Source organism: Flavobacterium sufflavum, assembly GCF_004016525.1.
Lineage (GTDB): Bacteria > Bacteroidota > Bacteroidia > Flavobacteriales > Flavobacteriaceae > Flavobacterium > Flavobacterium sufflavum.
In genome coordinates this window covers 57,672-143,575 of the sequence record NZ_SACJ01000009.1, presented here as the reverse complement: position 1 = coordinate 143,575, position 85,904 = coordinate 57,672, and the positions used below count along the sequence as shown (strand labels likewise).

The 85,904-nt window shown below is 34.4% G+C and carries 76 protein-coding genes and 1 rRNA gene; 46 read left to right on the top strand and 31 right to left on the bottom strand.

The window, feature by feature from the left end; all coding sequences use genetic code 11:
- From EOD40_RS13905 to EOD40_RS13845, 13 genes are all read right to left on the bottom strand, one after another.
- Positions 1-103 (bottom strand): 16S ribosomal RNA (locus EOD40_RS13905); the annotation flags it as partial.
- An 877-nt stretch (positions 104-980) separates the two neighbouring features.
- Entirely contained in the window at positions 981-2,159 is a 1,179-nt protein-coding gene (locus EOD40_RS13900) for an aldose epimerase family protein (RefSeq protein WP_128196544.1), read from the bottom strand.
- Positions 2,160-2,259: 100 nt separating this feature from the next.
- Positions 2,260-3,768 (bottom strand): L-arabinose isomerase, encoded by a 1,509-nt coding sequence (gene araA / locus EOD40_RS13895; protein ID WP_128196542.1) that lies wholly within the window; start codon positions 3,766-3,768, stop codon positions 2,260-2,262.
- A 141-nt stretch (positions 3,769-3,909) separates the two neighbouring features.
- On the bottom strand, positions 3,910-4,611 hold the full coding sequence (locus tag EOD40_RS13890) for an L-ribulose-5-phosphate 4-epimerase (protein ID WP_128196540.1): 702 nt from the start codon (positions 4,609-4,611) through the stop codon (positions 3,910-3,912).
- Positions 4,612-4,680: 69 nt separating this feature from the next.
- The gene (locus EOD40_RS13885; protein WP_128196538.1) at positions 4,681-6,372 is read right to left on the bottom strand and encodes a ribulokinase; all 1,692 of its coding nucleotides are present in this window, start codon (positions 6,370-6,372) and stop codon (positions 4,681-4,683) included.
- A 137-nt stretch (positions 6,373-6,509) separates the two neighbouring features.
- Positions 6,510-8,495, bottom strand: a complete 1,986-nt coding sequence (locus EOD40_RS13880) for an alpha-L-arabinofuranosidase C-terminal domain-containing protein (RefSeq protein WP_128196536.1) — start codon at positions 8,493-8,495, stop codon at positions 6,510-6,512.
- Between the two features lie 42 nt (positions 8,496-8,537).
- Positions 8,538-9,524 carry an arabinan endo-1,5-alpha-L-arabinosidase gene (locus EOD40_RS13875; RefSeq protein WP_128196535.1) on the bottom strand — a complete coding sequence of 329 codons (987 nt, stop codon included), beginning with the start codon at positions 9,522-9,524 and terminating at the stop codon, positions 8,538-8,540.
- A 6-nt stretch (positions 9,525-9,530) separates the two neighbouring features.
- Positions 9,531-10,520 (bottom strand): glycoside hydrolase family 43 protein, encoded by a 990-nt coding sequence (locus tag EOD40_RS13870; RefSeq protein ID WP_128196533.1) that lies wholly within the window; start codon positions 10,518-10,520, stop codon positions 9,531-9,533.
- Positions 10,521-10,528: 8 nt separating this feature from the next.
- Positions 10,529-12,076: an alpha-N-arabinofuranosidase gene (locus tag EOD40_RS13865; protein ID WP_128196531.1), complete on the bottom strand. Its 1,548-nt coding sequence runs from the start codon at positions 12,074-12,076 to the stop codon at positions 10,529-10,531.
- 150 nt (positions 12,077-12,226) lie between these two features.
- On the bottom strand, positions 12,227-13,843 hold the full coding sequence (locus EOD40_RS13860; RefSeq protein ID WP_128196530.1) for an arabinan endo-1,5-alpha-L-arabinosidase: 1,617 nt from the start codon (positions 13,841-13,843) through the stop codon (positions 12,227-12,229).
- Between the two features lie 184 nt (positions 13,844-14,027).
- Complete coding sequence (locus EOD40_RS13855; protein WP_128196528.1) at positions 14,028-15,590, bottom strand: RagB/SusD family nutrient uptake outer membrane protein; 1,563 nt, start codon at positions 15,588-15,590, stop codon at positions 14,028-14,030.
- A 29-nt stretch (positions 15,591-15,619) separates the two neighbouring features.
- Positions 15,620-18,880: a SusC/RagA family TonB-linked outer membrane protein gene (locus EOD40_RS13850; protein WP_164905485.1), complete on the bottom strand. Its 3,261-nt coding sequence runs from the start codon at positions 18,878-18,880 to the stop codon at positions 15,620-15,622.
- A 153-nt stretch (positions 18,881-19,033) separates the two neighbouring features.
- Positions 19,034-20,200: a FecR family protein gene (locus tag EOD40_RS13845; protein ID WP_128196524.1), complete on the bottom strand. Its 1,167-nt coding sequence runs from the start codon at positions 20,198-20,200 to the stop codon at positions 19,034-19,036.
- A gap of 109 nt (positions 20,201-20,309) precedes the next feature.
- Between EOD40_RS13845 and EOD40_RS13840 the strand changes: the two genes are divergently transcribed.
- Entirely contained in the window at positions 20,310-20,885 is a 576-nt protein-coding gene (locus EOD40_RS13840; RefSeq protein ID WP_128196522.1) for an RNA polymerase sigma factor, read from the top strand.
- 205 nt (positions 20,886-21,090) lie between these two features.
- Complete coding sequence (locus tag EOD40_RS13835; RefSeq protein WP_128196552.1) at positions 21,091-21,780, top strand: NUDIX hydrolase; 690 nt, start codon at positions 21,091-21,093, stop codon at positions 21,778-21,780.
- A 93-nt stretch (positions 21,781-21,873) separates the two neighbouring features.
- On the opposite strand, the gene EOD40_RS13830 is transcribed toward EOD40_RS13835, so the two are convergent.
- On the bottom strand, positions 21,874-23,454 hold the full coding sequence (locus EOD40_RS13830) for an NADP-dependent glyceraldehyde-3-phosphate dehydrogenase (RefSeq protein ID WP_128196520.1): 1,581 nt from the start codon (positions 23,452-23,454) through the stop codon (positions 21,874-21,876).
- A 43-nt stretch (positions 23,455-23,497) separates the two neighbouring features.
- Complete coding sequence (locus tag EOD40_RS13825; protein ID WP_128196550.1) at positions 23,498-23,809, bottom strand: rhodanese-like domain-containing protein; 312 nt, start codon at positions 23,807-23,809, stop codon at positions 23,498-23,500.
- A gap of 326 nt (positions 23,810-24,135) precedes the next feature.
- Here EOD40_RS13825 and EOD40_RS13820 point away from each other — a divergent pair, with 326 nt between their 5' ends.
- Together EOD40_RS13820 and EOD40_RS13815 are read left to right on the top strand one after the other, a co-directional pair.
- A complete protein-coding gene (locus EOD40_RS13820) occupies positions 24,136-24,771 on the top strand; it encodes a Crp/Fnr family transcriptional regulator (RefSeq protein ID WP_128196518.1) in 636 nt (211 codons plus the stop codon).
- Between the two features lie 70 nt (positions 24,772-24,841).
- The gene (locus EOD40_RS13815; protein ID WP_128196517.1) at positions 24,842-25,627 is read left to right on the top strand and encodes a sulfite exporter TauE/SafE family protein; all 786 of its coding nucleotides are present in this window, start codon (positions 24,842-24,844) and stop codon (positions 25,625-25,627) included.
- A 104-nt stretch (positions 25,628-25,731) separates the two neighbouring features.
- On the opposite strand, the gene EOD40_RS13810 is transcribed toward EOD40_RS13815, so the two are convergent.
- The 4 genes from EOD40_RS13810 to EOD40_RS13795 all read right to left on the bottom strand — a co-directional run bounded on the left by EOD40_RS13810 (position 25,732) and on the right by EOD40_RS13795 (position 29,716).
- Entirely contained in the window at positions 25,732-26,496 is a 765-nt protein-coding gene (locus EOD40_RS13810; RefSeq protein ID WP_128196515.1) for a hypothetical protein, read from the bottom strand.
- An 84-nt stretch (positions 26,497-26,580) separates the two neighbouring features.
- On the bottom strand, positions 26,581-27,657 hold the full coding sequence (cydB, locus tag EOD40_RS13805; protein ID WP_128196514.1) for a cytochrome d ubiquinol oxidase subunit II: 1,077 nt from the start codon (positions 27,655-27,657) through the stop codon (positions 26,581-26,583).
- A 3-nt stretch (positions 27,658-27,660) separates the two neighbouring features.
- Positions 27,661-28,992 (bottom strand): cytochrome ubiquinol oxidase subunit I, encoded by a 1,332-nt coding sequence (locus EOD40_RS13800; protein WP_128196512.1) that lies wholly within the window; start codon positions 28,990-28,992, stop codon positions 27,661-27,663.
- 130 nt (positions 28,993-29,122) lie between these two features.
- A complete protein-coding gene (locus EOD40_RS13795) occupies positions 29,123-29,716 on the bottom strand; it encodes an HD domain-containing protein (RefSeq protein WP_128196510.1) in 594 nt (197 codons plus the stop codon).
- 186 nt (positions 29,717-29,902) lie between these two features.
- On the opposite strand from EOD40_RS13795, the gene EOD40_RS13790 reads away from it, so the two are divergent.
- From EOD40_RS13790 to EOD40_RS13740, 11 genes are all read left to right on the top strand, one after another.
- Positions 29,903-31,321, top strand: coding sequence for an MBL fold metallo-hydrolase (locus EOD40_RS13790; RefSeq protein WP_128196508.1), 1,419 nt, complete (start codon positions 29,903-29,905; stop codon positions 31,319-31,321).
- A gap of 80 nt (positions 31,322-31,401) precedes the next feature.
- Positions 31,402-31,614: a YgaP family membrane protein gene (locus EOD40_RS13785; protein ID WP_128196506.1), complete on the top strand. Its 213-nt coding sequence runs from the start codon at positions 31,402-31,404 to the stop codon at positions 31,612-31,614.
- A gap of 173 nt (positions 31,615-31,787) precedes the next feature.
- Positions 31,788-32,093 (top strand): thioredoxin, encoded by a 306-nt coding sequence (gene trxA / locus EOD40_RS13780; RefSeq protein WP_128196504.1) that lies wholly within the window; start codon positions 31,788-31,790, stop codon positions 32,091-32,093.
- Entirely contained in the window at positions 32,090-32,284 is a 195-nt protein-coding gene (locus EOD40_RS13775; protein WP_128196503.1) for a DUF6132 family protein, read from the top strand. The genes trxA and EOD40_RS13775 overlap by 4 nt, the downstream gene beginning before the upstream one ends.
- A 64-nt stretch (positions 32,285-32,348) precedes the next feature.
- Positions 32,349-32,942, top strand: a complete 594-nt coding sequence (locus EOD40_RS13770; protein ID WP_128196501.1) for a TetR/AcrR family transcriptional regulator — start codon at positions 32,349-32,351, stop codon at positions 32,940-32,942.
- Positions 32,939-34,198 (top strand): TolC family protein, encoded by a 1,260-nt coding sequence (locus tag EOD40_RS13765; RefSeq protein ID WP_128196498.1) that lies wholly within the window; start codon positions 32,939-32,941, stop codon positions 34,196-34,198. Before EOD40_RS13770 ends, EOD40_RS13765 begins: the two co-directional genes overlap by 4 nt.
- An 11-nt stretch (positions 34,199-34,209) precedes the next feature.
- A complete protein-coding gene (locus EOD40_RS13760; RefSeq protein WP_128196496.1) occupies positions 34,210-35,085 on the top strand; it encodes an HlyD family secretion protein in 876 nt (291 codons plus the stop codon).
- A gap of 69 nt (positions 35,086-35,154) precedes the next feature.
- Positions 35,155-36,066 (top strand): ABC transporter ATP-binding protein, encoded by a 912-nt coding sequence (locus EOD40_RS13755; RefSeq protein WP_128196494.1) that lies wholly within the window; start codon positions 35,155-35,157, stop codon positions 36,064-36,066.
- Between the two features lie 3 nt (positions 36,067-36,069).
- Positions 36,070-36,804 carry an ABC transporter ATP-binding protein gene (locus EOD40_RS13750; protein ID WP_128196493.1) on the top strand — a complete coding sequence of 245 codons (735 nt, stop codon included), beginning with the start codon at positions 36,070-36,072 and terminating at the stop codon, positions 36,802-36,804.
- 12 nt (positions 36,805-36,816) lie between these two features.
- Complete coding sequence (locus EOD40_RS13745) at positions 36,817-37,923, top strand: ABC transporter permease (protein WP_128196491.1); 1,107 nt, start codon at positions 36,817-36,819, stop codon at positions 37,921-37,923.
- Between the two features lie 73 nt (positions 37,924-37,996).
- A complete protein-coding gene (locus tag EOD40_RS13740) occupies positions 37,997-39,121 on the top strand; it encodes an ABC transporter permease (protein ID WP_128196490.1) in 1,125 nt (374 codons plus the stop codon).
- Here the strand turns inward: EOD40_RS13740 and EOD40_RS13735 are convergent.
- Positions 39,118-42,471, bottom strand: coding sequence for a PAS domain S-box protein (locus EOD40_RS13735; protein ID WP_128196488.1), 3,354 nt, complete (start codon positions 42,469-42,471; stop codon positions 39,118-39,120). The two genes, EOD40_RS13740 and EOD40_RS13735, sit on opposite strands and share 4 nt — an antisense overlap.
- A gap of 163 nt (positions 42,472-42,634) precedes the next feature.
- On the opposite strand from EOD40_RS13735, the gene EOD40_RS13730 reads away from it, so the two are divergent.
- The 7 genes from EOD40_RS13730 to EOD40_RS13700 all read left to right on the top strand — a co-directional run bounded on the left by EOD40_RS13730 (position 42,635) and on the right by EOD40_RS13700 (position 50,828).
- Positions 42,635-43,210: a Crp/Fnr family transcriptional regulator gene (locus tag EOD40_RS13730; protein ID WP_128196486.1), complete on the top strand. Its 576-nt coding sequence runs from the start codon at positions 42,635-42,637 to the stop codon at positions 43,208-43,210.
- 68 nt (positions 43,211-43,278) lie between these two features.
- Positions 43,279-43,713 (top strand): carboxymuconolactone decarboxylase family protein, encoded by a 435-nt coding sequence (locus EOD40_RS13725; RefSeq protein WP_128196484.1) that lies wholly within the window; start codon positions 43,279-43,281, stop codon positions 43,711-43,713.
- A 185-nt stretch (positions 43,714-43,898) separates the two neighbouring features.
- Entirely contained in the window at positions 43,899-45,281 is a 1,383-nt protein-coding gene (locus tag EOD40_RS13720) for a glycoside hydrolase family 28 protein (protein WP_128196483.1), read from the top strand.
- Between the two features lie 20 nt (positions 45,282-45,301).
- Complete coding sequence (locus EOD40_RS13715) at positions 45,302-46,717, top strand: family 43 glycosylhydrolase (protein WP_128196481.1); 1,416 nt, start codon at positions 45,302-45,304, stop codon at positions 46,715-46,717.
- Between the two features lie 69 nt (positions 46,718-46,786).
- Positions 46,787-48,376, top strand: coding sequence for an SGNH/GDSL hydrolase family protein (locus tag EOD40_RS13710; RefSeq protein WP_196781452.1), 1,590 nt, complete (start codon positions 46,787-46,789; stop codon positions 48,374-48,376).
- A 487-nt stretch (positions 48,377-48,863) separates the two neighbouring features.
- Positions 48,864-49,679: a sterol desaturase family protein gene (locus tag EOD40_RS13705; protein WP_128196478.1), complete on the top strand. Its 816-nt coding sequence runs from the start codon at positions 48,864-48,866 to the stop codon at positions 49,677-49,679.
- A 21-nt stretch (positions 49,680-49,700) separates the two neighbouring features.
- Positions 49,701-50,828 (top strand): fatty acid desaturase family protein, encoded by a 1,128-nt coding sequence (locus EOD40_RS13700; RefSeq protein ID WP_128196476.1) that lies wholly within the window; start codon positions 49,701-49,703, stop codon positions 50,826-50,828.
- Between the two features lie 138 nt (positions 50,829-50,966).
- Here the strand turns inward: EOD40_RS13700 and EOD40_RS13695 are convergent, their stop codons facing one another.
- Positions 50,967-52,010: an RluA family pseudouridine synthase gene (locus EOD40_RS13695; RefSeq protein ID WP_128196474.1), complete on the bottom strand. Its 1,044-nt coding sequence runs from the start codon at positions 52,008-52,010 to the stop codon at positions 50,967-50,969.
- Complete coding sequence (locus EOD40_RS13690) at positions 52,000-52,629, bottom strand: PASTA domain-containing protein (RefSeq protein ID WP_128196472.1); 630 nt, start codon at positions 52,627-52,629, stop codon at positions 52,000-52,002. Before EOD40_RS13690 ends, EOD40_RS13695 begins: the two co-directional genes overlap by 11 nt.
- 212 nt (positions 52,630-52,841) lie before the next feature.
- On the opposite strand from EOD40_RS13690, the gene EOD40_RS13685 reads away from it, so the two are divergent.
- On the top strand, positions 52,842-53,816 hold the full coding sequence (locus tag EOD40_RS13685) for a D-alanine--D-alanine ligase (protein ID WP_128196470.1): 975 nt from the start codon (positions 52,842-52,844) through the stop codon (positions 53,814-53,816).
- 279 nt (positions 53,817-54,095) lie between these two features.
- On the opposite strand, the gene EOD40_RS17975 is transcribed toward EOD40_RS13685, so the two are convergent.
- Both EOD40_RS17975 and EOD40_RS13680 read right to left on the bottom strand, forming a co-directional pair.
- Positions 54,096-54,260: a hypothetical protein gene (locus EOD40_RS17975; protein ID WP_164905484.1), complete on the bottom strand. Its 165-nt coding sequence runs from the start codon at positions 54,258-54,260 to the stop codon at positions 54,096-54,098.
- A 539-nt stretch (positions 54,261-54,799) separates the two neighbouring features.
- Positions 54,800-55,519 (bottom strand): hypothetical protein, encoded by a 720-nt coding sequence (locus EOD40_RS13680; protein ID WP_128196468.1) that lies wholly within the window; start codon positions 55,517-55,519, stop codon positions 54,800-54,802.
- Between the two features lie 269 nt (positions 55,520-55,788).
- On the opposite strand from EOD40_RS13680, the gene coaD reads away from it, so the two are divergent.
- Positions 55,789-56,244, top strand: coding sequence for a pantetheine-phosphate adenylyltransferase (coaD, locus tag EOD40_RS13675; protein ID WP_128196466.1), 456 nt, complete (start codon positions 55,789-55,791; stop codon positions 56,242-56,244).
- Positions 56,245-56,362: 118 nt separating this feature from the next.
- Entirely contained in the window at positions 56,363-56,941 is a 579-nt protein-coding gene (locus EOD40_RS13670) for a PhnA domain-containing protein (protein ID WP_128196465.1), read from the top strand.
- Positions 56,942-57,105: 164 nt separating this feature from the next.
- Here the strand turns inward: EOD40_RS13670 and EOD40_RS13665 are convergent, their stop codons facing one another.
- Both EOD40_RS13665 and EOD40_RS13660 read right to left on the bottom strand, forming a co-directional pair.
- Positions 57,106-58,455: a DEAD/DEAH box helicase gene (locus EOD40_RS13665; protein WP_128196463.1), complete on the bottom strand. Its 1,350-nt coding sequence runs from the start codon at positions 58,453-58,455 to the stop codon at positions 57,106-57,108.
- A gap of 169 nt (positions 58,456-58,624) precedes the next feature.
- Positions 58,625-59,230: an NUDIX hydrolase gene (locus EOD40_RS13660; protein WP_128196462.1), complete on the bottom strand. Its 606-nt coding sequence runs from the start codon at positions 59,228-59,230 to the stop codon at positions 58,625-58,627.
- Positions 59,231-59,237: 7 nt separating this feature from the next.
- Between EOD40_RS13660 and pyrE the strand changes: the two genes are divergently transcribed.
- The 16 genes from pyrE to EOD40_RS13580 all read left to right on the top strand — a co-directional run bounded on the left by pyrE (position 59,238) and on the right by EOD40_RS13580 (position 75,611).
- Entirely contained in the window at positions 59,238-59,891 is a 654-nt protein-coding gene (gene pyrE / locus EOD40_RS13655; protein ID WP_128196460.1) for an orotate phosphoribosyltransferase, read from the top strand.
- A 10-nt stretch (positions 59,892-59,901) separates the two neighbouring features.
- Positions 59,902-60,294, top strand: a complete 393-nt coding sequence (locus EOD40_RS13650; protein WP_128196458.1) for an SRPBCC family protein — start codon at positions 59,902-59,904, stop codon at positions 60,292-60,294.
- Positions 60,295-60,509: 215 nt separating this feature from the next.
- On the top strand, positions 60,510-60,764 hold the full coding sequence (locus EOD40_RS13645) for a heavy-metal-associated domain-containing protein (RefSeq protein WP_128196457.1): 255 nt from the start codon (positions 60,510-60,512) through the stop codon (positions 60,762-60,764).
- Between the two features lie 123 nt (positions 60,765-60,887).
- The gene (locus EOD40_RS13640) at positions 60,888-61,220 is read left to right on the top strand and encodes an ArsR/SmtB family transcription factor (protein ID WP_128196455.1); all 333 of its coding nucleotides are present in this window, start codon (positions 60,888-60,890) and stop codon (positions 61,218-61,220) included.
- Between the two features lie 18 nt (positions 61,221-61,238).
- A complete protein-coding gene (locus tag EOD40_RS13635; protein WP_128196453.1) occupies positions 61,239-61,709 on the top strand; it encodes a DUF6428 family protein in 471 nt (156 codons plus the stop codon).
- Positions 61,710-61,803: 94 nt separating this feature from the next.
- Positions 61,804-62,436: an arsenate-mycothiol transferase ArsC gene (locus tag EOD40_RS13630; RefSeq protein WP_128196451.1), complete on the top strand. Its 633-nt coding sequence runs from the start codon at positions 61,804-61,806 to the stop codon at positions 62,434-62,436.
- Between the two features lie 2 nt (positions 62,437-62,438).
- Positions 62,439-63,509, top strand: a complete 1,071-nt coding sequence (gene arsB, locus EOD40_RS13625; protein WP_128196449.1) for an ACR3 family arsenite efflux transporter — start codon at positions 62,439-62,441, stop codon at positions 63,507-63,509.
- 333 nt (positions 63,510-63,842) lie between these two features.
- Positions 63,843-66,350, top strand: coding sequence for a nitrite reductase large subunit NirB (nirB, locus tag EOD40_RS13620; RefSeq protein ID WP_128196447.1), 2,508 nt, complete (start codon positions 63,843-63,845; stop codon positions 66,348-66,350).
- Between the two features lie 99 nt (positions 66,351-66,449).
- Positions 66,450-66,827 (top strand): nitrite reductase small subunit NirD, encoded by a 378-nt coding sequence (gene nirD, locus EOD40_RS13615; RefSeq protein ID WP_128196446.1) that lies wholly within the window; start codon positions 66,450-66,452, stop codon positions 66,825-66,827.
- 34 nt (positions 66,828-66,861) lie between these two features.
- On the top strand, positions 66,862-67,449 hold the full coding sequence (locus EOD40_RS13610) for a DUF4202 domain-containing protein (protein ID WP_128196444.1): 588 nt from the start codon (positions 66,862-66,864) through the stop codon (positions 67,447-67,449).
- Between the two features lie 12 nt (positions 67,450-67,461).
- On the top strand, positions 67,462-69,273 hold the full coding sequence (locus EOD40_RS13605) for a sensor histidine kinase (RefSeq protein ID WP_128196442.1): 1,812 nt from the start codon (positions 67,462-67,464) through the stop codon (positions 69,271-69,273).
- 88 nt (positions 69,274-69,361) lie between these two features.
- A complete protein-coding gene (locus EOD40_RS13600) occupies positions 69,362-70,024 on the top strand; it encodes a response regulator transcription factor (protein WP_128196441.1) in 663 nt (220 codons plus the stop codon).
- Positions 70,025-70,356: 332 nt separating this feature from the next.
- Complete coding sequence (locus EOD40_RS13595) at positions 70,357-71,838, top strand: MFS transporter (RefSeq protein WP_128196439.1); 1,482 nt, start codon at positions 70,357-70,359, stop codon at positions 71,836-71,838.
- A 582-nt stretch (positions 71,839-72,420) separates the two neighbouring features.
- Entirely contained in the window at positions 72,421-73,905 is a 1,485-nt protein-coding gene (locus tag EOD40_RS13590) for an MFS transporter (RefSeq protein WP_128196437.1), read from the top strand.
- A gap of 128 nt (positions 73,906-74,033) precedes the next feature.
- Positions 74,034-74,891 carry a hypothetical protein gene (locus tag EOD40_RS13585; RefSeq protein WP_128196435.1) on the top strand — a complete coding sequence of 286 codons (858 nt, stop codon included), beginning with the start codon at positions 74,034-74,036 and terminating at the stop codon, positions 74,889-74,891.
- A 177-nt stretch (positions 74,892-75,068) separates the two neighbouring features.
- Complete coding sequence (locus EOD40_RS13580; RefSeq protein WP_128196434.1) at positions 75,069-75,611, top strand: hypothetical protein; 543 nt, start codon at positions 75,069-75,071, stop codon at positions 75,609-75,611.
- Between the two features lie 12 nt (positions 75,612-75,623).
- On the opposite strand, the gene EOD40_RS13575 is transcribed toward EOD40_RS13580, so the two are convergent.
- On the bottom strand, positions 75,624-76,445 hold the full coding sequence (locus EOD40_RS13575; protein WP_231129632.1) for a winged helix-turn-helix domain-containing protein: 822 nt from the start codon (positions 76,443-76,445) through the stop codon (positions 75,624-75,626).
- A 172-nt stretch (positions 76,446-76,617) separates the two neighbouring features.
- Between EOD40_RS13575 and EOD40_RS13570 the strand changes: the two genes are divergently transcribed.
- The 3 genes from EOD40_RS13570 to EOD40_RS13560 all read left to right on the top strand — a co-directional run bounded on the left by EOD40_RS13570 (position 76,618) and on the right by EOD40_RS13560 (position 79,163).
- A complete protein-coding gene (locus tag EOD40_RS13570) occupies positions 76,618-77,166 on the top strand; it encodes a hypothetical protein (protein WP_128196430.1) in 549 nt (182 codons plus the stop codon).
- A 732-nt stretch (positions 77,167-77,898) separates the two neighbouring features.
- A complete protein-coding gene (locus tag EOD40_RS13565) occupies positions 77,899-78,486 on the top strand; it encodes a dihydrofolate reductase family protein (RefSeq protein ID WP_128196428.1) in 588 nt (195 codons plus the stop codon).
- Positions 78,487-78,542: 56 nt separating this feature from the next.
- Positions 78,543-79,163 carry a hypothetical protein gene (locus EOD40_RS13560; RefSeq protein ID WP_128196426.1) on the top strand — a complete coding sequence of 207 codons (621 nt, stop codon included), beginning with the start codon at positions 78,543-78,545 and terminating at the stop codon, positions 79,161-79,163.
- A gap of 49 nt (positions 79,164-79,212) precedes the next feature.
- Here EOD40_RS13560 and EOD40_RS13555 read toward each other — a convergent pair whose 3' ends face one another.
- From EOD40_RS13555 to EOD40_RS13540, 4 genes are all read right to left on the bottom strand, one after another.
- Positions 79,213-80,646: a glycosyltransferase family 2 protein gene (locus EOD40_RS13555; protein ID WP_128196424.1), complete on the bottom strand. Its 1,434-nt coding sequence runs from the start codon at positions 80,644-80,646 to the stop codon at positions 79,213-79,215.
- A 12-nt stretch (positions 80,647-80,658) separates the two neighbouring features.
- Entirely contained in the window at positions 80,659-81,480 is an 822-nt protein-coding gene (locus EOD40_RS13550; protein ID WP_128196422.1) for a hypothetical protein, read from the bottom strand.
- A gap of 12 nt (positions 81,481-81,492) precedes the next feature.
- A complete protein-coding gene (locus tag EOD40_RS13545; RefSeq protein WP_128196421.1) occupies positions 81,493-81,858 on the bottom strand; it encodes a response regulator transcription factor in 366 nt (121 codons plus the stop codon).
- Positions 81,859-81,940: 82 nt separating this feature from the next.
- Positions 81,941-83,929, bottom strand: a complete 1,989-nt coding sequence (locus EOD40_RS13540; RefSeq protein WP_128196419.1) for a GAF domain-containing hybrid sensor histidine kinase/response regulator — start codon at positions 83,927-83,929, stop codon at positions 81,941-81,943.
- 305 nt (positions 83,930-84,234) lie between these two features.
- On the opposite strand from EOD40_RS13540, the gene EOD40_RS13535 reads away from it, so the two are divergent.
- Both EOD40_RS13535 and EOD40_RS13530 read left to right on the top strand, forming a co-directional pair.
- Complete coding sequence (locus EOD40_RS13535) at positions 84,235-84,816, top strand: Crp/Fnr family transcriptional regulator (protein WP_128196417.1); 582 nt, start codon at positions 84,235-84,237, stop codon at positions 84,814-84,816.
- A 215-nt stretch (positions 84,817-85,031) separates the two neighbouring features.
- Positions 85,032-85,871 carry an MBL fold metallo-hydrolase gene (locus EOD40_RS13530; protein ID WP_128196416.1) on the top strand — a complete coding sequence of 280 codons (840 nt, stop codon included), beginning with the start codon at positions 85,032-85,034 and terminating at the stop codon, positions 85,869-85,871.
- Positions 85,872-85,904: the final 33 nt, after the last annotated feature.

Here is an 85,904-nt window from a genome sequence, read left to right as displayed (position 1 = left end):
CCCGTGCGCCGGTCTCTTGGTCCGAAAACCAATACCCCTCGACTTGCATGTGTTAAGCCTGCCGCTAGCGTTCATCCTGAGCCAGGATCAAACTCTTCATCGTATATTGTTTGAGATTTTCATCTCTATTTATTATCTGACTGAAGTTCTAGTGGTTTATTCTAATCTCTCGATTCTATTACTCTTATTCTTTTGCCCCGATAATTATCGGGACGGCTGTCAATTCAATATGTCTAGGAACGTGTTCTTCTTAATTCTCTCTTCGTTTTTCACATTTGATATGTCTCTCGAAGCGGGTGCAAAAGTACAACTTCTTTTTAATCTCGCAAGAAATTTTTAAAGTTTTTTTTCGAAGATTTTTTCTTCGTTTCTTTTTAATTTTCTTACCAGCTTTTCAAATAACTTGTCGCTTTTGCGGGGTGCAAATGTAATATCTGTTTTTAAATCTCACAAACTTTTTTAAACCTTTTTTTTAAAGAAATAAATCTCTAATTCCGATTTAATGTTTGTCAGTATTTTAAAGAACGTATGCGTTGTTGCGGGTGCAAAAGTAGAACCTTTATTCGTTTCTACAATAGCTTTTCGAAAGTATTTTCAAACTATTTTTTAATACTCTGAAAACGTGCTTTTTATTTTTTGACTTTTTTAGCGTTTGTAGGATTTTAGACAAATAAATGCTGTTTTTAAACACAAAGAACACTAAGAAGACACAAAGCCCGCAAAGGCTTTTCTAATAAACTATACCATTATATATAGCACATATCACTATTTCAAGCGCAAACTCTAGCCCCGATAGTAGCGACATCCTCTTGTGGTAGCGACAGCGGACACAAGAGATATAGCAGACAGCGGGAAATAGCTTCAAAAAATCACTCTTATATATATGTACAAAATTAACTTCATACAAAAACATAAAAAAACCTGCCTCGTTTAGAACGAGACAGGTTTTAATAGATTAAAACAAATTCTGTTTCCTAATATTACTTAACAGAAAACTTGAAAGAAGTTTTTGTTTTATAGTTTTCTCCAGGGTTTAAAACCGTAGTTGGGAAATCTTTTTGATTTGGAGAATCCGGATAATGTTGTGTTTCTAAACAAAGTCCTGTTCTGTGTGCGTAAGTTTTACCGTCTCTGGTTGGTAAAGTTCCGTCCAGGAAGTTTCCTGTGTACAATTGGATTCCAGGCTGATCAGTGTACACCTCCAATAGTCTTCCGCTAGTTGGATCATAAGCAGAAGCCGCAAAACGGAATCCTTTGTCTTGGTTATTCAACACCCAGCAGTGATCATAACCTAATCCTTTTTTCAATTGGTCATTTGTTACTTCAATATCTTTACCAATAGCTTTTGGTTTTCTGAAATCAAAAGGAGTATTAGTCACATCATCTAATTTACCTGTTGGAATAAGGTCAGCATCTACAGGTACCAATTTATCCGCATCAATAGTGATTTCATCATTTAAGATTGTTTTAGTGAAATCGCCTGATAAGTTGAAATAAGAATGCTGTGTAAGATTCACCACTGTTTTCTTGTCAGTTGTAGCTTCGTAAAGAACATCCAAAGAATTATCTTTGTTTAAAGTATAAGTAACAAAAACCGTTAGATTTCCTGGATAACCTTCTTCCATATCTTTACTGATGTACTTCAATTTTAAAGTTGCAGCATCACCGCCTTTAGCCTCTTCAACAGTCCATATTCTTCTGTGAAATCCTTCAGGTCCTCCGTGCAACGCATTTTTACCATTATTAGTTGCCAATTTATATTCTTTACCATCCAAAGTAAATTTACCTTTAGCAATACGATTTCCATAACGACCGATTAAAGCTCCAAAATAAGGATTGTCTTTAGTATATTGTTCGAAATTATTAAAACCAATTACCACTTCTTCAGAAACCCCAGCTTTATTAGGCACTTTTAAAGAAGTAATAATTCCTCCATAAGTCATAATATCCACTTCCATTCCTTTTTGATTTTTCAACTTATAGCTGTCAATCTTTTCTCCTTTAGCAGTAGTTCCGTACTCTGATTTCTCAATAGTAACACTGTCTTTTTGAGTAACATTTTGTTCCTGGTTTTCTTTCTTTTCCCCTTTACATTGAACAGAAAGTCCTGCTGTAGTAATAACAGCCAATCCTAAGACACAACTTTTTAATAGATTCATAATTTTATTTTATTAGGTTAATGATAATAGAGAAGTCATAAAGCCAAAAGTAACATTAACTTTCGACTTTATGACTTGGTAAATTTGTTTCTAAAAAAGATTACAATCCAGTTTGGAATAAATGGTAGTAAGCTTCATTTGCATTCAAAGTATCTTTGAAATTACGAATTCTAGTATCGTTATCGATAACCACTAATTCGATTCCAGCGATATCAGCAAAATCTTCCATAAACTCAGTAGTTACAGCCTGGCTGTACACTGTATGGTGAGCACCACCTGCAAGAATCCAAGCAGTAGCAGCGATATCCAAGTTAGGTCTACAATCCCAAAGTACACGAGCTACTGGTAATTTTGGCAAATCAGCCATTGGTTTTACAGCAGTTACTTCGTTTACAATTAAACGGAAACGAGTTCCCATATCCACTAACGATACATTGATAGCATCACCTGCAGGCGAATTGAATACCAAACGAACCGGATCTTCTTTTCCACCAATTCCTAATGGATGAATTTCGCAAGAAGGTTTTCCATCAGTAATAGAAGGACAGATTTCCAGCATGTGAGAACCTAAAACATAAGATTTCTCAGGTGTAAAATGATAAGTATAATCTTCCATGAAAGAAGTTCCTCCTTCAAGACCGATGTTCATTACTTTCATAACACGAACCATAGCAGCTGTTTTCCAGTCACCTTCACCACCAAAACCGTAACCATCAGCCATTAAACGCTGAGTTGCAATACCTGGTAATTGTTTTAATTCTCCTAAGTTCTCAAAAGTATCTGTGAAAGCACCGAAACCACCTTCTTCTAAGAAAGCTCTTAAACCTAATTCGATTTTAGCAGCATCTAACAATGATTGTCTTTGCTCTCCTCCTACTTGTAATTTTGGAGCTAAATTATATGATTCTTCATAAACCGCTACTAAAGCATCTACTTGCGCTTCAGTAACTAATTTCATTTTATTAACGATATCTGAAGAGTCATATCCGTTTACAGACATACCAAAACGAATTTGAGCCTCTACTTTATCTCCACAAGTAACAGCAACTTCACGCATGTTGTCTCCAAAACGCGCTACTTTTAAATTTTGCATTTCGTCCCAACCTAAAGCTACTCTAGACCAGTTTCCTAATTTTTGTTGAACACGCACATCTTCCCAGTGACCTACAACCACTTTACGTTTTTTACGCATTCTTGACATAATGTAACCAAACTCTCTGTCTCCGTGAGCTGATTGATTCAAGTTCATGAAATCCATATCAATAGAAGCCCATGGAATTTCAGCATTGTATTGTGTGTGTAAATGACATAATGGTTTTTTAAGGATACTTAAACCATTAATCCACATTTTAGCCGGAGAAAAAGTATGCATCCAAGCGATGATACCAATACAGTTTTTGTTTGTATTAGCTTCCAAACAAATATCAGTGATTTCACTAGGTGATTTTGCCACTGATTTGTAAATCACTTTTACAGGAACATGAGAAGAAGCATCAATACCTTTTGCAATTTCCTGAGAATGCACAGCAACCTGCTTTAAAGTTTCTTCACCATATAAGTTTTGGCTTCCTACTACAAACCAAATTTCTTTTTTAGAAATATCAATCATTTTTTATTTTGTTTATTTATTATTCTTGTTTTACTTAAACCTCTCCCAACCCTCTCCAAAAAACAGGGAATCGAAATATTAAGCTCTATTTTTTCTATTCAATTTTCTGCAATCTAAATTCTAAAATCTGCAATCTAAAATTTACTGTCCGTAATACGAATCTTTTCCGTGCTTACGTTCGTAATGTTTTTTAATCAAAGAATCTTTCAATCTTGGAGCAGCAGGATTAATTTGCAAAGTCAAATAAGCCATTTGAGCCACAACTTCTAATACTTTAGAATTGTAAACCGCTTTAGCAGCATTTTTTCCCCAGGCAAATGGACCGTGATTTCCTAGCAAAACCATTTCCACCTCTTCATAAGAAAGATTTTTTTCTTTGAAACAGTCTAAAATTTGGATTCCTGTATTGTGCTCATAATTTCCTTCAATAAGGTTATCAGCCATTGGCGCAGCACAAGGAATATCAGCAGTCAAATGGTCAGCATGAGTTGTTCCAAAAATAGGAATATCTCTTTGTGATTGCGCCCAAGCTACAGAATAAGTAGCGTGTGTATGAGCAATACCACCAATGTTTGGCCAATGTTTATATAAATAAGCATGTGTTTTTGTATCAGAAGAAGGACGTTTGTCTCCTTCGATAATATTATTATCAAAATCAACAATAACAATATCTTCCGCCTTTAATTCTTCATAAGGTACTCCACTTGGTTTGATAGCAAAAACGCCATTTTCTCTATCTACTGCACTTACATTTCCAAAAGTGTACACTACTAAATTCAACTCGTTCAGTTGCATATTAGCTTCATAACATTCTTGTTTTAATGCTTGGTATTTTGAACTCATATTACTTATTATTTTGTTATAGATTCTTCCTAAAAAATATTTAAATTTTAGTTATCAAGAACCCTCTTTTTATTCTATCGTTACAAGAGATTTTTTTTCGATCTGGTTTTCTATAAATTGAGCTAATTCAGAATACGAATCCATCAATTCCTGATATTTCTCAATTTTATCTTCCTGAGGAAAATATTCGCTTTCAAAATCACTTCCCATTTTCTTAGCAGCTTCAATCACATTTGGATAAATTCCGGCAGCAACAGCAGCATAAATAGCAGCTCCTAAAGCCGGTGCCTGATCAGAAGCACAAACTTTAATTGGCTTGTTTAATACATTAGCCAAAGTTTGCATGATAAATGGTGATTTTCTCGCTACACCACCAATTCCGATAACGCTGTCAATACGAACACCTTCTTCTTCAAAACGGTCTACAATTTTCTTAGAACCAAAACAGATTGAATTGATTAAAGCTTTGAAAATATGTGGCGCTTTTGTTCCTAATGATAAATTAGTCATTGCACTTTTCAATCCTTGATTAGCATCCGGAGTTCTACGACCATTTACCCAGTCCAAAGCAGTTGGAATACTTTCAGATAATGGAATTGCCTCAGCTTGCTCTGTTAAAGTCTTGATGAAATTAGATTCTACTTCTTCTTTTAACTGTGCTTTTTGCTCTTCAGATAAAATAGTTGAGTTGTAAACCAAATTATCCAATGGCCAAGAAAGTGTATCTTTAAACCAAGCCAATACATCTCCAAAAGCAGATTGTCCCGCTTCCAAACCAATGTAATCTGGAATAACTGAACCATCTACTTGTCCACAAATACCTTTAACGGTTTTGCTTCCTACGTTTTCTTTAGCAGAAACAATAATATCACAAGTTGAAGTTCCCATTACACGAACTAAAGCGTACTCGTCAATTTTAGCACCAACAGATCCTGAGTGTGCATCAAAAGTTCCAACAGCAATAATTGTATCAGTAGTCAAACCTAATTTTGTAGCCCATTCCTGGTTTAAAGTTCCGGCAACTAGATCTGAAGTATAAGTTTCATCGTATAATTTTCCTCTTAGCTGCGCCAAGTATGGGTGTAATTTACCTAAGAATTCTTCTGGTGGTAATCCATTCCAGTCTTCGTGCCACATGGCTTTATGTCCTGCTGCACAACGGCTTCTTTTGAATGTTTTTAAATCTTTATCGTCAATTAACAAATAAGTCATTAAATCACAGTGCTCTAACCAAGTATAAGCGGCATTTTTAACTGCCTCATCCTCGCGGGCAATGTGTAATATTTTTGCCCAAAACCACTCCGAAGAATAAATTCCTCCTTCGTATTTAGTGAAATCTTCACCTCCCCAAGTAGCGGCAAGTTCGTTAATTTCATTGGCTTCATTGATAGCTGTATGATCTTTCCACAAAACCATCATTGCATTTGGATTTTCAGCAAATTCAGCTGTTAAAGCTAACGGAGTTCCGTCTTCGGTAACAGGAACAGGCGAAGAACCTGTTGTATCAATACAGATACTTTTTATCAACGAAGGATCTACCTTGCTTGCTGATACAATATTTTTAATTGTTGATTCCAATCCTTCGATATGATCCAAAGGATGTTGACGGAATTGATTGATTGACGGATTGCAATACTGTTTGTTTTTCCATCTTTTGTAATGGCAAACATCTGAGGCTAATTCTTGCCCGTTTTCGGTATCAATTAATACGGCACGAACTGAATCCGATCCGTAATCTAGACCTATTACATAATTTTTCATCTTCATTATTTAAAATATGGCTACAAATATATAACAAAAAAACATTAAGTGTACCACTAACACTTAATGTTTTTTATTAAATTTTGAACAATTAAGTTAAAAATTTGCTCAACTAAAGTTTCTCGAAAAAATAAGACTTATTTCATCTTTAATTTCAATACCACAAATGAATAAGCCGGTAAGCTTACTGAGGCTTTTTTTCCACTTAATTTGTATTCTTTTTCAACAGGAACAATTTTAGTTGGCTCAGCCAATGTATTGTAATCCTCTAAATTTTCATGGGTCAACACAATCATCTTTCCTTTAGAATCGACACTTTGTCCAGATAAATTAACTTCAAGATCCTGAGCTTTGTCAGATGTATTTACCAGTTTTAAAATCAACTCTTTTTTATCTACATCTTTTGCCGCAGTAGCATACAACTCATTTTGTCCCGTTAAGGCTTTTCCATCTTTTGTTATTGACAAAACATCAGTCCCTTTATTGTTTGAGTATAATTTTTGAACATAATAATTAGCTGTTCCGTAAGAGTTTAAATTATCAAACCAAATCATATCAGGAGCCCATTGAAAAGCATCAACATGAGCCATCAAAGGCGCATAAGAAGTCAAATGAACCACATCGGCATTACGCTCCAAACCTGTCATAAATGCCGATTCTGTAAGCGCTGACAACCAGTTATTCTCTTTCAATCCATCTTCTACACCTTTAGGATGCGCCGCATATTCTCCTGCAAAAATCTTAGGTCCTTTTCTGTCGTACTTATCATATCTTGTCGCATTTTCTTTAAACCATTCCGGGTTTTTATAATAATGCTCGTCAATAACATCAGCATTTAACTTTTTAAGTTCATCCCATCCGTAATCGAACATTGCTCCGTCAGGCGAAGGTCCTGCTCCTGAAACAATCGTCATATTAGGATATTTTGCTTTTATAGCTGCTGCAAAAACCTTATATCTCTCAATATATTGTGGCCCCCATTGTTCGTTTCCAACTCCAATAAATTTAAGATTAAACGGTTTTGGGTGTCCCATATCGGATCTTAATTTTCCCCATTTGGTTGTCACGGCTCCATTAGCAAATTCGATCAAATCCAAAGCATCCTGAACATAAGGATCTAATTCTTCCATTGGAACTAATTCACCCGAATTGTACTGACAAGCGATTCCACAACTTAAAATTGGTAATGGCTGTGCTCCTACATCTTCCGCTAGTTGGAAATATTCGAAAAATCCTAAACCAAAAGACTGGAAATAATCTGGTGCCTGTTTGTTTTTAAACTCCACATTCCATCTATTAATCATCGTCTCTCTGTTTTCAACAGCACCAACTGTTTTTTTCCATTGGTATCTGTTTTCCAATGTTTTTCCTTCAACGATACATCCGCCAGGGAATCTGATAAACCCAGGTTTTAAATCATATAATAACTGAACAATATCTTTACGCAAACCATTTTTTCGATTCATCCAGGTTTCTTCAGGAAATAACGAAATCATATCTAAATCGATTGTTCCAGTTCCTTCAAAAGTGATTTTTAATTGTGCTTTTGCTTCAGTTCCTGTAGCAACAATTTGTGCCGAATAGTCTTTCCAGCCAGTAGATGTTGGAACAATAAAAGTCTCTCCCAAAACCTTTTTGTCAGCATCAACAAATTGTACAATTATTTTTTTTATGGCGTTGTTATGATTGGCCGCTTTTAATGAAAGATTGTATTTCGCATCTTTCTTAATTCCCATTCCTCTAAATCCTTCATTTAAAATCTGGTATCCTTTATCATTATTGATAATAATTCTACAAAAATCAGGATTATTAGGATTTTCAGAAGTATGCATTGGAGTTGCAATTCCTGACTCTTTATTAAATGAATGCACATTACTATTAGGCTGCAACCATCCCATAAGCGGAGCATCAAACCCAAAAGTTCTATTCTTAACCATTTCGGCATACAAACCTCCATCGGCGGCAAAATTGATATCTTCGAAAAAGATACCATACATGGTTGGTTGGATTTTAGTAATTGATTTTGTTAAATCTACTTCCAGTTTTGTTTTTTGGGCTGTCGCCAAAAAACTACTAAGTAACAAACCGCAAACGGTACTTTTAGTTATTAAATTTAATTTCATTTTATTCTTTTATTTTGGTTTTAATATTAGCTTTATTTTTAATTATTCTGTGACTATTGGCCACAAATTTTCATCCCACTTTAACTCTTTAACAATTAAAACAGGTTTCCCGTTCTGTTTTACATCGTAGCCATGATAAAAGATATAATCTACTCCATCAAAAGTATAAGCGCTGTTATGCCCTACACCGTAATAATTTTCGCCACCCTGAACCACTAAAGTACCTCCTCCTTCAGTTAATAATTTACCATCTTTATCAATATAAGGCCCTACAATATTTTTTGATCTTCCAATAACTACCTTATAAGTACTTTCTTTTCCTCTACAACATAAATCCCATGATAGGAACTGATAATAATAGCCGTTCTTTTTGAATATAAAAGGAGCTTCTAAGGCTGCATCTCCAGGATTAGCATCGGCTAATTCAAAAGTTCTCTTTCGTTTTGCAATAGTGTGCCACTCCTGAGGCTGCGCAATTGACAATAAATCGGGATTTAATTTTACCATTTTCAGTCCTTCCCAAAAAGAACCGAAAGCTAGCCAAGGCGTGTTATTTTCGTCGAATGTCAAATTAGGGTCTATGGCATTCCATAAATCTCTGTTAGGAACGGATTGAATCACAATTCCGTGATCAACCCATTTGTAGGCAGAATCTTTTGAATCCAAAGTAGTGTTAGTTGCAACCCCGATCGCCGAAGTATTTTTTGCGAAAGCAGAAACCGAATAATACAAATAATAAGTATTGTTGTGAAAGGAAATGTCCGGTGCCCAAATATGATTTTTAAAATCAGCCGCAACAGAATCAGCCCAAACAGGTTTTTCTTTAAATATTGCCGGCTCTTTATTCCATTTTTTTAAATCTTTTGAACTAAAAACACTAATTCCGCGACCCGTACAGTACAAATAGTAGGTGTCTTTTTGTTTAATCATCACCGGATCGTGAACGCTAATATCCTGAGCCGAAGAAAAGCAGCAGACCAACAACGTCAGTAACAAGAATGGGTTTTGTATGTTTTTGTTCAATTTCATTTTGGTTTATTTTTGAATTCCTTCTGATGTCATAATTACTCGTTTCATAGTTCCATCTTCATTATAAAAAAGACGATCTACACAAACTGATCTTCTGAAACTTCCTCCCTCAGTAGGAATAACACCATTGTGATAAATAAAATAGGACTTTCCTTTAAAGTCAATTATCGCCTGATGATTGGTATTCGAATTTCCGGCCACCTCATTTAAAATTCCTTTGTATTCCCAAGAACCTGTGATTGATTTACTCATGGCATAGGCGATTTTTTCAGGAAACTGATATGCATAAGATAAATAATACCATCCTTTTCGTTTATGAATCCAAGGTGCTTCGGTAAAATTAGGCAAATCTATGGTTTGCATTGGGCCGTCCATTTCAATCATGTTTTCTTTTAATTTCACATAATTACAAACGGTATTTCCCCAAAAAAGATAAGCCTGACCGTCATCATCAATAATAACAGATGGATCAATATCGTCCCAGCTGATTTTAGTTTTGGTAGTCATATCATTAGTGATTAATGCTTTTCCTAAAGCATCTTTAAAAGGGCCTGTTGGACTATCAGAAACTGCAATTCCAATTGCTTTTCCATGAATTGCTCCATGCGTAATAGCAACATACCAATAAAATTTCCCATTTCTTTCAATGACTTGTCCTGCCCAGGCATCTCCTTTTGCCCAGGTAAAATCAGAAGTTTTTAACGGCACCGGATGTTCCTTCCAATTCACCATATCCGAAGAAGAATACACCAGCCAATCGTTCATTCGATAGGAATTCACTCCTTTTTCCGGAACATCATGTCCTGTATAAAGATATACCTTGTCTTTATAAACTAAAGCTGCCGGATCGGCGGTATATTTATCGGTAATGATAGGGTTATTCATTTTCAGCGATGGCTGATTTCCGGTAGAAGCAGATTCTTTTACAGCAGCTGTTTTACAGGAAACAACTGCTGATAAAAGTATCGCACTACATACTATTGTTGTGATTTTCATTCTGATTATTATTTTCCTTCTAACATTACAACTGAAAATGCAGGGATAGTGATTTCTAATTTTCCTTTAGCATTTTTAAAACCTTTGAATTCTTTAGGTTCAATTGCATTTGGTTTATCAAATGAATTATAATCCTGTAATTTTTTAGAAGTCAAAATCGTAGCTGTAACATTTTTCAAACCCAATTCAGCCAAATCAATTTCGATTTTATTCTCTTTCTTAGCATCAACATTTACTAATGAAACATGCACTAAACCGCTTTTATCCTTTGAAGCAGAAGCTGAAATAGCAGGAAGACTTTTTCCTTCAAATGTATATAATGGCGAAGTGAAATTTACAGGCAACAACTCAGCATCCTGATGTACACGATACATTTTCATAATGTGGTATGTTGGCGTCAAAATCATTTTTGCCTTATCAGTCAAAATAACCGCTTGCAATACATTAACACATTGTGCTAAGTTAGCCATACGTATTCTATCGGCATGGTTATTAAAGATATTCAATGTAGCACCGGCAATCATAGCATCACGCATCGTGTTTTGTTGGTACAAAAATCCAGGATTACTTCCTTTTTCTACTTCATACCAGCCTCCCCATTCGTCTACAGCCATAGTTACTTTTTTAGCAGGATCATATTTATCCATAATAGCAGCATGCTTCGTAACCAATTCTTCCATTTTCAAAGCCGATTTCATGGTTTCAAAATACTGGTTTTCATTATAATCTACCGCATCCCCTTTTTTGTTCCAATTAATCACTGCATAATGATGCACCCCAAGTGCTCCCAACATATTATTTGGAATGTTTTTCATCAAAACCTCTGTCCAATTATAATCGCTTCCGTTAGCTCCTGAAGCAATTCGAGTTAAGCCACCTGTATTTTCCCAATCCGACATAAATGTGGCATATTTTCTATACTCGCCAGCATAATATTCTGGAGTCATATTTCCTCCACATCCCCATGCTTCATTTCCAACACCCCAAAATTTCACTTTCCATGGTTCGATTCTTCCGTTTTTCTTACGCAAATCACTCATTGGACTTTTCCCTGCAAAGTTCACATACTGAACCCAGTCAGCCAATTCCTGAACCGTTCCACTTCCAATATTACCAGCCAAATAAGGTTCTGCTCCCAAGACTTCGCATAAATTTAAAAAATCGTGAGTCCCAAAGCTGTTATCTTCAGTAGTTCCACCCCACCATTGATTTACAATTGTAGGTCTGTTTTCTTTTAATCCAATACCATCTTTCCAATGATAGGTATCGGCAAAACAACCTCCAGGCCATCTTAAATTTGGTATTTTTAATTCTTTTAAAGCTGCAATAATATCATTTCGAACTCCATTTGTATTTGGAATTTTAGATGTATCGCCTACAAAAAAACCTCCGTAGATACATCTCCCCAAATGTTCTGCAAAGTGACCATAAATATTTTTATTGATAGTAGTAGGTTTTTCGGCCTTTTTAATACTAAGTACCGTAGTTTCTTTTTGTGAAAAAATTAGTTGACTACAAAAAGTAAAAGCCAACAATAAGAACAGATTTTTTTTCATTCTAGTTACATTTTTTTATTGGTTATAAGTGTATGTTTAACATTTGTAAATATAGATAAAATAAAAGCATAAAAACAAACTTATAAATCAAATAAAGTCAGCTTATTTTTTAACAAAAACCCTCTCTTGAATTGAAAGGGCTCTTTGTTTTTAATCTACTTTTTTACCCCAAACCGGTTTACCATCTGAAGTTAGACCTGAATAAGAAATGGTGACTTTTCGGGTGCTTCTTTCCCAGTCCCAAGCATCACTAACTTTGCATTTTATACCATTTACAGTTAGTGTTTTGTTAGTGCTGTCATACGCCCAAGTTCCAGTAACTCCACCACTTACTTTCTTGTCAGCAGTCAAATATATTGTAGTTGATTTTTGAATGGTTGCATACTGATAGTTCATTGTAATTTGTTCCCAAGTCCCTATGAATGAAGCTTCAGTAATTGTTGTGGTCGGAACTGCGGCATAACGCTCTGGATCAACAACAGGCCAGCCGTCTTCTGTCCATTTTATGGCGCGAACATGCCCCATCATAATAGCATTGGAAACATTGATTCCCGGAACACCTACCGGTAAACGGGCTTGTGAAGAATAAAACCATTGTTTGGTATCCGGGTTTTGAAACACGGCACAGTGAGAAAATCCAACCCAACCTGTGTGTGAATTGAAAGCGTATGGATGTGTCAGCATAGGCCAACAATCGGCTCCAGTAGTAACATTGGCTCCATTGATACCTAAATATGGACCTGTAATGCTTCTGGAACGACAAACTCTTGTATTGTATGGAACGTCAAGACCATCATAAGCCAAGAAAAGATAATAATATTGAGTGTCCGGATTGTATATAATCTCAGGTCCTTCAGAAGCTTGCCAACGGCTAGTAGTGCTACGACTGGCAATGCGAGTCCCATAATCACTCAAGGTTTTGAGTTGATCCGGTTTTCCTGTTGTTGGATTCAGTTTCAAAGCCGCAATCCCCGAATGCCAAGAACCGTAAATTAAATATTGCTCGCCTTGAGGAGTTTCGATAAAACTAGGATCAATGGCATTAAATTTGAAATAAGCATCTTCCCAATTTCTGGTACCTGTAAAAGAATAAGGTTTTAACCCATCCGGTTCTGAGCAAACTACCATTCCTTTATCAACCCAGACATTAGATGCTAAGTCATCTGTTTCAGCCAAACCAATAAAAGCTCTTTCTGACCATGAATAAGTAAAATCAGTTCCTACTATAGGATTATCAACTACAATGCTGTAATACATTCGATATTTGTTACCTACTTTACGAACACATGGTGCCCAATATCCATAATTAGGATTGGTGATGGCTGGTAATGCAGGTGTCATTCGGGCTCTTTTGTTATTCAAGGAATCTTTTACCCAAGCTGGTGCCGTGGTCATTGAAGAACCTATAAATTCCCAATTCACAAGGTCTTTGGAGCGTCTGCACATAAAATGTCCGTGCCCGTCATGTGCGTTTCCATAAGAAGCATCGGTTTGATACATATAATAATAATCACCACATTTTTCAACAGAAGGATCGTGTACATTGGCTAAATTCCATTGCGAACGACTATCCCAAGAAGCTATAGAAGTGTAATTATCCGGATAAGTAGGTCCTGCAAATGTAGGAGTAACAACAGGCGGTATAACTACTGGAGGATCTGTTGCATCATCTGTAGCGTCTTCTTTTGAACAACTTACTGCAGCAAGTACAAATAAAAAAAGCCCAAAATAAGAAGCTATTTTTAAAATGGAATTTGAGTTTTTCATTTTTTTCTTTTTATTTCCCTCTAAAACTATTACAGAGAAAGGAGGAATTGTAATTTCTAATTTTCATTTGTCATTTTTAAAGCTTTAAAATGCTTTTTAAACTATAATACCCTAATGGTAAGCTTGTAAAAAGCTTACCATTATGATATTAAAAACATAATTAACTAACTATTTAAAAAAAAAATTAATAACCATCGTTTTGAATTGTTCCAGGGTTATTGTCCATTTCTAATTGTGGGATTGGAAAAAACTCTCTTCCTGCAGCATAGGAATTAAATTCAACATCTCTTGATTTTAACCATGCTAATTTCACGGGGTCTTGTAACCAACCCCATCGGCGGATGTCATCAAAACGGTGTCCTTCCAGTGGGAACTCCAGGAATCTCTCATGACCAATTTGGTCTCTCATAGTCGCTTGAGTTAACCCTGGTTTTACAATAGCTAAATTTGGTAAACCTACACGAGTTCTAACCATTTGAATGTAAGTATAAGCTCCTGGAGTATCACCTGTTTCGTTTAAACATTCAGCGTACATTAACAATATATCAGCATAACGTAATAAACGTTCGTTTATACCAGAACGCCAATCGAATTCGTTAGCATAAGCCCCATCTGAATTTTCATATTTTCTACAAAATAAATCATTTAAATCTGCTGAATTTCCTGAATAAACAGTAGCGAAATTTTGCCCATAAAGCTGCATTCCTCCAGGTTTATTGTAGAACATTGTAGCATCTAAACGTGGATCTACTGTATTTGCAGTCGTTTTTTCTTGTTGAAATTCGTTATATAAAGTCCAAGTAGGTTGTACGTCTGTCCATCCAAAAGCTCTAGGCCCATAAGTAATAGCCCTGGCAGATGTTTTTCCCCATCCCGAAGCAGGAGCACCACCCCAACCTAAATCAACACCGCCTGCAGATCTACTGAATTGTACTTCAAATAGTGATTCTGAATTGTTTTCGTTAGTGTCAGTAAAGTTATCACGGTAATTAGATACTAAAGAGTAAACTCCTAAATCGATTACTTGTTTAAATGCTATTTTTGCATTTGGAAAATCTTTAGTAAATAAATAAGCTTTCCCTAAATATCCTAAAGCCGCTCCTTTTGTAGCACGTCCTTTTTGACCTGCATCTAAACCTGAAACAGTAGTATAAGATGTAGGTAATAATTCAGCTGCCTTTTTAAAATCGGCAATTACTTGTGCCCATCCTTCTTCGTTGGTTTTTTGAGGATAAAAAGCTGCGATTTCAGTTGGTACCGGTACTTTCTTAAACATGTTAACTGCGTGAAACAAGTACAATCCTCTTAAAAAATAAGCCTGACCTAAAATTCTGTTTTTAAGAGCTGCATCAGTCATATTAATACTCGGAACATTGGTCAAAACTTGATTGGCGCGGTAAATCCCTTGATAGTAAGTTTCAAAAGCCCAACCATAAATGGCAGAATTTGATACATTCGAATTGAAACGACCTACATTGTACATCGCATCCCATGGGCTGTTACTTCTACAATCATCTCCTTTTAAGTCTAATAATAAAGGAGTACTTCTCATGTAAGTACCATCTGTTAGTAAACTACCGTAGGCAGCATTTACACCTTCTATAGCGTCTTGGTCATTTTTCCAGAATGAATCTGCAGCATCATTGTTTGGGTCAACTTGAATTAAATCTTCATCGTTAACACAGCTTGTTGTTATGATAAGCAGTGAAAAGAAACCAGCTAAATAATTATATATTTTATATTTCATTTTGATTCGTTTTTAATGGTTTGCTAATTTTAAAAATTTACTTCAAGTCCTAAAGAAACAGTTCTAGGATTTGGGAAAGAGCCTCCGTCATATCCTCTTGAGAAAGATCCGTCGTTGCTGTTAAAATCAGGGTCGCCTCCACGGTATTTAGTAATTGTCCATAGATTTTGTCCATTTACAAACACTTTTGCTTTTTGAATAAAACTGTTTGTTGGTATTGGAAGTTGATATCCAATTTCCATAGTTTGCAATTTTATATAGTCTCCTTTTTCAATAAATCTATTAGAATCTCTTCCATTGGCATTTGGATCACCAATGATTGGTCGAGGTACATCTGTATTGGTATTTGTTGGTGTCCAATAATTAAGCATATCAGTATGATGATTGCCATATTGTCCTGCCATTAAGTTACGATAGATACTGTTAAAGACTTTGTTTCCACCAGCACCTTGCCAAAACATAGAGAAATCCCAATTTTTGTATGTACTACTAAAGTTGAACCCATAGCTGTATTTAGGGATTGTTTTTCCTTGATAGGTTCTATCAAGATCACTAATCATTCCGTCTCCATTAATATCTTTGAATTTAATGTCTCCCACTCCTGCGTTAGTTTGTGTTGGAGCAGCAGCAATTTCGGCAGCACTTTGAAAAATTCCATCTGTTTCGTATGCGTAAATTTCACCCATAGATCGTCCCACTTCTGTTTTTGAAGCAGCACCATAGATTGGATTCCCATTGATACCAATTTGCAATACTTCGTTTTTTAAAGTTCCTAAATTGGCAGAGATGCTGTATTTGAATGCATGATTATTGTTGTTATAAGTTGCTGCGAATTCTAAACCTTTATTTCTCATAGCACCAGCATTTGTTGTAATACTTGCCGGGAATGCACCAGTAGAGTATGGCAACGGAACTCCAATTAAAAGATTTGTCGAATTTTTCACAAAATACTCAGCTGTAAACTGTAAATCATTGTCAAATAATCCAAGTTCAACAGCTACATCAGTAGTTTTTACATCTTCCCATTTTACATTTGGATCTAGAGAAGCAACAACAGTTGTACCTGGAGCCAATGCATTATTGAAATCATATCCCGCAAAACTATTGATTGTTGTAGCGAAGAAATACGGAGCAATAGTGTTATTCCCTAATTTACCATAACTAGCTCTCAATTTGACATTGCTTACCCATTCCGGCAAGTGAATGAATTTTTCGTTGCTTAATTTCCATGCTCCTGAAAAAGAGTAAGCATTAGTAGAATTGAAATTTTCACTAAAAAGAGATGATTTGTCTTGTCTAAAGTTGGCTTGAAACAGATAACGGTCATCATAAGAATAATTAATACGGCTTATATATGATTTACCAGTTATAGTTACATTACTTTCTCCCGTACTAGTATCATCAGCATATTGTAGTTTACTTATTTCGCCATAATCATAACCTACCCCTCTTGACCAGTGATTGAATGAATCGCTGCGTTCTTGTACATAACCAGCCAACACATCGAATTTATGTTTATTGATTTCTAATCCATAAGTCAATATGTTGTTAAAGAATGTTTTGTCTGTACTTCCTGTTGAAACATCTAGAGAAGCTTCTTCTTTTGTAGTAATATAATACCATCCCAAATCACTTTGCGGAACGTACTTTCTGTTTTCATAATCCAATCGGTCAAAACTGGCGTCAATTTTATATTTTAAACCTTTTACAATTTCATATTCTCCCCATACATCTCCAATAAAACGGTTTCTTTGCCCCTTGTTTTCGATTAAGTTATTGAATCCAATAACGTTAAGCGAAATAGCTCTTTGTGTTAAGTTGGTTGTACCACCATAACCACCTAATCGGTTCGCATCATATACTGGCATTGTAGGTACCGCTCCAACTAAAGCTCCAATTGCAGTTTCACCAACATAACTATTAAAATTTTCTTTGTCAGATTGAGTATATCCGATTTTTGTACCGTATTTGAATTTCCCTTTTTTACCATTCAAATTCAAATTCATAGACAATCTTTCATAATCCTGAGGAGATTTGATATAGCTACTATTTTTGAAATAATCCATATTCAGATTGTAAGCCAAAGCTTCAGCACCTCCATTGAAGGCTAAGGAATGATTTTCAATAACTCCTGTTTTATAAGCTTCTGCCTGCCAATTTGTGTCAACATTAGTAATGTAACTACTGCTAGTTGGGTCGTTACCCGGAGCTATTGTTAATCCTGCATTTTTTTCAGCAGCACTTGTAATAGTCTGATAACCTACTCTATCTGTTACATCCCAAGTTCTAGCCACATTTTGAAAACCTACAAGCGATTTATATTTAATGTCCAGTTTTCCTGTTTTTCCTTTTTTAGTAGTAATAATTACTACCCCATTAGCACCACGAACACCATAAATAGCTGCTGAAGACGCATCTTTCAAAACCTGCATCGACTCAACATCGCCAGGAGCAAAATCAAACGGTGCATCCACAATCATTCCGTCAATTACAAAAAGAGGGTTATTGTTACTAAAAGAATTTAGTCCTCTAATTTTAATATTAACAAATCCGCCTGGTTCGCCAGAAGATTGTACGGTAACACCTGGTGCTTGACCTTGTAGCATTTTGGCAACATCATAAGTAACTGTTTTTTTTGCACTTTCCATGTTTACAACAGCAACAGATCCAGAAAGATCCGATTTTTTTTGTGTACCGTATCCAATTACTACAACTTCATCCAACTTAGCGTAATCATCTAAAAGTTTAACTATAATATTAGTTTGATTTCCAACTTTAATTTCCTGATTTACATAGCCAATATAAGAAATTACAAGTACTGAATTTGGCCCGGCTACATCTATAGAGAATCTTCCATCAAAATCAGTTTGTACACCTATTGCAGTACCTTTTACCAGAATATTCACTCCCGGCAGGGGTGCACCATCTGAATTATTTATAATTCCTGAAACCTTTATTTTCTGTTGTACCTTTTCTTCTGGTTTAACTTTGGTTATTACAATTTTATTCTTTCCAATAAGTTCAAAATTAAAACCTTCACTGGCTAGGTTTTCATTTAGCAACTTATCAGCACTAATTGTCCCTTTTTTAAGTTTTATTTTTGGAACATCTTTAAACATATCTTCCTGATAGATAAATGTAAAATCAGTTTGCTCCCTTAAAAGGTCAAAAACCTCATCAATAGTTACAATCTTATCTTTATCTACAACAATTTTTACATTTTGCGTAAAAACTTTACTTGAAGAAAAACTAAAAGCAGTCGTACAAAAAAGTAATATAAAAGCTTTCATACTGGTTAGTAAAAATTTTCTCTTAAAAAAGAAAAAATGGTTAGTAAATTCAATTTTCATATATTTGTGTTTATTGGTTAAATATTAATTAATAATCTCATGAGGGGATAAAGTAGCGTACTGTCCAGGTATTACTTTATTCCCCTTTTTTTCTTATCTTATTATAATTTTCTGGTCTTTTATCTCATATTCATTTATAAAGTTAGTTTTCTTAATTATTGATAGGATTTCTTTTATATTATCGTTTTTGCTAAGTACTCCATTGAATTTAACTTTTTCAAGTTCTGTATTTCTAAACACCACTTCAACATCATACCATCGCGACATAACAGTCATAATTTCTTTTAATGTTTTGCTCTTAAAACTAAAAATTCCTTTTGTCCACAAGACTTCGTTATAAGCATCAATTGGATTAATAGTTATATTTCCATTTTTAAGATTGATAATAGATTGCTGATTAGGAGTTATATATTTTTTCGAACTAAAACCACTCACGGTCACTTTTCCTTCAACTAAAGTGGTATATATTTTATCTTCATCTTTATAGGCTTTTATATTAAACTCCGTTCCCAAAACCTCTACTTCCTGATTTTTATTTAATACTTTAAACTTAGCCCCTTTATGTTCTGTACTTGGTGATACATCAAAAAAAGCTTCCCCATAAATTAATTCTACTTCACGTGGTTGGCCTTCTACAAAAGCTACCGGGAATTTTAGCTTAGACTCCGAATTCAACCAAACTTTTGTTCCATCAGCTAATTTCACCTGAAATTGCCCTCCTCTTGGTATTGTTAAATAATTATATGCCAATCCTGATTTTGCATTATTATTATCATAAACTAATTCTTTTCCATTGCTGGTCACATTGTCTTTTTCATAAGTTTTATCTTTTTCCAACGCTACAACCGATCCATCTTCAAGAGTTAATATTGCCTTATCAGTTCCTGCTTTAATAGTATTGTTTACTATTTTCACAGGTGTCGCAATAGATTTATCAACTAAACTTGTTCTGTAGAAATAAGTTGTTGTTACTATTCCTAAAACCACAGCTGCTGCTGAGTAGTAAATGATTTTACGTAACTTTTTAAGCTTTATTTCTTTCTTTTCTTTAGCAAATGCTTCTGATAGCTTGCTCTTTATTTTATTAGAATCAAATTCCTTCATATTATATTCGATTGCATAATTAATTTTTACATACAGATTAAATAACTCTTTATTATTTGAGTCCTGTATCCATATTTCTAACTCACTCAACTCAGAAGCTGAAGCCTGATTTGTTAAAAATTTAGCTATTATATTTTCAATCTTAGCGCTTATCATCTCAATACTATTTTCTATTAATACGTTTGAATTTTACACTACCCTAACTTTTTTATATTTTTTTTTATACATTGCACAAAAATTAAGCTAATTATTTCCACTTCACACAATGCTAGAGGCTTATTCTGACAACATCCAACTTATTCATGCTTTAAAAACGGGAGAACCAAAGGCTTATACTTATCTGGTAAATACTTATCATCATAAGCTGTGTGTTTATGCCTATAGTTTTACTCACGATCATAATTTATCCGAAGACATTGTACAGAATGTATTTATGCGTATCTGGAACAAACGAAAAAACTTAAAAGAAGACTTTGTAATGATTAGTTTTCTATATAAATCTGTTTATAATGAATTTATTGATCAGTATCGTAGCCAAAAAACCGTTTATCCTCTGGAAAAAAAATATATTGATGCCCTTAATACTATTGTAGAAAATGAGGAAGAACATTCTCTTGAGCGTATCATAAAATTGGTGAAACGAGAAATTCAAAATCTCCCTCCTAAATGTAAGGAAATCTTTTTATTAAGCAAAGAAGAAGGACTCACTAATATAGAAATAGCTGAGTATAAGAATGTTTCTATTAAATCAGTTGAAGCCCATATAAGCAAAGCTTATTCCATATTACGTAATTCCCTTGGAGAAAACACAAACATTTATTTATTTTTAATGTTTGGATAATTCTTGTCAAAATTCGGCTGATTTATCCCTAAAAATATAATTTTTCCAATCTCGTCTTAATCTTTTATCAATATTGAACCTTATATATTCTTAGAGAAATTCCAGGCTTTCTTTAAAAAGTTTACTAATAAGTATTCATTCTACACTAATTAATTATGAAACTTTTCTGGAAGTAGCTATATTTACTGCAAAATAGATGACAAAGATGTTAAATAATTATAATTCCGAAGACAAAGTTTTATTATCAGTCGATTGTATCATCTTTGGATTTGACAATGAAGGCTTAAAAATTTTATTAATCAAAAGAGGCTTTGAACCAGAAAAAGGAAAATGGTCTCTAATGGGCGGATTTCTTAAAAAGGATGAATCTCTAAATAAAGCAGCCATACGGGTTCTTAATTTTTACACAGGACTACAAGACATCTACATGGAACAATTCTATGCTTATAGTGAAGTAGATCGTGACCCTGTTGAAAGAACCATTTCTGTTGCCTATTATGCATTAATCAACATTGAAAACCACAATGCCGAATTAATAAAAAACTATGAAGCTCAATGGTTTAGTATTTCAAAAATGCCAAAATTAATTTTTGACCATAATGAAATGGTTTCTCATGCAATGAGAAGATTGAGATACAGAACATCAACAAAACCTGTAGGCTTCGAACTTTTACCTGAAAAATTCACCATGCGTCAATTACTGGAATTATATGAAGCAATTCTTGACAAAAAACTGGATAAACGAAATTTTATCAGTAAAATCAATTCCTTGGATATTCTGGTAAAATTAAATGAAAAAGACATGTTGTCTTCCAGAAAAGGCTCTTATCTGTATAAATTTGATAAAGAAAAATACGATGCTAAATTGTTGAATCATTTTGTTTTAAATCTATAATTCAAGCGTATTTATTTAAAAAAAAAAATCATAAAAAAACCGTTCTGATAACTATCGGAACGGTTTTTTCTTGTTTTTAGTTTGAGTTTAGTACTACAAAATGTAATCGGTATTAATAAAGTTTGATTCTTTACTATTCAATAATTCTTGTAATATTTCGTTATTGTAAGCATTGTCTTTAGAAGCCACAAAGGTTCTAATAGAGAATGAACGTAAGGCGTCAAAAACACTTAATGTACCTACAGCAGAGTCTTTACGTCCTGTAAACGGATACACGTCAGGTCCACGTTGGCATGAGCTGTTCAGGTTTACTCTACATACTAAATTCACTAAAGCATCAATAAGTGGTGCAATCGTTTTAATATTTTTACCAAATAAACTTACCTGTTGACCATAGTTAGATTCAGCCATATCATTCAAAGGCTCTTGGATATCTTTGAAAGTCATAATTGGCACCACTGGTCCAAATTGCTCTTCGTGATACACTCTCATTTCTTTATTCACAGGGAATAAAACTGCAGGAAAAATATAGTTAGCCGAATGCTGTCCTCCTTTTGAATTTAAAATTTTAGCACCTTTAGCAGTAGCATCATCAATTAAACCCTGAATATAAGCTGGTTTTTCAGTTTCTGGAAGTGGAGTCAATGAAACTGATTTCTCCCAAGGATTTCCAAAAACAAGTTCATCTACTTTTTGAGAGAATCTTTTATTAAACTCTTCTGCAATCGATTCATGAACATATAAAACTTTCAAAGCAGTACAACGTTGACCGTTAAAAGATAAAGTCCCTGTAATACATTCTGAAATAGCCAAATCTAAATCGGCATCCGGTAAAATAATTGCCGGGTTTTTAGCTTCTAATCCTAAAACTAAACGCAATCTGTTTTTATTTGGATGTTGATCTTGCAATGCAATTGCCGATTTACTGTTACCAATTAAAGCCAGAATATCTACTTTCCCCGATTTCATGATTGGAGAAGCAATCTCTCTTCCTCTACCGTAAACAATATTGATAACACCTTTTGGAAAACTACTTCTAAAAGCTTCTAACAATGGTGAAATCAACAATACTCCGTTTTTAGCAGGTTTGAAAATCACAGGATTCCCCATAATCAAAGCAGGAATCAATAATGAAAATGTTTCATTCAAAGGATAATTGTATGGTCCTAAGCACAAAACAACTCCAATTGGTCCTCTACGAACCATTGCATTTACTCCCTGACTTTTAGTAAAATGAGCATTACTTCTATCTAATTGTTTGTAATGTTCAATAGTATCGTAAATATAATCTACCGTTCTGTCGAATTCTTTTTCCGAGTCACCTAAAGTTTTCCCAATTTCCCACATCAATAATTTAACCACTTCAGCACGGGTAGTTTTCATTTGAGAAACGAAATTCTCCATGCATTTGATTCGGTCAACTACTTTCATCGTAGGCCATAAACCCTGACCATTATTATAAGCTAAACTTGCCGAATTAACAACCTCTGCCGCTTCTTCCTCACCCATAAAAGGAATTGTCCCTAACAAAGTAGGAGCATATTCTTCGGTAGAAGAAATAGTAGAAAAAACCTCAGTTGTTTTACCTGTCCATTTTTTCAACTCTCCATCAACTAAATAAGTATCCTGGTGTAATAATGTTTTTATCTTAAACTCTTCTGGAATTGAATTCATCTAGTTTTAATATTTTAGTTAGTGTTAATAAATGTATTAGTGATTAAGGAGCAACTACTTCTCCATCCCAATCTAACATACCTCCCAATAAGTTATAGGCATTTTCAATTCCTAATTCATTCATAATTTCGCAAGCTTTTGCGCTTCTAGCACCAGAACGACAATAGACATAGTAATTTTTACTTTTATCTAATTTCTCTATTTCAGAAATAAAACCTTGACCTTTATGAATATCAATATTGATAGCATTAGGAATAATCCCTTCGTCACATTCGTCTTCTGTTCTTACATCTAAAATTACTGCATTCTCATCTGCTTCGAGCTGAGCAATCCAATCTTCTTGTGTTAAATTCATAATAATGTTGTGTTTTTTGTAAAAATACGATGTTTTTATAAAAAAATGGAACTCCAAATTTGATTTAGGGAATAATTTAAAGAAAACGTTTGAGTAAGATTACAATAATCAACAAATTTTACAATCACTTAATGTTTTGTTAAAAAAAAACGCATTATTCCTATTAGAAATGCAATATCTGCAATTTAGTATTTCCTGATTCAGCATATAATTCTTAGCAAAACAGTCAATAACTGTCACGAAATTTTAATTACTTTTACCAAAGTCTTAGAATTTTACCCAAAAAATCGATATATTAATAAGATTTAGCCTTAAAACTTACAACCATGTCAGAAGAAACAATTGTACTAAAAAATACCTTTCCTAATTTCTCTAATGAACTCATTCAGGAAATTGAAGCCAATTCCAGTTTTCAGTCCTTTAAAGCGGGCGAAGTTATTATGCGTACTGGCCAATACATTAAAAGCACTATTTTATTACTTAAAGGTCAATTAAAAATATACCGTGAAGGCGAAGATGGTGAAGAATTTCTAATGTATTATTTACAACCGGGACAAGCCTGTGCTATTTCGTTAATTTGTTCGACAAAAAACCAAACGAGCCAAATTACCGCTAAAGTAGTTGAAGATGTTGAAGCAGTAAGTATTCCAATTGCCTTAATGGATAAATGGATGATGAATCACCGTTCCTGGTACGAATTTGTAATTTACACCTACCGAACCCGATTTGAAGAAGTCCTGGAAGTTATCGATAATATTGCTTTTAGAGCCATGGACGAACGACTGGAATTCTATTTAAAACGCCACGCCAAAGCTTGTGATTGCAAAGAAATCAACTTATCGCATCAGGAAATTGCTCTCGAATTAAATACGTCCAGAGAAGTGGTTTCGCGTTTATTAAAAAAAATGGAACAACGTGGTTTAGTAAACTTACACCGAAACCAAATTGAATTATTAATGTAATTTTTGCCCGTGTGACAAATGTTACTGTGGCTGGCCGAAATACTCCCAACCTTTGTAAAAAAAATTACAAATGGAATATATCGGTTATTTTGCTTCAATTATTATTGGGCTTTCCTTGGGATTAATTGGCAGTGGCGGCTCTATACTTACCATCCCTATTTTAGTTTACTTATTCAAAGTCAATCCTGAACTTGCTACAACTTATTCCTTGTTTATTGTGGGAGCAACTGCCTTGTATGGCGGTTACAGCCACTACAAACTGGGAAATCTAAAATTAAAAACAGCCTTATACTTTGCCGTCCCATCGGTGATTTCCATATTAATTATTAGAGAAGTTATCTTTCCACAAATTGCCTCTACCCTATTTACAATTGCCTCTTATGCAGTTTCCAAAGATTTATTAATCATGATTGTTTTTGCTATTCTGATGATTAGCGCTTCAATATCAATGATAAAAAAGAATAAAACTGAAATCACAAACCATAAGACTAACTATAGCCAACTAGCCACTATTGGTTTTCTGGTAGGAATCGTAACAGGATTTCTGGGTGCCGGAGGTGGATTTTTAATCATTCCCGCTTTGCTGTTTTTTGCCAATTTACCAATGAAACAAGCCGTGGGAACTTCGTTATTGATCATTTTCATTAACTCGGCTATAGGTTTTACTGGCGATTTGTACCTCAACACTCCTATCGATTATGGCTTTCTACTATTGATTTCCACCATGGCATTTCTGGGAATGTTTATTGGAATCCTGCTATCAAAAAGAATAGACGGACGAAAACTGAAACCTATTTTTGGATGGTTTGTATTGGTAATGGGGGTTTATATAATTGTTAAAGAAGTTTTGCTGTGATGTTTTAACCACAAAGTTTTTTTTAACCGCTAAGAACACTAAGGTTTCGCAAAGAATAGGTCTTAAAGTATTTTACTGGTAGATATCAATACTAACTCTGATGCTTACTTTAATTCGAATAATCTATTATTAAAATCTTCTAAAACATATACCTTATCAAATTGTGTTTTCATTTCTAGTATTAAATTTTCATCCATTTCAAATGAACTTTCTCCATTGCTTCCAATTACTAGTAATAACCATTGAATATTTATACCACTTTCTTTATAACTCGAAATTTTTGTCTCTTTCTTTCTAATTGAATTTTCAATAATATCAATATTTACTTGTTTTTGCCACCAAGCTCCCATATTTGCAACTATATTTTTTTTCGAATGTGGTTGTTTATATATTCTTTCTATAATAGGATTCTCTACAAAATGGTCATTTAAGATATATTCTTTAACGACTGTTTTAATAGTTTCTATTAAATATCTCTTTTCATTTAACTTAAAATTCTCATAAGGTTGAATATAACAAGAAGCAAGAAAATTTGGCAATTCAATATCTTTTTGTAACTCAGTTTCTGCTAATAAAAAAATATTTCTAAAAAAACCTTCTCTTTCTTTTGATTTCCCATCAACAACTATTTGATGTTCAATACCTATTCTTTGATTAGCATCAAATAAAATAAAATCCGGTTTTTCAGTAACTTCATCGATCTTTAAATTATCAAAAAACAATAAAAATTTACCAATGTGGCAGATTTCGAGAGTTTTCTGTTGTTTTTTAGAATCATCATTTAGCAATTCTAAATGTTCGTTAATCAACTCTCCCAGCAACTTATAGTTTTCTAAAATAGATTTATTATTTTTTAATATTCTAGTCATGAAAAAACTATTTAATAATTTATAACTATAAACATTTAAATCTTACTATTAACTAACCACTCTTCACTAATTACTAAAAAAAAATCAATGCTCCCCATAACCTACATCATCCATTTTTCCATTAAACACTTTGTATTGAATGATAAAGTAACCAATTACCAAAGCCAATGCAATGGCAAACCAATACACACCCACCGATAAGGCATATTCACCATTGGCAACATTATAAATGGTCAACGAAGGATTGATTTTATTGGTTGATGGCAATACTTCGGGAAAAATAGAAGCTGTTGTTGATGTAAATCCACCAACAAGGAAAAGACTCGAAAATATAAATCCTGTTCCGTCTTTTTGGAATGTTTTCACTTTGAAAAGTCCAAACAAGCCTACAAACGTAATCAGCGGAAAGATAAAAAGGATGGGATTATCAATGAAATTATGAAAAGGTTCTTTCTCAATAATATGCCAAACCGATAACGAAACAATTACCAGCACCAGCAACACAAAATTCATTTTGTAAACCATTTGTTTTAATTGGCTATTCAACGACGAATTGGTTTTATAAATAATCCAATTGGCACCATGAATCATCAAAGCCACCACACTTACCACCCCCAGAAAAAGTGTAAACCAGTCGATAATTCCAAGTTCGGTAGCTTCTGGACTGAAACTAGGATTCCACAATGGCAGAAAGAAAAAATGCGGTTCCTGAGTCGAAACTCCATTGACTACCATTCCAAGATTCACCCCACGAACTACGTTTCCTAATGCCATTCCGAAAAATAAGGCTAATAATAGACTGGCAATCCCGAAGGCTTTATCCCAAACCGCTTCCCACATATGATTGTGAATTTGCCCACGCAATTCTAATCCTATTGCTCTAAAAATAAGCAACCACAAAATCATCATCAACGGCAAATAAAATCCGCTAAATGAAGCCGCATACAAGGTAGGAAAAGCATAAAACAAAACACCACCTGCAGCAATCAGCCATACTTCATTGGCATCCCAAAAAGGCCCAATAGCATTCGTAATTGCTTTTTTATCTTTCTCTGTTTTGGCAAAAAACAAATGAATAATTCCTGCTCCAAAATCATAACCATCCAACACCAAATAGGTTGCCAAAATGCCAATTAATACCACATACCAAAAGAATTCCATACTCTATTTTTTTACTGGTTCCGGACCATTATAAATTATTTTCCCAACTAAAATCGCAAACAACATTCCCAGCAAGGCATACAAACCTACAAATCCCATCAGGGTAAATAAGGTATTTCCGGAGGAAACCGTAGGTGAAGCCCCATCGGCAGTGCGCAATAAATCATACACTAACCAAGGTTGACGCCCTAATTCGGCCGTGTACCAGCCAGTAATATTAGCGATATAAGGAAATGGCATTAGAAACATAAAAGCCCACAACAGCCATTTGGTTTGAAACAATTGCTTTCGGGTCAATTGAAAAGCGGCCAATACCATCACGCCAATAAAAAGCGTTCCTAAGCCCACCATGATATGGTAAGCATAATACAATCCCGAAATATTAGTAGGGTGTTTGTCTACAGTAAACTGGTCTAATCCTTTCACTTCGGTATCCCAATTGCCATAGGTTAAAAAACTCAACACATTAGGCACCGCAATTTTATTATCCAGTTTTTTGTCTTTTACGTCAGGTTGCCCAATAAGGACAATTTCAGCTCCTTTTTTCTCCGTATGAAAAATTCCTTCCATAGCCGCAAAAGTTACCGGCTGGTGTTTCACCACGTTTTTAGCCAATAAATCTCCTGTTGGCATAGCAACAATGATACTCGAAATCAATCCAAAAACAACTCCTGTTTTCAAAAACAATTTTCCGTAAGAAACATTTTTGTTTAACAAAATATAAAAAGCCCCAATCCCGGCTACTACAAAAGAACTCGTAACCATAGAAGCCGCCTGATTGTGCAAATACGAAGGCCACAACCACACATTGGTAAACAAAGCCGAGAAATTATTGAGTACAAATTTTCCGTTTTCCAATACTTCGTAACCCACAGGATTTTGCATCCAGGAATGCGTAGCAATAATCAAAAATCCACTGGCCCAGGACCCCAAACAAATCAACAATCCGGTTACAAAATGCCATCGATGTCCAAGGATTTTTTCGCCAAATAAAAACATTCCTAAAAAAGAAGATTCTAAAAAGAAAGAAAACATGCCTTCCATGGCCAGGGTTTGCCCAATAATGCCACCTGTCAGCTCCGAAAATTTAGCCCAATTGGTTCCAAACTGAAATTCCATTGGGATTCCCGTCACTACACCCATTGAAAAATTGAGTGCAAAAATTCGCATCCAAAAATGTGTGGCTTTATTGTAATGGGGATCATTTGTTTTTAAGAATTTCCATTTGAAATAAACAATGATTAACGAAAGTCCCATTGTTAATTGTGGAAATAAGTAATGAAAAGTAATCGTAAATGCAAATTGCATTCGGTCATAAAAGAGCATTTCTTCCATAGGAGGTAATTTGTTTATGAAGTACCACAAATTTACCCTTTAAAACCCCGAATTCTCGCTCTTTTTAAAAAAAATTATCCCAGATATTATTAAACTTTTCAACAATTCTAAAAACCTTAAATCAGAACTGTTATTCATTCTTCAAAATTCCTTTTTCTACACTTTCGTTAATCAATCCTTCCGCATAGTTCCATAAAGTTGATGAACCTTCTTTTATGACGCTCTTTTTTTCGTAAACTTTTTTATAGCTTACATCAAACTCTTTCCAGGTTCCGCCGTTATTAGATGTATTTTGCAATAAAGGCTCTAACCTGTCCATTGCTTTTGCAAATTTTGCCTCCTTAGTTTCCCCTGCTTCAAATTCTTCCCAAATTGCAATCAATTCATCGGCTTGTTGCTTTGGCAGTAAACCAAAAATACGATTCGCTGCCAATCGCTCTTCATCGGTATTGGAATGATTTTTTTGTGAATCATAAATAAAGGTGTCTCCAGCGTCAATCTCTACAATATCATGTATCAAAACCATTTTTACAACTTTCAAAATATCAACCGGCTCATCAGAATGCTCCGCTAAAACAATCGCCATTAATGCCAAATGCCAACTATGTTCAGCATCATTTTCATTTCGATCACTGTTAAAGAGCTTCGTTTTTCGCTGAATGTATTTTACTTTATCAATTTCTTTAATAAAGGCAATTTGATTCAATAAGTTTGCTGTGTTCATATCTGAAATTATATTACTGATTTTAGTAAAACCGTAAAATTACAAAAAGCTTTAGCTTTAATCAAACTGGTCTCTTATTGATTCACACTTTAATCCATTTTATTTTTCTATTATTTGTAACTTTAGTCACTGATATAGCCCTCAAGCAAACTTTATCTTTGTTACATCAAACTAAAAATGATTTTTATGAAAATAGAACAAATATATACCGGATGTCTTGCCCAGGGTGCTTATTACATTACTTCAAATGGTGAAGCAGCTATTATAGATCCTTTGCGCGAAATTCAACCTTACTTAGATCGTTTAAAACGTGATAAAGTCAAACTAAAATACATTTTCGAAACCCATTTCCATGCCGATTTCGTTTCAGGACATGTGGATTTAAGCAAAGAAACCGACGCAACAATTGTTTACGGACCTACCGCTACGCCTGAATTTGATGCCATCATTGCCACTGATGGTCAGAAATTCAAAATTGGTGACATTTCCATAAAAGCCTTACACACTCCCGGCCACACTATGGAAAGTACTACTTATTTACTACTTGACGAAAATGGAAATCAGCACGCAATTTTCTCTGGTGATACTCTATTCATTGGTGATGTAGGACGGCCTGACCTGGCTCAAAAAGCAGCTCACATGACGCAGGAACAATTAGCCGCCATCTTATTCCATTCGTTAAGAGACAAAATCATGACTTTGCCTGATGATGTGATTGTATATCCTGCGCATGGTGCCGGAAGCGCTTGTGGTAAAAACATGAGTAAAGAGACCATTTCTACTATTGGGAACCAAAAAGCAACTAATTATGCCTTAAGGGCCAATATGACCGAAGCCGAATTTATCAAAGAAGTAACCGAAGGACTATTGCCTCCTCCTGCTTATTTTGGGATGAATGTGACTATGAACAAACAGGGTTACGAAAGCTTTGAAACGGTTTTAAACCACGGAATGAAAGCTATTGATGCAAAAGATTTTGAAGCTGTTGCCGAAGATTCGGGAGCTTTAATTTTAGATACCCGAACAAACAATCAATTTGCAAAAGGTTTTATTCCGCAATCCATCAACATTGGGATTGAAGGCGATTTTGCACCCTGGGTAGGTGCCTTAATTGCCGATGTGAAACAACCTATTATTTTAGTGGCCGAAATCGACCAGGAAGAAGAATCGGTAACGCGATTGAGCCGTGTGGGTTTTGACAACATCATTGGTCATCTCAAAGGTGGTTTTGAAGCCTGGCAAAAAGCGGGTAATGAATTTGATTCCATCAATCGTATTTCGGCTGAAGCATTTGCCAAAGAAGTAAAAATTGGCAAAAGCACAATTATAGATGTTCGCAAAGAAACGGAGTACGCTGCCGAACATGTTGAAGAAGCTTATTCCAAACCCTTAGCCTATATTAATGACTGGATAAAAGACATCAATCCTAAAGAAGCTTTTTATCTTCATTGTGCTGGTGGCTACCGCAGTATGATAGCCGCATCTATTTTACAGGCCAGAGGTTTTAGAAATTTTACTGAAATTAAAGGCGGTTTTAATGCCATTGCAAAAACGACTGTTCCCAAGACAAATTTTGTCTGTCAAAGCAAAACATTAAACCACTAATTAATTGACTTTAAGAAGATTAATCGCTAAATTTGTATGTTATTTCAATGCATTTTTTTAACCCTTAAATTCTAGAAATCATGAAACATAACATGGGGAAAACCGACAAAACAATTCGTGTGATTGTTGCTCTCGCCCTAGCAACTTTATATTTTACACACACTGTTACTGGAAACCTTGGCATCTTTTTATTAGCTTTTGGAGTAGCCTTATTAATTACTGTTTCTATTAATTTTTGCCCATTTTATACTCCTTGGGGCATCAATACAAATAAAAAGAAACTGAGTCATTAAAATTACAAACAAGCTCTGCCTAATCCATTTCAGAAGTTTATCAAACAGTACAAAAACTAATTTTTACTTTTTGTAAACTTCTTTTATGTTTAATCGAAAAATCATTCATTACAAAAAACATCATGAATAAAGAACAATGCTGTACAATAGCTAAACTCAACAAAAAATAAACAATGAATAGTAATTTCAATAAATTAATACAATCTGAAAAACCAATATTAGTCGATTTTTTTGCTACATGGTGTGGACCTTGCCAAATGCTTAGTCCCATTTTAAAAGATGTAAAAGAACAATTAGGAGAGCAAATTTCAATCATAAAAGTTGATGTCGATAAAAACCAACAAGTTGCTTCGCAATATCAGGTACGTGGTGTTCCCACAATGATTTTATTCCAGAACGGAAAACAATTATGGCGACAATCAGGTGTTATAGATAAAAACACCATTATTACTACAATTTTAGAAAAAAGCAAACAATGACAAAAAGAACAATCATAATAACTCTCATTGGAGTTTTAATTGGTGCCATATTGGGATATTTGTATTATCGATATGTTGGATGCATAACAGGAACTTGTGTTATAACTTCAAAACCTCTGAATGCAACACTTTATGGCAGTTTATTGGGTGGATTGATATTTAATTCATTAGTTAAAAAAGAAAAAAAGTAATTCCAATTGCTTTTTTTTATACCTTTATTAACCAAAAGGTTAAACCAAAAAGTTAAAACAAAAAATGACTACCGAAGAAAAAATATTCAATGCCGCCCGAATCGTTTTTCAAAAAAAGGGATTCGCAGGCGCACGAATGCAAGAGATTGCAGATGAAGCCGGAATAAACAAAGCGATGTTGCATTATTGTTTTAAAAACAAACAGCAGCTCTTTGAAGCCGTTTTTATGAAAGCTTTCAGTCAGCTGGCGCCTCAAATCAATACTATTTTTAATTCGGAAAAAACTGTTTTTGAAAAAATCACCCAGTTTACCCATGATTATATTTCGTTTGTAATTGAAAATCCTTTTTTGCCCCAATTTATTATCCAGGAAATGAACAACAATCCTGAGTTTGTGATGTCTATCCTCAATCATGAAAACAGACCCAATCCTACTTTACTCATTGCACAAATTGAAAAAGAAATCGAAACAGGAATTATAAAACCCATCAAACCAAAACAACTCTTATTGGATATTTTTTCGATGACCATTTTCCCTTTTGCAGCGCAAATAATGGTAAAAGGAATACTTCATCTATCTGATATAGAATTCAATCAAATGATGGAAGAACGAAAAACAATCATTGCCCAACAAATTATTAATTCGATAAAAAAATGAAACTCATCAACTTCATATTATTGCTATTGATAGTGCCTTTTATAACATTAGCACAACAAGCAGTATCATTAGAGGATTGCTATGATTTGGCTACTAAAAATTATCCTTTAGCGAAACAAAACAGTCTATTATCCCAAAAAATGGATTTGGAAATAGAAACACTTTCAAAAGACTATCTCCCTAAGATCGATTTGAATGCTCAGGCTACTTATCAATCGGATGTGACACAAGTGCCTGTAAAAATTCCAAATTCAACTATAAATCCGCTTAACAAAGACCAATATCGTGCTACACTAGACATCAACCAGATTATCTACAATGGCGGATTGCAGGAAGTCAACAATAAAATCAAGGAAACACAAACCAAAGTACAGCAACAACAAGTTGCGGTCAATTTGTACCAACTTAAAACCCGAATTAACCAACTCTATTTTTCTATATTTCTTTTACAGGAACGCGCTGAAATATTATTGGCAAAACAGGAACAATTAAAATCTAAAATTGCCGAGGTAAAAACAGCTGTTAAATTTGGCGCAATATTACCAGCATCTGAAAAAGTTTTAGAAGCCGAAAATTTAAGAATCAAACAACAACTCAGCGAAATTAAATTCGATAAAAAGAGAGCTTTAGAAAGTCTTTCTCTGCTTACTTATACTCCATTTGAAGAAAATGTAAATTTGGTTAAACCAATATCAAATTTAGATACAAACACAGCAAACAACAGACCGGAACTGAAATTATTTGATTTACAAAACGAGCAAATTGAAGTTTCTAAAACAGCAATCAGTAAAAACAATTTACCTAAAATAAAAGCTTTCGGTCAGGCAGGTTATGGAAATCCGGGACTCAATATGCTCGACAATTCCTTCCAGACTTTTTATATGCTGGGTTTGAAAGCCAATTGGAATGTATTTGACTGGAACAAATCAAAAACCGAAAAAGAAATCCTTTCCGTTTCTGAGAACATAGTTTCCACTGAAAAAGAGACTTTTTTACTCAACAACAACTTGCAATTACAGGAAATGAATAACGAAATTCAAAAATTGCAAGAAATCATCAATACTGATTTAGAAATCATTGCATTGAGAGAAGCTGTTTTAAAATCATCGGATGCCCAGCTTAAAAATGGAGTTATTACCGCTTCGGACTATATTGTGGAATTCACCAATTTGTATGAAACAAAAACCAATTATAAGTTACATGAAATTCAATTGCTTTTGGCTAAAGCCAATTACAAAACAATACAGGGATATTAAAGAAAAACATCATGAAAAAAATAATTACACTCTTACTCACAGCCAGTTTAATTTCTTGTAATAAAGACAACGAAAAAGCAGATGGTTACGGCAATTTTGAAGCTACCGAAGTAACTATTTCGGCAGAAGCCAATGGAAAACTAATGACTTTTTCTGTTGAAGAAGGAAATATCCTTGATGCCAATGCAAAAGTAGGACTGATTGACACCACACAATTGTACCTAAACAAACAGCAATTAATAGCCACAAAGAATACTATTTCTTCGAAATCACAAAATGTGTTGTCACAAAATAGCGTGCTGCAAGAACAACTCAAAACCACTTTGATTGAGCAAAAGAGAATCCAAAATATGTTTGCCGAAAATGCCGCCACCCAGCGACAAGTGGATGAAATCAATGGAAAAGTCAACGTACTGAAAGAACAAATAAAAAGTGTAGGAACCCAGAATGCCCCAATTGCCAATGAAGCCCAATCGATTGATGTTCAAATTGACAAAATCAATGATCAGATTCAAAAATCTAAGATTGTCAATCCAATAAAAGGAACGGTTTTAGCAAAATATGCCGAGCCAAATGAAGTCACTGCCTTTGGAAAACCGCTGTATAAAATTGCCGATATTTCTGAAATGACATTACGCGTTTATGTAAGCGAAACCCAATTACCGCAATTAAAAACAGGGCAAAAAGTCACCATTAAAATAGATTCCGGTACCGAAATGAAAAGCCATGCTGGTACTGTGTCATGGATTTCTTCTTCGGCAGAATTTACTCCAAAAGTGATACAAACCAAAGAAGAACGTGTCAACCTAGTGTATGCCGTGAAAGTAACCGTAAAAAATGATGGTAGCCTGAAAATAGGAATGCCCGCCGAAATGTGGATTAAATAAGTTTAAGGTTTATTGTTGATAGTTTGTTGTTTTTGCTATTGTTATTGAAATTTGAAATTGTCATTACTCATGAGTATCCAGGTCCAAAATATTTCTAAATCCTACCGAAACAATGTAGCGGTTTCCAATATTTCTTTTGAAGTAAAGGAAGGAGAATTATTTGGACTCATTGGACCTGATGGAGCTGGAAAAACAACTCTTTTTAGGATTCTCACCACTGTTTTACTTGCAAACGAAGGAACCGCTGCAGTTGCCAGTTTTGATGTTGTAAAAGAATACAAATCCATTCGAAAAACTATTGGCTACATGCCCGGGAAATTTTCTTTGTATCAGGATTTGACCGTAGCAGAAAACTTGGCGTTTTTCGCGACTATTTTTGGAACTACACTGGAAGAAAACTACGAATTAATAAAAGAGATTTACATTCAAATTGAACCTTTTAAAGACCGAAAAGCAGCAGCTCTTTCGGGCGGAATGAAACAGAAATTAGCCCTTTGCTGCGCCTTGATCCATAAACCTAAAGTTTTATTTCTGGATGAACCCACCACTGGGGTCGATCCTGTTTCCAGAAAAGAGTTTTGGGAAATGCTAAAGCGTTTGCAAAAAAAAGGAATCAGCATTTTAGTTTCGACGCCCTACATGGATGAAGCCGCCTTATGCGACCGGATTGCATTGATTCAAAAAGGTCGTATTTTAAAAATTGACACTCCGGAAAATATCACCTCAAAATACGACAAAACCATTTACAACATTCGAACAAAAAACACCCATCAATTAATTCAGGATTTAAAAAAGTATCCCAGTCAATACAGTGTTTACGCTTTTGGGGAATTCATTCATTATATCGACAAAAACAGTGATTTCAATTCATTGGAATTAGAAAATTATCTGAAAGAACAAAATCATACTGAAATTAGTATTACAGTTTCAAAAACAAGTATCGAAGATGTTTTCATGGATTTAACAACATTAAACCAATAAATTGTGGATCAGGAAAAAATCATAACGGTAAAAAACCTCAGCAAGAAATTTGGAGATTTCATTGCGGTAAACGACATTTCTTTTGACGTTTACAAAGGCGAAATCTTTGGATTCCTTGGTGCCAACGGCGCAGGAAAAACTACCGCTATGAAAATGCTCATTGGAATTTCAAAACCTACTTCAGGCGAGGCTTTAGTGGCAAATTTTGATGTAAAATCCCAAGCCGAAATGGTCAAAAAAAGCATTGGTTATATGAGTCAAAGATTTTCGATGTATGATGATTTGACCATCAAAGAAAACATTACTTTTTTTGGTGGAATCTATGGTTTAAGTCGGAATCAAATTAAAGAAAAAACGACCAAATTAGTTACAGAATTAGGACTTGAAGATGCCCTGAACAAACTCGTTGGCGATTTGCCTTTGGGCTGGAAACAGAAACTTTCGTTTTCGGTTGCCTTGTTACACGAACCTAAGATTGTTTTTCTGGATGAACCTACCGGCGGCGTTGATCCAATTACCAGAAGACAATTTTGGGAAATGATTTATGCCGAAGCCCATAAAGGAACGACCATTTTTGTCACGACCCATTACATGGATGAAGCCGAATATTGTGACCGTGTTTCCATTATGGTCGAAGGAAAAATTGAAGCTTTGGATTCTCCCAAAAATTTAAAACAACAATACAACGTAGCTTCTATGAACGAAGTATTTTTAAAATTGGCTCGAAATATCGAATAAAAATGAAGTAGTATGAAACGATTTCTTGGCTTTATAAAAAAAGAATTTTATCACATCTTTAGAGACAAACGCTCGATGTTTATTCTCTTTGGGATGCCTATTGCCCAAATCATGCTATTTGGTTTTGCCATTACTAATGAAATCAACAATGTCAATATTGCTATTCTCGACAAATCAAAAGACAGCGAAACACAAAAAATCATTAATAAAATCAGTGCTTCTAAGTATTTTCATATTGAACAAACCATAAACAGCGAATCGCAAATACAATCCATATTCGAAAAAGGAAAAGTCAAAGCTGTTGTTATTTTCGAAAACAATTTTAGCAAAAACCTGCAAACAGCTAGACAGGGAAAAGTACAAATTATTACCGATGCCACTGATCCTAATATTGCCAATACCATTACAAATTATACCAATGCCATATTGCAAAACTATATCCAGGAAGTAAACAAAACGAATGTTCAAACTTATGCTATAGACACTCAAACACAATTATACTACAACCCCGAATTAAAGGGTGTTTTTACCTTTGTTCCCGGAGTAATGACCGTAATTTTAATGTTAGTTTCGGCCATGATGACTTCCATATCTATTACAAGGGAAAAAGAACTCGGAACCATGGAAGTATTACTCGTTTCGCCATTAAATCCATTACAGGTAATCCTGGGCAAGGTGTTTCCTTATGTTTTTCTTTCAATAATTAATGCCACTGTAATTGTTCTTTTGGGCGTTTTTGTTTTTGGAATGCCTATACAGGGAAGTTTGTTTTTATTGGCCGCCGAAAGCATTCTTTTTATCATAACGGCACTTTCATTGGGAATTCTGATTTCAAACATTGCCCAAACACAGCAAACCGCTATGATGATGTCCTTAATGGGATTAATGCTTCCCGTAATTATCTTATCGGGATTTATATTCCCCATTTCGAGTATGCCGCTCCCCTTACAAATTATCAGCAATATTATCCCGGCCAAATGGTTTATCATCATCATCAAAGCCATCATGCTAAAAGGAGCTTCTATCGATATTATTTGGAAAGAAACCTTAATTCTTATCGGAATGACTTTATTTTTCATTCTGTTAAGTATCAAAAAATATAAAATCAGATTGGAGTAAAATGAGATTGCAGAATTTAGATTTTAGAATGCAGATTATGACAGAATAAATTTAAAATATTAAACCAACAATTTTGAAAACGATATTATTCATCATACAAAAAGAATTCCGACAAATCTTTAGAAATAAAGCGATGTTGCCTATCCTCTTTGTCTTGCCTTTTGTGCAATTACTTATTTTGTCTAATGCGGCCAGTTTTGAAGTAAAAAACATTCGGTTTTCTTATATTGATCAGGACCATTCAAAAGTATCGAGAGAATTGATTAGTAAGTTTCAATCTTCTGATTATTTCAACATTATTGAAAATTTCTCTTCTAAAAAAGAAGCTAATTTACAAATGCAAAAAGGAAAAGTAGATGTGATACTCGAAATTCCTAATCATTTTGAACACAATCTTTTAACTGATAAAAAAACAAATTTATCCGTAAGTATTAATGCCATTGACGGAGCTGCTGCCGGAATTGAAAATGTGTACATAAACCAAATCATTCGCAATTACAATCAAAAAATAAGAAGCCAGCTTTACCAATACAATGACGCTTCTTTTGTACAACCACAAAGCATTATTAGTATTCCTTCCTTTTGGTACAACAACACCTTAAATTACAAAACATTGATGGTTCCCGGAATTTTAGTTTTACTGGTTACTATGCTATCACTGTTTTTGTCGGCTATGAATATTGTACGGGAAAAAGAAATAGGAACATTGGAACAAATTAATGTGACACCTATAAAAAAATACCAGTTCATCATTGGCAAATTATTCCCATTTTGGGTATTGGGTTTACTCATTTTAACAGTAGGATTGACTATAGCCAAACTGGTTTTCAGTATTCCAATGTTAGGAAGTGTGGGACTTATTTACTTTTTTACCTCTGTTTATTTATTGGCAATTTTAGGCATCGGATTATTAGTCTCCAATTATACCGAAACCCAACAACAGGCCATGTTTATTGCCTGGTTTTTTACCGTAATTTTTATTCTGATGAGTGGATTATTCACTCCTATTGAAAGTATGCCTAATTGGGCTCAACAAATCACTTTGTTCAACCCCATTCGCTATTTTGTAGAAATCATCAGGATGGTGATGCTTAAAGGCGCTACGTTTTCTGATATTGCCAAACCTTTTTCCATCATTGCTTTTTATGCATTTGTTATTAATTGTTTAGCGGTTTGGAGTTATAAAAAAACAAATTAATCCATCAACCATTTATCAAGTACAATTTCTAAATCGGATGGGATTATAGGTTTCGTAATATAATCATTCATGCCTGATTTTAAACATTCTTCCTTTTCTTCTATAAAGATTCCTGCTGTCAGGGCAATGATAGGAGTAAAACTATCCTGCTCTATTTTTCTGATTTCATAAGTAGCCTCAAATCCGTTTTTATTAGGCATTTGAATATCCATCAAAATAATATCCGGCTGTTGAATTTTGTATTGTTCTATCGCCTGATCGCCGTCAAAAGCCTCTAAAATAAGACAATCAGGGATGATTCTTTGAATCAGTGTTTTTGCCAGGAACATATTAATTTTATTATCTTCTACAATTAAAACTTTTTTTGTTCCCGAAATGCTCTTTACTTCTTGCATTTTATCCTCATTTGACTGATGTTGAATGTGAAAATTAGATTTTTTTAAGGTGATGAAAAAATAAAAATTACTTCCTTGTCCAAAAGTACTTTCCAATTGTAACTTAGAATTCATCATTGCCAGAAGTTGATTTGAAATCGCCAATCCAAGACCGGTTCCGCCAAATTGACGACTCGTTGAATTATCTTCCTGTACAAAAGAATTAAATATTTTGTCCTGATTCTTTGGCTGAATGCCAATTCCCGTATCTTTTACTGAAAAACTAAGATTTGTATCATCAGTTTCAAAAGGAGAAATAGCTTCGATATCCAGTTGTATTTTACCTTTTTGGGTAAATTTTATGGCATTCCCCACCAAATTAATGATGATTTGCTTTAATCGCAAAGGATCTACAAATATAAACTGAGGCACATTAGGTGCAATATCTAAAATCAAATCAATTTGTTTTTGACTTGCCTGATACTTAAACAATGAGATTATCTGATTTGTTAATGCAAAAAGATCGATTTCTTCTGCCTGAAGTTCTAATTTTCCTGCTTCAATTTTAGAAAAATCCAAAATATCATTCACAATATCCATTAAAGTCGTTGCCGACTCATTAATGGTGCGCATATAGTTATATTGGGTTTCTCCTAATTTTGATTCCATCAGTAACGAAGTAAAACCTATAATTCCATTCAAAGGAGTTCTAATTTCATGACTCATATTAGCTAAGAAATCCGTTTTATATTTATTGGCTGCTTCAGCCTGCTCCTTAGCTTTTTTAATTTCAAAGTCCATCAGTTTTTGCTCCGTAACATCTATAAAACTAATCACAACTTCATTGATATCACCGTTCTCGTTAAAAGTTGGAAATCCATTAACCAATACCCAGACTACGCTGCTTTTATCAATGTGTAAAATTCCTAAAGCGAAATTTTTAATGGGTTTCTTCGAATGTAGTATTTGGCTTATCGGAAAGTCCTCGAGGGCCATAATGGAGCTATCTTCATTTATGAATTTCATATTAAAATTAGCATCATTTTTTTGCAGTAAATCTTCAATACTGCTTCCCAATAATTCAGATGCTTTTTGATTACACATAATTATTGAAGAATCTGCAGTATGAACCACAATTCCTGCCCCTAAATTATCTAATAAGCCACTATATCTTTCCTGACTTTTTAACAAAGCTTCATCTGCCAGTTTAGCATCAGTAATATCTCTGGAAATACATATAAAACGCGGAACTTCCCTTTGTTTTTCTTTCATTGGAGCAACAGACAATTCGTACCAATGCTTTCCATCCGGCATATCTAAGGTATACTGCCTGCCATTAGAAAGTCCTTTTTCTGAAGCTTCTTTCAGTGCATACAAACATACTTCAGCAGCATCCGGCGGAAGAACTTCAGGAATTTTTTTGCCTATAAACAATTCCAGAGGCATTAATAAAACATCTGTATTCTGGGAATGATAATTATAAATAACTTCGTCAATACCTATTTCAAAAATCATATCGGGGATGGCTTGAATTATAGCCTCCAACTTTTTATTGGTTCTGACAAATTTATCCTCAACTTGTTTCCGTTTGCTGATATCGGTAATGGTTCCAATGAACCCAATAACCTCATTTTCGGCATTTGTCTCGGGGGTTGCCTGGCCTATTACCCAAATAATACTACCGTCAGGTTTAATAAAGCGATATTCTAAGAACGATTTGTCTCTGTTTCCAACTACCTTTTTCCATTCATTATACAATTTAACACGATCATCAGGGTGAATTGCTATGAACCAGCCATTCCCCATTGCCTGCTCAAAATTTATCCCTACAATTTGCGACCAACGTTGATTGATATAAGTTGTTGCTCCGTTCAAATCGGTTCTATAAATCCCTACAGGAGATACCTCAGCTAAAGTATGGTATCTCTTTTCACTCTGAACAGCAGCTTCTTCTGCTTTTTTTCGCATCGTTTCTTTTTCGAAAAACTCTAAAGCAAAAATGACATCATTGGTGGCTTTGCCTAATAATTTAATTTCTTCATCATTAAAATAATTTTTCTCCGCTGCATAAATAACAAAAACACCAATAACTATATCAAACATTTTAATGGGTATGGCCATCAAAGAACATAAATCCCTTTTTAAGGCTTCTCCCTTCCAGGGAGCCATTAAAGGATCGTCTTCAATACTGTTGCAAACCACATAGCTTTCTTGTCTAATAGCTATGCCTACCGGTCCCCGTCCCGTTATTTCGTGAATTTCAGTACTTATCTTTATACCGTCTAAATAGCCTTTATCATCGCCACCAATACTTACAGGAATCACACTTTGGGTATTGAAATCTATCTTCCCAATCCATGCCATCTTAAACTTCCCTACTTCAACAGCAACAGTACAAATTTCTTTGAAAAGTTGGTTTTCATCTTTAGTACGAACAATAATCTGATTGATGCGATTAATAAAACGATACAAACGCTTGGTTTTATTCTTTTTTTGTTCAGCCTCTACCCTCAAAGTATTGTCGGTAATTATTCCATGACTCACTACAGTACCGTCAATTTCAATACTGGAAGTTGCATTCATTTCGTGCCAAAGCAAGCCCTTAACAGGATGAAGATACCTGTATTCTAATTTTATCGGAATTAAATCTAATAAAGACTGTCTGATTTTATTTAAGACCTCTTCCCGGTCTTCAGGATGGATTCTATCGAAAACTAAAGTTGCAGCATTTTCTGTTTGATCTGAACCAAATCCATAAATAGCTTCAACAGCACCACTTAAATTACTATAAGATAATTCACCATTATCTTTTAGACACAATGAATAAATTAAAACCAAAGCCTCCTTACTATTTTCCTGAAACTCGTTAAAAAAAGATTTTTTAGAAACGACCTCTTTTTCCAGCTCCTGAATTATTTGCTCTTGCTTATTTATTTTGTGTAGTAATTCTTCATATGTAAGTTGTTTTTCTTTCATTCCATTAAGATATACCAATGTATTACCATGATAAATATACTCAAATACAATCAGATAAGTATATAGAATATTAAACAAAAGCACTACCGGAAATATTTTTTTTATACTTAAATTTGAAAAAGTCTGTATTTAAGCTTCTAATAAATAGCTCCCTTAAAAAATTATGTCAGAAATACTTAAAAAACATTTAGAGAAGTTTATCCAAATAAATGAAGAAGAGTTTCTGGAAATTGCTGCCTTTTTTAAAACAATAACTGTTCGAAAAAAAGAAAATTTACTTATTGAAGGTGCTATTTGCAAATCGCATTTTTTTGTTCTTGAAGGCTGCCTGAGGAAGTTTTTTATCAACGACAAAGGAATTGAACAAACCACCGAATTTGCCATAGAAAACTGGTGGATTACCGATAACATTGCCTACGAACACGCATTAGCAACCTCTTTTTATATTCAGGCTGTAGAAAAATCAGAAATATTAGTTATCGAGCGCGAGGCCCAGGAAAAACTTTTAAAAGAATTCCCTAAAATGGAGCGCTATTTTAGATTCATCTATCAACGTGCTTATGCCGCTTCGCAAATGAGAATAAAATATCTATATGATTTCACAAAAGAAGAATTTTACGAACAACTTTGTAAAAGCCAACCCGAATTTGTCCAACGCATTCCTCAATATCTCATTGCTTCTTTTCTGGGATTCTCCCCTGAATATTTAAGCGAAATCAGAAAAAAAAAGCGTTCTTAAACCAGTTTAAGTTTTTACTGTTTCTTATTGCTGAACTTTGCTCTATTAAAATATAAAACTATAAAAAAATGAGAGTAAATATCAACGAAACAGAACCCCAAGCTTTTAAAGCTATGTATGCCTTAGAAGGTTATTTAGCTACTATTCTACTATCTAAAATCGAGAAAGAATTAATTAAAATTCGTGCTTCTCAAATCAACGGTTGTGCCTTTTGTATCGACATGCATACTAAAGATGCTCTTAAATACGGAGAAACTACCCAACGTATTTTTCTGTTAAATGCATGGCACGAAACCCAATTATTTACCGAAAAAGAAAAAGCAATTTTGGCTATTACCGAAGAAATCACTTTGATTACCAACAAAGGATTGTCTGATGCAACTTATGCAAAAGCCGAACAATTTTTCGACCAAAATCAAATTGCACAAATTATCATGGCCGTAGTTACCATCAATGCCTGGAACCGAATTGCCATAAGCACAAATTTAGAACCTGCTTCTTAAATTCGATTAAAAAATAAAAAAGACAGCTCGCTTGAAGTAATTTAAGCGAGCTGTCTGTATTTATATCAGGATACATAAACATAAACTGTTTTATATATTTGCTTACTCCATCAAAAAAATGGAACGCAATTAAAACCAAACTGGATTATTTCAGTTTTTATATAATTAACCAAAATTAGCTTTTAATGAAAAAAATTATTCTGTGTGCTTCACTAATTCTTTCACTTTCAATTTATTCCTTCAATATTGATCCTCCAAAGGTGACCCAAAAAGAAACAAAAGTCAAAGCGCCATTTGGAACCACTAAGATTAAAACCCCAGACTTTAGTAAATGTGCCACATTCCTAATCACTGATTTTGGTGCTGTCAAAGGAGACCAAGGCAAAACTACCCAAGCCATTGCAAAAGCTATTGACCAGGCTAACAAAGCGGGAGGTGGAACTGTTGTTGTTCCTGAAGGAGAATGGCTAACCGGAAAAATTCATTTTAAAAGCAATGTCAATCTGCATTTAAACAAAGGTGCTTTGCTGCTTTTCTCAGATAATCCAAACGATTATTTACCTGCTGTACATTCTACCTGGGAAGGATTAGAATGCTACAATTATTCCCCGTTAATTTATGCTTACCAATGTAAAAACATCGCTATTACTGGCGAAGGAGGCATTAAAGCGAAGATGGATTTTTGGAAAAAATGGGCTGGTCGTCCCGCAGGTCACATGAATAGTTTAAAAAGACTGTACAATTTATCAGGTCAAAATGTTCCTGTTGAACAACGTGTGATGGTCAACGATACGGCTAATCTTCGTCCGCAATTTATTCAATTTAACCGAAGCGAAAATATATTATTGGATGGAATTTCAATAACCAATAGTCCGTTTTGGACGGTTCACATGTACCTTTCTAAGGATATTATTGTTCGAAATCTAAACATCTATGCACATGGTCATAACAACGATGGGTTTGACCCTGAAATGAGTCAGAATATCTTAGTAGAAAAGGTAACTTTTGACCAGGGTGATGATGCCATTGCCGTAAAATCAGGTAGAAATCCTGAAGGATGGCGTTCTAAAACTCCAACTAAAAACTTAATTATCCGCGACTGTATCATTAAAAACGGACACCAATTATTAGCCGTAGGAAGTGAACTTTCCGGCGGAATAGAAAATGTTTTTATAGACAATTGTGAGCTATTAAAAGGATCAACCACATTTAACCTTATATTCATTAAAACCAATGAACGCATGGGCGGTTATGTAAAGAATATTTATGTCCAAAATATTAAAGGAGACAAAGTAAGAGATGGTATTTTAGGCATTGAAACCGATGTGTTGTACCAATGGAAAAATTTAGTCCCAACAGTGGAACGTCGCCTGACTCCTATTTCGGATGTCTATTTAACCAATGTTCATGCTAAAAACGTAAAATTCATTTCCAGAATTAAAGGGGAAAAAGAATTACCTATTAAAAATATCTTTCTTAAAAACGTAACGGCAGAAACGATTCAGGATAGTGAAAAACACATCAATGAAAACGTAATTAACTTTAACGTATCACCTAAGCTAAAATAATTTACAAAATCTACTTTTTTATGTTTTTAAAAAAGACAATACTGACAATAGCATTCTTTAGCATTTATTCTTTGGCTACAGCCCAAAAAGACAAAATTGATGCTATTTATTCGGGAATTCCATGGTTTGACAACAATGGTAATGTAGTTAGTGCGCATGGAGCCAATATTGTAAAAGACAACGGCAAATACTACCTTTTTGGAGAATACAAAAGCGACGATAATAATGCTTTTAATGGATTTAGTTGTTATTCTTCAACCGATTTATACAACTGGAAATTTGAAAAAATGGCCTTGCCTGTACAAAAATCAGGTAATTTAGGTCCAAATCGTGTTGGCGAAAGACCCAAAGTGATGAAATGTCCAAAAACTGGCGAATACATCATGTACATGCACGCCGATGACTTGAATTACAAAGACCAATATGTGGGTTATGCCACCTCTAAAACCATCAATGGCGAATATACTTTCCAAGGGCCTGTACTTTTTGAAGGCAAACCCATCAAAAAATGGGATATGGGTACTTATCAGGATACTGATGGCAGTGGTTACATTATTACACACTCGGGAAATTTGTATAAACTTAGCGATGATTACAAAAGTGTTACCGAACAAGTAGTTAAAGATATGACCAGTCAGTGTGAAGCTCCGGTTATTATTAAAAAAGGAAAAACTTATTTTTGGTTGGGTTCCTATTTAAGTTCCTGGGAACGCAATGACAATTACTATTTTACGGCAACGTCTTTGAAAGGGCCTTGGAAATCACACGGAAATTTTGCTCCTAAAAATTCCCTTACCTGGAATTCGCAATCCACATTTGTACTTCCAATAGCAGGTTCCAAAGAAACCACCTATTTATTTATGGGAGACCGTTGGGCTTTTCCGCACCAAAAATCGGCGGCTACTTATGTATGGCAGCCTTTAACGGTAAAAAACGATTCAATATTTTTAGCTGATTACAAGGAAAACTGGCAAATCAATACCACAACAGGAAAATGGTCGACTCTTAAATTAAAGGGCGAAATTATCCCAAATACAGACACTAAAAAAATAAAGTATTCTGACAATTGGAAACCGCAAACCGCTTTAAAAGATGCTTTTTCTGATAGTAGTTCTGATGTGAAAGGTGCTTCTTTTTCGGTAAATTTTAAAGGAACCCAAATAGGTTTATATGGTGTTGCCCGTCCGAATGGAGGTTATGCCCAAATTGAAATTAAAGATAACACAGGAAAAATTATTCAATCTCATATGATTGAGATGTATTGCAAATACACTGAATCTTCCTTGAAATATTTAAGCCCTCTGTTGAAAAAAGGCGATTATACATTTACCGTAACCGTTTTAGGAAAACACGGCAATTGGTACAAAAAAGACGGAACAGGTTTTGGAAGCACAGGAGATTTTGTTTCAGTAGATAAAATAATTGTTAAGAACTAATTTATCAAGAAGAGAATGCGAAACCACATCAAATTAATTTTAATCTTTTGTAACATCCTTTTTCCAATAATGAGTTTGTTTTCCCAAACAGATCCTGCCTGGGATAATACCTCAAAAAGCAATTGGAATGATGCTTTCAAAAAAATCGAAATAACATCTTCATTAGATGGAAAAATGCAAAATGCCTTTTTGTATGCTTCCAAAAGCAAAGCTAAAAAACCGCTGATTATAAGTCTGCATACCTGGAGTGCCGATTATACCCAAAAAGATCCGCTAACCAATGAGATTTTAGCCCGAGACTGGAATTACATCCATCCCGATTTTAGAGGTACCAATAACAACGCAGAAGCAATGGCAAGCCAATATGTTATTGCAGATATCGAAGATGCTATTCAATATGCGTTAAAAAACACCAATTCTGATCCTGAAGACGTTCACATTGTAGGTGTTTCCGGTGGAGGTTTAGCCACACTCGCCGCTTACATGAATATCAAATATCCGGTAAAATCTTTTTCGGCCTGGGCTCCTATTTCTGATTTGGAATCCTGGTATTGGGAATCTATTGGTCGCAAACAAAAATATGCTGCCAATATTCTTAAAGCAACCTCAAAAGACAGCGTTTTTAATGCTGAAGAAGCCAGACGTCGTTCGCCTTTATTACAACAATTCCCAAAAGACTTGCGTAAAAATGCAAAATTATATATTTACGAAGGAGTACATGATGGCTATACGGGTTCGGTACCTATCACCCATTCTATAAACATGTACAATCGATTAGTTGGTGAACTTAAATATGGTTCGGTAAAATTGGAGGACATCATGCCTAAAGCTGTCACCGACACCAAGCTGGTTTCAGAAAAAGAAATCATCAGTTTAGTGACCAAACAATACAATCCTGCATTCGATAAAAAAGATAAATTGTTTGATCGAAATGTTTATTTATCCCGCGAATTCGAAAATATCAAACTGACCATTTTTGAAGGAACCCACGAACAAATTCCTCAGGCCTTAGGATTAATCCCTGTTAAAAATACCAGCAATTTAAAATACAATATTCTTTGCTTAGGTGATTCAAATGCACAAAACAAAGGCGGATGGGTCGATCAATTGAAAAATATGATGCCTAATGCTAACATTATTAATATCTCCAAAAGTGGAAGAACCATTGGTTTTGACAACAACGGAAAAAAAGATTTGAATGCCTTAGCCAATATTGATGACTATTTAAATGATGCGCAACAACAAATTGGAAACAAAAAATACGATTTTGTAATTGTCTGTTTAGGAACTAACGACACTAAAAATGATTTTGCCGATAAGCAAAAAGAAGTCGTTGTAAATTTTGAAACACTGTTGAACAAAATCACCAAACATTCGTTAATCAAAAAATCGAAACCAAAGTTCATTTACGTTACTCCTCCACCAATGCGAACAAAAAACATTCTTGATAAATACAAAGGAGGGAACGAAAGAATTGAGCAATTGATTCCCCAATTTACGACTATCGCTCAGTCTAAAAAATTTAGTGTAATCGACATTTATCATCCGCTTTTAGGGATTCTGGATTACTATGCTGAAGATGGCATCCACATGGCCGATGAAGGACAACAAATTATTGCTGCCGATATTATCGAAAACATTCAGAAAACAAAAAAATAATCTATTTTCTAATAATGAAAAAGTCCCGTCTCGTTTTAGAACGAGACGGGACTTTTTTTATACTGTAAAGCTAAATTAATTAGCCCTAACTATTCTTCTCCATCAATATGGTGTTATTTAGAATAATTGCGCCATTTTTCGATACAATCTTTAAATATAATAGAAAATTTTGAGCAATAAGATTACAAACAACAAATTTAAAAAAACGATTCATTTTCCAACAAAATAATCTTATATTTGATAGTTAAAATTTACCAATAAAAAACTCACATCCAGACACTTAAAACTGATACCTACTAACAATTTAGTACGTATACAGCTTAGCACCTTTACAAAAAAATGTTTCTCTAAATAAACATTTTGTACAGATAATTCTATTGTTGAGAATACAAATAAAAACGAAACTGCTGCTCAAAAACTACTTCTAATTTACTGAATTCCCAATACTAGATTCAAAAGCACATTAAACCAAAAATAATCACTTCTCATGGAACTAAAAATTTTCTATGCCTTTTTGGCTGTATTTTTTATAGCTGGTTCATTCGTGGAATACACATTAACCTACAAGAAACATCAAAACTATTACAAAATTAAAGATACCTTTTCAAGTATTAAACTAATGTTGGCTGGTTTAGTCTTTGATATGGGGATGAAAATTTTAACCATTTATGGACTAATAAAACTTTCGGCTTATGCTCTTTTTAATCTGGGGTATGACTGGTGGTCTTGGATATTATGTTTTGTTATTTGGGATTTCTGTTTTTATTGTAAGCATTACACGGAACACAATGTCCGCTTCATGTGGGCTATACATGTAAACCATCATTCTTCACCACATATGAATCTTTCCACTTCACTCAGGTCGGGAGTTTTCAAAGGGATTTATCGTTACTTTTTTTACATTCCAATTATATTTCTTGGATTCCCTCTTGAAATGTTAATTATTATTTACGGAATAGGAAAACTTTGGGCTTTTTTTTCCCACAGTCAAAAATTAGGAAATTGGGGAGTTCTGGAAAAATTCTTAATTACACCATTACATCATGCGGTACACCATTCTTGCAATGAACAAAACCTTAACAAAAATTTTGGGGAAACCCTCATTATTTGGGATAAACTATTCGGTTCTTTTCAAAAAAATAAAGGAAACCTGATTTATGGAATTCACGAAGAAGTAGATCACAGCAGTTTTTATAAAACAGTGATGCATGAATTTGAAAATATGGCAAATGATGTCAAAAATGCAAAAAATTCCAAAGAAAGATTACTATATATTTTCGGAAAACCAGGATGGAACAAGTAAAAAACTTAAAAACTAAAACAAATGGAAGTCAAAACATTTAAGTACAGAAACAAAGAAGAGGAAGCCTACCGCATATTGAAGAAACGTGTAAACCAATACTTCAAAGATCGTGGCATCACTAAATTCGCTAACACACAGGTAATAGTAAAAGCTATACTCATTGTATTAATCTTTATTGGTTCCTATGCGTTAATAATGTCAAATCATTTTAGTCCTTTGATGATGTTGCTTTTGGCAATTGTATTTGGGATAGCATCATTAATGCTGGGGTTTAATATAGGTCATGATGCAGCACACAATGCTTTTTCGTCTAATCGAAGAGTAAATAATTTTCTTACATCAACTGTATATGCAATCGGAAGTAGCCCTTATGTATGGAAAATTAGACACAATCTCAATCATCATGCTAACAGCAATATACCTGAATATGACTGGACAGCTTATGCCCATAAAAAAATATTAACAGGTAATTCCAATAAGATAATATCTAAACTTTCACATTATCCGCATATCTATACACCTTTTCTTTATTCTTTTTACTTTATTTTTTTGACTTTCTATAAAGACTTTGAAATATTTTATACTAATAAAATTGGGGATGCTTATCACTTCAAACCAAATCTTACTGAACAAATACTATTCCCTGCTTCAAAGCTAATTTATATTACTTTCATTTTTATACTTCCTATGCTGTTTTTAAGCGTAACTTGGTGGCAAGTCATAATTGGATATCTAATAATGCATATGGTAGGAGGCTTTATATTTGCTCTAGTTGCGATCCCTCCCCATATGACTGAAGATGCTGTATTTCCTACAGTAAACGATGAAGGCTATTTAAACCATAGTCGATTCACACATAATCTTGATACTACAACTGATTTTGCTCGCAAAAGTGTAGTTGTAAACTGGATATTCGGTGGATTTAATACCCATGTAATCCACCATCTTTTTCCGAACATTTGTCATGTCCATTACATTGCTCTCTCACAAATATTGAAGGACACTGCCGAAGAATATGGATTTAATTATAAAGAAACTAGTTTGTGGGGAGCGGCTTTGTCTCATTATAATTTTTTAAAAAAAATGGGACAGACAACAATCTCAAATGACTCAACATATACTGAAAATCTACAAACTTCTAAAAATTGAATATTTTATAATACTTCAAAACCACATTGTTGCTTAACTCTCGATCTAAATAAAAAAATCTCTTCTGAAAAATTTCAGAAGAGATTTTTTTTATTTTTTAATAGCTATTTAGAAAACTTATTATTCTCAATGACTAAATCACTCGTCTTCTTCAGTAGCATGAGACTTGGAATAATTACGCCATTTCTCGATACATTCCTTGAAATCATCCGGAAGTTCAGTATCAAAACGCATCAATTCACCCGTATTAGGATGTACAAAACCAAGTGTTTTTGCGTGCAAAGCCTGTCTTGGCAAGACTTTAAAACAGTTTTCTATAAACTGCTTGTATTTTGTAAACGTAGTTCCCTTTAGAATCAAATGACCTCCATAACGTTCGTCATTAAACAATGGATGTCCTATGTGTTTCATGTGCGCTCTAATCTGGTGTGTTCTTCCCGTTTCTAAGATACAGGAAACCAAAGTCACATATCCAAAACGCTCCAAAACCTTATAATGGGTAATGGCAGGTTTACCAATTTCGGGATCAGCAAAAACAGCCATCTGCATACGGTCTTTCAAATGACGGGCTAGATTTCCATGAATCGTTCCAGTTTCTTCAGCTACATTTCCCCAAACCAAAGCCACATATTCCCTTTCGGTAGTTTTAGCTTCAAATTGTTTGGCCAAATGTGTCATAGCAGCCTCGGTTTTGGCAATAACCAATAAGCCCGAAGTATCTTTATCAATTCGGTGTACCAGTCCGGGACGCTCGCTGCTGTTCATTGGCAAATTATCAAAATGATAAGCCAAAGCATTCACTAAAGTTCCGGTGTAATTCCCATGACCCGGATGAACAACTAATCCCGGCTCTTTGTTAACTAACAACAAAGCCTCGTCTTCATAAACAATATTCAACGGAATATTCTCAGGAAGCACATGATTTTCAAACGGCGGATGCGACAACATCACCGCCACCACATCAAAAGGTTTAACCTTATAATTAGATTTTACCGTAGCATTATTGACAAAAATATTGCCATCAGTAGCGGCATTTTGTATTTTATTTCGGGTAGCATTGGGAATCAATCCCATCAAATATTTATCAATTCGCAACAATGCCTGCCCTTTAGGAACTTCAAATTTATAATGTTCAAATAATTCCTCTTCGTCTAAATCAATCGGCTCAATATTATTGTTCATCTGGTACTGCTTCTGTTGGGGTTGTAGTTGGATTTGCAATTGAATCTGTTGCTATATCTTCCTCATAACTCGCTTTTCCGTCTCCTAAAACCAAATCGATTTTAGAAGATTTCAAAACGCGATCTCCCGGTTTTATGTTTCTTCCTTTGTAACGCATTTCTAAAACCATATCTTTTCCAAGATTTGGTATATAAGTAATTGTTCCTTCTTCCAGTCCCAATGCCTTTAATGTTGGCACGGCCTCACGATACGTTTTCTCAATCAAATCAGGAACTTTCACTGATGAAAAACCTGAACTGTTAATCTTAATATATACTTTTCTTCCTTCTTTCACCTTAGCACCCGGCATTGGATCTTGCTGAACCACACTGTATTTAGGATAATCGCCTCTATAATCTACGCTGTCCAACAACACATAATCCAAATCCAATTCGTCTAACTTCTCCTCTACCTGTTCTTCAGTCAATTTTCTCAAATCAGGAACCGTAATTTCATGTCCATGATCAGTAGTAAAAGTTAACCAATGCATAAAAAGATAACCCAAAACAGCAATTATCAAAGCGGCAAGAAAAACTTGTGTGAAAAACGCGCGACTAGTAAGGTATTTACGTAAACTCATATATTAATTTTTATAGGTGGCAAAGATAAAGCTATTTCGTTTCAAAAAAAATGATAATTTTGTTTAATGCTTATTAACCGTTGGCATTGCCAAAGTTTGGAGCTATTTCCCGCTATTCGTTGCAATCTTTTTATTTTTAAAGAAAAAATAAAAAGGATTTCCACTGCTATCGGGGCTAAAAAAATCGATTTTTACAATACAAACGAAACTTAATGAAAAACATTGCCATCATCATGGGCGGCTATTCCAGTGAATACAAAATTTCACTTATTAGCGGTAACGTAGTTTACAAATTCTTAGACCAAACCAAATACAACGGATTTCGCATCCATATTTTCAAAGAAAAATGGGTTTATGTTGACGATTCTGATAATGAATTTCCAATCGACAAAAACGATTTTTCAGTAAACGTAAACGGCAACAAAATTAGCTTTGACTGTGTTTTCAACGCCATTCACGGAACTCCTGGCGAAGATGGTTTAATGCAGGCTTATTTTGAATTATTAGGCATTCCGCAAACTTCTTGCGATTATTATCAGGCCGCTTTAACCTTCAATAAAAGAGATTTGCTTTCGGTATTAAAACCATACGGAATTAAAACTGCCATTTCTTATTATTTAAACAAAGGCGATGTTATCAACACTGCCGAAATTATCAACAAAGTAGGATTGCCTTGTTTTGTAAAACCAAATAAAGCAGGATCCAGTTTCGGAATTTCGAAAGTAAAAGCCGAAGCCGAATTGCCTACAGCCATCGAAACTGCCTACAAAGAAGACAACGAAATCATCATAGAAAGTTTCCTTGACGGTACCGAAGTTTCAGTAGGTGTTATCAATTACAAAGGCGAAATAATTGTATTGCCAATTACCGAAATCGTTTCTGAAAATGATTTCTTTGATTACGAAGCCAAATACCAGGGAAAATCACAGGAAATTACCCCGGCAAGACTTTCTGACGAAATGACTCAAAAAGTAGGAACCATTGCCAAACGTGCTTACGAAGTTTTGAAAATGAAAGGATTCTCCCGTTCAGAATTTATCATTGTTAACGACGAACCACACATGCTAGAGATGAATACCATTCCGGGATTAACCACCGAAAGTTTAATTCCGCAACAAGCAGCTGCTGCAGGAATTCCATTAGCCGATTTGTTTACCAATGCAATTGAGCTGGCTTTAGCCAATTAAAATTCTTTTACTAAATAATTATAGACAAAAAGCCACGTAAATCGTGGCTTTTGTGTTTTATGATTTATTGTATTCAAAAATAATTTCCCCTCATTTTTGTCATTCCGAGGAACGAGGAATCTCATCCAGTAACTCGTCAAAGTAATCAAGCTGTTTACTCATTTTTGTGATTTGGGACTAAATTAATTCCTATTTTCGAATTTGCCAAATCATCCCAAATACAAAACCAATTTTCCATTAAGCCAATTGCCCAAATCCGTTGTAGTTGTTACCAGCAGATTATTTTTTTTCCGTGACTTTCTTTTCAACGAAATCTAATATTTTTTTAAAGTTTTCTTCGCCAACTTCTGTTTCTCCTAAAATCATAGGTTCGTATTTTTCTGTAATAAGAAGCAAGTTATTTTCTTTTATTAAATACATTATAAATTCTTTCCATTCAAACATTCTTTCATTGTCTTGAACTTTGGTGGTTAGGCCTTGCTCAGTAAATTCCCAAGTAAAGGTTGTTATGTTTTGACACGCTTCTATTTCTTTAGTTTTTACTTCTTAAAATCCTTTATATGAGGACTTTATTTTAAAATAATAATAGAAGTATGGAATTAAAATTCCCAAACCAAAAAATATGAATGCAAATCCAAAAAAGTTAGGTCTGTCAAAAAATAGTATAGAACCGATTATAAGTAAAGTTATGCCAAGAAAATGTGAGTTTTTATAGTATGCAATTTTATCTTTCCAAGCTAAGTCACGAAGTAAATCCATTTGATTTCTATAAATATTCTCATCAAACTTTAATTCAAATTTCATTTTCTTTTTAATCGTTATATGTTTAATTTGCTGGTAACCTTCTGTTATTACAGCGGGTTTGGGACTAAATTAAGCCCTATTTTCGGATTTGTCAAATCTTCCAAATACAAAACTAACTTTCCATTAAGCCAAATGCACAAATCCGTTGTAGTAGGTTTTCTTTTTAATTCCATTGACTATTATTGTCCCATAATTTTGAAATATATGTTACCAATGATTGACGCAATTACAACTATAAGCCACCACATTCCTTTTTTTGTTTTTTTGTCAATACTTTTATTTCTTTGAATTTCAAAGAATGAATATCCTAATAGCACTAACAAAATTGTACCAGAAACACCAACTATTATTTTGTCTTTCGAAATATAAACACAAGCCATTAAACCAATTGAAAATATAGAAAGTACTAAACGATATTTTTGAAAAAAAGGCTCGTTATTTTTTGTTGAAATTTGTCTTATTTCTGATAATGATTTTTCAATTTTCTCATAGTTCTCTATTTGTGATGGAATATCTATTACATCCACAATTGAATTTCCCTTTATAGTAAAACTCCCATTTGAATTTTTAATAATTTTGTCTATGTCTGTTTTAGAAATAGTTATTGTCGAAGTATTATATTGTTCTCTTATAATATCATTATTGTTAAAAGTTATAACATAACTCTCAAAGATTTCTTTTTGTCTGTTAATACCTCGATATAGTCCAAATGCTAATAAACCTAACATAAGTGGAATTAAAAAAGGAAAAATGTTTATGACATCTTGTTGTTCGTCGGCATTAAAATAACTTATTGAAAGTCCGCCAAAAAGAGCTATAAGTGAAATAGGGATTGCCTTATTTAGGGAAGATTTTCTAATCTCTTTAAAACCGTCTTTTCTAATTTTGAATTGTTCCATTGTTCTCTTTTAAAATTGGTACTAACTCGTTTATAGGCGAAACAAACCTTCGTATATACACACAAATACAGGTAGATTAGCGAAGGTTTATTTCGCTTTATTTATTATCAAATATATAAAATTTATCTTTCAAAAAACATTTTCATTCTAGTCTTGACAGTTCCGATTCCGAAGTATCGGAACGGGAGCAGGAAGAAGCTCCAAAATATACCCCAACTCCTAAAAAACTTTGTAACTTAGCGGCTCAGAATCTTAGAAACTCAAAATAAATGAGAAAAGCCATATTTCCGGGATCTTTTGATCCCATTACCTTGGGTCATGAAGACATTATCAAAAGAGGGATTCCACTATTTGATGAAATCGTTATTGCCATTGGGGTCAATGCCGAGAAAAAATACATGTTCCCACTGGAAGAAAGAAAACGTTTTATCGAAGAAACTTTCAAAGACGAACCTAGTGTTTCGGTCATTACTTATGAAGGCTTAACCATTGACTTGTGCAAAAAGATTGGCGCTAATTTCATTCTTCGTGGTTTGCGTAATCCCGCCGATTTTGAATTCGAAAAAGCCATCGCACACACCAACAGACATTTATCAAAAATTGAAACCGTGTTCTTATTGACAGCTGCCAGTACTTCTTATATCAGTTCGAGTATTGTTAGAGACGTACTTCGTCATGGCGGTGAATACGAATTGTTAGTTCCGAAAGCCGTGAGAGTAAAGTAAAGTTAGAAGTTGGAGGTTAGAAAGCTGAACTAAGGACTAGGTACTAACAACTAAGGACTAATAAATCAAAACTTGCAGAAAGCAATCAATAAATGTACATTCGCCAAAAAAATCAATAATGAGCATAGATAGAGAATTAAATAAACGTAGCGGAGGAAAATGTGAACTTTGCGGAGCGACCGAAAACCTAAAAGTATACCAAGTACTTCCTACTAAAAAAGGCGGAGTTGACGAGGCTATTCAGGCTTGTACTACTTGCGTGGAGCAAATTGAAAATCCGGGTAACGAAGATTTAAACCACTGGAGATGCTTAAATGACAGCATGTGGAGCGAGCATACTGCTGTTCAGGTAGTAGCCTGGAGAATGTTGAGCCGTTTGCGTGCTGCGGGTTGGCCACAGGAATTACTGGATATGATGTATCTTGATGAAGATGTTTTAGAATGGGCAAAAGCAACTGGTGAAGGAGAAGATGATGAAAACAAAATCATCCACCGAGACAGTAACGGTGTAATTTTAGAACACGGAGACTCGGTAGTTTTGATAAAAGACTTGAAAGTAAAAGGTTCCAGTATGGTAGCAAAACAAGGAACTGCGGTAAGAAACATCCGCTTAGACCATGAAAATGCCGAATATATTGAAGGAAAGGTTGATGGTCAACAAATTGTAATTATCACTCAGTACGTGAAGAAAATCTAGAAAGCAGTCGGCAGAATACAGAGCGCGGATTTTAGATTTCAGAACGCAATTTGTAAAAAAAGCAGATTTCAGATTAAGAATATTAAAATTCTAATTTGAAATCTGCTTTCTTGTTTTGCGGTCTGCAGACTGCATTCTGAAATCTGCCTTCTGCAAACTGAACACTATTCCTCTACTTTCTTAATAACATTTCGGGCAACCTGAATTTTATATTTCTTGCCTTTCATTTTTTCGTCCTTAATATGATGAAGTAAATCTTTTACTTTACTGAATTTTACTGCGGCAAACGAAATAAAATCCTTTACTTCTATCAATCCTAAATCGCCTTTTTCTAATTTTCCTTTTTGGGAAAAGAAACCTACGATATCAATTTTATTCAGCTTGTTTTTCTTTCCACCACTTATATATATGGTTTGAAATTGAGGTGCTTTTGGCAAAGACTTCTCATTTTCAACTGAAAGGACTGACGTGTTTTCATAATCCACATAATCCATTTTTTTCTCGGATTCATGCGCAATAATATAAGCCGTTCCTGTAGCGGTCATACGTGCTGTACGCCCGTTTCTATGCGTGAATTCATCTTCTTTAAGTGGTAAATGATAATGAATTACGTGATTCATTTCAGGGATATCCAGTCCGCGGGCAGCCAAATCAGTCGTGATTAAATAGCTTACACTACCGTTTCTAAACTGAATCAAGGCGCGTTCACGTTCTTCCTGATCCATTCCTCCATGGTAATAGGTGGAGTAAATTCCTTTTTCGTTCAAAGTATCACTGATTCTCTCGGCAGCATCACGGTGATTGCAAAAAACAATTGCCGACTCTGATTGCAATGAACAAATCAATTGAAATAAGGAATTCAGCTTGTCTTTTTCCTTAGAAACAACCAGTTTGGTCGAAAGATTAGATTCTTCTTCGCTTTCAGGAATAAAATCTAAAATCGTTGGATTTACCACTCTGGTATATTTTGGAATCTCAATATCAGAAGTTGCTGAAACCAAAACGCGTTTGTTTACTTTGGATAATTTGCCAATGATAAAAGACATTTGCTCATGGAAACCCAATTGCAAAGACTTATCAAATTCGTCCAAAATCAAGGTTTGAATTTTATCCAAACGGAAACTTCCTCTCTCGATATGATCGGCTATTCTACCTGGAGTCCCTATCAAAACGGCTGGTGGATTGCTTAAATTTTTGATTTCAGTATCGATTGAATGTCCGCCGTAACAAACATTTACCTTATAATCAGTACCCATTTTTTTCCAAACCTGCTCAATCTGCAAACCTAATTCGCGAGATGGCACTAAAATTAAACACTGTACCGAAAGGATTTCAGGCTGTAACATTTCTAAAACAGGCAACAAAAAAGCCAGAGTCTTTCCGGAACCTGTTGGTGAAAGCAACAAAACATTGTTTTCATTCAGGATGATTTCCTGAGCTGCTTGCTGCATTTCATTTAGGCTTTCGATACCTAAATTTAATAGTATATTGTTGGAATGGTGTTTCTTATTCATGCCGCAAAGGTAGTAAAAAAGTTGGCAGTGTTCAGAATCCGGAACGCAGTCAGCAGAATTTAGAAATCAGAAGACAAAAAAAAAGATTCCAGATTAGATGTTTACCATCCTAAATCTGAAATCTTAATTCTATTCTATATCCTTAATTCTGCTGACTGCTTTCTGCCTTCTAACTTCGAATAATATTTTCTTCTTCGAATAATAATTTAATGTTTTCATAAGAGTTTTTCAATACTTCTGGAATATCATTAGGATGAATCCAGGCTACTTTTTCAATTCCTTCTTCCAATTGCCCTTGAGGTGTACCTTCAAAATCAGAAAACATCTCAAACCAATGGGTAATTTTAAGCTTATAAACCCCGTTGCGCTTGAAAACGTGATAGGTTTTTTGCAGTTTATTGGTAATTCTCAATTGACCAACACCAGTTTCTTCTTCCACTTCGCGCATGGCAGTTTGCTCAATTTCTTCCTTTTTTTCGACACCACCTTTTGGCAAATCCCATTTTCCATTTCGAAAAATAAATAAAACCTCACCTTTTTTGTTGTAAACTAATCCTCCACCTGCTTTATTAACAGGGATTTTAGCCTTTAAGGTTTTCATAATCTCCTTTTCATCAGGATGATAGAGATAAGCTTTTTGAATTTTATTTTGAAAAATTTTGATAATAATTTGCTCAATATCAATACTTTCTAACAAAAAAAGCTTAAAATCTGTTTCTTTTGAGATTTTATTTGTCAAAAAAAGTGGTTTGTCGTTCACAAAAACTTTATACATTTGTACTATGATTTTTAATAAAGATACAGCCGAAAAAACAGCCGAATTGCTTTTACAAATAAATGCAATTAAATTGAATCCTGAAAATTCTTTTACATGGGCTTCAGGATGGAAATCACCTATATATTGTGATAACCGTCTAATACTTTCATTTCCAGCCATAAGAAATTATGTGAGAGATGAATTTGCAAAAAATATTGAGAAACAATTTGGAAAACCAGATGTCATTGCCGGAGTAGCTACCGGAGCTATCGGGATTGGTATGCTCGTTGCCGAAAGCATGGGATTACCTTTTGTTTATGTACGTCCTGAGCCTAAAAAACACGGTCGTCAAAACCAGGTGGAAGGTTTCCTGCAAAAAGGACAAAATGTAGTTGTTGTAGAAGATTTAATTAGCACAGGAAACAGTAGTTTGCTTGCTGTTGAAGCTTTGCGCGCTGCAGGTGCTAACATTAAAGGTATGGCAGCCATTTTTACTTATGGATTTGATGTTGCCCAAGAAAACTTTAAAAACGCAAAACTGGATTTATATACCTTAAGTAATTATCAAAATTTATTGAATTTAGCCGTAGCTAAAAAATACATTACTGAAAAGGAAGAAAGTACTTTAAGAGAATGGAGCGTTACTCCTTCTACTTGGGGACAATTAGAGACCAAATAAAAATAATATCATGAACTTAGAAAGTCCAAAGGTTAGCGTTGCAAAGTCAGCACAGGAATTATTCGATTTATTGACAGATATGAAAAATTTCGAAAAATTAATGCCCGAAAACATTGCTAAGTTTGAAGTTATTGGAGAAGATTCTTTTCTTTTTGGTTTAAAAGGCATGCCTGAAATTCAATTAAAAGTAAAAGAAAAAGCAGCTCCGGGCAAAATTGTATTTGGCGCCGCAACTGATAAAGTTCCTTTTACCCTAATAACGAATATTGACAGCGTTTCAGAAAATTCAAGTGCCCTGAAATTTGATTTCGAAGGAAGCTTTAACCCTATGATGGCCATGATGGTAAAAGGGCCTATTGGAAAATTCATTGAGACACTGGCCAACAATATGTCAAAATTATAATCGACACTCATTAAAAAACACATACACAACCCTTTTAGTTATTGACTGAAAGGGTTTCTTTTTTTAGTTAGAAAATACTTGCCATTGTAACCGCTATTGATTAATACCATTGATATTAAATTATTGCTATTGCTATTGTGCAGATAAATGTTTAAATTTAACATACAAAAAGCTATTCAAACAGTAACAACAGTATTCATTTAAACACATACATCATGAGCTTATTGACAGATAATATTATCCCAGGAGAACACGGTAAAGTTTTTGGCACAAATGCTAATGAAGAAACCGAACTTATTGAAATAAAAAATAGTCTCTTAAAAGTTGACGGTATCACCAAAGTCAGCATCAATAACTCTATTTTTCCTAAAGAATTTACCGTCTTCACTAACAAGGTAATTAGTGTTGAAGATGTCGAAAGAGTGGTAAAATCAATTGGCTTTCATGCGATTCCAAAAGAACTAATCTAGGCTTTAAAACCTCATAAAAACTCCTCTTAGAAATTGATTTTTCTAAGAGGAGTTTTTTTTTAACGTTATTTTATTCAAAAACCAAAAAACAATATCGTAATATTGCAATATAAATATATAACAATGGGAACTACTAAAACAGCAAATTTTACGGAAGAACAAAACGAACTGGCCACCTTAGCCAAAGCTATTGGACATCCGGCGCGTATAGCCATAATACAGCATCTTATCAAAGTAAACAGTTGTATTTGCGGAGATATTGTAAACGAACTTCCTCTGGCTCAGCCTACAGTTTCACAACATCTTAAAGAATTAAAAAACGCAGGACTCATTAAAGGAAATTTTGAAGGAAATGCCATTTGTTATTGTCTTGACGAAAACGGGTTTTCGAAAATAAAAGACTTTTTTCAAATTGTAAACAGCTATCTGGAGAACAAGAAAAATCAATGTTGTTAATTTTAAAATAACAAAATCATGAAACTATCAGAAATAAAAACAGTTTTAAGCACATTAGATAATGTGGCTTTTGTATTGCCAAACAGAACTCGAGTTCCTGAACATTTTCACGTTACCGAAGTAGGTTTAATAACTAAAAACTTTATCGACTGTGGAGGAACAGTGAGAAAAGAAACCGTTGTAAATTTTCAATTATGGGATGCCAATGATTTCGAGCATCGTTTAAAACCCAAAAAGCTTTTAAACATCATTTCCTTATCCGAGAAAATTCTTGGAATTGAAGATTATGAAATTGAAGTAGAATACCAATCGGACACAATTGGCAAATACAACTTAGGTTTTAACGGTACCGATTTCGTCTTACTAAATAAACAAACCGCTTGCTTAGCCGAAGCCGAATGCGGCATTCCACAGGAAAAACAAAAAATCAATTTATCCGAAATCAGCACCCAAACCAGCTGTTGCACGCCTGGAGGAAGCTGCTGCTAATTAAACAAACAACCTCAGATTCAAAAAACATTTGAATCTGAGGTAAAAAACACAAATTAAACCATCATTAAAGTTTAAACTAAAAAAGTTAAAAATGACCTCGACACAAACCAGCGTATTTCCGGAAATCGAAAAAGTAATCAATAGTTTTAATTTCGAAAGCATATCCGAAGAACGCAAACTCGTATTACAACCGTTAGTTGATTTTATTCAAACCAAAGCAAACAACAAACAGGAAATAAGACTGAATCTGATTTGCACACACAATTCCAGAAGAAGTCATTTATCACAAGTTTGGGCTCAAACCGCTGCAGCTTATTATGAAATTAAAAATGTTTTTTGTTATTCCGGCGGAACCGAAGCCACAGCCTTATTCCCGGTAGCTGCTCAAACCTTAGCAAAACAAGGATTCCAAATCAAGACCATTGCCGAAGGAAACAATCCTATCTATGCCATAAAATATGCCGAAAACGCACATCCTGTCATTGGATTTTCTAAAACCTTTGATGCCGATTTCAATCCACAATCTGAATTTGCAGCCATATTAACCTGTTCAAGCGCAGACCAAGGTTGTCCATTTATTGCCGGTGCCGAAAAACGCATTCCAATCACTTTTGAAGACCCTAAAGCTTTTGACAACACGCCTCAACAAGCAGAAAAATACGAAGAGAGAAGCATTCAAATTGCTACGGAGTTATTTTATGTGTTTTCACAAATAAAAAAATAATCATGTCAATAAACCATTGCGCCCCCTTAGTTGAAAGAAAGAAATTAAGCTTTTTAGACCGTAATCTAACCCTTTGGATATTCCTGGCCATGGCTTTAGGGGTTACTATTGGAAATTTCATTCCTTCCAGTGGCAACTTTATCAATTCCTTTTCAAATGGCACAACCAATATTCCGCTAGCCATTGGACTAATACTAATGATGTATCCGCCATTAGCCAAAGTAAAATACGAACAAATGGGCGAAGTATTCAAAAACGTCAAAGTTTTAAGTGCTTCACTGATTTTAAACTGGATTATTGGCCCCATATTTATGTTCCTTTTGGCTTTACTTTTTCTAAACGATCATCCTGAATACATGATCGGTCTTATCTTAATCGGACTGGCAAGATGTATTGCTATGGTTGTTGTCTGGAATGATCTTGCCAATGGAAACAGGGAATATGCCGCCGGACTTATTGCTTTAAACAGCATTTTTCAGGTATTGCTTTACAGCGTTTACGCCTATGTTTTCATTACCATACTTCCTCCCTATTTTGGATATTCTGGTTTTGAAGTCAACATTAGCATTTCCCAAATAGCCGAAAGCGTTGGGATTTATTTAGGAATTCCATTTGCATTAGGAATCATCAGTCGTTATACTTTAATTTATTTAAAAGGCGAAGATTGGTTTCAAAATAAATATGTTCCTATTATCTCGCCAATTACCTTAATTGCATTATTATTTACCATAGTCATCATGTTCAGCTTAAAAGGGGCACTTATTGTCCAGATTCCAATGGACGTGATACGTATAGCAATTCCTTTGATCATCTATTTCACAGTAATGTTCATAATAAGTTTCTTTATAGGGAAATATTTTGGTGCCGACTATTCTAAAAGCACCGCAATTGCTTTTACCGCCACGGGAAATAATTTTGAACTGGCCATTGCAGTTGCCATTGGTGTATTTGGTATCAACAGCGGCCAGGCTTTTGCAGGTGTCATAGGACCATTGGTAGAAGTGCCTGCATTAATCGCATTAGTAAATGTTGCTTTTTGGTTCCAAAAAAAATATTTCACACCACTTAAGTAATCCTACTTAAAAAACAATTTCAAACACATACTAAAAACAATAAATTAAGTATCAAAACGCATGTTTTTTTTGATACTTTTTTTTATTTTAAGTTACAAAAATCTATTTTTTCAACACTTTTTCAGAGAACACCCCTAAAAAATACACCCCTAAAAACAAAAACCAACCAATAATCGATTCGAAATTAAAAAAAACAAACCTCTTTTTTTACATTTTTAAAATTTTAGCCCCCCACTATTCACAATATCTCAATTCACAACTAAAAATAAAGATTAAGCATTAAAATTAAGTATTAATACGTATATTTGCTTCGTAATACTTAATAATGATATTATGATTAAAATAATTGTAGTCGGAAACGGCATGGTGGGTTTCAAATTTTGTGAAAAATTCGTTTCAAAATCTGGACAAGAAAAATATCAAATTACCGTATTTGGTGAAGAACCGAGACGTGCTTATGACCGTGTTCACCTTAGTGAATACTTTGCAGGAAAAACAGCTGATGATTTGTCAATGTCAACTGCAACTTGGTACGAGGAAAATAATATCATATTAAACACTTCTGAATTAGTTACTGATATTCACAAAGAGAATAAAACAATCACTACTCATTTAGAGAAAACTCATTCTTATGATTATTTGGTTTTAGCAACTGGATCGGCTGCTTTTGTTCCGCCAATTGAAGGAGTTGAAAAAGAAGGGGTTTTTGTTTACAGAACCATCGAAGATCTTGATGCAATTATGGCTTACGCCAAAAAAATAAAACAAAACGGTTCAACCGAAGCTGCTGTACTTGGTGGTGGATTACTTGGACTTGAGGCTGCAAAAGCAGTACGTGATTTAGGATTAAATCCTCACGTAGTTGAGTTTGCACCACGTTTAATGCCAAGACAATTAGACAAAGGAGCAAGTAACATGCTTCGTTCAAAAATTGAAGAATTAAACATCAAAATACATTTAAGTAAGTCTACTCAATACATTGATGGTGAAAATGCTATCACCGGAATGATGTTTGAAGAAGAAGAACTTTTAAAAGTGGATATGCTGGTAATCTCGGCAGGTATCAAACCTAGAGATGAACTAGGAAGAGGTGCAGGTCTTGAAGTAGGTGTTCGTGGTGGTGTTGTGGTTAACAACAAAATGCAAACTTCTGATCCAAACATTTATGCAATAGGTGAAGTAGCACTGTACAACCACATGATTTACGGATTAGTAGCTCCTGGTTACGAAATGGCTGATGTTGCTGCTGAGCAAATCATGCAAGGTGAAAAAACCATGAGAGAAAGCATCGACATGTCTACTCAATTAAAATTAATTGGTGTTGAAGTAGCTAGTTTTGGTGACCCGTTTATCGAACAACAAGAAGGAACCCCAATTGTTTACGAAAACAAATTAAACGGAATTTACAAAAGAATCAACATTTCTAAAGACGGAAAAGCATTATTAGGAGGAATCTTAGTAGGTGATTCTAGCGACTACAATACTTTATTCCAAATTTACAGCAACGGAATGGCTATCCCTAAAAACCCGGAAGACTTAATTCTAGGTGCAAGAGGTAGTGAATCTTCTTCAATGGGAAGTGTAATGGATTTGCCTGACACAGCCGTAATCTGTTCTTGTGAAAATGTAACTAAAGGAAGTATCTGCTGCTCTATTACAGACGGAACCAGCGAAACTTTAGGTGACGTAGTAAAATTAACTAAAGCAACTACCGGTTGTGGAGGATGTAAACCAATGGTTGTTGACTTAGTAAAAGAAGCTCAAAAATCATTAGGAAAAGAAGTGAAAGATGTGGTATGTGAGCACTTTGCTTACAGTCGTCAAGAATTATATGACATTGTAAAAATCAACAAATTTACAAACCACAACGAAGTATTAGGAACAGTAGGAAAAGGAGACGGTTGCGAAATTTGTAAACCAGTTTTATCTTCTATCTTCTCTAGTATCTATAATGACACTGCTAACAAGCACGTTCCTGAACAAGATTCTAACGACAGATACCTTGCTAATATCCAACGTAACGGAACCTACTCAGTTGTACCTAGGGTTACTGGTGGAGAAATCACTGCCGATAAATTAATCGTTCTTGGTGAGGTAGCAAAAAAATACAATTTATATACTAAAATCACAGGTGGTCAACGTATCGATTTATTTGGTGCTCAATTAAATGACCTTCCGGATATTTGGAAATTATTAATCGATAGCGGTTTTGAAAGTGGTCACGCTTACGGTAAATCACTTCGTACTGTAAAAAGTTGTGTAGGTAACACCTGGTGTCGTTACGGAATGGATGACAGTACTACATTTGCTATCGAATTAGAAAACAGATACAAAGGATTACGTTCTCCTCACAAAATCAAAGGTGGAGTTTCAGGATGTATAAGAGAATGTGCCGAAGCAAGAGGAAAAGATTTTGGTATCATCGCTGTAGACGGAGGATGGAACTTATACATCTGCGGTAATGGTGGAGCTAACCCAAAACACGCCGTATTATTTGCTGAGCAAGTAGACAAAGAAACTTGTTTCAAATATTTAGATCGTTTCTTAATGTATTACATCCGTACTGCCGGACCGCTAATTCGTACTTCAACCTGGTTAGAAAAACTGGAAGGTGGATTAGATTACTTAAAACAAGTAGTTATCGAAGACAGTTTAGGAATTGCTGAAACTTTAGACAAAGAAATGCAAGGTTTAGTAGACTCTTACGCTTGTGAGTGGACAGAGGTTATTGAAAGCCCAGAATTACAAAAACGTTTCAGACATTTCTCAAATTCCGATGACAGAGATGAAAATATCGAATTTGTACCAATGAGAGATCAAATAATGCCTCGCCCTTGGTAATCAGGCATATTTGACAACGCATTTCTCAATTATAAAATCATCAACTACTTCCCATTCTAAACACTACAGTATAGAATGGGAACAAAAAAGAAAATTCAAATGGAAAATATACTAAGCAAATACGAAAGCGTAACGCCACAAGATGTAACAGTATGGTTCAAAGCAGGTAAAACTTCTGATTTCCCGGCTGATGGAGGAAACTGCATTAAATACAAAGACAAACAAATCGCTGTATTCAATTTCGAAAGAAGAAATGAATGGTATGCTTGTCAAAATTTATGTCCTCACAAAATGGAAATGATTCTTTCAAGAGGTATGATTGGTTCTACTGATGATATTCCAAAAATTGCCTGCCCAATGCACAAGAAAACATTTTCATTAAAAGACGGAAGCAACTTAAATGGTGATGATTTAAAAATTGCAACATACCCGGTAAAAATTGTTGAAGATGAAGTATTGATTGGCTTTATCGATTAAATATGTATCTTTGGAGTATTAAAAAATACGCCAAATGACTACAACACCATTTCAACAAGCAAGCCAATGGATTGATGCCGAAAATGCTCAAGATCCAAACATAGAAATACACGAATCCATAAGTTTTCCTAAAGAACTATTATACTCTAATAGAATGTATGAAAAACTTATGGATTTTTTTCCTAATGCTTCTGAAGAAGTTCAAATTGCCGCTAAAGCCCAACATATTTGTCGCTGGAAAATAGCCAGAGAATCCTACCCAATGGATCGCGTAGGCTATTTAAAATGGCGCGAAGACTTAAAAAAATTCCATGCTAAACTTACTGCCGAAATATTAGAAAAAGCAGGATACAGCGCTGAATTTATTGCAAGAGTTTCTTTCTTAATCGAAAAAAAACTACTTAAAAAAGACGAAGGAACACAATTGCTGGAAGACGTAATTTGTTTGGTGTTTTTAGAATATTACTTAGAACCTTTCGTAGAAAAACACGATACCGAAAAACTAAAAAACATCATTCTGAAAACCTGGAATAAAATGTCTGAAAAAGGACATCAGGCAGCTTTAAAAATCAACTATAGTCCTTCAAATCTTCAATTAATTAAAGATTCCTTAGGCCTATAATTTGATTCTATTATGACTAAACTTACCAAAGCACTTTCCGAAAATCTTAATTTCAAAAAATTAAAGCAAATGTACATATTTGCTTTAATCACTATTGCAATTACCGTATTATTAAGCCAGTTACTTATTCAGCACAACATTAATAGTCAGCTTAACGATTCGCGATTAATAAACATTTCGGGAAGACAAAGAATGTTTAGTCAAAAATTAGCTAAAGAAATTCTCATCTTAAATTATGCCACAAATAGTTCAAATGAAAAAGAGGCTATTTCGAATATAAAAGAAACACTGAAAGTTTGGAAATTTAGGCATTTAGCTTTACAAAATGGAAACGACAGTCTTAATTTACCCGAAACGAAAAGTCAGCATCTTTTAGAATTATTCAATGCTGTAAAACCCAATGTTGACTATATTGAAAAAGCTACCCTAAAGTACCTATCTGACAGGGACAAACACGTTTCGCATACTATAAGCGAACAAGAAGTTCAAGCCATCCTTGACAATGTTGCCATATTTGTAACTAAGATGAACCTCATTGTGAGTCAATATGAATATGAAGCTTTTGAAAAAGTCACCAAACAACGCAATATAGAATACGGTATTTTAAGTTTCACCTTACTGGTATTATTCCTGGAATTCATTTTTATCTTTAAGCCTACCAATAAAAAAATCGAGCTTTTGATTTCCAAGCTCTTAACTTCGGAAAAAAGAGCTATAAAACTGGCACGTGATACCGAAGCTATTAGTATCGTCAAAGAAAATTCAGTAAAAGAATTAAAATCACTGAATTTTGCGATGGAAAACACACTGTTGTATTGCCGAATCAGCCCTCAGGGCAAAATCATCCATATGGGCGATAAATTCGCCAAACTATTACAATACAACCCTTCTTTTGATACCGATAAAAGTTTTTCTAAAGCTTTAACGGCTGTAGAAAAAGAACAATTAGACATTGACCGTATCATTGCTGACAAACAACGAAGTGGCTGGCAGGGAGAATTAAACACGACCACTAGAAACGGTGATCCGCTATGGTTGGATATGTCGATGATACCTGTTAGAATCAGAAAAGAAGAATCGGAAATTCTGGTTATTTGTTTCAACATCAGTATTCGTAAAAAAGCCGAAATTGAAATCGAACGATTGAATCGGGAAAATACCATTGAAAAAATCAATCAGCAAAAAATTATTTCGAGTCGCATCGTTGAAAATCAGGAAAACGAACAAAACCGTATTGCGAGAGAAATTCACGATGGTATAGGTCAAATGCTTACCGGATTGAAATTTAGCCTGGAAAGCATCAATCTGGACGACAAAGAAAAATCGGCTCAAAAAATAGAATACCTTAAAAAATTATCGCTCGATATTATCAAAGGAGTTCGTACAGCAACTTTTAACCTGATGCCGCCGGAATTAACCGATCACGGTATTGTTTCTTCGATAGCTAAACTCACTTTAGAACTCACCAAACTAACCGGAAAAAACATTCAATTTTACAATAAAACCGAATTTGATCAGCGTTTAGATTCCTTAATTGAAATCAATATTTACCGTCTAACCCAGGAAGCCATCAACAATGCGATAAAGTACGCCGAGTCTTCGCATATTATTGTCCAACTTTCGCATAGCAATAAAATACTAAGTATTACAGTTGATGATAACGGAAAAGGCTTTGACGTTGCCTCGGTAGAGAAAAAGAGAAATAGCGAATCAGGTATGGGATTATTGTTTATGAAAGAACGCGTTCAATACATTAACGGTAGAGCTTTCATCAATTCGATACCGGGAGAAGGAACACGAATTACTTTTAATATTCCAATATGATTTTCTAAAAAAATACGTAAAAAATACGTATATTGCGCAAGTTTTAGATTAAAGACGCAAATTTTAGATTCTTAAAAATAAGTAAGTTATGAACCAAACGATTCGAGTTGTCCTGGCAGATGATCATTTTTTTGTAAGAGATGGTATAAAATCACTTTTAGAAAGCGAAAAAAACATAGTTGTAGTAGGAGAAGCAACCGATGGACTGGAAGCATTAGAGGTAGTAACCACAACCAAACCAGACTTATTAATTGTTGACATCAGAATGCCACATCACACTGGTATTGAGGTTGTGGAAAAACTTAGAGAGCAAAACAATCCGGTAAAGATTATTGTGCTTTCTATGCACGAATCAGAAGAATATGTTTTAAAATCAATCAAAGCCGGTGCCGATGGTTATTTACTAAAAGGTTCCAGCAAAGAAGAGTTTTTAAAAGCCTTGCACTCTGTTGCTAATGGCGGTAAATATTTTACCGGTGACATCTCTTCTATCCTTATCAATCAGTTAACTAACACCACTACCTCTTCTTTAGAACCAAAACCTGCACTGGCAGAAGACCTGACTATTACTAAGAGAGAAAAAGAAATCCTTACTCTTTTATTATCCGGGAAAGGAAACAAAGAAATTGCCGAAGCACTGGAAATTAGTAAACGTACTGCCGAAGTGCATCGTTTTAACCTGATGAAAAAACTAAAAGTAAAAAATCTGATGGAGCTTTCTAACAAGGCCACAGAGTACTCGTTAATATAACCCAAAACCAAATTGGAAGGATTTCTATCCTTCTGTTTAAAATCCTATTTTTCAGTTGTTACTGAAAAATAGGATTTTTTTATGCCTGAATTTTGTGCATCAAATGCTATTAATACCATTTAGAAATATAAAATAATCTAATTGTTTTTTGTCACATCGAGCGCAGTCGAGATGCTGCAATAGTTCTCGACTGCGCTCGAACTGATAATAGGAATAATTTGTATTTCTAAATAGTATAACTGCGAAAAAGCAAATAAAAAAATGCGTATAAACACGTATTTTTATGCGTTAACTACGTAATTATACTTATATTTGTCAAAAAAATAAGTCTGATGAAAAATACCGTTTCCCTAAGCCAATCACACAAAATTTTATTTTTAAACACAATTGCATTCACCATCTGTTTTGCCTGTTGGACCCTAAATGGAGTATTAGTAACCTATTTGGTAGACAAAGGCATTTTCAACTGGAGTTTGGTACAAGTGGGATGGTTACTGGGAATTCCAATTCTTACCGGAGCAGTAATGCGCCTGCCTTTAGGAATTTTAACCGATAGGTTTGGAGGTAAATACGTATTTTCATTCTTACTCCTTCTCTGCTCTATTCCGCTATTTTTACTTTCATTTGCCAACAGTTTTTTAATGTTTGCCATTTTAAGTTTCTTCTTTGGAATGGTAGGAACCAGTTTTGCTGTAGGTATTGGCTATACATCAGTTTGGTATCCTAAAGAATGGCAAGGTAGAGCCTTAGGGATTTTTGGTATGGGAAATGCCGGTGCTGCCATAACTACCTTTGTAGCTCCCTCATTATTAAATCAGTTTTCAATTGAGGATCCTCAAAACGGCTGGAAATTACTGCCTATTGTTTATGCTGCCGTATTGTTTAGTATGGGGATTATTTTTTTAATTTTTGCTAAAAATAAAAAAATAGAAACAGCCAAACGTACTATGCCTCAGATGTTAGGCACCTTAAAAAGTATGCGTGTATGGCGATTTGGAACCTATTATTTTTTAGTATTTGGTAGTTTTGTTGCTTTTTCCCAATGGCTGTTACCTAATTTTATGAATGTGTATCAAACCAGCTTAGTGATGAGCGGAATGTTTGCCACCATGTTTAGCTTACCATCAGGTGTAATTCGTGCATTTGGAGGTTACTTGTCTGATAAATTTGGAGCCCGAACAGTAATGTATTACGTTTTAAGTTCATCGGTAATACTTAGTTTTCTGTTAATGATTCCTAAAATGGAGATTACCACCACAGGACCTGGTGTTATGGCTACTAAAAAAGGAGTCATAACTGCTTTATCGCCATCTAATGTGCGTATCGACAAACAAGATATCCCTATTCATTCTAAGCCTGAAGCGACTGACAAAGGTGGCATTTTCCCAACAAAATCATCCTGGCAAAAAATTATCGTCACTCAAAACCAACTTGTCAATAAAAAAGAATTGATAGCCAAAGGAATTACCCGCATCGAGTTTGATGCTAATATGTGGGTTTACCTTAGTTTGATAATCCTTATTGGTATTGCCTGGGGAATAGGTACTGCGGCTGTTTTCAAACACATTCCTGAATATTTTCCAACCCAAATAGGAATTGTAGGCGGAATGGTTGGGTTTTTAGGAGGACTGGGCGGTTTCTTCGGCCCTATTATCTTTAGTTATTTACTAACAGTTACAGGAATATGGTCCAGCTCATGGCTGTTTATCCTTTTGTTTTCAAGTCTTTGTTTAATTTGGATGCACTATACTATCAGCAAAATCATGAATGAGAAACAGCCTATATTGGCTCAAACAATAGACCGTAAAAACTAAATTAACCATTTGGTTTCGTCCTTAGCTTCCGCAGTCGAACGTCAAATGTTTGAAGAATGCGTAAAAAGAAAAACTGTTTGAGTCCCGAAAGCTTTCGGGACGAGTTTTTTTCTTTTAGCATTCGAAAACTAATTTGACCGACGAGGAAGCGCAAGACTTGAAATCGAAGATTCATGAATACCAAAAAAATATTGGCGCATGAATATTTTTTTGTTTCTTTTTTGATCAAGCAAAAAAGAAAATTATAAAACCTAATTCTTTACTTTTAATAAAAACATTAGAGCCAACGACCTATTTTTGACTATTACGCAACAAATAAATTGGCATAAAACCAACTTATCAAGCATATTTTCAAGCTGTTAGACCCCTTCTGACAGCTTTTTTTATGCTAAAACTACACTTCACTTACTTATTTCTTTAAAATATTTTAAAAAACACACATCTCGAAACCCGCACTAGCAAAGAGACTACGTAAAACACGTGTAAAAAATACGTACTAATACTTAATTATTTTTAAAAAACTGCGTTTTCGCAACTTTTTAGCCGATTATACAACCTAAATTTGTAAAAAACATAAGTATTATGAAAAGCGCAAACTCATTATCAAAATCGCACCGAATGTTATTTCTCAATACATTAGCATTCACAGTATGCTTTGCTTGCTGGACATTAAACGGTGTATTAGTAACTTATTTAGTAGACAAAGGTATTTATAACTGGAGTGTAGTACAAGTAGGATGGTTACTTGGAATTCCTATTTTGACAGGATCTATAATGCGTTTACCTATCGGGATTTTAACTGATAAATATGGAGGTAAATACGTATTCTCATTTTTATTACTATTATGCTCAATTCCGTTGTTTCTTCTTCCGTTAGCCGATAGCTTTTTCATGTTTGCCCTTTTAAGCTTTTTATTCGGAATGGTGGGAACAGGTTTTGCAGTAGGAGTTGGATACACCTCCATATTTTATCCTAAAGAGTGGCAAGGTAGAGCCTTAGGTATTTTCGGAATGGGAAATGCAGGAGCTGCAATCACTACTTTTATTGCCCCTACTTTATTGAATCAATTTTCTGTTGAAGATCCTGAAAACGGATGGAAATTATTGCCTATTATCTACGGATCGGCTTTATTAATCATTGGTGCTATCTTCCTGATATTTGCTGAAAACAAAAAATTAGAAAAATCAACTAAGACAATTCCGCAAATGCTTTCCACTCTTAAAAACGTTCGTGTTTGGCGTTTTGGAGCTTACTACTTCTTAGTATTTGGATGTTTCGTGGCTTACTCTCAATGGTTATTGCCAAATTTCATGAACGTGTACCAAACGAGTTTAGTTATGGGAGGTATGTTTGCAACTATGTTTAGTTTGCCATCAGGTGTAATTCGTGCCTTTGGAGGTTATTTATCTGATAAATACGGAGCTCGAAAAGTTATGTACTGGGTACTGGGTTCATCAGTAATATTAAGTGCTTTGTTGATGGTTCCAAAAATGGAAATTACTACGGCAGGTTCTGGAATCATGGCTAAAAAAGCAGGTGTAGTTACCGAAGTTTCAGCAACTAATATTAAAGTAGGAGACGTTGATATTCCTGTAGTTGCCAAAAAAGAACTAAGTACCGATGGTTCTAATATTTTCCCAACTAAAACATCTTGGCAAGAAGTAATTGTAAAAGATAATCAGGAGGTTGTTAAAAAAGAATTATTAGCTAAGGGAATCACCAAAATTAATTTTGACGCTAATATGTGGGTTTACCTTGTTTTAGTAATCTTAATAGGTATTTCATGGGGAATTGGAAAAGCGGCCGTTTACAAACACATTCCTGAATACTTCCCTAACGAAGTAGGTGTTGTAGGTGGAATGGTAGGATTGCTGGGAGGACTAGGTGGATTCTTTGGACCTATCATCTTTAGTTACTTATTGACTGCCTCTGGAATCTGGTCAAGTTCCTGGATATTTATCTTGATATTTTCTATTATCTGTCTGGTTTGGATGCACATCACTGTTACTAATATGATGAACAAAAACCAACCTGCACTGGCTAAAGAAATAGAAACAAAAAGCTAAATTCTAGCTACTCAATACTAAAACCTCCCTTTCGTTTGGATTTCAAATGAAAGGGAGATTTTTCATTTTTTGGAGCTATTTCCTGTCATCCGCTCTATCTTTGTCTCGTTTTAAGAACGAGACAAAGGATGCCGCTTCTACCGGGGCTAGGGACTGCATATAACTGCCAGTTAAAAGAAATGCCTTGGTGCTTTTCTGCTGATATTGGTCAATTTTGTAAAAATTATTTTATATTTGAAAAGCCACTGAAGGAAGACACTTCTTTTAGCTGGCTTAACGTTGTGTGTAATTATAAAAACCGACAGGAGAAAACTATGAAAATTGGAGATATATTTAACTTTACAAATAATCGAATTCGAGTATTAATGTTTGACGATAATGAAGTCTTTTATCAAACTATTGATGATGATGACATTTTTGTTTATGCTAAATACAAAACAATTAGTTATTATTGGTCTCCAAGAGATTTTTTCAACAAAAATTCAGAATTTATCAAGTCAATGGAACTTACTGAAAAAGAATTAGAAATTCACAGACCAGATTTACCTTTAAGACTGAATTGTTTTTCTGGATTATTTTGGACCAATAAATCATTCGAAAATGATTATGATTTTAATAATTTTATAAATTCAGCTGGAATAAGTAAAGAAAAACTAATAGGTTTGAATAACTCAAAAGTTGTCATAGTCCCAACTAGTCAACAACAATCTAGTAAAAAACCAATACTACTGCAAAATGAGAAAGGATACTTTTCCGGAGAAGAATTAATGAATCAATGTTTTAGAATTCAACGTGAATATGTGAATTTTGAAAAGTCATATTTTTCTAGATTTAGACTAATTCCTAACGGTCGTGAAGAAAAAAGACTTTCTGGAATTGGAATCTATAGATTGGGTATTAAAGGAAATTTACCTTCTTATTATTTAGGAGGAGAGATAAGTATGGGAGAATTAGAATCTGATAAGAGCTTTATCGTAGAAAAATAACTATACACAACAGCTACTGCAACGGATTTGAGCAATAGGCTTAATGAAAAAATGGTTTTGTATTTGAATATTTGGCAAATCCGAAGAATGGGCTTAATTTAGTCCCAAACCCGCTGTAGTTCCAGAACGTTGATGACAAGGCTAAAAGAACTATTCGTAAATAATGAAAACCAAAAAATGAATTTTGAAAATGTGACAACTCCAAAAAAAGTATTAGTGCTGCTTGTCTTTTTTGCAACCATTTTTGGCGGATTAATTTCAGGTATTATTGGCATCAATGATTCTGAAAATTACTTATATCCTTACATATTCAGATTTACAGCAGGCATAATTGGATTTACAGCAGGCATTTATTTTACTTATAAGGTAAAAAAATATGTTCTTTTAAATTCCATAATGCAATCAAATTACTCAAATTTATCAATGATGTTTTCTTTAGCTGTAGCCGGTAATTTTCTATTAGTTGGTTCAAGTTTAAACTATTCAACATCTGAATTAAGGAACTGTGATAGATATTCTGTTAAGGAAAAAATTTATATTAAAGCCGGAGTCAAAACTCCTGAAGAAAACATTTTAATTGTTGATTTTAATGGTGGAGATCAAAAATTATTTTGTAAACATAATTTTTGGAATTCTATAGAAACTAATCAAAAAATTATGTTGTGTGTTTATCAAAGTAAAATTGGATTTGATTATGTTAGACTTCCAAATGATTTTTGAAAAGACCTAGTCTTAAGAGCTAACTTCAAGCTTATATCCCTTGCTGCGTATAACAACAATGTTAATATTCGGATCAGGCTCTAGTTTTTTTCTAAGTTTTGATATGAACATATCCAGACTACGCCCCACAATAACACCTTCATCTTCCCATATCTCTTTTTGCAGCCGGCTTCTCTCTATAGTCTCGTTAGGAGATAATGCGAGAATGAGCAGCAAACGTGTTTCAGTTCCAGTCAGATCTATGTTTTTTTTATTTATTAGCAGTTGCCGTTTCTGCACATCAAATAAGACCGAACCAAAAGTGAATATCTTGTTACTCTCATCTTTAGCTAAGGCTCTCCGCGACTTAATCCATCTAAAAAAAATAAAGCCAACAAATGCTAAAAATGACAGGCCGCCCAAAAGATATTTATTTCTTGCTGTGGTTATGCCATTCGGTTTAAATTTAATGTTAATCATATAACAGGCAACGGGCTGCCTTCTTCCTAAACACGCTACTATATCATCTTTTTTATTTTTGGATATAGCGTATCCATAGGCTACACTGGAGTTGCCACAGTTAAGTACGTTAACAACATAATCATGAGCGAACGGGTCTTTGGCTAACAAACGCTGAGTAGTATTCACCAGAGAGTCGGTTTGAAAAGTAAGCTCATTCTCAAACCTGATTTGATATTCATTTTCAGCTATCTTTTTTACGGGTAGCACTCTTGATGTACTGTCGCCGGACTGTAAGAGTATTTCATGTCCAATCCTGCGGAGTAAAACTTCCCTTCTGGCGATATCAAAATTGTCACTATCAGTTATACTTAAAACTACGCAGATTACAGCCATAAACGAGAGTAGTATCAATGCGAATAGGTATTTGCGTTTTCCGGAGAGGAGATTTCGACTAAGATACATAGTGTCAAGTTTTTATTTACAAAGTTTACATTTTTATTTACAATTCAAATCGCTCAAGCCGAAAAATATCAATGTAAATTCGCTTAACCAATTTGACAAGGATATGAAAAAAACCATCTATGTGCTGATCTTACCGCTGGTTGTGGTGAGCGCACTAGTATTTACTAATTATGAAACTAAAAATGAAACTAAGCCATCCCCAAAGCCGCTGTCCATTGCTGAGAGGAAAGCCCATATGGCGGATGAAAGGAAAAAATGGGAAGCTTCTCCTGATGGTATAAAGTACAAAGAATGGGAGCTTTCTCCCGAAGGTAAAAAAGTGCATGCCAGTTATGATAAAATAAGGAAGCACATCAAGACTTTCACCAATATGGAGGCCGTGGTTACCTCTGTTACTTTTAAGCGCGACGGGAAATCATCAACAATAAAATGGCTTATTATCAGAATTGATGGCGAAGAATACATGATGCAATTCATTCCTAAGGATTTTCATCAGTTAAAAAGCCTGAAAGTTAACGACAAAATAACTGTAAGAAGCCGCAGCGCAGGGTATTCGCCTAATCATCCCTATTTGATTCTATCGGGCGACTATATTGCGCGATATAACAAGATACTTTTTAAACGCGACTTTAGCAAAAATAAAGGTTGCTGAGGATTAGAGGCCTCGCGATTAGCGACATTCCCTCTGGTGCTCGTTTGCAACGAGCACCTACTTCCTTTAAAACAAAACAAAGCGTTTGTAACGCGGCTCTCTGATACCTCAAACGCCCCATTTAGGGGTCAGTTGTCCTTAGCTTCCGCAGTCGAGTGTCAAATGTTTGAAGAATACGTAAAAAGAAAAGCTGTTTGAGCGTAGCGAGTTTCTTTTCTTTTAGTATTCGAAAACTAATTTGACCGACGAGGAAGCGTAAGACTTGATTTTTTTGTTTCTTTTTTGATCAAGCAAAAAAGAAAATTGGTAAACTATAATTTCACATTTAATAAAAAATATCATTAGGGTAATTAAAAATGTGATAGTTTTTTTTAATAAAATGTATTGAGAACACTACTTCTTATAAACTTCTCGATACAATTTTTAATAGTAAAGCTGTCGCATTACTATTAAGAACCACTCGAAGTGACAACAAAATGACTTAGGGGCTATCCTTTTCAACAAGTCCCTAACTTCCTTTTAAAACAAAACAAAGCGTTTTTAACGCGGCTCTCTCCTACTCAATTAGATAAAAACCTTGTTATCAATTTTGTGCAGTTGTCTCATAACTATTTATTTCTTAACTTTCTGTGATGCTTAAGTAGTCTATTCTGTTTTTTAAAAACCCTAAGGCAGCTTTACAAATAGGCAAACGACAAACAAAATGTATAAATAGTTAAAAAAAATAACAAAATGAGAAAACTGATATTCTTTATGCATACTTCACTTGACGGTTTTGTGGCGGGACCTAAGGGAGAACTGAACTGGGCAAATGTAGACGAGGAATTATTTGACTTTGTTGCTACAATGACCGACACTGCCGACACTGCGCTTTATGGCCGGGTAACTTATGAAATGATGCAGAGTTATTGGCCAAATGCTGGCAAACAACCAAACGCATCAAAACACGACAAAGAACATTCGGCCTGGTACAACAAAGTTTCAAAAGTTGTTTTATCAAAGACAATGAGTGAAAAAGGACTTGAAAACACCACAGTTATTGGCGACCAACTTGCAGACAACATCAATAAGATAAAAAAGCAATCCCAATCGCTATCGGGAGAAAAAAATATTCTGATTTTCGGGAGTCCGTCCGCTTCCCAATCATTATTAAATCTAGGCCTAATTGACGAGTTTTGGTTATTTGTTAATCCGGTGTTACTGGGACAAGGCATTCCGTTATTTAAAGGTGTTACCAAAACGACTCAACTGAAACTTATAGAATCCAAAACATTTTCTTGTGGAGTAATTGCTCTTCATTACGAAACAAAACCCAATTAACTAAAGCCATTTATTTTTCAGAATTCGTAAATTAGTACATACTAAACTTTATGACTATGAGAGTTTTATTGTTTTCTATCCTAGTTTTCACCCTACAATCATGTGCCACAAAAAAGTACATCAATAAACAACTATTGCCCGACGGCATAAAATCGGCAACCGAGGAAAAATATTTGCTAAAAAACAATCAGAAGAAACTATTGTACAAAAAACAAATGCTCTTTACCAAAAAAGGTCGCATTAAATACTCCAAAACTGTTGATGCTGACGGTAATATATTACAAGAAACCCAAAAGAAATTATGGTTTGAGGTGCAATCCTATCCTGACAAAGAAAACTATTACTGTAAAACCCGTTGGAAACCTAATCAGCGTGAACGCATCAGCTGTTACACCCAAAAACAATACAAACAAAATGAATCCATTTATCATTATAATTCAGATGGAACGATTGCTAAAATAGTAGATAATTTCAGCACTTTCTACAGCCAGTATTTTTATTATACAAACAAAGAACTTTCTAAAATCATCATCAAAGACAAAAATAACACCCTCATTGATGAAGTTTTAATACGCTGTGAGGCCAAAGATGAAAAAGGAGCTTGCTTAAAAGAGACTAGAATTTCGACAAAAACAAACCATAAAGAAGAAATAGATTTCTTTCCAAAATATGATTAGCTGAAAGATTTACAATAAGAAGAAAATTTAAACAATAAACACGACAGGATTACTTTTTCTTGGTAAAACCTGTTCTCGTCATTTCGCCCCAACCTTTGGTTCCCATAATTTTTTCTTTGTAACCAACTAAGGATGAATAAACCGCTATAGGATGAAAATACAATGGCTCAATAAAAGCAGCCAACAACAGCTTAAAGAAATCGGCTTGTTTTGGGTATTTGTGATACGTGCGCTCTTCACTGTAAAGTGCCATAACCGAAAACATTATGGCAAAAAAGTAAACGAACAGCAAAAGTAAAAAGAAGAAATGCCAGTTAAGCAAACCAAAAACTATAAATAAAATTGTTATCACCAGACCTATAAACTCAATTCCGGGAGCTAGAAATTCGAAAAATGTCCAGTAAGGTATGCTGAGCATTCCCAGTAATTTGTATTTAGGATTCAAGAACATCTTCTTGTGAAAGCTAAGTGTTTCAATTGTTCCTCTCATCCAACGGCTGCGTTGTTTCTTGAATATTTTAAAATTTTCCGGTGCTTCGGTCCAACAAAGTGGATCCGGAATATAACTAACACCATAAGGAATTTTGTTTTCAAGCATATAACGGCGCATCCTTACTACCAGTTCCATGTCTTCACCTACCGTTTTTGTATTATAACCGCCTACCTCTAAGGCTATTTCTCTATCAAATGCACCAAATGCACCGCTGATAAGCAATAAACCATCTAGCCTGCCCCAAGCCATTCTTCCCAGAAGAAATGCCCTTAAATATTCTAAAACCTGAATCCTTGGCAGCATAGCATCGGGAATGTTTACCTCAACCAGGCGTCCGTTTTTAATAATACACTGGTTTGCTATCCTCACCACTCCGCCAGTAGCAATAATACGCTTACCGTGGGATTCCAAAAAGGGTTTTGCCAACTTAAGCAGCGAGTCTCTATCGAGGATACAATCAACGTCAATGCAAACCACATAAGGATTCTCTGCAATGTTAAGTCCCACATTCAGAGCATCGGCTTTACCTCCATTTTCTTTGTCAACAACTATCAGTTTTTTAAACGCAGCATTTCTGGAAGTATATACTCCCTTAATTTTTTTTGTTTTAATCTTTCGATGAATATTCAGTTCTGTCAGGACAAGATCATAGGTCTTAATGAGGATTTCCATAGAATTGTCCTTACTGCCATCATTCACCACAATTACCTGATAATTATTGTAATTTAACGAAAGTAAGGATTTTACATTTTCTTCAATAGTAAAGCCTTCATTGTAGGCAGGAGCAATTAATGAAAGACTGGGCGCAAATTCACTCGTAAGAAGCACATCATAATCAACAAAACTATTTTTTTTAAGATATCCCCTTAGCTCTTTTGTAGAGAGAAAAGCTAATATCAAATAAGAAGACATAATCAATATTGCATAAGCAAGGATAAGGATTAAGTAAATCTCAAAAAAAGCCGTTATTTCACTATTAAAAAAATTCATTTGCTTCTATTGTTAAACTGTTAATGTCTGCAAAACGTTTTGTGCTTCATTTTGTAGTAGTACATGAGGAGTTCTGGCAGCCAATTGTTCTACATGAGAAACTTTTTGGGTAAGTTTCAATTCTTTGATAAGCTTTAAACCAAGTGTAACAACAGTGGTGTTTTGTGATTCCAATAAAAGTTCAATACCTTTAATATCATCCATATCATGCTTTTTAAAAGCACTGATTATATTTACCTGAGTCCAGTCGTCAATAGGATTTTGATGCTCCGTAAGATGTATTATCCCTTTTGATCCTCCAAGTTTGATGGAAGCATTTATAGCAGTAATTTTTAAAGCTTTATTTCGGGTATTGGAAATTTTTATTATATCATCAAAAGCCTCATTAACATTCATTTCAGCAAGTTCAGTTACACCTTTACATTTAACCTCCCATTTCAGGCTTTTGAGCTTTTTAAATGAATCATTTATTAATCCCGATTCTTTGTAAAGCTGTTCCAGTTTTAATGCGTAAATACCATCATAATTTTTATGGAGATTGATAACAGATTCTATCAGAACTTCCCTGAAGAAAGTATTATTAAAAAGCATCGCATAGTTTTTATCTTCTTTCACTTCTGAAAAAGGAACGTCGACAAAAACTACAGAATACATTAATTCTACAATGATTTTTTCGTATTCAATCCTGAGCCTTTCTCTTTTTATTTTCTTAGCACGGCTTGTTATAATTAACAAATACAGAACAATTGATACCGCTATAAACAGACTGATTGACAGGATTAAGAACGACTCTATCCAGTCACCACCCTTATAAAGTTCTTCTATTTTTATCATATTTAGAAGTTATTAAGCGCGCGTACTTAATAATTTATTAATTCTCACCAGAAGCACAGCCGGACTGACAGGTTTAGCAATAAATTCATTGGCTCCTAAATCAAAAGAATCCAGTTCAGTCTGCTCTATACCTGAAGAAGTAAATATAATTATTGGAATATCAGATCCTATGTGCTGTCTTACATATTGCGTAATTTCCATTCCACTTATGCCAGGCATATTTATATCTGTCAGAATTAAATCGTAATCATTAGTTTCAATAGCGTCCAGTGCATCCTTACCATCTGAAAACTGGTCAACGGTAAATCCATTAGACTCTAAGAAAAAAGATAATGACTTGCGTAGGATATCATTATCTTCAGATAATATTATTCTCATAGGTTTAATTTTTTGTTTGGGGGCGAACTCAAATTAATAAAATCTGGAAACATATGCAAAGCTATTGCATATTTCTCTTTTATCATAGTTCCTTTAAACTTTTAACTACTTCAAAAATTTCATGATGTAGAAATTTTATTTTATCTTCAGTTTGGGCAGTAAATCGTCCTGACTTAGCCTCTATCTCAATAATAGACAAATAATTACTAATATCCTCCAACATAAAAATATCTATACTAGACTTCATATTATGAGCTGTTCTTTTTACCGTATTAGTATCGTTTCTATCAAATGCTTCCTGGAGTTGAGCTACTTGATTTGGAATTTTTTCTATAAAAAGATCTATCATTTCCTGCCTAAAGTTTGGATTACCGCATGCCATTTCATCTAAATAAGATAAATCCAGTTTTCTCCTGGGAGTAAGATTCTCCTCTTTCTTCATTACAGCTTTTATAGTTTCTAAAAGCGCTAACTGCTTAAAAGGTTTGGGCACATAGCCATCCATTCCCACACTATAACAACGTTCCTGCTCTCCCACAAAAGAATGGGCTGTCATGGCTATAATGGGAATATCAGACTTCATTTCAGTCCTAATGTATTGAGCCGTTTCATAACCGTCTTTAAGAGGCATCTGAAGATCCATTAAAACCAAATCATAGTTGTTTTTTGACAACAATTCTATTCCTTCTTCCCCATTTTCGGCAATGTCTACATCAAAACCAAAATTATGAATCACACTCTTAGCTAATTTCTGGTTGATAACATTGTCTTCACACAGCAATATTTTAAGTTTCCCCAGATTATCTCCCGCTAATGGTTCTTTTTCTGCTTCAGTATAATTAGCTTTTTTATAATTTATTACAAAGAAAAATTCGGAGCCTCTCCCCTCTTTACTTTTTACCTGAATTTCTGCTCCTTGCAATTCGGCCAGTTGTTTCACAATACTAAGACCAAGTCCTGTACCTCCAAATTTCCTTGTTATACTATCTTCTGCTTGGGTAAATCGTTCAAAAATAGTGGTGAGCTTGTCCTCGGCTATGCCTATTCCGGTATCTTTAATCGAAAATCTAAGCGAATAATAATCGGCGGTTTCATCAAGTTTTTTTACGGAAATCGTTATTTCCCCTTCTTCAGTAAACTTAATCGCATTTCCTATCAGGTTAACCAATATCTGGTTTAATCTTCCATGATCTCCAATTACAATTTCAGGCAAATCAGCATCGAGAAAGAGATTGAATTCTATGGCTTCAGGAACCTTTACCTTAAGTAAATTATAAACATGCTTAAGCGTCTTTTTTAAATTGAATGGCTGTGCTTCAATGGTCAGATTACCTGTATCCATTTTGGAAAGATCCAGAATATCATTAATTATTAAAAGTAGATTTTCCCCAGCTATTTGTACACTGTCAATATAATCACGCTGAACAGAATCCAGCCTAGTTTGAGCCAGAAGATCCGTGAATCCAATTATTGCATTTAACGGCGTCCTGATTTCATGACTCATATTGGCAAGAAAACTATCTTTAGCCAATACCGCCCGTTCGGCAATTTTTTTCTGAACGTCCAGTTCTATATTTTTAGTTCTTAATTCCAATTGGTTTATCACGTGCTTCGCCACAATTGAAAGTGCATTTCGCTGATTTTCGTTGAGTACCTTAGTAACATGATCTACAGCACAAAGGGTTCCTATGTTATAACCGTCGGGAGTTCTAAGTGGAACACCAGCGTAGAACCTGACTTTAAAACCGCCGGTAACATTGGGGTCATCCTTAAATCTTTCGTTCAAAAAAGTATCCGGTATCTCCACCATTTCCGATTCCATAATGGTATATCGGCAGAAACTAATTTCCCGAGGTACTTCTGACAATCCAATCCCTATTTCTGATTTAAACCATTGTCTGTTCTCGTCTATGAATGAAATATGGGCAATGGGCACACCACATATATAAGAAACGAGTTTTGTTGCATCATCAAAAGCATTATCAGGTAACGTATCAAGTATGTTGTAGCGTCTTAATGCTGCCAGACGTTCTGATTCGTTATAAGATGTAGTTTTTTCTATATTATTCATGCTATTAGTAGGTAAAGTGTATAAATATAAAAAATTTCACCTAAACCTTTAGAAAAAAAATAAGCAAGCTATTAGTTGTATCTGGTATCTAAATGATTATGAATACAAACAGCTCGTCTTCGTAAAATCATTTGTCATTAGATTTAACATCAATATATCTTTATAGTAATTTTCAAAAACTTGTAAAAATCAATAAGAAATTCTATAAATAGCCTCAGAATCATTATATTCTAAACATAACGCTTTTAAAGCATTGTCTAATAATTCTAATTAAGTAATTTTAGAATTATTTTACACAACTTAAAATGACAAAACTTCTTAAACAAAATATTGCAGCACATATTTCACTTTCAGATACTGAAATGGAGGAATTCTGTAATTTGTTTGAACAAAAAACAATCCCAAAAAAAAGTTTTTTGTTGCGGGAAGGTGAAGTTTGCAAGTTTGAAGGTTTTGTCATCGAAGGGCTTTTCCGGGTGTACCATATTGATAAAAGTGGTTTTGAACAAGTGCTCTATTTTGCTTTTGAAAATTGGTGGATTACCGATATTGACAGCTTTACAACTGAAACACCATCACAACTTTTTATAGAAGCCCTTGAAGATAGTGAAGTCCTTTTAATTTCTAAAGAAGATAAGGAATACGCTTATGCCAATTTGCCTAAAATTGAAAAGCTATTTCGGGTAATGACACAAAAAACGCATGTGGCTCTTCAACGCAGAATGATTGATAATCTGAGTAAAACAGCTGAATCCCGTTACATCGAATTTGCAGAAAAATATCCTCAGCTTATTCAGCGTCTTTCCAATATTCAGGTAGCTGCTTATTTGGGTATTACCAATGTTTTTTTGAGTAATATTCGAAAGAAAATTGCTGTCAAAAAATAAGAATTCCTTTTATTTTTTAAACTAGTTTAATGTTTTGAGATTGCATATCGTCTCATCTTTGCAGTGTTAATTCAAAACAGCGAAAAAATGAAATCGAAGATTATTTCATCCGTTCGCCTTACAGGCTCGGGTCACGAACACGGAAAAAAAATATTAAAACCGTGAGTAAAAAAAGTATCTCGACAGTATTTATAACAATTTTAATTTTATTTAATATGGAAACACAAGCACAAAGTTTCAAAACTATTGAAACTAAAGATTTGAAACTTCAAGTTTACAATGCATCAGAAAATAGTTTTGGTGTAGCATCGGTAATTGTATCCGGAAAAACGGATGCGGTTTTGATTGATGCACAATTTACTTTGGCGGATGCCGAAAAAATAGCACAGGAAATTAAAGCAAGTGGCAAAAAACTAACGACAATTTTTGTTTCTCACGGCGATCCTGATTTTTACTTCGGACTGGAAGTATTCAAAAAATATTTCCCTGAAATTACTGCTTATGCATCTCCTGCAACAGTAGAACATATCAAGGCTACAGCTCAAAAGAAATTAGAAATTTGGGGCGAAAGATTAGGCAAAAACATTACGTCAAACGTTATTTTACCTCAGATTTTAAAAGGAAATACTATTGAATTGGAAGGTCAGAAATTAGAAATCATTGGTTTGGAAGAATTCCCGAATAAAACTTTTATATGGATTCCTTCTATCAAAGCGGTTGTAGGCGGAATCAATATTTTTGGAACTACTTTCCATCTTTGGATGGCCGATGCACAAACTTCAGAAGCCCGCAAAAGCTGGATTTCAGTTTTAGACAAAATCACAGCTTTGAAACCTGAAATTGTAATTCCTGCTCACGCCAATTCAAATTCTCCATTCGATATAGCTGCTATAAATCATACCAAAAGCTACATTCAATTCTACGAAGAAGCTTTAAAAACCAACAAAACTTCGGAAGCTTTAATTACTGCTTTGAAAACAAAATATCCAGCACTTACCTTTGAAACTGCCTTGATGATAGGTGCAAAAGTAAATACCGGAGAAATGAAATGGTAAAATCAATCCTCTACAGCCTGATACTACTTTTTG

What these genes read in the sequence shown, in the direction of transcription:
- EOD40_RS13695 (WP_128196474.1), bottom strand. Translation starts at nt 52,010, where the DNA reads ATGAACAATAATATTGAGCCGATTGATTTAGACGAAGAGGAATTATTT.
- nirB (WP_128196447.1), top strand. Translation starts at nt 63,843, where the DNA reads ATGATTAAAATAATTGTAGTCGGAAACGGCATGGTGGGTTTCAAATTT.
- EOD40_RS13660 (WP_128196462.1), bottom strand. Translation starts at nt 59,230, where the DNA reads ATGTATAAAGTTTTTGTGAACGACAAACCACTTTTTTTGACAAATAAA.
- EOD40_RS13830 (WP_128196520.1), bottom strand. Translation starts at nt 23,454, where the DNA reads ATGAATTCAATTCCAGAAGAGTTTAAGATAAAAACATTATTACACCAG.
- EOD40_RS13725 (WP_128196484.1), top strand. Translation starts at nt 43,279, where the DNA reads ATGAGAGTAAATATCAACGAAACAGAACCCCAAGCTTTTAAAGCTATG.
- EOD40_RS13760 (WP_128196496.1), top strand. Translation starts at nt 34,210, where the DNA reads ATGAAAAAAATAATTACACTCTTACTCACAGCCAGTTTAATTTCTTGT.
- EOD40_RS13790 (WP_128196508.1), top strand. Translation starts at nt 29,903, where the DNA reads ATGAAAATAGAACAAATATATACCGGATGTCTTGCCCAGGGTGCTTAT.
- EOD40_RS13665 (WP_128196463.1), bottom strand. Translation starts at nt 58,455, where the DNA reads ATGAATAAGAAACACCATTCCAACAATATACTATTAAATTTAGGTATC.
- EOD40_RS13850 (WP_164905485.1), bottom strand. Translation starts at nt 18,880, where the DNA reads ATGAAAGCTTTTATATTACTTTTTTGTACGACTGCTTTTAGTTTTTCT.
- EOD40_RS13845 (WP_128196524.1), bottom strand. Translation starts at nt 20,200, where the DNA reads ATGATAAGCGCTAAGATTGAAAATATAATAGCTAAATTTTTAACAAAT.
- EOD40_RS13680 (WP_128196468.1), bottom strand. Translation starts at nt 55,519, where the DNA reads ATGGAACAATTCAAAATTAGAAAAGACGGTTTTAAAGAGATTAGAAAA.
- EOD40_RS13820 (WP_128196518.1), top strand. Translation starts at nt 24,136, where the DNA reads ATGTCAGAAGAAACAATTGTACTAAAAAATACCTTTCCTAATTTCTCT.
- EOD40_RS13855 (WP_128196528.1), bottom strand. Translation starts at nt 15,590, where the DNA reads ATGAAATATAAAATATATAATTATTTAGCTGGTTTCTTTTCACTGCTT.
- EOD40_RS13875 (WP_128196535.1), bottom strand. Translation starts at nt 9,524, where the DNA reads ATGAAATTGAACAAAAACATACAAAACCCATTCTTGTTACTGACGTTG.
- EOD40_RS13550 (WP_128196422.1), bottom strand. Translation starts at nt 81,480, where the DNA reads ATGATAAAAATAGAAGAACTTTATAAGGGTGGTGACTGGATAGAGTCG.
- EOD40_RS13705 (WP_128196478.1), top strand. Translation starts at nt 48,864, where the DNA reads ATGGAACTAAAAATTTTCTATGCCTTTTTGGCTGTATTTTTTATAGCT.
- EOD40_RS13825 (WP_128196550.1), bottom strand. Translation starts at nt 23,809, where the DNA reads ATGAATTTAACACAAGAAGATTGGATTGCTCAGCTCGAAGCAGATGAG.
- EOD40_RS13860 (WP_128196530.1), bottom strand. Translation starts at nt 13,843, where the DNA reads ATGAAAAACTCAAATTCCATTTTAAAAATAGCTTCTTATTTTGGGCTT.
- EOD40_RS13610 (WP_128196444.1), top strand. Translation starts at nt 66,862, where the DNA reads ATGACTACAACACCATTTCAACAAGCAAGCCAATGGATTGATGCCGAA.
- EOD40_RS13720 (WP_128196483.1), top strand. Translation starts at nt 43,899, where the DNA reads ATGAAAAAAATTATTCTGTGTGCTTCACTAATTCTTTCACTTTCAATT.
- EOD40_RS13595 (WP_128196439.1), top strand. Translation starts at nt 70,357, where the DNA reads ATGAAAAATACCGTTTCCCTAAGCCAATCACACAAAATTTTATTTTTA.
- EOD40_RS13590 (WP_128196437.1), top strand. Translation starts at nt 72,421, where the DNA reads ATGAAAAGCGCAAACTCATTATCAAAATCGCACCGAATGTTATTTCTC.
- EOD40_RS13765 (WP_128196498.1), top strand. Translation starts at nt 32,939, where the DNA reads ATGAAACTCATCAACTTCATATTATTGCTATTGATAGTGCCTTTTATA.
- EOD40_RS13700 (WP_128196476.1), top strand. Translation starts at nt 49,701, where the DNA reads ATGGAAGTCAAAACATTTAAGTACAGAAACAAAGAAGAGGAAGCCTAC.
- EOD40_RS13865 (WP_128196531.1), bottom strand. Translation starts at nt 12,076, where the DNA reads ATGAAAAAAAATCTGTTCTTATTGTTGGCTTTTACTTTTTGTAGTCAA.
- EOD40_RS13635 (WP_128196453.1), top strand. Translation starts at nt 61,239, where the DNA reads ATGAAACTATCAGAAATAAAAACAGTTTTAAGCACATTAGATAATGTG.
- EOD40_RS13835 (WP_128196552.1), top strand. Translation starts at nt 21,091, where the DNA reads ATGTTAAATAATTATAATTCCGAAGACAAAGTTTTATTATCAGTCGAT.
- EOD40_RS13645 (WP_128196457.1), top strand. Translation starts at nt 60,510, where the DNA reads ATGAGCTTATTGACAGATAATATTATCCCAGGAGAACACGGTAAAGTT.
- EOD40_RS13575 (WP_231129632.1), bottom strand. Translation starts at nt 76,445, where the DNA reads ATGGCTGTAATCTGCGTAGTTTTAAGTATAACTGATAGTGACAATTTT.
- arsB (WP_128196449.1), top strand. Translation starts at nt 62,439, where the DNA reads ATGTCAATAAACCATTGCGCCCCCTTAGTTGAAAGAAAGAAATTAAGC.
- EOD40_RS13545 (WP_128196421.1), bottom strand. Translation starts at nt 81,858, where the DNA reads ATGAGAATAATATTATCTGAAGATAATGATATCCTACGCAAGTCATTA.
- trxA (WP_128196504.1), top strand. Translation starts at nt 31,788, where the DNA reads ATGAATAGTAATTTCAATAAATTAATACAATCTGAAAAACCAATATTA.
- EOD40_RS13640 (WP_128196455.1), top strand. Translation starts at nt 60,888, where the DNA reads ATGGGAACTACTAAAACAGCAAATTTTACGGAAGAACAAAACGAACTG.
- coaD (WP_128196466.1), top strand. Translation starts at nt 55,789, where the DNA reads ATGAGAAAAGCCATATTTCCGGGATCTTTTGATCCCATTACCTTGGGT.
- EOD40_RS13770 (WP_128196501.1), top strand. Translation starts at nt 32,349, where the DNA reads ATGACTACCGAAGAAAAAATATTCAATGCCGCCCGAATCGTTTTTCAA.
- EOD40_RS13530 (WP_128196416.1), top strand. Translation starts at nt 85,032, where the DNA reads ATGGAAACACAAGCACAAAGTTTCAAAACTATTGAAACTAAAGATTTG.
- EOD40_RS13580 (WP_128196434.1), top strand. Translation starts at nt 75,069, where the DNA reads ATGAATTTTGAAAATGTGACAACTCCAAAAAAAGTATTAGTGCTGCTT.
- cydB (WP_128196514.1), bottom strand. Translation starts at nt 27,657, where the DNA reads ATGGAATTCTTTTGGTATGTGGTATTAATTGGCATTTTGGCAACCTAT.
- EOD40_RS13670 (WP_128196465.1), top strand. Translation starts at nt 56,363, where the DNA reads ATGAGCATAGATAGAGAATTAAATAAACGTAGCGGAGGAAAATGTGAA.
- EOD40_RS13690 (WP_128196472.1), bottom strand. Translation starts at nt 52,629, where the DNA reads ATGAGTTTACGTAAATACCTTACTAGTCGCGCGTTTTTCACACAAGTT.
- EOD40_RS13555 (WP_128196424.1), bottom strand. Translation starts at nt 80,646, where the DNA reads ATGAATTTTTTTAATAGTGAAATAACGGCTTTTTTTGAGATTTACTTA.
- EOD40_RS13710 (WP_196781452.1), top strand. Translation starts at nt 46,787, where the DNA reads ATGAGTTTGTTTTCCCAAACAGATCCTGCCTGGGATAATACCTCAAAA.
- EOD40_RS13715 (WP_128196481.1), top strand. Translation starts at nt 45,302, where the DNA reads ATGTTTTTAAAAAAGACAATACTGACAATAGCATTCTTTAGCATTTAT.
- EOD40_RS13880 (WP_128196536.1), bottom strand. Translation starts at nt 8,495, where the DNA reads ATGAAATTAAATTTAATAACTAAAAGTACCGTTTGCGGTTTGTTACTT.
- EOD40_RS13540 (WP_128196419.1), bottom strand. Translation starts at nt 83,929, where the DNA reads ATGAATAATATAGAAAAAACTACATCTTATAACGAATCAGAACGTCTG.
- nirD (WP_128196446.1), top strand. Translation starts at nt 66,450, where the DNA reads ATGGAAAATATACTAAGCAAATACGAAAGCGTAACGCCACAAGATGTA.
- EOD40_RS13535 (WP_128196417.1), top strand. Translation starts at nt 84,235, where the DNA reads ATGACAAAACTTCTTAAACAAAATATTGCAGCACATATTTCACTTTCA.
- EOD40_RS13800 (WP_128196512.1), bottom strand. Translation starts at nt 28,992, where the DNA reads ATGGAAGAAATGCTCTTTTATGACCGAATGCAATTTGCATTTACGATT.
- araA (WP_128196542.1), bottom strand. Translation starts at nt 3,768, where the DNA reads ATGATTGATATTTCTAAAAAAGAAATTTGGTTTGTAGTAGGAAGCCAA.
- EOD40_RS17975 (WP_164905484.1), bottom strand. Translation starts at nt 54,260, where the DNA reads ATGTTTGAATGGAAAGAATTTATAATGTATTTAATAAAAGAAAATAAC.
- EOD40_RS13775 (WP_128196503.1), top strand. Translation starts at nt 32,090, where the DNA reads ATGACAAAAAGAACAATCATAATAACTCTCATTGGAGTTTTAATTGGT.
- EOD40_RS13785 (WP_128196506.1), top strand. Translation starts at nt 31,402, where the DNA reads ATGAAACATAACATGGGGAAAACCGACAAAACAATTCGTGTGATTGTT.
- EOD40_RS13570 (WP_128196430.1), top strand. Translation starts at nt 76,618, where the DNA reads ATGAAAAAAACCATCTATGTGCTGATCTTACCGCTGGTTGTGGTGAGC.
- EOD40_RS13735 (WP_128196488.1), bottom strand. Translation starts at nt 42,471, where the DNA reads ATGAAAGAAAAACAACTTACATATGAAGAATTACTACACAAAATAAAT.
- EOD40_RS13565 (WP_128196428.1), top strand. Translation starts at nt 77,899, where the DNA reads ATGAGAAAACTGATATTCTTTATGCATACTTCACTTGACGGTTTTGTG.
- EOD40_RS13600 (WP_128196441.1), top strand. Translation starts at nt 69,362, where the DNA reads ATGAACCAAACGATTCGAGTTGTCCTGGCAGATGATCATTTTTTTGTA.
- EOD40_RS13900 (WP_128196544.1), bottom strand. Translation starts at nt 2,159, where the DNA reads ATGAATCTATTAAAAAGTTGTGTCTTAGGATTGGCTGTTATTACTACA.
- pyrE (WP_128196460.1), top strand. Translation starts at nt 59,238, where the DNA reads ATGATTTTTAATAAAGATACAGCCGAAAAAACAGCCGAATTGCTTTTA.
- EOD40_RS13630 (WP_128196451.1), top strand. Translation starts at nt 61,804, where the DNA reads ATGACCTCGACACAAACCAGCGTATTTCCGGAAATCGAAAAAGTAATC.
- EOD40_RS13810 (WP_128196515.1), bottom strand. Translation starts at nt 26,496, where the DNA reads ATGACTAGAATATTAAAAAATAATAAATCTATTTTAGAAAACTATAAG.
- EOD40_RS13890 (WP_128196540.1), bottom strand. Translation starts at nt 4,611, where the DNA reads ATGAGTTCAAAATACCAAGCATTAAAACAAGAATGTTATGAAGCTAAT.
- EOD40_RS13745 (WP_128196491.1), top strand. Translation starts at nt 36,817, where the DNA reads ATGAAACGATTTCTTGGCTTTATAAAAAAAGAATTTTATCACATCTTT.
- EOD40_RS13755 (WP_128196494.1), top strand. Translation starts at nt 35,155, where the DNA reads ATGAGTATCCAGGTCCAAAATATTTCTAAATCCTACCGAAACAATGTA.
- EOD40_RS13870 (WP_128196533.1), bottom strand. Translation starts at nt 10,520, where the DNA reads ATGAAAATCACAACAATAGTATGTAGTGCGATACTTTTATCAGCAGTT.
- EOD40_RS13560 (WP_128196426.1), top strand. Translation starts at nt 78,543, where the DNA reads ATGAGAGTTTTATTGTTTTCTATCCTAGTTTTCACCCTACAATCATGT.
- EOD40_RS13730 (WP_128196486.1), top strand. Translation starts at nt 42,635, where the DNA reads ATGTCAGAAATACTTAAAAAACATTTAGAGAAGTTTATCCAAATAAAT.
- EOD40_RS13840 (WP_128196522.1), top strand. Translation starts at nt 20,310, where the DNA reads ATGCTAGAGGCTTATTCTGACAACATCCAACTTATTCATGCTTTAAAA.
- EOD40_RS13885 (WP_128196538.1), bottom strand. Translation starts at nt 6,372, where the DNA reads ATGAAAAATTATGTAATAGGTCTAGATTACGGATCGGATTCAGTTCGT.
- EOD40_RS13815 (WP_128196517.1), top strand. Translation starts at nt 24,842, where the DNA reads ATGGAATATATCGGTTATTTTGCTTCAATTATTATTGGGCTTTCCTTG.
- EOD40_RS13585 (WP_128196435.1), top strand. Translation starts at nt 74,034, where the DNA reads ATGCCGCTTCTACCGGGGCTAGGGACTGCATATAACTGCCAGTTAAAA.
- EOD40_RS13605 (WP_128196442.1), top strand. Translation starts at nt 67,462, where the DNA reads ATGACTAAACTTACCAAAGCACTTTCCGAAAATCTTAATTTCAAAAAA.
- EOD40_RS13685 (WP_128196470.1), top strand. Translation starts at nt 52,842, where the DNA reads ATGAAAAACATTGCCATCATCATGGGCGGCTATTCCAGTGAATACAAA.
- EOD40_RS13795 (WP_128196510.1), bottom strand. Translation starts at nt 29,716, where the DNA reads ATGAACACAGCAAACTTATTGAATCAAATTGCCTTTATTAAAGAAATT.
- EOD40_RS13650 (WP_128196458.1), top strand. Translation starts at nt 59,902, where the DNA reads ATGAACTTAGAAAGTCCAAAGGTTAGCGTTGCAAAGTCAGCACAGGAA.